Source organism: Paenibacillus sp. FSL H8-0168, assembly GCF_038592955.1.
Lineage (GTDB): Bacteria > Bacillota > Bacilli > Paenibacillales > Paenibacillaceae > Paenibacillus > Paenibacillus polymyxa_B.
Map to the genome: position 1 here is coordinate 115,001 of NZ_CP151948.1, position 115,343 is coordinate 230,343.

Here is a 115,343-nt window from a genome sequence, read left to right on the forward strand (position 1 = left end):
GATTCCGTCAGTAGCGGCGAGCGAACGCGGATTAGCCCAAACCAAGGAGCTTGCTCCTTGGGGTTGTGGGACGTCTCACATGGAGTTACAAAGGAACCGGTTAGATGAAGAGGTCTGGAAAGGCCCGCCAGAGAAGGTAAAAGCCCTGTAGTTCAAAACTTGTTCTCTCCGAGACGGATCCCGAGTAGTGCGGGGCACGTGAAACCCCGTATGAATCCGGCAGGACCATCTGCCAAGGCTAAATACTCCCTGGCGACCGATAGTGAAGCAGTACCGTGAGGGAAAGGTGAAAAGCACCCCGGAAGGGGAGTGAAATAGATCCTGAAACCGTGTGCTTACAAGAAGTCAGAGCCCGATCTATGGGTGATGGCGTGCCTTTTGTAGAATGAACCGGCGAGTTACGTTCCCGTGCAAGGTTAAGGTGAAGAGCTGAAGCCGCAGCGAAAGCGAGTCTGAATAGGGCGAATGAGTACGTGGACGTAGACCCGAAACCGGGTGATCTACCCCTGTCCAGGGTGAAGGTGCGGTAACACGCACTGGAGGCCCGAACCCACGCATGTTGAAAAATGCGGGGATGAGGTGGGGGTAGCGGAGAAATTCCAATCGAACCCGGAGATAGCTGGTTCTCCCCGAAATAGCTTTAGGGCTAGCCTCGGAAAAAAGAATCGTGGAGGTAGAGCACTGATTGGGTGCGGGGCCCGCAAGGGTTACCAAGCTCAGTCAAACTCCGAATGCCATAGATTTAGTTCCGGGAGTCAGACAGTGAGTGCTAAGATCCATTGTCGAAAGGGAAACAGCCCAGACCATCAGCTAAGGTCCCCAAGTGTGTGTTAAGTGGGAAAGGATGTGGAGTTGCACAGACAACCAGGATGTTGGCTTAGAAGCAGCCACCATTGAAAGAGTGCGTAATAGCTCACTGGTCGAGTGACTCTGCGCCGAAAATGTAACGGGGCTAAACACACCACCGAAGCTATGGCTTGATGCTTGCATCAGGGGTAGGGGAGCGTTGAATGCGGGTTGAAGGTGTACCGTAAGGAGCGCTGGACTGCATTCAAGTGAGAATGCCGGTATGAGTAACGAAAAGATCTGTGAGAATCAGATCCGCCGAAAGCCTAAGGGTTCCTGAGGAAGGTTCGTCCGCTCAGGGTAAGTCGGGACCTAAGGCGAGGCCGATAGGCGTAGTCGAAGGACAACAGGTCGAAATTCCTGTACCACCGTAATCCGTTATGAGCGATGGGGTGACGCAGTAGGGTAGTGACGCGGACTGATGGATGTCCGTCTAAGCAGTGAGGCTGATGTGTAGGCAAATCCGCACATCGTTAAGGCTGGGCTGTGATGGGGAGCGAAAATTGTAGTAGCGAAGGTCATGATCTCAGACTGCCAAGAAAAGCCTCTAGCCAGGAGAAGGTGCCCGTACCGCAAACCGACACAGGTAGGCGAGAAGAGAATTCTAAGGCGCGCGGAAGAACTCTCGTTAAGGAACTCGGCAAAATGACCCCGTAACTTCGGGAGAAGGGGTGCCTCGGTAGGGTGAATAGCCCGAGGGGGCCGCAGTGAAAAGGCCCAAGCGACTGTTTAGCAAAAACACAGGTCTGTGCGAAGCCGCAAGGCGAAGTATACGGGCTGACGCCTGCCCGGTGCTGGAAGGTTAAGGGGAGTGGTAAGCCTTCGGGCGAAGCTATGAACCGAAGCCCCAGTAAACGGCGGCCGTAACTATAACGGTCCTAAGGTAGCGAAATTCCTTGTCAGGTAAATTCTGACCCGCACGAATGGCGTAACGACTTGGGCGCTGTCTCAACGAGAGATCCGGTGAAATTTTAATACCTGTGAAGATGCAGGTTACCCGCGACAAGACGGAAAGACCCCATGGAGCTTTACTGCAGCTTGATATTGAATTTGGGTACGATCTGTACAGGATAGGTGGGAGCCGTAGAATCTTGAGCGCCAGCTTGAGAGGAGGCATCCTTGGGATACCACCCTGATCGTATCTAGGTTCTAACTTGGTACCGTGATCCGGTGCGAGGACAGTGTCAGGTGGGCAGTTTGACTGGGGCGGTCGCCTCCTAAAGAGTAACGGAGGCGCCCCAAGGTTCCCTCAGAATGGTTGGAAATCATTCGAAGAGTGCAAAGGCAGAAGGGAGCTTGACTGCGAGACCTACAAGTCGAGCAGGGACGAAAGTCGGGCTTAGTGATCCGGTGGTACCGCATGGAAGGGCCATCGCTCAACGGATAAAAGCTACCCTGGGGATAACAGGCTTATCTCCCCCAAGAGTCCACATCGACGGGGAGGTTTGGCACCTCGATGTCGGCTCATCGCATCCTGGGGCTGAAGTAGGTCCCAAGGGTTGGGCTGTTCGCCCATTAAAGCGGTACGCGAGCTGGGTTCAGAACGTCGTGAGACAGTTCGGTCCCTATCTGTCGTGGGCGTAGGAAATTTGAGAGGAGCTGTCCTTAGTACGAGAGGACCGGGATGGACGTACCGCTGGTGTACCAGTTGTTCCGCCAGGAGCACCGCTGGGTAGCTATGTACGGAAGGGATAAGCGCTGAAAGCATCTAAGCGTGAAGCCCCCCTCAAGATGAGATTTCCCAATTAGTAAGACCCCTTGAAGACGACGAGGTAGATAGGTTGGGGGTGGAAGTGCAGTAATGCATGGAGCTGACCAATACTAATCGGTCGAGGGCTTATCCTAAAAATAAAACGCAAATGAGTTTCGGATCCAGTTTTCAGGGTGTAACCTTGAATGTAGAATTTGCACAGCAAATTCATGTTTGGTGGCGATAGCGGAGGGGTTCCACACGTACCCATCCCGAACACGACCGTTAAGCCCTCCAGCGCCGATGGTACTTGGACCGCAGGGTCCTGGGAGAGTAGGACGTCGCCAAGCAACAAGTAAAGAGGACCATGATCTCAATGAGATCATGGTCCTCTTTGGTATATTACGGTACAAACCACTTATACAATTGCTTCTATGCTGCGTATTCAAAGAGGAGATATGCTTTTGTGAATAGCTATTACCTTTGGAAACGCTTATTTTTAAAGGTTGTCCTTCGTAGGAGTACAGTTGTTTGTACAGGGAAATACTAAAGGTTAGGGCTATTGATGAAGGCTTGACACCCCTATACCGCTTTGCTAAGATTGCAATAATATATTTTCAGAGAGCCTTGATTTGTCCATGTCGGACAGACAACAAGACCAATACAGACTAAACAATTTGAAGGAGGATCATCTTGGTGTGGGAAGATAAATTCGGTAAGGAAGGCCTTACCTTTGACGATGTTTTGCTGGTACCTCGCAAGTCGGTGGTTCTGCCCAAAGAAGTAAGCGTGGCGACTCGTTTGAGTGATAACGTGAAGCTGAATATTCCTTTGATGAGTGCTGGTATGGATACTGTTACTGAGGCAGTGTTGGCAATTGCGATGGCTCGTGAGGGCGGTATCGGTATTATTCATAAAAATATGTCGATTGAACAGCAAGCAGTAGAGGTGGATCGGGTTAAACGTTCGGAGAGCGGTGTTATCACCAATCCATTCTCATTGACTCCGGATCATTTGGTATCTGATGCTGAAGCAGTTATGGGTAAATACCGTATTTCTGGTGTACCTGTTGTAAATGAAGAAAACAAACTGGTGGGTATTATTACTAACCGCGATCTTCGCTTTATTCACGATTTTAACCTTAAAATCAGTGAAGTCATGACGAAGGAAGAACTGGTAACTGCACCTGTGGGTACGACTTTACAGGAAGCGGAAGTCATTTTGCAAAAGCATAAAATTGAAAAGCTCCCTTTGGTCGATGATGAAAATTATCTCAAAGGACTTATCACCATTAAAGATATTGAGAAAGCTATTCAATTTCCGAACGCAGCGAAAGATGCACAAGGGCGTCTTCTGGTCGGTGCGGCTGTCGGCATTTCCAAGGATACATTTGATCGGACTGAAGCACTTGTAAAAGCTGGTGTGGATATGATTGTTGTGGACTCTGCTCACGGCCATCATATTAACATTATTGAAGCGGTCCGCAAGCTACGTGAAGCTTATCCTGATCTGACGATTGTAGCAGGTAATGTAGCTACTGGTGACGGAACGCGCGAATTGATTGAAGCAGGAGCATCTGTCGTAAAAGTCGGTATTGGTCCAGGCTCCATCTGTACAACACGCGTAATCGCAGGGATAGGTGTTCCACAAGTAACAGCAATTTATGATTGTGCAACAGTAGCACGTGAATATAATATTCCGATCATTGCAGACGGTGGTATTAAATACTCCGGTGAAATTACAAAGGCCATTGCGGCAGGCGCTTCTGCGGTAATGCTGGGAAGTCTTTTTGCAGGTACGGAAGAAAGCCCAGGCGAATCTGAAATTTATCAAGGACGCCGCTTTAAAGTATATCGTGGTATGGGTTCTATGGCTGCGATGAAGCAAGGTAGTAAAGATCGTTATTTCCAAGATGACGACAAGAAATTGGTACCGGAAGGCATTGAAGGACGCGTTGCTTATAAAGGACCACTTTCCGACACTGTTCATCAGCTGTTGGGCGGTCTTCGTTCCGGTATGGGTTATTGCGGTACAGCTAATATTGAGGAGCTTCGTAACGATACAAGCTTTATCCGTATTACAGGCGCTGGTCTGCGTGAGAGCCATCCGCATGATGTGCAAATTACGAAAGAAGCACCAAATTACTCTCTATAAAGTTCGGCTGTAGTAGACTTGACGACAGGCAGAGCGTATTTCGCTCTGCCTGTCTTTTTTTAGAGATACCCCTGTGATAGAATAGACAAGTGTCCGCCTTTTTGACGAAACTATTGACGAATTAGGACACGTAGGTCTTTTGGACGATTCCTACCAGTAAAGAAGATTCGAGCAGAAAATGCTCATGACAGGATACAACTAAGCAAACGAAGTGAAACTGGATTTTATAACACTTAAACATTAATTACATTGGCCAAGTAGAGGCTGTAACCACCGTCTCGTTATTCATAGCGATCGGGTTAAGGTACGAGAGGAGTTTGTATTCATTTGAAAGCGAACATTTTAAAGCAGAATAAAAAACGCAGCATGATTAAAAAGAGTGTGACTGCAGTCTTGGTGCTTAATATGATGTATATGTCGGCATTGCCTGTGGTAGGCAATTTCGATTCGAGCGTGGCTACTTTTGCAGCTGGAGCGGCAACACAGGCAACCAATATTACGGGGACAGGTTCTATTAATCCTCCTAGTCTGGCACTACGTTCCGCCATTTTGATCGAGCCTTCCACTGGGCAAGTATTGCTGTCTATGAACCCAGATGAGCCACTTCCGCCAGCAAGTATGACTAAAATGATGACAGAATACATCGTGGCTGAACAGGTTAAGCAAGGTAAACTCAAGTGGACGGATAAAGTTACGGTTAACGAGAATGCTTCTAAGAGCATTGGATCACGTATTTTTTTGGCTCAAGGGGATCAACATACGGTAGAAGAGCTTTATATTGCAATGGCGGTAGGTTCTGCTAATGATGCAACAGTAGCCCTTGCTGAACGCGTATCTGGAACTGAGCAGGACTTTGTAAAACTAATGAATGAAACAGCTCAGAAAATGGGCATGAAAAATACGTATTTTATCAACTCGACTGGTTTGGACCGTGGTGATATGCCGAAAGGCTTCCAGCCGGATACAGACCGGGAAACTGTGATGACAGCGAGAGATGCAGCTACTCTGGCTGGTTACATCATTAAAGATCATCCAGATTACACACGATTTACGACAATTCAATCTTACAAATTCCGTCCTACTGACAAGGCGCCGATTATTAACTATAACTGGATGCTAGAAGCAAACAAAAATATTACTAACTTTAGAAAGTTTGCTTACCCAGGTTTAGACGGGATGAAAACAGGCCACACGGCTAATGCTGGAAACTGTTTTACAGGAACCGCTGAACGCAACGGAATGCGTCTCATCAGTGTAGTTATGGGAGCTGATTCAGATGCACACCGTTTTACAGAGACAGCTAAAGTGCTGAACTATGGTTTTGATAATTTTGAAGTGAAGCAGGTTATTGCTCCAAAGACGGTGGTTAAGGGTGTTGAGAATGTTCCAGTGACCAAAGGCACGGAAACAGAAGTACCGATCGTCACCAAGGATGCAGTAAGCTTTATCGTACCTAAGGGTGCGAGCAATCCTAAGGTAACCTTTACAACGAACATTACACCAGCAAGCTCTCTGGTGGCACCTTTGAAGCAAGGGGCCAAAGTCGGAACCATTACGTACACGTACAAGACAGACGGTGTGGATAAAGGGCAGACGAAAACCGTGGATCTGGTTACTACGACGGCAGTAGAAGAGGGCGGCTGGTTCCGGATGCTTTTCCGGGCAATCGGTGATTTCTTCGGAGATCTGTTCCAGGGAATTAAGAACCTCTTCTAAAAAAGCGAAGCTAAGCGGTCTACCTTGTTTTTCATTACTTATTTTGCAGCTTGAAATGATTGTGTATTTGGCATTCGTGCGGTAAAATATTAAGTTAGAATCTAAACGTAACCCTTATAGGAGGCAACGACATGGAAACGGGAACTTCGCGTGTAAAAAGAGGTATGGCAGAGATGCAAAAAGGTGGCGTAATCATGGATGTCATGAACGCTGAGCAGGCTAAAATTGCAGAGGCAGCAGGAGCTACAGCTGTAATGGCTCTTGAACGGGTGCCTTCGGATATCCGTGCAGCTGGTGGGGTTGCTCGTATGGCTGACCCAACGATTGTGGAAGAAGTTATGAAGGTTGTTTCTATTCCTGTTATGGCTAAGGCTCGTATCGGTCACTATGTAGAGGCAAAGGTACTGGAATCTCTCGGTGTTGACTATCTCGATGAAAGCGAAGTGCTGACACCTGCGGATGAAGTTTTCCATATTGATAAGCGGGAGTTCACCGTTCCATTTGTTTGTGGAGCCAAGGATCTGGGAGAAGCGCTGCGTCGTATTGGTGAGGGTGCATCTATGATCCGTACGAAGGGCGAACCGGGGACTGGGAATATTGTTGAGGCCGTTCGGCATATGCGTTTTATCAATGGTCAAATTCGCAAGGTGCAAAACTTGTCGAAGGACGAGCTGTATGCAGAAGCGAAAAACCTCGGAGTTGCATATGAACTGCTGTTGGAAGTGCATGAGCTTGGCAAACTGCCTGTGGTCAACTTTGCAGCGGGTGGTGTAGCAACACCTGCCGATGCCGCGTTAATGATGCATTTAGGCGCTGATGGCGTCTTTGTAGGTTCTGGTATTTTCAAGTCGGATAGCCCTGAGAAGTTTGCACGTGCAATCGTGGAAGCGACCACTCATTATACGGATTACAAGCTGATTGCAGAAGTCTCCAAGAATTTGGGAACTCCTATGAAAGGCATTGAAATTTCCAAACTGGCACCGCATGAGCGCATGCAGGATCGTGGTTGGTAAGAAAGAAGGGACCGGCATGAAAATAGGTGTATTGTCGCTGCAAGGCGCTGTAGCTGAACATATACGTAGCGTTGAGCGTGCGGGTGCGGAATGTATAGCGGTGAAGAAGATCGAACAGCTCAATGAGCTGTCCGGTCTTATCATTCCCGGTGGTGAAAGCACCACTATTGGTAAGCTAATGCGCAAGTATGATTTCATAGAGGCTATACGTCAGTTTTCCAATCAAGGCAAGCCTGTATTTGGCACTTGCGCGGGATTGATTGTACTGGCTAAAACGATTCAAGGACAGGAAGAAGCACATTTGGGACTCATGGATATTACAGTATCGCGTAATGCATTTGGTCGCCAAAGAGAGAGCTTTGAAACAGACTTGAACATTAAAGGGATTGAGGAACCGGTTCGTGCTGTATTTATACGCGCGCCATTAATACAGTCTGTTGGAACGGGAGTAGATGTGCTGTCTGAATATAACGGCGAGATCGTGGCAGCCCGTCAGGGTCATTTGCTGGCTTCATCCTTCCATCCGGAGTTAACAGACGATTACCGGTTACATCAATATTTTGTGGATATGGTCCGCGAATAGTGAAAGTCAGGTTTGTAGTGTAGGAGGGATTACCTGTGTTAGATATAAAGATTTTACGTAATGAGCTTGGTCGGGTTGAGAAAGCTTTGCAGAACAGGGGGAAATCTCTGGATCTGATTAATGGTTTTACAGATCTGGATGTAAGCCGTCGTGAGTTACTTCAGGAAAGTGAAGGGCTCAAAAATCGTCGGAACGTGGTATCCGGTGAAGTAGCCAAGTTGAAGAAGAACAAGGAAAATGCGGATGATCTTATTGCAGAAATGCGTCAAGTCTCCGATCGTATCAAAGAATTAGATGAGCAAGTACGCGAACTGGAAGTTCAGATCGACGAATTGGTGATGTCTATTCCGAATATTCCTAATGATACAGTACCTGTAGGTGCATCGGAAGAGGATAATGTAGAAATCCGTCGCTGGTCGGAGCCGCGTGATTTTTCTTTTACACCCAAAGCGCATTGGGAATTGGCTCAGGATCTAGATATCCTTGATTTTGAGGCAGCAGCCAAGGTAACGGGTTCTCGTTTTACGTTCTACAAAGGACTGGGAGCAAGATTAGAGCGTGCGCTGATTAACTTTATGATGGATCTGCACAGCAGTGAGCATGGTTATGAAGAAATGCTTCCTCCATACATTGTAAATCGGGACAGTTTGTACGGAACGGGCCAACTTCCGAAGTTTGAAGAAGATTTGTTCAAGCTGCGTGATACTGAGTATTATCTCATTCCTACGGCTGAAGTTCCGGTAACCAACTACCACCGTGAAGAGATTATGAATGCGGAGCAGCTTCCGAAATATTATGTGGCATACAGCTCTTGCTTTCGCTCGGAGGCAGGATCAGCAGGACGTGATACACGTGGCCTGATCCGTCAGCATCAGTTCAATAAGGTAGAGATGCTTAAGCTGGTTCACCCGGATACCTCTTATGAGGAATTGGAGAAAATGACGAATAACGCTGAGCGTGTTTTACAGCTGCTCGGACTTCCATATCGCGTGCTGGCACTTTGCACTGGGGATATGGGTTTTACGTCTGCCAAAACGTACGATCTGGAAGTATGGTTGCCTGAGAGTGGCATGTACCGTGAGATTTCTTCCTGTTCAAATACGGAAGACTTCCAAGCGCGTCGTGCGAACATCCGGTTTCGTCCAGATTCGAAGGCAAAGCCTGAATTTGTACATACGCTGAACGGTTCAGGATTGGCTGTAGGGCGGACTGTGGCTGCTATTTTGGAGAACTATCAGCAAGAGGACGGAAGCATCGTGATTCCAGAAGTGTTGCGTTCATACATGCGAGGCATTGAGGTTATTGCTCCTAAACAGTAAGTGTTGCATTCTTAGAAGTTCTGTGGTAAAATAATTTTGTTGCGCCTGAGTATGTTTAAAAGGGAAGCAGCTTTATCCATTTACCACTTGGAGAGGTACCGAAGCGGTCATAACGGGGCGGTCTTGAAAACCGTTAGAGTGCAAGCTCACATGGGTTCGAATCCCATCCTCTCCGTCAGTTTAATAATTTCCTTGCTGCATAAGGATTTGTAGCAAGTATGATTGAAACGCACTTTACCGTTGGATAGCGGTGTGGTGCGTTTTTTTGTGTTCGTGACCGTTGGATAAACATCTGACGGAGGTATAGGATTATGAATACAAACACGGGGGCAAACCGCGTAAACGCGGGCAGCGGAAGAATAGTTTGGACATTCCCCAGCGGTTTCTTGACCGTCTGAGTCCATCGGTTTTGGAAACGTCTCGGGTGGCGCAGGATGAGAGAGCGAGCGTATCGCCTGAGATTCTGACACTGGAGGGGCTGTTCAAACGCTATTACACCGCATACTCTATTTTTTTCATACATCAGTTTGCAGGCCCATAATCAATTGCAACTAATATCTCGACAGGTCAGATCATTGTATTCCAAATATATCTTGCAGATAGTTATCAAGAATACGAAGGGGCTCGTGTAAAGCTTGGTTTGGAAACTTATGAGTTACCTTATAGCATATTCTTGGAGGCACCGATACCGATAGTTTCTGAAGAACAAAATCTCCCATCCGCATCATATGTGCGCCAATCGAAGCGGGAACTATCGACCATTGTCTGGCGTCCTTCAAAAAAGTAGTGATGAGTCCCGCTGAGTCCAGATGAACACGGGACGGGCAAAGAGGGTCCCACCACTGGTCATGTCTGAATTGAAACTCTCTATTCCAATTTATGAAGACTTCGTCTTGCGCCGACAATTCTTCCATTTCAACAGTATCTCCGGCCTGCCGCCCCGACACAGCCAGGCGCAACAGCATCATTTCTTCAGTAAAAAACGGTTTAACAGTGACACTAGGCGACACGATTTCTCGCACCACAAACGCCACATCCATCTCGCGCCGCTCAATACTATCAAAAGCTTCCTGAGTATGCTGCGTACGAATTTGCAGTCGGATGGACGGGGTATGCTGATTAAGCATTCTATATACAGGAGGCAAAACAAATTGACTTATACTTTCGGCAGCGCTTATTGCCAGACTTAACTGCGAACCGCTAGCCTGCAAGATTTGTGTTTCCCTCCAGAGAGCATCCCATCTTTCCGCAATGCTAAAAAAGTTTTCCCCTTTTGGGGTCAGACTGATTTTGGGTGCCCCTTTTCTTCGCTCAACTAAAAGGCCACCCATTTCCTGTTCCAATGTCTTTAACCGATAGCTCACCGTAGCTTGTGACAGGTGCAGCAATTCAGCCGCTTTGCTTATACTCTCGGTCCGTACGATAGCTAAAAACGCTTCAATCCCAGGAAAATACATAGAATGCCTCCTCAATATATAGAAATGATTAATATAGCTCACAAAATATTTGAGTTTTACAACATTATTCTTTATGTTTAAAATTATCGTTAATAAAGACGAGGGGTCAAATGTTTTTTCACTGGAATTAGATTGCTGTTGAAACGGCAAGAACAGCAAAAGTCTTACCCATTGCTCTAAAAGTTGCTTTATTATAGTACATTTTCATATTCCCAGGTGTTCATGCCGGTAATATTGGTTGTAAGGTAGCGCAGCGTCTTGGAAACTTTGAGGCATATGGTTCGATCCTGCAGCGGCTAAATGCACCGATCAATGACCTTTCAAGAGGTTGTACTGCCGATGAAGTCTATAATATGGAAATAATCACTTCTTCTTCAAAAGGATAAAATGAAGATCATCAAACGGGTTTTCTTGGAAGAATGGTATAGGTAATGAAAGGTGGTTTAGCAATGAAGATTCTCATAGTTGGCTATTTTAGCGAGACCTCGAAATCAAATATTGTAAGGTATTTTCCTCAAGAATGGAATGTTGTAATTGTCCCGCCCGGAAAAGAAATGCTGCATCATATTGAAGATTGCCAGGTAATCATCCCTGAACATATTAAAGTGGATCACAGCCTGCTTTCTATTGCGAAAAAATTAAGATTGGTACAGACGGGTGCAGGATTTGATAATGTAGATGTCCCTGCCTGTACACAGCTCGGCATTTGGGTGGCCAATGCTGCAGGAGTGAATGCACAGGCAGTGGCCGAGCACGTAATGGCACTGATATTGTCTTATTATAAAAACATACCGTTTCTTGATACTTTCATGAAAAACAGGATGGATGAAAATCAATTGGACTATACAGGGAGTGAATTAAAAGGCAAAACGATGGGGATTATCGGTTTGGGCGCTATCGGAAAAAAAGTAGCTGCATTTTGCAGGGTTTTTGATATGAATGTGCTGGCTTATGCGAGAAATGCTCTTGTACAATCTGACGGTTTTGTGAAAATAACGGATTTCGATACTCTTGTAAGCACATCGGATATAGTCAGTGTACATGTACCCTTGTCTCAGCAAACCAAACAACTGATCAACAAAGCGGCATTCAAGAAAATGAAGAATACCGCTCTTTTTATCAATACAGCCCGCGGCGGGATTGTCAACGAAAGAGACTTGATTGATGCATTAAAAAACGGGGATATTTCAGGCGCATGCCTGGATGTGTTTGAATCTGAACCGCTTCCTATTGACAGTGAGCTCCGGAATCTGGGTAATGTGATACTTACTCCCCATACAGCAGGAATGCCTGATGGTCGAAAATTTCATAAAAAAAGATATGATTTCTTTATAAATAATATAAAACGTGTAGAAAATGGTGAAGAGCCTGAAAGCAAGCTCAATCAGTTATTATAGTTTTGGTGCAATAAAAATGAGCTATCGGGGCAGCTCCGTGCACCTGGTTTCCTCCAGATAATGGAAAGGAGGACACGGCAGCGTTGCAGACAGGCTAGCAGTTGGAGCGGTTCTTGCATTAGACTTCACAAACCCAGTCATACCAAGGCTCGGCGGCTTTTCATAGGTAGTAACGGTCTTGAAAACCGTTAGAGTGCAAGCCCACATGGGTTCACAATCCCATCCTCTCCGCCATATTCTAAAATAAACCAAGCCATTCAAATACGATAGCTGATACATTGGCCTTTATAAGCTAATGATCAGGAATCGTGGAGAGTGGCTTTTTTGTTGTATAAAAAGCTCGTTTTTTTCACACGTTATCAGATGTGGAGGTGCTGGCATGAATCGAGAAATGACAGTAGATCAGCAAAAGCTGGTAGAGGCCTGGCAGGAACAACTGCCGATTCTTTTGAATTCAGGGGACAAATCACAGGTACAGGCAGATGAAGCTGACAACCGGGCTATACGGATCCATATCGAGGTAGAAGGCCGACAAATGTACTCCTTTGATTTTGCATGTACTTATGTAGACTCCCGGGAAGTACAGGTTACTTTAGTCGATGTAGAACGGGACGGACAGTCTGTGGATGAACGAACAGATATCATTCAGCAGTTAGTGTCCGATTATACTCGGCATATTCACCAATGTGCCCAAACATTACAGTCATTGACGCACTCGTAGGTCATGAAGGAATGAGGAGGAAGACTACATGACAAAAGCCAAAAACGGTCTGGATAAAAACCTGTCTAACATTGTTGATGATTTGGAGCAACGCCCAGTTAATAGTCATCAGGCACAGCAAGTGCAGCAGGATCGTAATGATCGCCGTCATCAGGATTCACTAAATCACGATAAAACGGAAGATCTACACCATCTATAGTCCTATTTTAAATGGTAATAAACGGATTCGTTGATGTACCACAAATATAGACTGAGAATGGAGGATGCATAAATGGGCAAGCCTAAAGCCATTCCTGTCCCCGAAGCACAGGATTCTGGTGGAAGTAACGAAAAGCGGGAGCGTAGTCATCAGCAGGAGCCGTTATCCGGTTCCAAGAAGGTGAAACAGCGGAATCACGTGGATCATCATAACAGAGAAGGCTCATAAGCAGGCAGACCTTTCTCCTAAAATATATTGCATAGTGTAAGACACCCTGGTAAGAGAGCCAGGGTGTCTTTGTGCTTATTGTAAGAAAATTTTCCAATAAGTGTTTCGCCGGTTGAGAATATGAGTTAAAATAGGAGGTGTGTATTTTTTTGTTAGCATAAAAAAGGGGTTAATTACGAGAGGAGAGAATCTACACAATGAGTAAAAAGTTATCCGTCTTGGTACTCACTATGGTGTTGCTTTTGACGGTAGCCCTGGTAGGTTGTAGCAAGAAGTTAGAACCGAAGGAAGCTGTTACGACTGGTACTGCAAATGCAATGAAGTTGAACTCTTATGAATCCAAAAGTCAATTCACGATTAAGGAACTGACCATTACATCCGCTTCTGTTCCAAGTGAGCAAAGTGCAATGGTAACTAGCATGCTGAAAAATGCTGATATTACGCTGGATGGTGTATACCAAAAAGAACCTTTCCAATCTGAAATGACGCTCGGCATTCATTTGAAAGGTGATCTTTCCACCAGCTTCACGATTCCAATGGTAATGACTAAAGATAAACTGTACGTTAAAATTCCTAATATTCCATTTTACCCACTTCCACAGGATGTTGTAGGTAAATTCCTGGTCATTGATCCACAAGAACTGGCTAAACAATCAGGACAAGAATTTAATCCTGCAGCCATGGATCAGGAAAAATCGCAGAAATTTGCGAATGAAGTGATTGCTGCTATTATGAACGAGTATGATCAAGCTACGTACTTCTTTGATATTGATCCTAAAGACGCTAAATTGCCACAAGGCGTTGAAGCTAAACAAGTCGTTCAATTCAAAATTACGAACGACAATGTGAAGCAAGCTACCAATACATTTATCACTAAGGCGCTTCCTAAAGTCCTTGATGTGATGTCTAAAGATGAATATGCTGGCATGCTTCAAGTGAAGAAAGAAGAACTGGCTGAAGCGAAGAAAGAATTGCAATCCAACACCAGCGAAGTTAGCAAAAAGCTGGATGAGTTGAAAAATTACTTGACAGTGAAACAGTTTGACATTAACACAGCTTTGAACAAGGATAACATTCCTGTGTATCAAGACCTGAATGCGAATGTAGAGATGAATGATCCGGCTACAAAAGACAATGTAAAATTGTCCGTAACAGGCTACACGCAATACAGCAAAATCAATGCTAAAGCAGCATTTAAAGTGGGTATTCCAACAGGTGATCAAGTCCTGACTATGGAACAGCTGCAACAAAAAATGCAAACTGTTGCTCCGTAAGTATGGGATGACATGATTGCAAAACATCATTTTTTTCGAATATGATGTAAGAAAACCGCTCGGCATAAGCCGGGCGGTTTTTTGTTTACTGTTAATGTTGTCCCTGTGCAGTCATTTAGCTCTGCCACACGTCATCCTCAGCTAAAAGTCCAAACATCTGGTGATCCTGCCATGCGCCCTGAATCTGTACAAGCTTGCGAGCAATGCCTTCTGGCTGGAAGCCGCACTTTTTTAATACACGTTGTGAGCGATCATTATGCAAAAGGGTACCCGCTTGGAGACGATGTAGAGATAAGGCACGAAAGGCATATTGTATGATCAACTTTAAGGCTGCGGTCATATGCCCTTTACCCTGTTCATGATGATCCATCATGTAGCCGATATCAGCGAATTGTCCAACTCCACGCACCAGATTGGAAATAGAGATATAACCGATGAGCCGTTCTTCCTTTAAGAGAAAGATACCAAACACGTAACCTTGATCCTCTTCGGCCTGACGCAATTTCTGACGGATATAATCCTGCTGTTTCTCTAATGTGAAAAATGAATCCTCGTAAAGCGGCTCATAAGGCGCATGGGAATCCCTATTACGTTGCCTAAGGGCGAGAAGGGCTTCACTATCCGCTAAGTTAAATGGCCGTAAAAAGATACCTTGAGGCGTATTATACAAGCTCATAGGCATGGGTTGGTCTCCTTCCATGGGGAATTAGCAATGAGATGAAGTGTTTTGGACTTTTCCCCCTCAGGATGAGGATGGGGGAGGAGACAATCTGGCTGCCGCTCTTTTTTGCCGGAGATGCCGAAAAAAGTTCGTTAACAGCGAGGCGCATTCCTCCTGCAGTACACCACTGGTTACTTCTGTACAATGATTGAACCGAGGCTCCTGTAATAAATTCATCAGCGTGCCTGCGCAGCCTGCCTTGGGATCTGTAGTTCCGTATATCAAATGGGGAACCCGTGATTGAACAATGGCTCCGGCGCACATTGGACACGGCTCCAAAGTGACATACAGCCTACAATCCAGCAGGCGCCAAGCACCTAAGTGTTCACTGGCCTGACGAATGGCAACCATCTCTGCATGTGCGGTTGGGTCAGCATCCGTCTCGCGCAAATTGTAGCCGCGACCGATGATTTCATTATCTTTTACGATGACAGCCCCGATGGGGACTTCACCTAACATTTCTGCCTTATACGCTTCCTGAATGGCTTCTTTCATCCAATAGGCGTGATCCATGGTGGTCACTGGGAAAATGCTCCTTTCAAAACGCGGAATTATCCAACGAACAAATATTCCGTTGTTAACATGATGTGAATAAAATTGTGGATAACACGGCACTTGTCCACAGGTTTATCCACAGTTTATAATAAAATCTGTGTATTTGTGGACTACTTGTGGATGATTATCTTCTTATATTGTAGGCAAACCCTTGTCTATTGACAATACTGTACACAAGGTGTGTATTTATGTATATCCGGTAAATGTAAATGCTGGTATCACAGGCGCTATTACGGTATCATTGAGTTAGCAATTGCCAGTAATCGCCAGCATACGGCAAGAGGTGAGAAATCAGTGTGTCGATAAAAATCAGAATAACGATCATTTTGTCGGGGTCCGTCCTGTTTATCCTTTTATTAAACATCGCCCTCAATTATTACACGACCCACGAAAATCTAAGAAGTGACAGTGAAACTAAAATGGTTCTGACGGCTAAAATTATCGGGGGAGCTATCGAACAAACCCAACATAGCTGGGAGGCCGTTGACAAGCAGCTCGGATATAATCTGTGGCTTTCTGCCACGTTGGCTGCTAATCAGCTAGGTCCTGACATTCGAAATATTCAGCAGGAACAGCTTCAAAAGGTGGCCTCACTCCACAGAGATACTAATATTTCTTTGATGATTCGAGATGGGCAGGGGTATAAGGTTGTTAAATCCTCGGATCCAAAAGAAGTAACGCCATCTGATCCATTGACAGGGTATTGGAAAAATGCAGTTGACCAATTATATGAGCACGGACAGGCTGCAATGGCGCAAGGTCAGAAACTGGATCATTTTTGGACCGGATCATTTGACTACACCGGTTCAGGCTCCTCACAGATTAACAAATGGGGATTTTATTATGACCAAAAACGTAACTATTTAATTCGAATTTCCTTTCAGGATACTTCAGTGCAAGATTTCATAACCATCCTGAGCCCAGATGAGATCGTAAAGCAAACCCAACAAGTGGATTATCGCATCATGGAGATTACAGGAATTAACCCTGCAACCTTTGGTGGCGCTTCGATGGACAAGAACGGGAACGATTCGAAATACTATTATATGTACAATAAACCGATCCAATTTGGCACGTATCAACTAACGAGGGTGCAGGAAGATCGTTTGGCCGTGTCCAGAGCTATCCTCTCCGGGGAGAGTATTGTACAAGACTGCTATATCAAAGGCGAACGGGTTCTCGTCAGTTACATACCTTTTTACCCGGCTAACCGCGAAGCCTATGTTATCCGTATTGTTATGAATTATGATACGATTACTTCTGTTATTTCCAAGCAATTGATAAGCTTAATTGCTATTTCCATTGTCCTTTTGGAGGTTGTAATCATTGGAAGCTATGTGCTGGCAAGTCTGTTTGTCCGCCCAATTCAGTCGATTCTGGGGAAAGTGAATGAGATGGCTGATGGTCATTTTGATACACGGCTAGAAATAAAAGGTGGTCATGAGCTTGCACAGTTGGGTGAACGCATCAATGCGATGGCCTACAACCTAGGGATGTACACGAGAAGACTGGAACAGATGTATGAAGAGAACCGTTCTGTAAAGGAGCATCTGGAATCGGTTATTAATCAGACAGCGGATGCGATTCATGTAACCGACGAGGAGGATCGCGTCGTTCGGGTCAATCATGCCTTCGAAGCTTTGTACGGCTGGACCAAGAAGGAATTGGTTGGTCGTAAGCTGGAGTTTGTACCTCCGCAGCAACAGGAGGAGTATGAATTTCAGAAGAAGAGCCTGCTTCAGGGAGAGAGCATCGTATCAAGTGAGACCCTTAGAATGCGTAAGGATGGAAGTACAGTAGAGATCAGTATGAGCACGTCACCTATTCTGGATGAAGAAGGCCAAATTTTGGGGTTTATCTGCGTGTCGCGTGATATTACGGGTCGCAACCGAATGGAGGAGTTGTTGCGCAGATCAGAGAAACTGACAACCGTCGGACAATTGGCGGCAGGCGTAGCGCATGAGATTCGTAATCCGCTAACTACGCTACGAGGCTTTCTCCAACTACAGCAGCAAAATCAAGTGTTGAATATGAAACACAACGATATTATGATGTCTGAGCTGGATCGCATTAATTTGATCGTTAGCGAGTTTTTAATACTGGCGAAGCCACAGGCAGTGCATTTTCAGAAAAAGGATGTTCGCTATATTGTGAGCGACGTGATTTCTTTACTAGATAGTCAGGCGCACCTGCTGGGCATTGTATTCAATCTTCAGGTCACGGACGAGCCTGCCCTGGTATACGCTGAAGAAAATCAGTTAAAACAGGTATTCATTAATTTACTTAAAAATAGCATGGAGGCTATGAGTAAAGGTGGTATCATCACGATTCATTTGTTCTTGGAGGGAGAAAGCGTTAAAATCTCTATACGGGATCAGGGAGCGGGTATTCCCGCAGAAATGCTGTCCAAGCTAGGAGAACCTTTTTTCACAAACAAAGAAACAGGGACAGGACTAGGACTTATGGTCAGTCAGCGTATTATACAGAGTCATAAAGGCACACTGGATATTGAAAGCACAGAGGGAGAGGGAACGACAGCCCTGGTGCAGCTTCCGATTGCCAAGCCGGAGTAACGGGCTGGGCGCAGGAGGAAGTGTGTTAGTAGAAATGGAGGGTACACAGGTTGCGCATTAACAAGTTTATCAGCGAAACCGGTTTTTGCTCGCGCCGCGAGGCGGACAAGCTGGTAGAGAGCGGCCGCGTGACGATTAACGGCGAAGTGGCTGTGCTGGGTAGTCAAGCGGAAGAAGGCGATGATGTTCGCGTAAATGGCAAGCCACTGCGCGAGAAGTCCGATCACGTCTACATTGCATTGAACAAGCCGGTGGGCATTACAAGTACAACCGAGAGCCATATTAGAGGCAATGTTGTTGATTTTGTGGGGCACCCACAGCGGATATTCCCGATTGGACGCCTGGATAAGGATTCGGAAGGTCTCATTTTACTTACCAATGATGGGGACATTGTAAATAAGATTTTACGGGCAGAAGGCAAGCATGAGAAAGAATATATCGTAACGGTGGATCGCCCTGTTATACCGTCTTTTGTGCAGGGCATGTCCAGCGGGGTGAAAATACTCGGCCAGCGGACGCTACCTTGTGAGGTGACGCGTGTATCTGAGTATGTATTCCGTATTATCCTGACTGAAGGAAAAAATCGTCAGATCCGGCGTATGTGTGCTGCCTTCGGTTATGAAGTTAAAAAACTGCAACGGCTGCGAATCATGAATATTCGGTTGGGGTCCCTTCAGAAAGGTGCCTGGCGTGACCTGACAGAGGCTGAGAAGCAGGAGCTTGGCCAGATGCTCGATTATACGCTTAGCTAATGTCAGAGGGGCTTTGTATAGCCTACAGCGTATGATCGTCGTATCTGAAGGGCCAGAGTACAGGAAACACTAAACAAAGAGGCACCAGCTGCATAAAAATGCGGCGGTGCCTTTGTTCATATAACATATGCATAATCAACCTTCATTCGAGCTTGAGGTAGGACTGATAACTTGTGTTCCGTTCTGATATTTGCGGAGAACAGATATTTCAACACGACGGTTTTTGGCGCGTCCTTGACCATCTTGATTGCTTGCCAATGGACGATACTCGCCATAACCGATGGATACAAACTTGGTTGGATCGAGATCTGGATTGAGCAACAAGATACGCAAGAAATTCAGAGAGCGCTGGGCGCTCAAATCAAAGTTGGACGGGAACTGGCTGTTGGAGATCGGTACATTATCCGTGTGACCCGATACGATAACATCATATCCAGGGAACTGCTGGAGCATACTAGAAATGGACTTGGCCAGCTTTCTCGCTCCCGGTTTTACTTCGGCTTGCCCGGATGAAAACAGGGCATTATCACTAATGGTGATCATCAGCTGTGATTGGTTCAGCTTGGTATTCAGCAGAGGTGACAGGCCGTTATTTTGAATATATTGATCCATCTGTTTTTTAAGCTTTTTTAAATCTTCTTCTTCCCGCTGGGCAAGCTGTTTTTGCAGTTCAGAGGTAGAAGTAGCTTTCGATTTTAAGGGTTGTGATACTTGTTCTTTATTTTTGCCCATATCCATGGATTGTGACGACGGATTCGCGGCCGAGTGATCCAGCACGCCAGTGCCGCCACTAAAAGCTGCACTCAGGGATTGAGCCATAGTTTCAAATTTTTTGGCGTCGAGCGAGCTCATACCGAATAAGACAATGAAAAGAGCCAACAGAAGGGTCATTAAGTCGGAATATGGCAACAGCCAGCTTTCGTCAGCATGCTCTTCATGCGGTTCATGTCTCTTTTTACTCACTGGAATCGCCATCCTTCTGGGTCATCGTAGCCCGTTCGGTCGGAGTCAGGAAGATCGTCAGTTTCTGACTGATGGCAATCGTCGATATCCCCGATTGAATGGAAAGCAGACCTTCGACCATCATTAATTTAAGCTCCACTTCTTTTTTGGATAACCGTTTCAGCTTGTTGGACATCGGATGCCACAGGACATAACCTGTAAAAATACCGAGCAACGTCGCAATGAAGGCTGCTGCAATGGCATGAGAGAGCTTTTCCATGTCACTAAGGTCAGCCAGAGCGGCGATCAGACCTACAACCGCACCGAGTACCCCGAGCGTTGGAGCGTACATACCGGCTTGGGAGAAGATCAGTGCGCCAGAGCGATGTCGATCCTCGGTAGCGTTGATATCCTCCATCAGAACGTCCCGTACGAATTCTTGATCATTGCCGTCAATAATCATTCGCATGCCGCCACGCATAAAGGGATCGTCGATTTCCTCTACCTTAGACTCCAAGGCGAGCAGACCTTCACGACGGGTAATGGATGCCCACTCGGTAAACGTACCAATGAGCTCTTTGCGGTCTAACAGTTTTTGTTCGGTGAAAATAACCTTGAACAGCTTCGGAATCCGTTTGATTTCTGCCATCGGGAAGGCCATAAATATACTCGCTGCCGTTCCGACGAAAATAATCATGTAAGCAGCGGGATTATTGACCAAATTGACGACCGGAGCGCCTTTTAAGATCATCCCGACGACCAGTGACACAATCCCGAGCACAAGTCCGATAATGGTTGAAATTTGCATGATACACCTCATCCATGAGAATAGATTTTGAATCCTTTCATGCCGCCGGGGTCGTCCTTGCCCCAAGCGCGTCATTACAAGACGGATTATAGTATTTATCGACAAAACTCTCTTTTTTGTTAAGTGCGAATTTCCGGTATAATAAGGTGATTATGTATTGAATGGCGGAACCATTGGAGGAAATGGCATGGGAGTAAAGCATGGGCGTGAGTATGAACAAATTTTGAACGATTTTACAGAGGCTGTGGGGCGCATCCCAGATAGCTATGAATTTTTTGAGATGGAAGCAGAAGATTGGGACAGGCTGGACCCGGCGGGACGTCAGGAAGTCAATGAAGCTTTGGCAGAAGACTTATTTTATGCACTGGGTACAGAGCCCACAATCACTGTAGGGAGTAGCGTTGTGATCTATGAGCCGGAGCAGCATCGCATCTATGTACTTATTGGGGACGAGGAGCTGACGTCAGTCCCTTTGATTTGAGGTCCGTCTTATGGATTTATCAACGGGGCCGTGGTAATATGTACACCAATATATCGTAGTTTTGGCCGTATTTAAGCGGTCGAAAGGCTTCCGTATAAACGGGGAGGAGTTCGTAACATGCCTTTTACACAAGAAGAGATTGAAGCACATCTGGAGAAACTGGAGGGCTGGGAACTGGAGGAAGGACGTTGGATCGTTCGAAAATATAATTTTTCCAGTTTTATGAAAGGGATTGCATTCGTGGATGAAGTTGCCGCTATATCTGAAGCATTCAATCATCATCCATTTATTACGATTGATTATAAGACCGTGACTCTGCGTTTGACCTCTTGGGACGACGGCGGTATTATGGCCGTGGATATTAAGGAAGCCCAACAATATAATGAAGCTTTTGAAAAAATGCGCAGCAGTCATTGAGCTTGTAATGATCTGTCGTATGATGATAAAAGCGCCTTCGCTATACAACATCGTGGTTGTATGCCGAAGGCGCTTTTATCATAGAATCTGGGTTGGGTGCTCGGGACGATATACCATACAATAAAATGGTTTTTTGCCATCAGGAGTCTGGCGTTCATAGGTATCTGTAAGCTCAAATCCAGCCGCCTTGTAGGCCCGGATAGCGCGCCCATTCCAAGTGAGCACCTCTAGATCAATTTCATTCTTCGGGTTGCGTCGTTGAGCTTCCTCTGCAATGGCACGGACAAAATCAGAGCCTTTGCCATGTCCGCATCTGTCAGGATGCATTCCAAGACCTAGCCGGGTCACACCGATCATAGGAAAATATTGAGCAAATCCCGTCAGTTTGTTCTCTTTATCCAGTACGGCAACATATTGCTCTTGGCGAAGCGTGGGACTTCCAAATTCGACTTCAAGCGCCTTCATTTGTTCCCAGGGGAGCCAACCGTATATGTTATAAGGTGGATCATAGTGCCACTCACAGATTGCAGCCGCTTGATGCTCGTCCATCGGTACGATCCGATAGTTGGATATTGAGGCCGGCATGTGTTCCATCCTCCTTTTACACAGGTACTTCAATCATTAACAACAGATTGTAGACAAGTTGCAGAGGAATGGCAAGCGTGTTTATTTCATACCTAAGTCGGGTATACATTCAATAAGAAGGAATTACTGCTCATATGCTCCCCCAGCGGTGACGGTAAAACCGACGATGTTCGCTACAATTGAAACCTTTTGAGGTCTCAGTTCGTCAGTAAAGATAATAATTGCTGATGTTGTGGACATAAAAAACCGCAATTCGATTCCGGCCAGAATCAAATTGCGGCTAGGGTTAGCTTGCTGTGCGTTAGTTATTCTACGTTATCGTCATCAGGAATATCTGAAGCTACAGAATGGTAAGCGTCTGTGCTCATAATTCTTTTTGCACCGACATAGCGGTTAGCGTAATAATTTTCGTTCAGTGAGCTAACTACTACACCACGTGAAGTCGAGGAGTGGGCAAATTTCCCTTCACCTACGAAGATACCTACATGGGAAATGCCTCTTCCTGTGGTGTTGAAGAACACCAGATCCCCAGGTCTCATTTCATCGCGGGATACAGAAGATCCCATTTTGAATTGTGATCCGGATTGATGCGGAAGTTTAATTCCTAGTTTGTTGTATACGTACATTGTGAAGCCGGAGCAATCGAATCCCTCGAGTGTAGTGCCTCCGCTTCTGTAGTTCGTTCCTTTGGCATCTTGAATGACCTGGTCCATCTTAGAGTCTGCATATGCACTGCCGCCACCGAATGTAAAAGATGTAAAGGCAATGGCAAGACCCATAGCTGCGATCGTTAGCTTCTTCTTCAAAAAAAATATACCCCTTCCAATGCCTGCGAGGTTAGCTTAAGGATTCGGTAGAAGGTTCCCCTATGACCACTCTGTTGCGAGATCAATTCACCCAAACTGGTTCCCCCGCTTCCTAGGTGCCAGGAATTAGGCTTAACTTAAGATGTGCACCTTGGAGAGCAGTATTCACAATAACGTTATTTTTGAGATAAAGGTTACAATAAAGATTACAAAGTTGTTACTATCAGTTCACTGCGATTATTGTAACAAAGACGGCTGGCTTTGGCAAATGTTTCATTACAAAAAGTTACAAAAAAAATCTGCTCCTAATGTCCCAGGAACAGATCTTGTTAACAGTATTCAGTTATGTGTCGTTTGCGCGAGTATGAATCAAGGTTTTTCGACAGACGGAAATGAAGTAAAAAACATAAAGGCAGGGCTTAGCTTCTACTAGAGATATCGGTATGCCATAGTCTGTACTGCGAACTGATATGCCACAGCCTGACCAGACTAGTAACAAAATGATACGATTGCTGGAGAATGAGCGCCAGCATGCCAGTCCAAATCATCGCCACGGTGCCAAATAGACCGAAGACCAGCAGCACACAAGCACCGAGCAAAAGGGATATACCGACAGCTGGGAGGAGCTGGCGAAAGAAGGCGAGCAGGGACGATAGTATGGCGTGACCACCGACAGTACCCAGTTGCATATACAGGATGCACTGCCGAATGAACCATCCGTATGCCATCCATCCAATGACATAGGGCAATAAATGCAGCAGATAAGAGGAAGATTGAAGTGCTCCTGCTACAATAGGGTAGAGTCTCGGTACTACCCAAAAGGCGGGAAGCAGCAGCAGTCCCAACTCGATGGTGTAATACAACAGCGACGACATGCCATGGCGTTTCATACCCTTGAAAAAGGACAGGCTTTGCGGTTCAGTCGCATCGGTATGCAGACTTTGATATATTCCGGCTCTAATGAAGGGAGTGATCAGTATGCGTAGTACAGTCGCCCCTAGTAGTATCCACAAATACACATGTACTTCCCGGCTGTCCATCAGAGCAATCTGACTCTCCATCCAAAATAAGGTCTGTCCCAGCTCGTTTTGACCCTGATCAGGATAACGGAGCAATAGCGGGATAACGGCAGACTGCACCAGCCGATAGATAAACACCCCCCACAGTAGTCGATACAGAAATAAAATGATAACGATATAGAATCGTATGCGCACCAGCGCCCAGCCCTCTTTTATAACAGTCCGCATCTATAGACACCTCACCATGACAGACTTCCAAGCAGTGTCTCCAACAGCTTGGTTACACTTACACTCCAACGGGTTTGTTGCTTTTCGTCCAATTCGGCTTTTAGGCTATTGTTAATATGCTTGTTCTCCAGTGCAATGGTATATAAGGGATCAAGGGTTACATAGGAAACGGGAGAAGTACTTTTGATCCGAAAAGTTGTGCTTTTCCCCGCGCCGTCCCAAGCCTTGAATATCGTGGTACCATCCTTGAAGGTAAATTGGACAGGGATCTTGGGATAATCCGCCCCTTTTTTGCTGACCGTCACGACTGCTTCATATCCATTCTCCAGCTTGTGGTTTGTGATGTGATCCACTGAAAAGTCCGCCATCTGGCCGTCATATACATACTGTTCAAAATAGTGGCTCCATGAGCGTCCGGTGACTCTCTCCACGATACGTTGAAAATCCATTGAGGACGGATGCTTAAATCGGTACGTCTGGACGTAGGTCCGCATAATGCGATCCATTTTTTTCATACCCACCTGACGTTCAATGCCCCGTAGGACCAGCTTGCCTCGAGAGTAGGCATTTTGCGCGTACTCAGCAGCTGAGCCGTACTTCCATGACTCACGGTTTAGCGGCTGTGGGGAGGCTACCTGTCCCGATTGTAATGGCAAGTTAGGGGTAAGCCCATATTCTTGCTCCATAAGCCGCTCCTCTGCATAGGAGGTGAAGCCTTCATCCAGCCACGGCTCCTCAAATTCATTATTGGCTACCATTCCGTAGAAATATTGATGTCCAATCTCATGAACTAATGTCCGTTCCAGACTATAGCCAGGATTCAGATTACCCGCAGCAGCGGCCGTGATGAGTGTCGGATACTCCATACCGCCGGCTCCATTGCCTGATTTGGGTGGAACCACGATGGATAGGGTGGAATATGGATAAGGCCCGTACCATTTGCTGTAGTACGAAAGGGCGGCCTTCGCAGCGCTCATATAGCGCCCTTTGAGCTCCTTGTGCGACGGGTCAAGGTAGAGCTTGATTTTGACACCAGGGACTTCAGCAGAAGAAAAGGGTTCTTCTACGGTTACAAAGTTGGGTGAAGCGGACCAGGCAAAATCGTGTACATCATCGGCATAAAATTGATATATTTTTTGGCCGTTCTGTCGGACGGCACCACGGGTGGGAAATCCGGTCGCTGCTACGATATGAGTTTCAGGCACCCGAATCCGTACGCTGTAAATTCCAAAATCGGCATAAAACTCGGAGTTACCATGATACTGGTGGAGGTTCCAGCCCTCCTCGGCGCGTCCACGTTGTCCTGCAGTCTCGTAGACGCTGAGCTTCGGGAACCACTGTCCTGCCATTACAAAATCATCTGTCGCACCCATACGAGCGAAGATGGCGGGCAGTTTTACCTCAAACTTCATATATAATGTGATTTCTTCGCCACCTCGTACCGGCTTGGGTAGACGCACCTTCACGAGCGAACGGTCGCCTGCGTTACCGTCATCTGGCTGCACATATTGGATGCGGTGCATGAGAGATAAACCGTCTTCTGTTTTTAGTTCAGTCAGCGTCATGGAGCCAAAGCCGTCTTTGGGCATGGTATCTCCGCGCAGCTTTCCACCGGATTCCTTCATAAAGGTAGTTTCCATGGAAGAGAAGGCATTCGGGTATAGATGAAGATACAGATCATTCACGGTTTTCTTGCCCGGATGCTTCCAGGTCAGTGTCTCAGTGCCTCGCAAAACCTGTCCTTTTTCCAGAGACACATCAATGTGGTACTCTACCACCCTCTTGCTGAGGATTTCTGTAGCGGGCTGTGGAGGGTTCTTGGGCAGGTCAGGCAGGATATTTGCCCCTAGAGGCTTGCCCATATTTGGGGCAAGCGCAGACTCAGACAGGGAGCCGTATAGTGGTTGGCCTATGGACTGCGGGTCGGATTGCGGTTGGGGCTGCCAGGCAAACCATAACGTCCCTGCGAGGAGACCGAGGGCTAGTGTAGACAATAAAACGATTTTAGTGCGTGCTGGGGTCATACAATGGATACCTCCCGTTGACAAGCATCTACAGCATGTATATGTTTGCTTTCAGGAGATTATTAGTTAAAATATTTATAGTGTAGAATGAGTGTGAAGACGGAAAATGGAGGTCTAGTGACGCATGAGTGAAAATCAGCCGGACGGCAAAAAACAGATTGCACTGAACATTGTCAGTGGCAAGAGTAAACATAAGGGTTTCGGCGCAGGCTCAATCGACCTGAACAGCATGTCTCCCGTTATCATTGACCGAGGAGAGGCGAAAATTGATATCGGTGCCATGCATGCCAAAAGTAAAGTAGAACGTGGTATCAAGTTCTCTACGAATAAAGAGGATGTACCGAACGGACGCCAAGTATGGCTCGTATGGGTAGCCGTGGATCGTACGCCCGAAGGGCGTATGTACGGCGGTGCCACCGCCTGCGAGATGCTGATTGACGACGAAGCCAAACGCGGCTGGAAAATCCTCGCCGATCACGTCAATCGTATGGATTATGCGCTCAAGCGTCGTTTCATGCTGGAGGATCTCGGAAGTGAGGATAAGGCAGCACTTAAAAGTCTTCTGATTTCTCATAACGAGGAATGGTGGGACGCTTCGCCTGAGGAATTGAAGCAGGCGCTGGAAGGGTAGGCCCAACCTTAACACAGTAATAATATTGTAAAAAAGCAGCCACATCTGTGGGCTGCTTTTTTTATTGCGAAGGGTGTTAAAGAGTTTTGAACTTACAATGAGTTATACTAAAGGTGCTTTTTCCTATGAGAAGCAACCAAATTAGAACCTCTATTTAAGCTTTGTGTTACCTTTAGTTGTAAGCTTTAAGACCTCATAGAATATGTACCGGACAAGTAAAATAGCAGAGGAAATCAGTAAAATATTTGAAGAAAAAAACTGTATTTACGTTATAAAATGAGCTATACTGAGGTAAGAATAGTAAAGGAGTCGTGCGTCAACACGGCTCCAGCATATAACAACTGCATAAAGAGCAGTCGGCCAGGTAAGATAAGGTCGGATATAGACCGTATTCCTTAGTCAGAGCGGTCTATTTCTTTTTCACGTAGGTAAGCAATGCCAGAATGAACATGCCAAACATGATCATCAAGGAAATCGCGTCTTTAACCTCCAAGGGCATCACCTCCCTTCGGGGAGACTAGCCGACCGCTCTTTTAGCCGTATGTTGTACTAGCAAAGTATACCATAGAACAATCGCTTTTAAGAGTGAAAATACTTAAATGCGTAATTGTGGTAACAAATGACCCGACTAAGATAGACATTATCTTAGCCGGGTTATTTTACGATGGTAGCACCTTGACATCCTGAACAGGCATTCACTATAATTCAGATAGAAATCGCTTCCACTTTTCTTTTTATTTATTTTGTGGAACCGGTTCCTTGAAATGTGTAGCTAAGTCCCATTCACTGTTTATGAATGTAATCTCTAAATAAGGTGGCATCGTTATGTTTAAATGGTTGAAAAAGAAGGCGGCTCCTCGTATTGAACAATTCGACATGGTAGCACCAATCAAAGGAAAAGTGGTTTCCCTTGAAGAGGTTCCAGATCCTGCGTTCTCTACGAAGGCTATGGGGGAAGGCATCGCTATTCATCCGACTGAAGGTAAAGTCACTGCTCCTTTTACGGGTAAAGTCGTTCACGTGATGGAGAAAAGTAAGCATGCTCTGATCATTGAGCATGAATCCGGTGTACAGATTTTGATACATGTCGGGATTAACACAGTTTCCCTCAAAGGACAAGGGTTTAACCCTCACGTTCAAACAGGAGATAACATTAAAGCAGGGCAATTACTGATGGAGTTTGATCTAGACGCGATTCAACAGGGTGGCTTGCCTGTAATTACTCCGGTAATCGTTCCAGACGGGCAAGAGATGATCAGTCATGTGGAAATCTTGGAAGGTACATCTGCCTCTCCAGAAGTCCCCGTATTAAGAGTTCACTTAAAAGCTTAGTTCTCATTCAGAAAAGACTAACCAGGAATTCCTGGTTAGTCTTTTCTTTAGATGATTCACTGACTGGTCAAGGATCGGGTATGACCATGTGATCAAAAGCTAGGATTCACATATTTCAGATATCCGCTGATTACAATTGCCTTCGTACAGCCCTCCATGAAAGCAAATCACTTTTTTAATATCATATGGCAGCAGGTTTTTAAGAGATTCTTTGGCCATATTGAAATCCCAGCAGTATTGCGGGTCTGGAGCCAATAATTTGCCGCTTAATACGCGTAGAGCATCTCCTGCAATCAGGGTTTGACTGGATTTATGATAGAAACTTAGGTGTCCTGGTGTATGTCCAGCAGTATCTATAACTACGATCCCCCCACAGAAGGGTAATTCCTCTCCGGCAACGATGGTGGAGTTTACAATAGCCTTTGGGGGATTTTCAAGTGTACGCCGGAATGCGTGTCTCCACTCTACCGGAACGGATTCGGGCATGGCGCTTACAGCTTGATCTATTGCTTCTGGAGTCAGCTTTATAAGCTGTTGTTCTCCCTGTATATAAGGCTTTTCGATAGAACTGGCTAATACTTGAACTGGGGATGAAGAAGCCCGGATTATATCTGCTAAACTGCCGATATGATCAAGATCCTGGTGTGTTATTAATATGAAGGTAAGTTTATGGATTGCTAATCCGGTGCCTAGAATAGCCTCATGCAAAAGTGAGAGTTGCCCGGGGTAAGCCGTATCGACTAAAATCATGTTATCTTCGTCCCACATTAAAGTGGGGTGAATACTCTCTATACTTCCCATAATGTTAGCAGAAACCTGGAGCATGTGTATTCCCTTGTCTAATTGCATCGAATCCCTCCCATAAGAGTTGATGTAATACAAAGGAATCGTATCATGAAATCTAAATATGTAAACCTATATTATATCATAAAAATAATTATTTGTAAATATGTAGAATTTTAAATTTGTGTGACAGTTAGGAGTGATGACGTGAAGAAAATTTATTTTGTCAGACATGCCCAAGCAACAGGACAGGAACCAGATGCCCGACTTACCGATGAGGGTACCCGACAAGCTGAGCAGTTAGTTGATTTTATGGAGAATGTAGGTGTGGAATATATTGTGTCCAGCCCGTGGAAACGGGCCGTGCGAACCATTCAGCCCTTGGCTGAACGGAAACAGTTGCAGGTGTATACTGATGTACGTCTTCAAGAACGGGTACTTAGCCATGAGCATTTGGATCATTGGCTGGACGTGCTGGAACAGACCTATTTGGACGAGGACTTGAAGCTGGAGGGAGGGGAATCATCCCGTGAAGCAGTAGATCGAGGAATCCAGCTTGTTCAGGAGCTTATAGAGCGGGCGGAAAAAACGGTTATCATTGTAACTCATGGAGCTTTACTATCTCTTCTCATTCGACATTACGATCCGCAGTTTGGGTTTGAGGACTGGAAAAAGCTTTCGAATCCCGACGTGTATTTGCTAGAACTGAAAGAAGCAGAAGCCAAGATTCACAGAGTGTGGAATACGGATTGAAATAAATAAAGCACGTTCATTAAGTGCAGAATGGAATCGAAAGGGGAGGCGCATGTTGAATGCAAACCGTTTTTTAGAATTAGAAAAGGCGTTGTTTCGAGCTTGGTCTTTGGAGTCTAGCTCTAAATGGACAGCAAATAATCCTGCGGCTGGACAATGTGGTGTCACAGCGCTTGTCGTTCAGGACAGGCTTGGCGGAGATATTTTGAGGACATGGCTGGATAGTGGCTGGCACTATTACAACCGCATTGGTGAGGATATTATGGATTTTACGAGGTCGCAATTTTCAAGCCTTCCTCAGTATCAGGATGTATACTCCAACCGGGAGGAGGCTTTTTCGGACACCAATGCAGAGCAGTATACAGCTTTAAGTCGGAGATTAAAGGAATTTTTTAACGAAGGAGAATAAGGGGATTTAAATCTGGATGCGTCATAAAGACGTGATTTTTGAACCTGATCCAATGGAAGGTACTTTTTGTTGCCAAATATACATTAAAGAGCTGAGTAATCAGTAAAATTTTTGAAGATAAAAGACGTATTTACGTTATAAAATGAGCTATACTGAGGTAAGAATAGTAAAGGAGTCGTGCGCTAACACGACTCCAGTATACAGCCACTGCTTAAAGAGCAGTCGGCAGTAGGGTCCAACAATAGACCGTTACCTTGGATCGGGGCGGTCTATTTCTTTTTCATGTAGGTAAGCAATGCCAGAATGAACTTGCCGAACATGATCATCAAGGAATTGAGATATTAATTACTTAATTACGTATTTTCTTGGAGAGTACTATAGAATAAACTCTAATGCAGCCAATGACCGGGAATGCTTAGAGAAGGGGGCAGTTTGGTTTTACAATTGCCCTTAGCCGAATTTAATTGCGCCTGTGTAAGAAAGATACTTCCTTCCAGATTAGCCCCACTTAAATCAGCATCTCTAAAATCCGTACCGATCAAGTCTGTCATTCTCAGATCAGCCTCTCGCAGATCAGCAGCAATAAGTAAAACTCCTCTCAGGTTGGTACCTCTAAGATTAGCGCCTCTCAAATTGGCCCCGATAAGGTCTCTACTCCTGATTTTTTTACTATATTTATTGTGCTCCACGTTTTTCTTAACTTTTTCTCGTACTAACTCACTTGTTTGTAAAAGTAAATCATTGACTAACGCCCTATGGGTTGGTACATGAAGATTTATGAGGGATTTTGGATCTTGATCCGTAAGCTGCTCGGTTTTCGCCATAGCTTTTTGTAAGTCTGTATAGATGGGATGAGTTTCTTTTAAGTTAAGGGCTTCATTGAGGTAATAAAGCATTTCATGAAGCTGTTGCATGATGGGAAATATATTGAACATTTCCTCAGCTATTGCCGGATCGTCTCGCCAGCTTTTTCCCTTGTATGTAACTTGGGAAACTTTTTGACCTGCTCCAAAGCAATCATATACCGTACAGCCTCGCAAGCCGTTGTTTCTTAGATTCTTATGAATATCACAACGATAATCCGCATTTAGGTTTTGACAAGGAGTTCCTCCATCCTTATTAAAAGCAAAATCAGCTGATTTTGCATAAGGCAAGGCTACACAGCATAAACCAAAACATTGTTCACAATTTGCACTATACAATAAACACACATCCTTTTACTGGCACCTATTAAACATAATATTACCAAAAAAAGATGAAACATGGTCTATTGTTTTTCTATAGACTTGTAGAGTCTGCTGGATCGTTTAGAGAAGAAATTTAGTCTTTTGCCAAATTCAATTGCCATGAAACACCGTATTTGTCTTCAACCCAGCCAAATTGTTGGCTTACGGGCGAGGCTTCAAGGGGCATTAGAACTCGGCCTTCCTGAGATAGCTGACCAAACACACGATGAATTTCTTCTTCCGATTCACAAGTGACGAATAGCGATAGAGCTGGGGTAAAAGGGTGTTTGTCCTGATGGTTATAGTCTATAGCCATAAAGGTTTGCCCTTTGAGGTTGAATACGGCATGTAACACGGTCCCATCTTCCTGATGAAAAATGCTCATGATACCAGACGGCTTAAATACAGAGGTATAATATTGCATGGCTTCTTCTGCTTGACCGGAGAACATGAAAAATGTTGTGATTTTTGGACTGGAATCATGCATGAGACCAACTCCTAGATTGTATCGTAGATGATAACATCTTTCCTCTTTTTTAATAGAAATATTCAGCATTAGAGAAGTGCTTCATGAAGACGTACACATGTGAAAGGAGAAAGACAGGATAATGGACGCGACAGCAAGACTTATGGATATGTTCGGCTCAGCTAAGAAGCTGGATGCCAGCATCATTTCTGCCTATACGGATGTGGTTGCCCAATATGGGACAGTGGAGGATGCGTGGGAGTTATATAGGCTTTTTGTAGAAGATCCCCATCATTATATCCGGGGGTTGCTCCTTCAGCCGATCATGAGATGCGGGGATGTTACTTTGGCGCAGGATATGTACGAGCGTTACGTCCGAAATCAGGCATCCCCAGAACATATACCTGACGGTGTGCTGTATGCGCTAGGTTATTTGGGTTATGTGGAGGCTGCTGCTGATCTCGTCGCTTTGGTGAACGGACCGTATGGAGCTGTGTCTGTGGATGCCTGTTTGGGACTGGTACATCTTCCATGCGAACCGTATCGTGAGAAACTGGCGGCTGAATTGGAAAAAGCGCTGGATCAGAATTTGTTTAATGAATTCTTACCTCTGTTAAGCTTCAAATGCACGACTGAAGATATGATTCCGCGATTGGTACATTGGGGAGAGCAACATGCTTCCGTAGACTGTAATGCAGGAATTATTGCTGGAATCGCATTGTTTGGAGAAGGGCAGAAGGATACGATTCGATCTATCCTGTGGAATCCGTTTTGGGAGGCTCATGGAACGGCTACAGGCAGTTGTGTGTGGTCTTATTTTGCTATGCAGCACGTAGGGCTAACCTTTAGGGAGCTTGTTCAGGATATAAAAAGCAACGATGCATCCAAAGAAGATGTACAGGCACTGGAATACCGTTTGGACGTGCTATGTGAGATGTTGGAACTCAAGCTAAGCTATACAGCCCGACCGATCCGGTTCGCTCGCAGCAATGAGGAATCATTTGGTCAGCTATATAGCGATTTGTTTAGCTGGTCTAACGAGCATCACGATGACTCTATTGTAGGCTGGATGAACGAACAGTTGGGGGTTGAGCACCGACTGTTGGATCAGTATGATGAGCTAAGGAAAAAAATCGAGATTAAAATGGTGCATGAAATTGAGCTGGAGCATGTTCGGACAGGGAGTTAATCGGGTCGGGATATAAGAGTTTTTGATGTAAAAGGACGAAATGGCGGAGTTTGGCGGCGATATGGGGATTCGCCCAGTCCGCGGGCTGATGTCCCGCATAGGATACATCAGCCTAGAACACAAGGAGTGAAACACATGTCTTTACTGCCACAAGTTCCTTTCGGAACGCAACCGGGTACTCCGGGTCCTTTCACGCCGTCAGGTCCTTCGATTCCACAGTTTCCTGATATGCAGGATTCCTTCCCATCTCCGATAGGTCCGCCACCAGGCCCAGGACCATTTTCGCCACAGCCGTTCTCACCGCCGCCGCAGGGGCCATTCGGTCCGCAAGGTGGGCAGCAAACTCAAGCACCAACTTCCCCACCACCGCAATTTACGCCACCGAAGCCGCTGGTTTCGGCGTATGCGGTTGACCCTGGAGCCATCTTCGGTTGTTTGTTCCGCAACACGTTTGTATGGCTGACGAATGGAGAGCGTTTCTGGATGTACCCTGTCTTTGTAGGCAGGACATCCGTAGCGGGTTTTCGGTGGAGTGGACGTTTTTGGTTTTATTATGGTGTAGACACTAACCGTATTGAGTCGTTTAGCTGTTATTGGTAATAGCGCAGCTTTAGGGAAGAGCGGGGCTTAACGGGATGATGGCTGATGGCACTGTCAAGAGAGGTAAATGGGCACATGAGGTAAGTGAAGCGAAAATTAAAAGACTGAGAGAGCGCTCATCGCGTTCCCCCAGTCTTTTTTTCTATTAATCCATCCACCAACGTTTAAAATTGCCCCACCATGATTTCTTTTCGGCTTGTCGCTCCGCTTGGTCAGTTGGTGTTGATGCCGGTGGGTTATCTTGCCCCGACAGCGTCTCCTTCGGCTCCGTGCCGCTGACAAATACCTCCAGCCGCTTATCCGGGCTGTCCGGTGCAGCCAGTTTGCCGCTGGCCGGATCAATATAAGCGCTGACTACGCCGTCGGGGATAGGAAAGATTTTGGGCGGCACATTCTCCAGCGCTTTCTCCGTATATTGCGCAAAAATCGGAGCCGCCCGTCGGGCATCCTGTGTGCTGATGTCCTTGCCCTTGTCATAGCCAACCCAGACAGCGGTGGATAGTTCGGGGGTAAAGCCGACCATCCACGCATCGGTGTTGGTCGTGCCGCTCTTGCCAGCAACCGGGCGCTTGATCAGCTTCGCGACCCGGTTGCCGGTGCCGCCTTCTTCGAACACGCCTTCCATGAGGCGTGTAAGGACATAGGCGGAGGCGGGCTTCACCACCTGCACGGGCGCGGCTTGGGGCGCTTCGTACAGCGACCGCCCGGCCGCATCGGTGATGCGCAGCACTGCCACCGGAGCCACCTTTTGCCCGCCGCTGCCGATGACCGAGAAGGCGGAGGCCATCTCGAACGGGCTGACGGGCGACACGCCCAGCGCCAGCGAGGGTACGGGCTTGAGCTCGCTTGTAATGCCCATTTTGCTGGCGAGATCCATGACCTTGTCCGTTCCCACCTTCAAAATGGTGCTAACGGCATAAATATTATCGGACGCCGCAATTGCGCGCCGAAGATCTATTTCGCCCAAGTATTTGTCTCCAAAATTTTTGGGCTTATAGGTCTTGCGGTTGTTATCGTAGTGGAACAACGTCGGTCGGCTTTCGAACTTGGACGTACTCGTCAATTCGCCGGAATCCAGCGCGCTCAGATACATAATCGGCTTGAAGGCTGAGCCCGGCTGCCGGGTTGTGGCCAGCGCATGATTATATTGATTTCCGACATAGTTCGTTCCGCCGACCATGGCCTTGACATGTCCGTTGCGCGGGTCCATGGAGATTAACGCGGTTTCCAGTCCGTTGCTGTTCTTCATGCCTTCGTTTACAGCCGCCTCGGCTGCCTGCTGCATGTGCATGTCCAGCGTGGTATAAATGCTCAGGCCGCCATGCTCAAGCACCCCTTCGCTAATCCCAAGTTGATGAGTAGCCAGCTGGCGAACGTAATCGCGGAACCAGGGAGCGGCTTCCACTGTCCGGCGCTGGCTCTCGGGCCGCAGGGCCAGCATTTCCTCATAGGCCTTGGTGGCTTCAGCCGGAGTAATCTTGCCAGTGAGCGCCATCGAGTCCAGTACAATTTTCTGCCGATCCTTTGCATTTTTCATATGATTATACGGTGAATAGTAGGTCGGTCCTTTCGGAATACCTGCTAACAGGGCGCTTTCGGCCAAATCCAGATCTTTTGCGGATTTACCGAAATACATTTGCGAAGCTGCTTCAATGCCATAGGCGCCGTGACCATAGTAAATTTCGTTCAAATACATTTGCAGCAGCTCATTTTTGTTGTACTTCATTTCAAGCTGTGCGGTATAAATGGCCTCCTTGGCTTTGCGCGTCCACGTTTTCTCATGAGATAAGTACAGATTGCGTGCAAGCTGCTGAGTCAGCGTGCTGGCCCCTTGCGACATATCCCAGCGGGTCAGATTAACGATTACCGCCCGGCCCAGACCTTTGAAATCAAAACCAAAATGATCGTAAAACTTCCGATCTTCCACAGCCAGGGTAGCTGCAATCAAATTGGGTGAAATGTGATCAAGCTGGACCGGAATGGATTCCTTGCCTCCGGCAGAGAAAGTGGCGATGACTTGCCCCTGACTATCAAGCAGACGTGAATTCCGATCCGTATCGGCGAGCGGAAGGCTGGTCGTGTACAAATAGGCGAGCAGGATGCAGGCGGCGATGACCGTCAGAATAGTGAGAGACATCATTCCTTGAAAGCATCGAAGCCAAAGCGGTTTACGCTTGGGGGATCGCCCGGTCGTATCGGTCATCATGCCACCTCCTTCCATAGTTGATGTTCTCAGTATAGTCAATCCGAAAGCGTCTATTCATCAGATGCACATACGTATCTACTTTAAACAAGATTAAATCTTCAAATTGCTTTTGCAGTCCATTCAGGTATCACTTATAATGCAAAAAGTGTGAAATTCCAATGTGTTTGGTACAATAAATATAGCAAACTCGGCGTTTGCGTGTTGCTGATATAAGGAAAGTCAACGTTTATGCTACCGGATTGCCGGACACATACTTTGATCAGAAAGAAGGTTGGAATGATGGACTTGTGGTTTACGGAGAAGCAGACTCCCTCTTTCGGCATTACAGCAAAAATCAAACAAACCTATGTCTCTGAGAAAACGGATTTTCAGGATCTGGCTATGATCGAGACAGAGGAATTCGGCAATATGCTTGTTCTGGATGGCATGGTGATGACAACGGTTAAAGATGAATTTGTGTATCACGAAATGGTAGCACATCCGGCCTTGAATACACATCCGAATCCGAAAAAAGTTTTGGTTGTGGGCGGTGGCGATGGCGGCGTTATTCGTGAGGTCATCAAGCACCCTGAAGTAGAAAAGGCGGTATTGGTTGAGATCGACGGTAAGGTGATTGAATATTCCAAAAAATATTTGCCTGAAATCGCAGGGAAGCTGGACGAGCCTAATGTAGAAGTGCTAGTCAATGACGGATATATGCACATTATTGAACACAAAAATGAATACGACGTCATTATGGTCGATTCGACGGAGCCGGTAGGTCCGGCAGCCCCTCTGTTCGAGCGCGGGTTTTACCAAGGTATTTTTGAAGCGTTGAAGGAAGATGGCATTTTCGTTGCGCAAACGGATAATCCTTGGTTCAAGGCAGACCTGATTCAAAAGGTCAACAAGGATGTGAAGGAAATTTTCCCGATTGTGCGTGTATATGGTGCGAACATTCCAACCTATCCGAGTGGTCTATGGACATTCACGTTGGGTAGTAAGAAGTATGATCCGCTCGAAGTAGACGAAACCCGAATTCCAGAGATGGAAACCCGATATTATAGTCCGCGTTTGCACAAAGCGGCGTTTGTACTACCTAAGTTTGTAGAGGATTTAACGAAGTAAACATTTTAAGAAAAAGCGTCTTAGTGGTCTTTATTGCCTGTTTTTGGGTGGAAAGGAGCGCTATAGGCGCTTTTTTGTGTTGAATAAGATTTAAAAATGGCCATGAAAGCATACTGGACACTGAATTTCCTTTTAAGATAAAAGAAGGAAATTTAAGGGTGTGTGTAGAATATACAAAAAACCAGACATTTAACAGATTTGTAATGTCAACAGGGACGGTTTGGTTATGGAAATACATAAATCGGCGATGTACCAAAGAGGGGGAAACTTTTTTGATCAGACGCTCTTTTTATTACCTGTGGGGGTCTCAGACGATCTCCAATGTAGCAGATATCATCTACATGTTGAGTGTAGTGGTATTGGTGTTCAGTTCAAGTAATTCCTTAATGACGACTATTTTAATTCCGTTGTTCCGATTGTCTGCTCAAGTGCTTAGTGGGCTCGTTGCACCAATAGTCCTCGGTCGATTTCGGCTGACACGAGTGTTGCTATTTTCCCAGTTTGGACAGTTTGTCATCTTTACGCTTCTGCTGCTTTATTTGTGGATCGTACCTGAGCAAAGGTCGTTTCTGTTTATTTTTGTGATGGTGTTCGGTATGTCTTTTCTAGATGGCTGGACAAATCCTGCGCGTAATGCGCTTGTACCCCGTTTGGCTACGGGGGAAGGACTAATGCGTGCCAACGGCATGGTAGCGGTCAGTGATCAGGTGGTCAGGTGTGCAGGCTGGGCGTTGAGCGGAATTATTGTGGCTTGGCTGGGTTCCCTGAATACGCTTGTGATTGCATCCTGTTGTTATCTGGTGGCTGTAACTGTCACGTCTTTCATTCGTGATCCGCTGGATCAGAAGGAATTAAGCCTTGAAGCTTCGGATTCCTCGACAAATCTAGTAGAACCTGCAAAGGGAAAGGAAAAAGGCTCTCATTGGAAAGAGCTTGGGGAAGGCTGGAAAATCATTTGGCACAACCGTCGTATTCGTTCTCTGATGATCGTCGATAGCGTGGATAGTATCGGGGGAGTCTCCTGGCTTGGGGTATTTATTTTGGCCTACGTCAGCCAAGTGCTGCATCGGGATGCGAGCTGGTGGGGCTTTATGAATGCGTCCTTTTTCTCGGGCACGATTTTGGGTGGATTGATCGTCGTTGGCTTGGTCAAGCGATTGCAAAAGAACAGCTTTTTATACATGCTCGGAGCGTTGCTGGTGTATGTACTGATTACAATTGTATTTGCGCTGAATACAATTCCCGTTGCTGCGCTTATTCTTTTTGCTATATCAGGCTTACCTGTTCAAATGGCGGGGATTATTCGCCGCACCTTGCTGCAAACCAGTGCACCGGCAGCCCAGCTGCCCAAAGTCATGGCGGGAATTGATGTGCTGACCAATCTCGCTTTCGGCCTGTCCTTGTTATTCATGGGCTGGTATGCAGACCGTTTCGGTATGGTGCAGGTGTATTTGTTGGCTGCGGTTATGACGACCATTGCTGTCTTGATCGGCTGGTTGTATCGACGTGATTTTCAGGAAAGTGAGCAAATGGACCATCCAACCGCTACGGGCGCTGGGATTTAAAATTGGGGTTCTCGTTAGGCGTGACATCATTCATTGGATGACTACATAATTAAATGCAGGTGTAAAAGTGAACGTGACGATTGGGGAGAATAAAAGCCTGCAATTCTCCTCAATTTTACAGGAACACCACTGGAATAACGTTGACGGTGGTGTTCCTTTTATAACTATTAAATTAATTGGTATGTCTGTTGAACAGTATGTGCCATTCCTAATGTCAGGTCCGTTTGCTCGTGAGATATGTTTTGACGGCAGGAGGAGTGTAGTTGGTAAATTGCCGCAGGATTCCTTCCGGAGTAGTGTCCGTAATTACCATCGCACGATATTTTTCCTGCATAAATTGCTCCTCAGCCATACGATCAAACAAGGAAATAAGAGGATCGTAATAATGGTTAATATTTAAAAGACCGCATGGCTTTTCATGCAAGCCTAATTGCGCCCATGTGAAAATTTCAAAGTATTCTTCCATTGTACCTGGGCCACCTGGTAAAACAATGAATCCGTCCGCAATCTCTGCCATTTTAGATTTTCGTTCGTGCATGGAATCAACAATGATTAATTCGCTCAGGCCATTATGTGCAATTTCACGGCTTTGCAAAAAGTGAGGGAGCACACCGATGACGCGACCTCCTGCATGAAGTGCCGCGTCAGCCACTGCACCCATTAAACCAACACTTGCTCCTCCATAAACCAGGCTTATTTCCTGTTCGGCAAGTGCCTTGCCCAGAGCAACAGCATGCTCTCGATAAATCTCAGACGCTCCATTACTGGAACCGCAAAAAACAGCAATGCTTTTCATATGAGATTCTCCTTTATGTATATCTTTTTGCAAGTTTTTGCTGGTGTGTTCGGAATATATCCTCTAAGGTGATGTCATACTTGTTGGCGATCACGATGAGATTACCCAGTACGTCTCCAAGTTCTTCGGTTAAATGTTCCTTGTTCTCCTCGAATGAACCATCGAGCTCATCAGGCCGGTCTCTGCCGATCTCCAGGGCGCGAATAGCTCTCGCAACCTCCCCGGTTTCCTCTGCCAAGAAACCAATTCGGACGAAGATATCCAAATCCGACCAGTTTCTCTCCTGATAATATTGCTTGACCCACTTTTGAAATTCATTAATATCCATATTCAGCCTCCCAAGTGAAACCCATGCATAGGTGTTGGCTATGCACAAACCATAAGGTTTAGATGAAACAGAAACGTTTGTTCGTGTTTATATTATATAATATGAGAGCGTATTTTTTCAAACCGCTATTCATCGTGGTTTCTATTTGTTTTCTCTAGGTTGTTTTCGTAAACTTTGTTGTTTTTGCGTTATATATAAGAGCATATTCTTGTTGAAATAAATTTGGTATAATTTATCTACGAATAGAAGCAAAGGGGTGGAGCTTTGATGAATTCAGTTGATTTAATGATTTTAAATTTTGAAGAAATTAGATGTAGAAGTATAAAAGTATGGAAAGCTATACCTAAAGAAATGTTAAATTGGAAGCCTGATGAAGATGCTCTTACTTGTGCTGAAATGATCAGACATTTATTACAAGGTGAGTTTCTCTTTCACCAAGTTCTTATAGGGAGAGGTAGTAAAGCACTATCTAATTTGTTTAATCCCTTTGAAGCAAAAAAATTCACATCAGTAGATGATGAACTTGAATTTGCACAGCCTTATCGTGAGGAATTCTTGAGATATGTTAAAACAATTAGTATAAACGACTTAGAAAATATAGAAATAGACCTTTCTGACACAGGTGGTTATGTTAAAACACTTGGGGGAATGTTATTACGCATTGCTTACCACGAATCTGTTCACACAGGTCAGTTGTTAAACTATATGAGAACAATGGGAATAGACCGCCCTAAGATATGGGATTGATATTGACTTTGTTAAAGTCTTGTTTTTATGTAACCCAGAAGCCTTTCGAACTGTTATATGTTTAGATTTTGGTACGCTGAAATAAGCATTTGTTCAACTTGATTTCCAAATATTTAGTTGCCACGCCTTGAAACATCTTTCCACATCCTCGGACACCTCCTTATACCCCACTATGTCAGCCATTTAAAAGTACGATCAACACTAAACGAGTACGCAAGCGAACTAATAAGAGGTACTTCAAAAAAAGGAGCCAAACTTATTATGGCTCCTTTTTTCGTTGTTCAGATATTGGGCAGGATAGTGGAATTGATCAGGAGAGGAACGGTCTGTTTCAAAGGCATTTTTTCCTCGTGTGTAGCCCTCAGGTGCTGAATGATACGTTCAGCCAAATCGCGTTTAAATTCACCTGCGACCGTACCCGATACGCCTGCTAGTCCATAGTGAACTGGCTGTTATAGAGCGAGGCATAATGGCCGCCGCTGGCAAGAAGTCCCTCATGGGTACCACTTTCGACGACATCGCCGTTTTTCATGTATAAAATCAAATCCGCTTCGCGGATGGTCGATAGTCTGTGGGCGATCACAAAGCTGGTGCGTCCGGCAATCATTTTCATAAATGCTTTTTGGATACGCGCTTCTGTCAGGGTGTCTATGCTGCTGGTCGCTTCATCCAGGATCAGCATAGGTGGATCGACCAGGATCACCCTCGCGATGGTAAGCAGCTGTTTTTGGCCTTGCGACAGGCTGTCGCCTGACCCGCTGATGACCGTATCGTAGCCATGAGGCAGTCGCTTGATGAAGCTATGCGCATTGGCAGCTGTTGCAGCCGCGATGACTTCTTCATCCGTGGCCTCTGGCTTCCCGTAAGCGATATTGTCCCGAATGGTCCCGCTGAACAGCCATGTATCTTGAAGCACCATACCAAAGTTAGTCCGTAGGCTGTCTCGGCTCATGTCGTTGATATTCACCCCATCGATGGATATCGAGCCGCTGTCCACATCGTAAAATCGCATGAGCAGATTGACGAGTGTGGTTTTGCCAGCTCCGGTCTGCCCGACAATGGCCACACGAGTGCCTGGCTTTACCTCCAAACTAAAGTTCGTAATGAGCGTACGTTCCGGGTTGTAGGAGAATTTGACATGATCAAAAAGAATCGTGCCTTTGCTGCGCTCCAGCTGTACGGCGTTCGATTTTTCCGGCTGCTCTGGCGGTGAGTCCAAAATAGCAAATATGCGCTGAGCAGAAGCCGTAGCTGCCTGGAACTGGGTCAGCACACCCGTAATTTCATTAAAAGGCTTGGCGAACAAATTGGTATAAATCAGAAAGCTCGACAATCCGCCTATCGAGATCCCACCCAAAATAATGGAGATACAGCCAATCATGGCGGTGACTGAAAAGGTCATGTTGTTCACCAATCGGGTAGAGGGGTTGGACAGTGATCCGTAAAACTGCGATTTCACCCCGGCTTGATACAATTGTTCGTTTCTGGCGGAAAATTCCTCAAGTGAGCGGTTTTCATAATGAAAAGCGGTAACTACCCGTTGCCCGCCGATCATTTCTTCCACATAACCGTTCAGGCTTCCTAAAATTTTGGCCTGTTCGCGGAACATACGCTGTGACCTTGTAGTAATGAACCGTGCTACACCGTATGTGATCGGGGCAGATACTAATACGACCAACGTCATGATCGGACTGATATACAGCATGAGTGCAATGGAGCCTATAATCGTAATAATCCCGGTAATCAATGTGGAAAAGCCTTGCAGTAATCCATCCGACACAGCATCCATATCGTTCACAAAACGACTAATGCTGTCTCCTTGTGGATGAGTGTCATGAAAGCTTAACGGAAGGATATTAAAATGATCAAATAACTCCCGCCGCATATCATTTACGGTCTGAAAAGCAATGCGGTTCGTCAAATACGTGAGCAGCCAGCTAAATAGACTGCCTACAACATATACAATGCCTAATCCAGCTAGAATCTGCGCAATACCTTTAAAATCTACTACTCCCTTATCCACCATGTGGTCGATAGCTTGACCAATCATGTAGGGTCCGATCAGACTGGCAAGCACGCTGAGAACCGCACTGACGATGACCCAACATGTTGTTGTTTTATATTGACCCACATAGGTTAACAATCTTCTCCAGGTTTCCTTGCCACTCATTGGTCTACCTCCTGTGTTGAGAGCTGGGAATGATTAATTTCCTGATATACATCTGAGCTGCTCATCAACTGTTCATGTGTGCCGATACCGACAATTCGCCCCTCATCAAACACAATGATTTTATCAGCATGCTGTACGCTGCTTACTCGTTGCGAGACCAACAGGACGGTCATGCTGGTGCTATTTTCCCGTAGCGATTTACGGAGGGCGGCGTCAGTTGCAAAATCAAGTGCGCTTGAGGAGTCATCCAAAATGAGAATTTGCGGATTGCCGACAATAGCTCTGGCAATGGTAAGTCGCTGCTTTTGTCCTCCCGACAGGTTAAGCCCCCCTCGGGTGATCGGAGCATCGAATTTCTCCGGCAAGTTGGAAATGAACTCATCCGCTTGCGCAATCGCTGCGGCTTGAGCGACTTCCTCATCGGTGGCGTGTTCATGCCCCCATCGAATGTTATCCGCTATAGTTCCAGTGAACAGCAGCGCCTTCTGAGGAACAATGCCGATTTTCTGCCGCAATTGCTCAAGCTTATACTGCCGTACGTCAATGCCATCAACTTCTATACGACCCTCTACTGCATCATAGAAGCGGGGAATGAGATTCACAAAGGTGGATTTCCCCGAACCTGTTCCTCCGATGATGCCGACCGTTTCACCGGGATAGATGTTTACCACTACATCGCTAATTTCCAGTTGCCCTGTCGTATTGTATCCAAAGGAAACATGATCAAAAGAGATGGCTGGTACAGCGCCATGCTCACTTGTTCCCTCCCTGTCTATAGATTTAGAAGTAGCAGCAGTGTCGGAAATCGAAGCTTGCGTGTCTAGGACCTCCTGAATACGCGCTGCTGAAGTGGCAGCTTTGGTGAACAAAATAATTAAATTGGTTACCACAATCAGAGCCAGTAAAATTTGCGTAATGTAATTAATAAAGGCAATAATCTCCCCTTGTGTAAGAGATCCATATTGGATATGGATGCCGCCGATCCACAGGATTGCAATAATAGCTCCGTTTACCACCAGCAAGGTGGCAGGGCTTAGCAAAGCAGAAATACGTCCGACACGAATAGCGGTCTGAGTCAGGTCATCTGAAGCAGTGTTGAATTTAACTCGTTCAGCTTCTCTTTTGGCAAATGCGCGTATGACCCGTACGCCTGTAAGATTTTCGCTTAGCACCAGGGCGATTTTATCCAATTTTTTTTGATACCGACGATACAGTGGAGAAGCCTTCGTAATGACTACATACAGAATCAAAGCCAGAATCGGTGTAGCCGCCAACAGCACCAAAGCAAGGCGGAAGTCCAGAATCATGGACATGATAATCGCCCCGATACAAATAAAAGGAGCACGAATGACCAAACGAATCAACATCGCTACAGCTGTTTGCAGCTGATTGACATCATTCGTAATCCGGTTGATGAGCGAGGGTGTACCGAATTTATCGAGATCAGCATAAGAAAACGAAGAAATATGCTTAAACATCGTATTGCGCAGCGTAGTTCCGAATCCTTGAGAGGCACGAGCTGCGTAAAACTGACACACTAATGAACTGCCAAAGCCCAGTATAGTCATGAGTAACATCAAAAGACCCATCTGCCAAACATAGTGGGTGTCTCCTTTACCTACGCCATGATTGATCATTAAAGCGACCATAGTAGGCAGCAATAGTTCCAAGATGGCCTCAATTAGTTTAAACAGAGGCCCAAGAATCGTTTCCTTTTTATAGGGTTTCAAAAAAACAGCAAATTTCAGCAAATAAACCATCACCTAACCTGAATAATGTATCTAGCCTCATGCCGCAATAGCATAACTGAATTTGATTATGGCATATCCGAAACCATATGAATAATATTTAATATATATTAGAGGTATAGGTTTTACATATATCAGTACCGGAGGTCCAAAATGATGGAATTGAGACATCTCAAGTATTTTTTGGCGATCGCAGAGGCCGGACAGATTACAGCGGCAGCCAAAAAGCTGCAAATCGCGCAGCCTCCCTTAAGTCAGCAGCTCATGCAGCTAGAGGAAGAGCTTGGCGTAAAGCTCGTGCATCGAGGCTCACGAAGCATCCAATTGACGGAGGCCGGCATCATTTTACAGAACAGGGCCAAGCAGATATTGGAGCTGACAGATGCCACGACAAGAGAGATAAACGATTTTGCCATGGGGATGAAGGGTACGCTCACCATTGGAACTGTCTCCTCCTCTGGGGCAACGCTGATGAAAGACAGGCTTTCCGAATTTCATAAAACCTATGCGGGTGTAAAATTTGAAATTCATGAGGGAAATACGTTCATGATTCTCGATCTTTTGAAAAAAGGAATTGTCGAGGTCGGTATCGTCAGAACCCCTTTTAATACTACCGATTTAGGGTGTAGATATGCGTCCACTGAGCCGATGATAGCAGTGATGACAGAAGAATATGACTGGAACCCCGAACAGAAGACCATTTCATTGTCTGAGTTGAAGGACAGGCCACTCATCGTATATCGCCGCTTTGAACAATTGATCCACGATACCTGTATGAAGCATGGCTTTGAGCCGAATTTCTTTTGCAAAAACGACGATGCTCGCACCACGCTTCACTGGGCTAATGAAGGGCTGGGGATCGGTATGATTTCGCGGTCTGCGTTGTCACTCGGAAGCAATAACCAATTAATCGTTAAGGAAATTATGTGTGAGGAATTGCATACGCGTGTGGCGGCTGTCTGGCTGAAGGATAAATACATGTCTTCTCTAGCCTCTCGATTCATCGAAAGTTTTAGCCAAGCCTCCGATGGAGCTGACTTAAGGTAGCTGAATTTTTTGGATGAAAGCATCTTTTTGTAAAAACTCATTTGAATTGCAATCGGGAACTGGATATAGTAGTACAGTAGGATAGCAATAGAATGGAGTTTGAGTACATGCCACATAATGCAAAGGTCCGAATCCGTCTTCATAGTCACCATGACGGAGAAGATGTGGTACAGGAACTTCCCGGAGAAGCGATCGTGCGTGGGAAGCATCTATATATAAGGTACGATGAGCCGCAAGAAAGTCCTGAGGGCGGTACGACACGGAACACAGTCAAAATCGGATCGGATGAGCTAAAGCTGATTCGTCACGGTGAGGTACAATCAGAGCAGTCGTTTGCGCTGGGACGCAGGTTGCCTGGATTTTACCGCTCGCCTTATTTAAACCTGAACATGTCTGCGCATACGCAGAAGCTCGATATTCGGATGGATGGTTTCACCGGACATGTGAGCTGGACCTATGATCTGTACGTATTTGAGGATTTCTCGGGGCATTTTGCCATCAGTTTGCATATACAGGAGGAGCAATAATCATGACAAGCAATCCACTGGAACTTATTAATCAAAAGGTGACTTCAGCAATCGAGGCGGCGGTGCTGGCTACCGGAATCGTGAGCCGCGAAGAGCTGCCGACCATTACGCTGGAGGTGCCAAAGGACAAGTCACACGGTGATTTGGCTACCAACGCTGCGATGCAGCTCACCCGCATTGCGAAGAAGAACCCACGGCAAATCGCTGAAGATTTGATCGCGAATATGGATTTAGCTTCCGCTTCTATTGAAAGTGCGGAAATCGCTGGACCGGGCTTTATTAACTTTCGCCTGAACAAGAGCTACCTGTATGCAGTCATTGGACAAGTGCAGGAGCAGGGGGCAGATTACGGGCGTATACAGGAAGGTGCAGGCAAAAAGGTACAAATCGAGTTTGTCAGCGCCAATCCGACAGGTAGCCTTCACTTAGGTCATGCACGTGGTGCAGCCGTAGGGGATGCTCTCTGCAACGTGCTTGATTTTGCCGGATACAAAGTAACTCGTGAATACTACATTAATGATGCGGGCAACCAGATTTACAACATGAGCCGCTCTATTGAAGCGCGTTATTTGCAGGAGCTGGGACAGCCTGCGGAGATGCCGGAGGATGGTTACCATGGTGAGGATATCATCGGGTTTGCCAAGGAACTGGTGGCCGAAAAGGGCGATTCTCTGTTGTCCATGGAACCGGGAGATCGCGCAGCTTATTTCCGTGACTACGGTCTGGAAAAGGAACTGAACAAGATTAAGCGCGATCTGGAGCTGTTCCGTGTACCTTTTGACTCCTGGTTCAGCGAAACGTCACTGTATGAAAACGGTGAAGTGCTTAAAGCGCTGAATGAGCTGCGTGACCGTGAGGAGATTTACGAGAAGGACGGAGCTACATGGCTGAATACGACCAAGTACGGCGACGATAAAGACCGTGTCTTGATCAAAAATGACGGTACATATACGTACCTGACCCCAGATATCGCTTACCATCGCGATAAATATGCTCGTGGGTATGACACGATCATCAACATCTGGGGAGCGGATCACCACGGCTACATTCCACGGATGAAGGCAGCAATGGAAGCACTGGGCAATGATCCAGATAAGCTTAAAGTGCTGATTGCCCAAATGGTCAGCTTGTTCCAAAACGGGGAAAAAGTAAAAATGTCCAAACGTACCGGCAAGGCCGTGACGATGGAAGATCTGATGGAAGAAGTGGGTGTAGACGCGATCCGTTACTTCTTCACTATGCGCAGCATGGATTCGCACCTGGATTTTGACATGGATTTGGCGATTTCGACCTCCAATGAGAATCCGGTATTCTACGTACAATATGCACACGCACGTGCATGCAGCGTATATCGTCAAGCCGAAGAGCAAGGTATTGCTGTGCTGCCGTTGGCAGAAGTTGACTTGTCCAAGCTGACGGCTGAACATGAATACGATCTGCTCCGCAAAATCGGCGAGCTGCCGGAAGAAGTATCGGTAGCGGCTGCAAACTTTGCACCACACCGTATGATTCGCTATGTCTACGAGCTGGCTTCATTGTTCCACAGCTACTATAAGGCAGAGCGCGTTATCACAGAGGATGCCGCTCAAACGCAGGCACGCTTGGCGTTGTTTGGTGCGGTGCGCACGACCATTGCCAACGTACTGAAGCTGGTGGGCGTGTCTGCACCAGAACGTATGTAAGCAAGCAACTTTAACATCATGACCTTGTAGTCATATTTATTAATAATAAAAGGAACCGTTCGTATCACCCTCAACAGGGTGGCGCTTCGGTTCCTTTTTATGTTGGATTAGCTTAGTAGCGTTCCAGTACCAAATTCGTTTTCAGGGAATCGGCGGGAACCAGCCATCCTTTGGATTGCAGCAGGTTCATCAGCTTGGTGCGGTTGCTGGCGGCAACACTGTAATCCGAGGTTTTGAAGGAGATTTCGATAATATGCTCTGTACCTGATCCGTTTGCGCTGCGAATAGGCCATATTTCAACGTCGGTATCCAATCCCTGAAAGCTACCCTCGTATTTACTGACCTGTACAGGACCGCGTACTCTGGAGTCTGCCAAGGTTTGTTTGCCCCAATTGCTGTTTTTCCAGTTTTGCAGCTTGCCCGGAAGATTATCCTGCAATTGCTTTAATGCTTGATCTGGGGAAGGCAGAGCCAATCCTTTGGAGGCGTTTGTTTTTTTATCATTGGAAAAGCTTAGTGTTTGCTTGCTGTATCCCCAATCCACCTCAGCCTCATAATTATCATCAGATGCGCTGAACCCTTCTTTATTCGCTTGGGTGAGCGCCGCGTCAATATTTCCATTTGTGACCGTATAGCGCTTTTTGTAGGTTAATTCATAATTTTTTTTGTCCTCTTTTTTGCGAAATCTCACGTTCCAGCCCTCGTCATTCAATTGCAATGAATTTGTATCAAAATACTCGACGCTCAATCTTTGTGCATCGTTGCTAATTTGAAACTCGTTCACGAGGCCACTTTTTAATGAGCCATCCGCATTGAGGACCTGAGCCGTATCCAGTAGTAGCTTCACCTCATAGCTTGGTGTGGCATTGGCGGCGGCTTGTACCGGTTCTGCTCCTTTCCATCCTGTTACGAGCAGCACTGCACTTAGAGTTACTACCGACATCAATTTGGTGATACGAAGGCCTGTTTTCATTTCATCCTCTCCTGTTCGTCCGAATAGGTTACACGCTACACTTTACGGGTGTATTGTCAGTCGTATGTCAAAGCAAGAGGGTACTCCGGTTAAAAAATTACATAATTTCTATATGACAGGTAAGATTTAATCTTGGTTCCATGATAAATATTCGGTGAATCTGTGAATGAGCGCCGAGCGATGGCGGTCTTTGTTGCTGACCATATAGATGTACCGCTCAACAGACTGCCCCGGAATAGGTCTTACAACCAGTAAGCCCCGCTCAACCTCTGACTGAACGGCAATGCGAGAGACAAAGGAGATGTGTTCTCCCAGCATAACCGCCTGTTTGATGGCTTCCAATGAATCCAGCTCCAGATAGGAAGGAAGCCGCCGACTCCCACGTTCCAGCCATTTGTCGGTCACATGGCGTGTGCTGGATTCCTTGCCATGTAATACGAAGGAGGAAGAAGCGATCAGCTCGGGCGTCAAATCGGTTTCGTTGGCGAGCGGATGAGTGGGTGAGCAGATGAGCATCAGTTCATCTTCGCCCAAGGGTTCTGAGAGTAGCGTTGGGGATTGAAACGGCTCTGTCGAAATGATGCCGAGGTCAATTTCGTGGCGAGCGAGCATGTCTTTGACCACGGGCGCTGTTTTCACAGACAAGGCGATGTGAATGCCCGGATGCTCACGGGCAAAGCGGTGCAGCACAGCAGGAAGCAAGTAGGTAGCGGGTACATAGCTTGCGCCAATACGTATACTTCCCCGCTGGAGCGTATCGAACTCGCGGACGACTCGCTCAGCTTCAGCAGCCAGTGCATTAATTTTGCTGGCATAGTGCAACAGTGCATTTCCGGCATCCGTCAGGATGATTTTGCCCATACGTGTGTCAAACAGCTTTACTCCGAATTCACGCTCCAGATTTTTCATATGAAAAGTAACGGTGGGTTGCTTCAGGCCAAGAAGCTCGGCGACTGTGGTGATTTTATGGTGCTTATTTAGCAGCTCTACAATATGTAACTTTAGAAGACTTAAGTTCACTTAGAATGCCTCGCTTTCAGGTTAATCGAACAATCACCTTATTTCTATGGGTAGCAGCATCAATCCCCTCTATATAGATTAAATCTATGAGTGTTAACACAATTCATTGAAATAATTAATTTTGTTTTAACTTTCCAATAACACAGGTTGCGAATTCAAGTTTTACACTGGGGTCAGTCAGAAGAACAGGCAGGTAATGCGATGAATCAGGATCTATATATTCACGGATTAAGTAAAACCTTCAGCCAAATAACAGCGCTGCATGAGACGAATCTGGTAGTACGACGGGGCAAATTCACAACACTGCTCGGACCGTCCGGCTGTGGGAAAACAACGCTCTTGCGCTTGATTGCTGGTCTGGAGACACCGGATACCGGCACAATCACGATGGGAGAGGAAATTCTTTTTTCGGCAGAACGCAAAAAGGATATTCCCGCCCATCTCCGCCACTTTGGCATGGTCTTTCAGGATTTCGCGTTGTGGCCGCATATGACGGTGTTTGAAAATGTGGCCTTCGGCCTGCGTGCGGGCAAGCGCGGGAAAGGGTTCGCCAGCGCTCGAGACAAGGAACTGCGGACCGTGGTGCTGGAGGCGCTCGACATGGTCAGATTGTCAGGGATGGAGGATCGGTATCCTCATCAGCTGTCTGGTGGTCAGCAGCAGCGGGTTGCCTTTGCAAGAGCGGTTGCTATCCGGCCTCGACTTGTTTTGTTCGACGAGCCGCTCAGTGCGCTGGATGCGGTGCTACGGGAGGAGATGCGCATTGAGATGCTATCGCTTGTGCGCGATCTGGGGCTGACCGCCCTATATGTCACCCATGATCAGATCGAGGCCATGTCCATGTCTGATGAAGTGGTTGTTATGAAAAGTGGGCATATTTTGCAGACCGGAACACCGGAGGTGATCTACGGTTGCCCAGCTCATCCAGAGGTGGCGAGGTTTATTGGAAAATCCAACTGGCTGGAGCCGGAACGGACACTATTTCGTCCTGAACATGTGCGTTGGGAACAGGAGCAAGCGGATCAGCATGCTTTTACAGTAGAGATTCTGCATGTCAGCTATGTCGGAGATCGTTATGAAATTCGTATACTAGCCGAGAACGGCGAGCAATGGACTGCATATCATTCCATCCGCTTGCCCATAGGTCAGCAAATGCACATTTGGGTATCACCGCAACACATCCACCAACTTGAAGCATAGGGAAAAGGGGTATATATAAGATGATGAATAGGCATGTTTTTCGTACAGGATGGAAAAAAGGGACGATGCTCGCATTAACCTTGACTTTTGGACTCACTGTGGCGGGTTGCGGAACAGCAACGCCATCCAAGGATGGGGCGCCAGCTACTGGATCAGCAGGACAAGCTGAGGCGGCATCCACCGATCAGAAGCTGGTGGTCTACAGCGCAGGCCCGGATGGACTGGCGAAAAAGCTGGTAGCAGGGTATGAGGCGCAGAGCGGAGTTAAGGTAGAGCTGTTCCAGGGAACGACAGGAAAAATTTTGGCCCGTATGGAAGCCGAGAAGACGAATCCGGTAGCGGACGTGGTTGTGCTGGCATCGCTTCCATCTGTACAAGGCCTGAAAAAGGAAGGACTTACGCTGCCTTACCCGGATGCCAAGAACGCAGACAAGCTAAATCCAGACTGGTCCGATAAGGAAGGCAACTACTTCAGTACCAGTGCTTCTGCTCTGGGCATTGCGTATAACACGAAGCTGGTGAAAACACCACCAACTTCATGGGCTGATTTGGCGAAGCCTGAGTACAAGGATCAGGTTAATATTCCCGATCCATCCCTGTCCGGCTCAGCGTTGGATTTTATGACTGGCTATCTGAGCGTCAAGGGCGATGGAGGCTGGACGTTGTTCGAGCAGTACAAGGCTAACGGTGTTGCTATGGCTGGTGCCAATCAGGAAGCGCTGGACCCCGTGATTACCGGAGCTAAAGGTGTAGTCGTCGCTGCGGTCGATTACATGACCTACAAGGCTAAAGCCAAAGGTGAGCCGATTGATATCGTCTATCCGACAGAGGGGACAGTCATCAGCCCACGTCCTGCCGCAATTCTCAAATCAACGCAGCATGAGCAGAATGCGAAGGCATTCATTGACTATCTGTTGTCGGACGAGGCACAGAAACTAGTAGCTGATGCCTCCTTACTCCCGGGCCGCACGGATGTCAAAGCCGACAAGCGTGCCAACCTTGACGAGATTCCATTGCTGAAAACCAATTGGGAGTGGATGGGTGAGCACGGATCAGACGTGACGGAGAAGTTCACGCAAATGTTCAAATAAGCCGATGGGAGGCTTATCCGTTAAAAACATCAGAGCGTGGTGTTTGACGCTGGCTCTAATCGCGCTTCTTTTCCTAATTGTGATGCCGTTGCTGCAAATCTTTATCCAAAGTGTATATGTTGATGAAAAATTTCAATGGGATGCACCTTTTCGAACGTTAGCTGCTTCACCATTTGCGGGAGTGCTGTTCAGCTCGATTTGGCTAGGCATCTGTGTGATTGCAGGAACGACGGTACTTGCACTTCCGCTAGCCTGGATCATGTCCAACACTCGTCTTGCACACTGGCGCTGGTTGGATGTTGTTCTTCTGATTCCGTTTATGACCCCGCCCTATATCGGGTCCATGGGCTGGATTTTGTTTATGCAAAAAAACGGATATCTGGAGCAATTGTTCCCGGACCTGCATTTCTTAACGCCGTCCTTCTTTAGTCTTGGTGGCATGGTGATGATTATGAGTCTGCATCTGTTTCCATTCCTGTATCTGCTGCTGCGCGGGGCGCTGGTGAGGATTGGCGGGAGCCTGGAAGAGGCGGGAGCCGTAATGGGCGGCGGCTTTCTGTACAGGTTCCGTCGAATCATTTTACCGCTGCTGCTTTCAGCTTACGGAATGGGTGCGTTGCTCATTTTCGTTAAAACGATTGCCGAGTTTGGCACCCCCGCTACCTTTGGGCGACGTATCGGGTATGAGGTCATGACTTCGGAAATTCACAAATATATTTCCAGCTGGCCCATTGATTTTGGCAAAGCGACGTCAATGGCTTCGGTGCTGTTAACCGCCTGCCTGCTCATGTGGTATGCGCAATCGGTGATCAACCGAAAGTTTACGTACAGGCTGGTAGGTGGTAAAGGTTCGCGTCCGTCCCGTTTTCGTATATCCGGCTGGACTACGGGGCTGAGTGTTGCATTCATTCTATTGTTGCTCATTGCGTCCATTGGCATTCCTTATTTTTCAATTCTTTCAGCCTCGACGATGAAGCTGAGGGGAATTGGGCTTGCCTGGGATAATTTGACGCTCGACTCTTACAAGGAACTGCTGTCTTGGGGATCAGAGAGCATGGAGGCGCTCCTGAACAGCGTGTTTCTCTCTTTGGGCGCATCGACGCTTGCTGTGGCGCTGGGCACTTGGTTTGCGCTTGTCATTGGCGGCTCACGCACGAGAATCCAACGGACGGTTGATGCATTTAGCTTGCTTCCGAATACGGTGCCGGGAATTGTTATGGTGGTCGGCCTGATTTTATGGTGGAACTCGCCGTGGATGCCGATCCCTTTGTATAACACATACGGCATGGTCATTCTGACGTATGTTATCTTGTTTGTTCCTTATACGGTGCAGTATGTCAAAAGCGCCTTTACGCAGGTGGACACGGGCCTTTTTCAGGCGGGACAGGTATTTGGCGGAAGACCGTCTTACATATTCCGCCGGATTGTGCTGCCGCTGATTGTACCGGGAATGCTCGCTGGTTGGATGATGACATTTACGATTGCTTCACGCGAGCTGGTAGGATCGTTGCTGATTTTGCCGCCATCTGTTCAGACGTCTGCAACCTACATATTTGCACAATTTGAGCAGGGACAGGTGTCACTTGGGATGGCGATGGCCGTCATATCGGTCGGAATGACCACACTGCTGCTGATCTTAATCGAAAGCTTAAACTCGCAAAGAAAGTGGAAATGATCATGACCAAGCTTAGGATTTGGGGAGGAGCGGGCGAACATGGCCGCTCCTGCTATGTTTTTGAAGGAACGCAGCATCGCGTCATGCTGGATTGTGGCGTGAAAAAGGAAGGAACCGGACAATATCCGGTTTTTCCGCCGCAAAATGCGGAGAGACTGACCACTGTATTGCTGTCACATGCACATGAGGATCATTCCATGGCGCTCCCCTTGCTGTACAAGTATGGATACCAGGGGGAGGTCTGGACGACCAAAGCCACCGCTGAGCAGTTAGGCTCCTATTTTCGCTCCTGGCATACTTATGTTGAATCGAGAGGAGCCGACTTGCCATACGACGAACAGGATATCCAATCCATTGCTTATCGCTATCTAGAAGATGAAGCGCCAGCAGGAGAATGGCTTGGGGCTTGTCCGGGTGTGAGAATCATGTGGGGACGCAGTGGACATTTGGCTGGTGCAGTGTGGTATGTGGTAGAAATGGAAGGGAAGCGGTTGTTTTTTTCTGGAGATTACAGCCGCGAATCTGAGCTTCTTGCTGCCGATGCGCCAGACTTGGGTGTTGGGGAGGGGCTGCATGACCTACCTGAATGGAAGTCAGAGCCCAATCTAGCGGACATATCCATTATGGACAATGCCTATGGCATGGATATAGACCCGCAGCCTGTTAAGCTGGAGCGGCTGAGGGTCGAGATGGAGCGGATATTATGGTCTGGAGGTCATGTGTTATTGCCGGTGCCTGCCTTTGGCAGAGGACAGGACATGATCGTATGGGCTAGCGAGCAATTCCCTGAACAGGCAATGATTGTAGAGCATGACATATGGCAGGGATTGAAACAGTTAAACCGCTGGAAAGAATGGCTGCGTCCAGAAGCCCCGGCGCGAATAAAACATGTGCTAAACAGTGACAGGGTCTTCGTGCCTCGTGATGCTGCGGAACGAGTGAGTCTGCTGGAGCAGAACCCAACGGCTATTATCATAACAAGAGACGGCATGATGGATTCCCCACAGGCGCGTTGGTACTATCAGTATCTTTCGGATAACCGCAACATGGGGGAGGGTGAAGATAGCGGAGAAAGCATTAGCAACAGTGTTATATTGACCGGACATGCTCCACAGGGTTCTTTTGGCAAACATCTGTTGGAACGTGCGGATGAAAATAACAGCTGTGTAGCTCGGCATTTGATTTATAAGGTGCATCAGGGATTATCAGATGTGCGGCAAATGCTGAAGGAGCTGCCTAGCAAACAGGTTGTACTCGTTCATGCGCCGAAGCTGCAGACCGACCTGGTACGAGATGAGTTGATAAGAGAAGGAAATAGTGGATGTGAAGGTCCTGCCAGAAAAGTTCACTCTCTGGAGCCGGGCGCTACACTAGAGGTTTAGCATCACAATTTCATTCACTTTGTGCCCTCCTGCATCAATCGGAAGGCATCGACTTCTCCAAGTTTGGTCGAGATAGAGCTCCGTCCGGCGCTTTTACGCAGACGGAGCGGTGTGGCGGTACGCTTAAGCAACGCCTTGATTTCTCCAGGCCCCAGTTCCGGCCTCAGTGAAAGGAGAAGTGCGATGCTTCCGGTCACATGGGAAGTAGCCATAGAGGTACCGCTCATTTCGTGATGCTTGCCATGGATCCAGGAGGATGTGATCTTTTCGCCAGGTGCGTACACGTCTACAAATTGCCCCCGGTTGCTGAAAGGCGCGATGCGTCTATATTTGTCGGTAGCCCCCACTGAAATCGTCTGAGAATAGCGGGCTGGATAGTCAATACTTCGGCGCTTGCCCTCATTTCCCGAGGACGCTACAATCACAATGCCGTTATGATATGCTTTATTCACCATATCAAGTAGTGCCTTGCTGCGCGACTTCATACCAAAGCTCATATTGATGATATCGACACGATTTAATACACACCAGTCGATACCAAGGATGATATCGGAGACGTAGGCGGCTCCATTATGATCAAATGCTTTTACGGGATGAATTAAAGCCCGTGGTGCTACGCCGACCATACCTTCGTCATAGTTGGACGCCGCGATAGTTCCAGCAATATGAGTACCATGGCCGTTATCGTCATAGGGTAGCATGGTTCGGTTAAGCAAATTAATACCTCTGGCGAGAGAATGACGAAGATCAGGATGTTGAAAATCCGCTCCTGTGTCGATCACACCGATTCTGACCCGATTCCCTGTCGAGGAAGGCCAAGCCTTGTATGCACGTACCTGTTTGACTCCCCATGGCATGGAAAGGTTCTTTTCTGCTTTTGGTATATGAGCAGTTTCAGCGTGGACCTTCATGCGGGTATCTTCTTCAACGGTGACACCGTTGTGATATTTGCCCAGCCTGTCTCCCCCTGAAAGCGGAGCGATTAAAGCACGGATTAGTCGGGCCGGTTGTACTTGCCGTAATCCCGCAAGCTCGGGTTTCAGCTTCCTGAGATAGGACAGGCATTCCCGGTATTGGTGAGGCTTATCGAACGTGATGATCTGTTTGTTCCGTCCACTGCCGGACGGCTCCGAAATACCCTCATGCAAACGCTGCAAAAAATCCGGATAGTCCATTTGAGACGGTCCCCCTCCGATGAGCCATGCTGAGGTATTGTATGAGCAAGCGTCAACTGCGGCATGGGAAACCTGCCCCTTTTTTATGGAAATAGGCCTGCTTGTCGTGTCAAAGTGGCTGTGGACACATACGATACATGGAGGGCATAAGCTCTTGTGCAACAACTTTGGGGGGTTCTCCCGGAGCGGGTACAGTCGAAGACGGGGGGGACCCCGTCTTTTTATATATGCCGTCTTGTTTAGAGGGATATTCCTGGAAATTATGACGATGCCCATCTTTAACTTGCAATTTGCTTCCAAATAGGTTTTACTTAGTTTTGATAATGGATATGTTAGTATTGCATGTATCGTGTATGCTCTGAAACATGTTCTTGTGAATTACGTGTGAGAGGAAGTGTCCCTAGGTGAGTACCCCACTCAACTTGAAGATTGACCCGGAGAAAGTCCACGAGACTCCAATGGTGGATTTGGCATTTATGGTATTGAAAGCAGCCAATACTCCGTATTATTACCGTGACCTGATGAAGGAAGTCGCCAAATTGCGTGGCTTTTCCGACGAAGAAATTAATGACGTTATTGCTCAGCTATATACTGAAATCAACATTGACGGGCGTTTTGCCTGTGTCGGTACGAATCTGTGGGGCTTGAAACGTTGGTATCCGGTAGATAAATCCGAAGATGCCCTGACAGGCGCCAAGCGTCCTCGTATTATTAACGACGAAGACGATGACGATGAAGATGACTATCATGAGGAAGAAGAAACATACAACTCTGATGACGACTTCGATGCAGATAGCGAAGACGAGGATGGCGAAGATGAGCTGTTCGACGGAGAAGATGATGATGATGATAGTGATGAAGACGTGGTTATAGACGATGAAGACCTCAGTGATGAGGAAGATTCAGAAGATGAAAATGATGATGAGTCGACGGAAGACGACGATTCGCTTCGTTAGGAACAGGCTGCAAGGGGAGATGCGTTCTCCCCTTTTTCATGACCGTTTTCTTGAAAACCCCTTCTGATTTAAAGCTTTCAGGTGGATTCTCTCCAATCTGGTTCAATGGACAAATTAACACGGATAACTTCCTTGACAGCGGATTGGACACGGGGTAAACTATTGCTTGGGCTTATGATTGATTCACTTATATGTTTGCTTTTTGTATAAAAGTGCCCCGTACTACGGGAGTGCTTTTTTGTTTTTTATAGGGGTGTTTTCACTCATGAAAGAGGGCTAAGGGCGGCGGACATGGAAAATGATTCCGCTGCCTTCTTCATGGATGATAATCCGTGCAAACGGGTTACGATAACATCATAATGTCGCCTGAATTTTGCATCTTATCTAGGAGGGTTTTGAACAGTGACAAAGTATATTTTTGTGACAGGCGGGGTTGTGTCTTCCTTGGGCAAAGGGATTACGGCAGCTTCACTGGGGAGGCTTTTGAAGAACAGGGGACTGAAGGTAACGATTCAAAAATTTGATCCTTACCTGAATGTCGATCCGGGTACGATGAGTCCTTACCAGCACGGTGAAGTGTTTGTAACGGATGATGGTGCGGAAACGGACCTTGACTTGGGACACTATGAGCGCTTTATTGATATTAATCTGTCCAAGAACAGCAATGTCACAACAGGCAAGGTATATTCCAGCGTAATCAGCAAAGAGCGTCGCGGAGAATATTTGGGCGGTACGGTGCAGGTTATCCCTCATATTACGAACGAAATCAAGGAACGCGTGTACCGTGCAGGCCGTGAAGCAGGTTCGGACGTAATTATTACAGAAATCGGCGGTACTGTGGGCGATATTGAAAGCTTGCCATTTTTGGAAGCTATTCGTCAGCTCAAAAGCGAAGTTGGACGCGAGAATGTGATGTACATTCACGTAACACTCATTCCTTATATTAAAGCTGCTGGTGAGGTTAAAACCAAACCAACTCAGCACAGTGTAAAAGAACTGCGCAGTATCGGTATCCAACCGAATGTCATTGTTTGCCGTACAGAGCATGAACTGTCCTCCGATATGAAGGCTAAAATTGCATTGTTCTGCGATATTGATGCGAATGCAGTGGTAGAATGCCGCGATGCTTCAACCCTCTACGAGGTTCCGTTGAACCTGCGTGAAGAAGGCTTGGACGAAATCGTAGTTAACCACCTCAAGCTGACAACACCTGCACCAGATATGGCCGAATGGGAAGGGTTAGTTGATCGAATCAGCAAGCTGGATAAAACGGTTGAGATTGCCATTGTTGGTAAATATGTTGCGTTACATGATGCGTACTTAAGTGTGGTTGAATCGCTTTCTCACGCTGGATTTGATGCGAATGCAGACGTGAAAATCCGTTGGGTGAACGCTGAAGAAGTGACGGACGAGAACGTAGCTGACATGCTGGGCGGCATTGGCGGCATTCTCGTACCGGGTGGCTTCGGCGATCGCGGAATTGAAGGCAAAATTAGTACCATTCGTTATGCACGGGAGCAAAAAATTCCGTTCTTCGGCATTTGTCTGGGTATGCAGGTATCTGTCATTGAGGTTGCCCGTTCTCTGGCTGGTCTCGAAGGAGCCAACAGCTCGGAAATTAACCCGGCTACTGATTATCCTGTCATCGATTTGCTTCCTGACCAAAAAGACATCGAAGATTTGGGCGGTACGATGCGTCTTGGCTTGTATCCATGCAAACTGGTGGAAGGTTCCCTGGCTTCGGCTTGCTACAACGACGAGCTGGTGTACGAAAGACACCGTCATCGGTACGAATTCAATAACGAATATCGTGAAGTTATTGAAAAAGCGGGTCTTCGTATTTCCGGTACTTCACCGGATGGACGCTTGGTGGAAATTGTGGAGCTCCCTGAGCATCCGTGGTTCCTGGCGGTACAATTCCATCCAGAATTTACTTCCCGTCCGAATCGTCCACAGCCTTTGTTCCGTGAATTTGTAAAGGCAGCATTGCAGCTTCAAGGTTAATGCTATGGCTTGTAAGACCTCCTCAGGGAGGTCTTTTTTTATCCCATGCTTCCTGATTATGAAAGAATATTCCACAATTATGTATAAGAGCAGGATTTTCTTTTTGCAGGAGCGAATATAGTTTTAGGTATGGGACGGATATTGTACGTCATCGGACGCTGTTATGGCAATAGCTGCATGATCCTCGTTTTAAGATCTTAGGAGGTTAAAACATTGGAAAAGAAGAAAGTATTAATCGTCGATGACCAGAATGGAATACGGATTTTACTGATGGAAGTGTTCGGAAGTGAGGGTTATGAGACCTTTCAGGCGGCGAACGGGAAAATTGCACTTGAAATTGTTGAGAAGGAACCACCTGATCTGGTTCTGCTCGATATGAAAATTCCAGGTATGGACGGACTCGAAATTCTGAAGCATCTAAAAACCATGAATCCTGATATCAAGGTTATTATGATGACAGCATATGGAGAACTGGACATGATTAAAGAGGCGACGGAGCTAGGTGCGCTAATGCATTTTACCAAGCCCTTTGATATTGACGAAATGCGGATCGCTGTGAACAAGCAACTCAGAGGTGATTAGGTGAGTCACTATGGTTGAGAACTCTGTTAACACAACAGGGTTTTTTGTTTGTGATTATGGGAAATACTGAAAGTAAATCCTCTCCTTATACAATTCTATGGAAAAACGGCGTCCTAACGTGATTTTTGTATGTGTTGATATGCAAAAGCTTGTTTAGTATTTAACATGGGTTGTGGTATAATAAGCCCGTATGTGATGTCGGCTAAAATATAGACAAACCCAAACACCTTTAGGAGGACTGTAACCATGCCATTGGTATCTATGAAAGACATGTTGAACAAAGCACTCGAAGGAAAATATGCAGTAGGTCAATACAACATTAATAACCTGGAGTGGACTCAAGCTATTTTGGGCGCTGCTGAAGAAGAAAAATCCCCAGTAATCTTGGGCGTTTCTGAAGGCGCAGCACGTCACATGGGCGGATTCTACACTGTTGTTAAAATGGTAGAAGGTCTTATTCATGACATGAAAATCACCGTTCCAGTTGCGATCCATTTGGACCACGGTTCCAGCTTTGAAAAATGTAAAGAAGCTATCGACGCTGGTTTCACATCCGTTATGATTGACGATTCCCACAGCCCGATCGACACAAACATTGCTACAACGAAAAAAGTGGTTGAATATGCTCATTCCAAAGGCGTTTCTGTTGAAGCTGAAGTTGGAATGGTTGGCGGTCAAGAGGATGATGTTGTCGGCGACGTAATGTATGCTAAGCTGGACGACTGTCTGCGTATCGTTAATGAAACAGGTATCGATACACTGGCACCTGCACTGGGTTCCGTACACGGACCTTACAAAGGCGAGCCAAACCTCGGATTTAAAGAAATGGAAGAGATCTGCAATGCAATCAAACTTCCACTCGTTCTGCACGGTGGTACTGGTATCCCAACACATGACATTAAAAAAGCAATCTCTCTGGGAACTTCCAAAATCAATGTAAACACTGAGAACCAAATCGTATTTGCGAAAGTAGTTCGTGAAGTGCTTGCTGAGAAACCGGATGCTTATGACCCACGTACATTCATCGCTCCAGGTCGTGAAGCGATTAAACAAACCGTTATCGGTAAAATTCGTGAGTTCGGTTCCAACAACAAAGCGTAATAATGAATCAAACTGGTCGTGCGTCTGCACAGGCTAGATGTATTTCTTAGTTGTAGCTGTAGTTCTGCTGCACAAAATATTTAAATCTGTACAGTTGAATAGTTTGGTATGGAAAGCACACCGCTTAGCCGGTGTCTTTCCATTTTCACCACTAAAAAAGTTAAAAGTTTATGATTTGAGATTATTGTTTGACCGACTGCAAAACACGTAGGGGGACCCTCAAGCTTATGGAAAAATTGATGATCACCGGTGGACGGCCGCTTCAAGGTACAGTTTCCATCAGCGGTGCCAAAAACAGTGCCATCGCCTTGATTCCCGCAGCCATTCTGGCAGAGTCGGAAGTCATTTTGGACAATTTGCCACTGTTGAGTGATGTGGCGGTGTATTCCGAAATACTGGAGGAACTTGGTGCAACGGTTACCTGGGAAGGTAGCCAGATGAAAATAGATCCATCCTCCATTAAATCCATTCCTATGCCGAATGGGCCTGTTAAGAAATTACGAGCCTCTTATTATATGATGGGAGCCATGCTGGGCAGATTCAAGGAAGCGATCATCGGTTTGCCAGGAGGGTGCAATTTCGAACCCCGGCCCATTGATCAGCATATCAAAGGTTTCGAAGCGCTGGGTGCCACGGTAACGAACGAGCACGGCGCTATTCATTTGCACGCCAAAGAACTGCGCGGAACTAAGATTTATTTGGATGTTAGCAGCGTAGGCGCTACCATTAATATTATGCTGGCGGCTGCACGTGCCAAAGGCGCCACAATTATCGAAAATGCGGCTAAAGAGCCTGAGATTATAGATGTAGCAACTCTTTTAAACTCGATGGGGGCTATTATTAAAGGTGCCGGTACGGAAACGATTCGAATTGAAGGTGTGTCGGAGCTGCATGGCTGCCGTCATTCCATCATACCTGACCGTATACAAGCGGGCACATATATGATTGCTGCTGCGGCAACCCGTGGAAATGTACTGATTGACAATGTAATCCCCAAACATATGGAGGCTCTCACTGCAAAAATGCAGGAAATGGGCATCGGCATCGAGGAATATGATGAAAGTATTCGCGTACTGGGTACACCTTCCTATGAACATGTCGACGTTAAAGCCTTGATATACCCCGGATTCGCTACAGATTTACAATCTCCCATGACCAGCTTGCTTACGCAAGCGCAGGGTGTCAGTGTATTGAGCGATTTTGTGTACAGCAATCGTTTTAAGCATGTCCCTGAGCTGGTGCGTATGGGGGCTAAAATTCGCGTAGAGGGTCGGTCTGCCATTATAGAGGGTGGTCAACTGAATGCAGCTAAAGTAAAAGCGGCAGATCTGCGCGCCGGAGCGGCCCTTGTCATTGCTGGACTTACAGTAAGCGAAGGTGTAACTGAGGTGACGGGTGTCGAGTACATTGACCGTGGTTATGATCACCTTGTTTCCAACCTGCGTCTTTTAGGTGCGGATGTATGGCGGCAGACTGAATAATTAAACCATGCCATTTTTTCGAACTCCTGGAACGAAAGCAATAGAACGGGCAACACCTATGCAGCCGCTGCTTGATACAAGATTGTGGTTCATACCTAACAATCTTTTATCGGAAAACCGGAATAATTCGGTATAATTCAGGCAGATGGCTGCATAACTTTATTTGTTTTGGTTAAAATTATGTTAATGGTGTTTATGATATCATTGTCTATCATTTAGATGTATGAATGGACTTAATAATTGAATAGGTGGTTATTATATGGATCTGCAAATTTCCGATCTGGAAGAAATGAAGCTGACCGACCTGTACAAGCTGGCCAAGCAATACCAGATCCCGTACTACGGAACGCTCAAAAAGAAAGAATTAATATTCGCGATCCTGCGCGCACAAGCTGAGAAGAGCGGATTGATGTTTATGCAGGGGGTTCTGGAAATCCTTCCCGAAGGTTACGGCTTTCTGAGGCCGATCAATTATCTCCCAAGTACCGAAGATATTTACATCTCTGCTTCACAAATCCGCAAGTTTGACTTGAGAACAGGCGATCTTGTTTCCGGTAAATGCCGAACGCCAAAAGAGAATGAACGATATTTTGGATTGCTTCAAGTTAACGCCGTCAATGGAAGAAGTCCTGAGCAAGCTGCCGAGCGGCTACATTTTCCTGCACTGACTCCACTGTATCCGCAAACCAAATTAGTCCTTGAAACTTCCCCCAACCATTTGTCTACGAGAATTATGGATGTACTGGCCCCTGTCGGACTTGGACAGCGCGGACTCATTGTAGCACCTCCCAAAGCTGGGAAGACGCTTCTCCTCAAAGAAATTGCCAATAGCATTTCTACTAACAATCCCGAGATCGAGCTTTTTGTCTTGTTGATTGATGAACGCCCCGAAGAAGTGACCGACATGCAGCGTTCTGTTAAAGGTGAAGTTGTGGCCTCTACATTTGACGAACTTCCTGAAAATCACATTAAAGTGGCAGAACTCGTGTTGGAGCGTGCGCTGCGTCTCGTAGAACATAAAAAGGATGTTGTCATCCTGTTGGATAGCATCACACGTTTGGCTCGTGCGTACAATCTCGTTATCCCTCCTTCTGGTCGTACTTTGAGTGGGGGTATTGATCCGGCGGCATTTCACCGTCCAAAGCGCTTTTTTGGTGCGGCTCGGAATGTGGAGGAAGGCGGTAGCTTGACGATTCTTGCTACAGCGCTGATTGATACGGGATCACGCATGGACGATATCATTTATGAAGAGTTTAAAGGTACAGGCAACATGGAGTTGCATTTGGACCGCAAGCTGGCAGAACGTCGTATCTTTCCTGCGATTGATATTCGTCGTTCCGGCACACGCCGTGAGGAAGTGTTGTTGAACAAGGAAGAATTGGATACCATCTGGGCCATTCGTAAAAACATGACGGAAAGCCATGATTTTGTGGAAGGCTTCCTCAAAAAGCTGCGTAATAGCAAAACTAATGCTGAGTTTTTGGCTTCGTTTGATTTGACGGCACCTTCTTCCAGTAGCTCGCAAAGCAGTTCTGGTGGGCAACAACGGAGAACTGCGCGTTCTACCACAGCGTCAGTCCCGGCCACAACCAACTAAAACCCATTCATTGTATTTTATCTGTTCCGTAAGTACACAGTCGTTACCATTCATTTTGTTAATGGCGTAGGCTTAACGGAGCGAAAGGAGCTCCATAATGTATTTGGTGTATGCCGACGAAAAAGGCAATGTATATGATCATGCTTCTTTGTATGGGCTTGCCCGTAGTGCAGACATGATTGTTGAAATCATGGAGGATGAGCTTATTCCGTTACCGGAAGGAGCTACATTGGTAAGCCTGCCCAGCACTCGCCCGGTCGGTATGAACCCTGAAACAGGGGAAATGGTTTCTCTTCCCGGAGATATGCAAGCAGTAGGGGCTTTATTGCCGCAAGGGTTTACGCGCTTGTGCCTACCGGGATATGTGAAGACCGATAAGGAGTACAAACTTCCCTTGTTCGGTTATTCGGCTGTAGTCTGGAAAGACGGGGCATTTTATGTAACGGCAGAGCAGAGTGACAGTCCATCCAAGTGGAATCCGGAAAACTGTGACCGTCATCAAGTTAAACTGGGTGTTCAGCGGATGACGGAGCAATATCCCGAAAATAGGCTGTACCAACATTTGTCTAACTGTGCGCTGGGCTACGAATGTCTTACTTCCTCGAACACATTCCTGAATCGCTGGGAAGGGGGAGTTCCGGTATCCTATTCGTGTAATGCGGGTTGCTTTGGCTGTATATCTGAACAGCCGGATGACAGTGGCTTTGTATCTCCGCAGACAAGAATGAACTTCCGTCCCCGTGTCGAAGAAATTGTAGAAGTTATGCTGGAACATTTGAAGACACCGGAGTCCATTATCAGTTTTGGCCAGGGTTGCGAAGGTGAGCCTTCCACACAAGCCAAACTGATTATTGATTCGATCAAAGAGGTGCGCTCCATTACCGATATGGGATACATCAATATTAATACGAATGCGGGATTGAGCGATCATATCCGGGGAATCGTGGATGCGGGTCTTGATCTGATGCGCGTTAGTACCATTAGTGCACTGGACGATCACTACAATGCGTATTACAAGCCGCGCGGCTACACGTTGGCTAATGTGGAAAAATCACTTCGTTATGCTTCTGAGCAGGGAGTATATACGTCGATTAACTATTTGATTTTTCCGGGTGTAACAGACCGAGAGGAAGAAATTGAGGCAATGATTGAATTTGCCAAACGTACTAAGCTCAAGCTGATTCAAATGCGTAACTTGAATATCGATCCTGAAAGCTATCTGGAGTTGATTCCGCCTGCTCAAGGTGAGATTCTTGGCATGAAGCAAATGCTTGAGATTTATCGTGAGGAACTGCCTGATGTAGTCATCGGTTCTTACACTCATGTACCGCCACAAGGGCTGGCACGTCCCAAATTTGCCAGGGCCTAAAATGATCAATAGCAACTTGAAACTCACCTATTTTACGCCATCATTGAATGCGGAAAAGAGTTGTTGAAACGCTCATATTCAAGTGCTATAATGTGAACATGTGTTCATACAACTCTGGACTGATAGGACGTTCAGGGCGGAAAGAGGTGAAAGTTCAATGCAACAAGCTATTCAACCAAAATTTAACGTAACTACTGTCACTTGTGCTTGCGGAAATTCGTTTGAAACGGGTTCTGTGAAAGGATCTCTGCGTGTAGAGATTTGTTCCGCCTGCCACCCATTCTTCACAGGCAAGCAGAAATTTATTGATGCTGGTGGACGTGTGGATCGTTTCAAAAAGAAATACGGTATCTAATGGATTACCGCAGGTTATAAAGTTATTAGAGCCCTCTGCAACTTGCAGAGGGCTCTTTTTGTAATAATGTGTATTTGCTTTTTATGCGGCCTTAAGATATACTTATTTTCACCGTGCTAGATGGGGAGGTAGCGGTGCCCTGTAACTCGCAATCCGCTATAGCGAGGTTGAATTCCTGTTAGAGGTGTTGTTGATGTGAGGCTGGTCCCTGCGCATAATGTTGACGGCTGGGTCCTCCGCAATGAGTACTTGTGAACCTGGTCAGGTCCGGAAGGAAGCAGCCATAAGCAAGCCCACTCTTGTGCCGGAGGGTTGCCTAGCCCGAGTTGTTGTTCAGGATTGCCGCTCGGATCACAACGATCAATAACGGGTGCACGGTATATATTAGTAATTAGAACATCTTGGCAATCATTGCGAAGATGTTTTTTTGCGTTTTATAAATTGGAAGGTGTCTGGTTTAGATTCGGACGGGAGTATAGTATAATGAAGTGACCATGAATGGTCATGAAAGTGAATGGGAAAGAGGGTAACGCGCATTGGAACATATAGCGTTGTACCGTGCTTGGCGGCCGCAGGCTTTCAAGGACATGGTAGGACAACAGCATATTATCCAGACATTGCAGAATGCCATCCGCGAAAATCGCACGTCCCATGCCTACCTGTTCAGCGGTCCACGAGGAACAGGTAAGACGAGTGCGGCCAAAATTTTGGCCAAGGCTATCAACTGTGAGCATGGACCTGCGCCGGAACCTTGCAACGAATGCGAAGCCTGTAAACGGATCACGGCCGGAGCGGTCATGGATGTACAGGAGATTGATGCAGCCTCCAACCGGGGCGTTGAAGAGATTCGTGATTTGCGCGATAAAGTCAAATATGCGCCCACAGAAGTGCGGCACAAGGTTTATATCATTGATGAAGTGCACATGCTGACGACGGAAGCGTTCAATGCGCTGCTCAAGACACTAGAAGAGCCGCCGCCACACGTGATGTTCATATTGGCTACGACTGAACCACATCGGATTCCGGCGACAATTATTTCGCGTTGTCAGCGGTTTGACTTCCGGCGGGTATCGCTGGAAGAACAGACAGAGCGGCTTGACCTGATATGTCAACAGGAGAACATACAGGCTGATTCAGATGCACTGCAGTACATTGCGCGTCTTTCAGATGGCGGGATGCGAGATGCAGTTAGCGTTTTGGACCAGATATCCTCGTTTACAGATGGTCGGGTTACTTATCAGCAGGTGCTGGATATGACGGGAGGTATTGCGTCCGAGCAATTCGGTAAGCTTGCCTTGGCATTGCTGAAAGAAGATGTGGGCACGGTGCTCCAAATGATCGAGAACTTTATGCAGGAAGGTAAAAGTGCGGATAAGTGCATGGAGAATCTTCTGTACTATTTCCGAGACCTGCTAATGATCAAGATGGTGCCTCAGGCAACCAAAATGACGGAGCGAGTGCTAGATCCAGTGCGATTTAAGGAAGTGGCAGATGCTTTTACCAAGGAGCAGCTCTTTGCGATGATTGACACCCTTAATCGTTATCAGAGCGAGATGAAGTATGCTGTTCAGCCGCAAACTTTGTTTGAGGTAGCTCTGTTGAAACTATGCAGTATTCCGGGGGAAGCAGGAGCTGTTGTTCAGCCGGCCGCACAGCGCTCTGGTGCTGCAGCTGAGCAGGAAGATGTGGTAATGTTGAAGCGCCAGCTTGCTGAGTTGGAAAAGAAACTGGAGCGCGCGCTGCAAGGTGGATTGGGCGCTGGAGCTGGACAGGAAGCATCGTCGGGCGGCCGTCAGGCTTCCGGCGGTCGTGCCCCTGCTCCGCGGATTTCAGCGCCGGCCAAACTCCCCTCTCAGTTGGATCGCTATATCGCTGAGAAGTCGAGCGAAGCATTCGCAGCAGCGGGGCGTAAGTGGAGTCAGATTTTACAAGGGGTAAAAGAGGCGAAAGTTACGGTTCATGCCTGGTTTATGGACGGTGAGCCAGTTTCTGTGTTAGAGGACAGTGTACTGGTCGCATTTAAGAACAATATTCATCGTGAAACTACCGAAAAGCCTGCCAATAAGCAGGTCATCGAGAAAGTATTGCATGAGCAGTTGGGTCATCCTTATCGTTTAGTAACGATGATGCAAAAGGATTGGAATGCTGCGATTGAAGGAGTTTCCGACCAGCCTGCCGAAGAATTGCAACTGGAGCCGGAGCATGATACGCCGGGAAAGTCCAAGGAGCCCTGGATTGATGAAGCTATTCAACTTTTCGGGGAAGATCTGGTAGTCATTAAAGATTAAATCAAGTGTCTAGATGTATACTTCATTAAAGGAGATGATTGAAATGAACAATATGAACCAAATGATGAAGCAAGTGAAAAAAATGCAGGAACAAATGCTGAAAGCCCAAGAGGAACTTGGCGGAAAAGTAATCGAAGGTACTTCTGGCGGCGGTGTTGTGACGGTGGAGGTAAATGGACATAAAAAAGTGTTGTCCATCACGATCAAACCGGAAGCCGTAGATCCTGATGATGTAGAAATGCTGCAAGATCTTGTACTGACTGCAGTCAATGATGCTTTGTCCAAAGCAGATGAACTGGCTAATGATGATATGGGTAAATTTACAGGCGGCATGAAAATTCCGGGCTTGTTCTAGTCTGCTGCATAAAGGAGAAACACGCTATTGTATTATCCGGAGCCGATTGCAAAGCTAATTGATGCTTTTACGCGCCTGCCAGGAGTAGGGCCGAAGACGGCTGCCCGGTTGGCCTTTCACGTACTGAAAATGAAGGAAGATGATGTGATTGACTTTGCCAAAGCGCTGGTCAATGTAAAACGCAATCTGCACTTCTGTTCTGTCTGCGGCAACATTACGGATACGGACCCTTGTCGGATCTGTCAGGATAAGACGAGGGATGCTTCCGTCATTTGTGTTGTTCAGGATTCCAAGGATTTGGTGGCTATGGAGCGTACCAAGGAGTTTAATGGTTTTTACCATGTGCTTCACGGGGCGATATCTCCTATGGAGGGAATTGGTCCTGAGGATATCAAACTCAAGGAATTACTGAATAGACTCAGTGATGAACGCGTCAAGGAGCTGATTTTAGCTACGAACCCGAACATTGAAGGAGAGGCCACGGCCATGTACATTTCTCGGCTAGTGCGTCCTTTTGAAATCAAGGTTACTCGTATTGCTCACGGATTGCCAGTGGGTGGAGATTTGGAGTATGCTGACGAGGTTACCTTGTCCAAAGCGTTGGAAGGCCGTAGAGAGCTCAATTAATAGGTGTATTTATACGTTATAAATAGGGAGTCTGGAATGTCCTTAGGGTATTCTCGACTCACTTGGGGGAGCCGCTATGGCTCCTTTTTTATTTGCGGAGATAGATGGCAGTATAGATCGTTCCTGGTTCTAAGTTTGTCCTTTGTTCAATAAGTATGAATAAGGTAATCTTGCAGACTGTGCACATAATTCAGCTTGTGAGGAGGATGAACGGATGTGGGAACGGGTGAAACAAAATTTCCGTCGTCAGGAGAATGGCAAATCAGAAGCGGAGTATCGGCAGGAGTTGTTTGCCCAGATTCGGGCTTCGCATGCGGAATGGTTAAGAGCGCATCGTTTATTTCATGAAGCAACGGGTAAAGATGAGATCGACTACGCTATATTTGTTCTAGAAGCTGCAGAACGTAAATATCAGATACATTTAAAAAGTGCGAAACAGCAAGGCCTGCATCGTTTCCATCTGCCTGCAGATGAACCGGGGTATGCCAATGATACGGATCGTGTTCACAAGCGGAGAGCTGAATGAAAGGGGCGGTCTGGCTAGTTCTGATTGCCTGTGTCGGGATGCTACTATTTCTAATCTTAAAAAAACGTTTGGGTATCGGCTGGCTTGTAGTATTCGGGGCGCATATGGGCCTGGCAGCCATCGCATTGTATGTTATCAATTATTCAGGGTGGATTACGCAGGTGTACATCCCAATCAATCCAGTGACAATGGGGGCGGTAACGATATTAGGTTTGCCTGGGATTGTCCTTTTACTGGGATTGAAAATAGTATTATTCGGACAGGCTATATGAAAACTTAAATGTTATTATTTTCTATTTTAAAAATACAGTTGACGGCGAATTCAAAAATGTGATACATTAATTCTCGGCCCTTAAAGCCCGGGAATTTTTTTGTGAAAACAACATTTAAATGAAATTAAAAAATAATTTTTAAAAAAGTGTTGACTTAAATCCCAAATGTGTGTTATATTAATCAAGTCGCCGCTGAGATGCGGTGGTGAAACAAAGTAAGACATAATGCAGGTTTGATCTTTGAAAACTGAACAACGAGTGAGTAAAATGATTTTGTTCGCAAAATCAAACAAGAGATATTTTATCTCGTCAGTTTCAACATGAGCTTATCGCTCTTTCTATAAACCAGCTTCGGTTGGTCTTTAATGGAGAGTTTGATCCTGGCTCAGGACGAACGCTGGCGGCGTGCCTAATACATGCAAGTCGAGCGGGGTTATGTAGAAGCTTGCTTCTACATAACCTAGCGGCGGACGGGTGAGTAACACGTAGGCAACCTGCCCACAAGACAGGGATAACTACCGGAAACGGTAGCTAATACCCGATATATCCTTTTCCTGCATGGGAGAAGGAGGAAAGACGGAGCAATCTGTCACTTGTGGATGGGCCTGCGGCGCATTAGCTAGTTGGTGGGGTAAAGGCCTACCAAGGCGACGATGCGTAGCCGACCTGAGAGGGTGATCGGCCACACTGGGACTGAGACACGGCCCAGACTCCTACGGGAGGCAGCAGTAGGGAATCTTCCGCAATGGGCGAAAGCCTGACGGAGCAACGCCGCGTGAGTGATGAAGGTTTTCGGATCGTAAAGCTCTGTTGCCAGGGAAGAACGTCTTGTAGAGTAACTGCTACAAGAGTGACGGTACCTGAGAAGAAAGCCCCGGCTAACTACGTGCCAGCAGCCGCGGTAATACGTAGGGGGCAAGCGTTGTCCGGAATTATTGGGCGTAAAGCGCGCGCAGGCGGCTCTTTAAGTCTGGTGTTTAATCCCGAGGCTCAACTTCGGGTCGCACTGGAAACTGGGGAGCTTGAGTGCAGAAGAGGAGAGTGGAATTCCACGTGTAGCGGTGAAATGCGTAGAGATGTGGAGGAACACCAGTGGCGAAGGCGACTCTCTGGGCTGTAACTGACGCTGAGGCGCGAAAGCGTGGGGAGCAAACAGGATTAGATACCCTGGTAGTCCACGCCGTAAACGATGAATGCTAGGTGTTAGGGGTTTCGATACCCTTGGTGCCGAAGTTAACACATTAAGCATTCCGCCTGGGGAGTACGGTCGCAAGACTGAAACTCAAAGGAATTGACGGGGACCCGCACAAGCAGTGGAGTATGTGGTTTAATTCGAAGCAACGCGAAGAACCTTACCAGGTCTTGACATCCCTCTGACCGGTCTAGAGATAGACCTTTCCTTCGGGACAGAGGAGACAGGTGGTGCATGGTTGTCGTCAGCTCGTGTCGTGAGATGTTGGGTTAAGTCCCGCAACGAGCGCAACCCTTATGCTTAGTTGCCAGCAGGTCAAGCTGGGCACTCTAAGCAGACTGCCGGTGACAAACCGGAGGAAGGTGGGGATGACGTCAAATCATCATGCCCCTTATGACCTGGGCTACACACGTACTACAATGGCCGGTACAACGGGAAGCGAAATCGCGAGGTGGAGCCAATCCTAGAAAAGCCGGTCTCAGTTCGGATTGTAGGCTGCAACTCGCCTACATGAAGTCGGAATTGCTAGTAATCGCGGATCAGCATGCCGCGGTGAATACGTTCCCGGGTCTTGTACACACCGCCCGTCACACCACGAGAGTTTACAACACCCGAAGTCGGTGGGGTAACCCGCAAGGGAGCCAGCCGCCGAAGGTGGGGTAGATGATTGGGGTGAAGTCGTAACAAGGTAGCCGTATCGGAAGGTGCGGCTGGATCACCTCCTTTCTATGGAGAATCGTTTCCTGCAATGGAAACATTCAAATATGAAGCGTATGCTTCAAAACTCAGGTTTAGGCCTGTTACTCACTCGTTGCTCAGTTTTGAGAGCTCAAACTCTCGAACGTTTGGTGGCGATAGCGGAGGGGTTCCACACGTACCCATCCCGAACACGACCGTTAAGCCCTCCAGCGCCGATGGTACTTGGACCGCAGGGTCCTGGGAGAGTAGGACGTCGCCAAGCGCAACCACTAAAGAAGAACTTCTTTGGTGGTTTATTATGGGCCCTTAGCTCAGCTGGTTAGAGCGCACCCCTGATAAGGGTGAGGTCGGTGGTTCGAGTCCACTAGGGCCCACCATATAACTTTATATTTCCTTTTGGGGCCATAGCTCAGCTGGGAGAGCGCCTGCCTTGCAAGCAGGAGGTCAGCGGTTCGATCCCGCTTGGCTCCACCAAAAAGATTTATTATCATTGCACCTTGAAAACTGGATACCGAAACGAAATTGCGTTTTAGAATATTCCTTTAAGCTGATCTTGTGTAAACAAGTGAAATAAAGGTAGCTGCCTTGAATTTCATTCACACATTCGTGTTGAACCGAAATTCAAAGCAAATCGTATTTACGATGTAAATACTAGGTTAAGCTACAAAGAGCACACGGAGGATGCCTAGGCGCCAGGAGCCGACGAAGGACGTGGCGAACAACGATAAGGCCTCGGGGAGCTGTAAGCAAGCTTTGATCCGGGGATGTCCGAATGGGGAAACCCGGCTGTCTTCATCGACAGTCACTTTCTGCTGAATACATAGGCAGAATAGAGGCAGACCAGGGGAACTGAAACATCTAAGTACCCTGAGGAAGAGAAAACAATAGTGATTCCGTCAGTAGCGGCGAGCGAACGCGGATTAGCCCAAACCAAGGAGCTTGCTCCTTGGGGTTGTGGGACGTCTCACATGGAGTTACAAAGGAACCGGTTAGATGAAGAGGTCTGGAAAGGCCCGCCAGAGAAGGTAAAAGCCCTGTAGTTCAAAACTTGTTCCCTCCGAGACGGATCCCGAGTAGTGCGGGGCACGTGAAACCCCGTATGAATCCGGCAGGACCATCTGCCAAGGCTAAATACTCCCTGGCGACCGATAGTGAAGCAGTACCGTGAGGGAAAGGTGAAAAGCACCCCGGAAGGGGAGTGAAATAGATCCTGAAACCGTGTGCTTACAAGAAGTCAGAGCCCGATCTATGGGTGATGGCGTGCCTTTTGTAGAATGAACCGGCGAGTTACGTTCCCGTGCAAGGTTAAGGTGAAGAGCTGAAGCCGCAGCGAAAGCGAGTCTGAATAGGGCGAATGAGTACGTGGACGTAGACCCGAAACCGGGTGATCTACCCCTGTCCAGGGTGAAGGTGCGGTAACACGCACTGGAGGCCCGAACCCACGCATGTTGAAAAATGCGGGGATGAGGTGGGGGTAGCGGAGAAATTCCAATCGAACCCGGAGATAGCTGGTTCTCCCCGAAATAGCTTTAGGGCTAGCCTCGGAAAACAGAATCGTGGAGGTAGAGCACTGATTGGGTGCGGGGCCCGCAAGGGTTACCAAGCTCAGTCAAACTCCGAATGCCATAGATTTAGTTCCGGGAGTCAGACAGTGAGTGCTAAGATCCATTGTCGAAAGGGAAACAGCCCAGACCATCAGCTAAGGTCCCCAAGTGTGTGTTAAGTGGGAAAGGATGTGGAGTTGCACAGACAACCAGGATGTTGGCTTAGAAGCAGCCACCATTGAAAGAGTGCGTAATAGCTCACTGGTCGAGTGACTCTGCGCCGAAAATGTAACGGGGCTAAACACACCACCGAAGCTATGGCTTGATGCAATGCATCAGGGGTAGGGGAGCGTTGAATGCGGGTTGAAGGTGTACCGTAAGGAGCGCTGGACTGCATTCAAGTGAGAATGCCGGTATGAGTAACGAAAAGATCTGTGAGAATCAGATCCGCCGAAAGCCTAAGGGTTCCTGAGGAAGGTTCGTCCGCTCAGGGTAAGTCGGGACCTAAGGCGAGGCCGATAGGCGTAGTCGAAGGACAACAGGTCGAAATTCCTGTACCACCGTAATCCGTTATGAGCGATGGGGTGACGCAGTAGGGTAGTGACGCGGACTGATGGATGTCCGTCTAAGCAGTGAGGCTGATGTGTAGGCAAATCCGCACATCGTTAAGGCTGGGCTGTGATGGGGAGCGAAAATTGTAGTAGCGAAGGTCATGATCTCAGACTGCCAAGAAAAGCCTCTAGCCAGGAGAAGGTGCCCGTACCGCAAACCGACACAGGTAGGCGAGAAGAGAATTCTAAGGCGCGCGGAAGAACTCTCGTTAAGGAACTCGGCAAAATGACCCCGTAACTTCGGGAGAAGGGGTGCCTCGGTAGGGTGAATAGCCCGAGGGGGCCGCAGTGAAAAGGCCCAAGCGACTGTTTAGCAAAAACACAGGTCTGTGCGAAGCCGCAAGGCGAAGTATACGGGCTGACGCCTGCCCGGTGCTGGAAGGTTAAGGGGAGTGGTAAGCCTTCGGGCGAAGCTATGAACCGAAGCCCCAGTAAACGGCGGCCGTAACTATAACGGTCCTAAGGTAGCGAAATTCCTTGTCAGGTAAATTCTGACCCGCACGAATGGCGTAACGACTTGGGCGCTGTCTCAACGAGAGATCCGGTGAAATTTTAATACCTGTGAAGATGCAGGTTACCCGCGACAAGACGGAAAGACCCCATGGAGCTTTACTGCAGCTTGATATTGAATTTGGGTACGATCTGTACAGGATAGGTGGGAGCCGTAGAATCTTGAGCGCCAGCTTGAGAGGAGGCATCCTTGGGATACCACCCTGATCGTATCTAGGTTCTAACTTGGTACCGTGATCCGGTGCGAGGACAGTGTCAGGTGGGCAGTTTGACTGGGGCGGTCGCCTCCTAAAGAGTAACGGAGGCGCCCCAAGGTTCCCTCAGAATGGTTGGAAATCATTCGAAGAGTGCAAAGGCAGAAGGGAGCTTGACTGCGAGACCTACAAGTCGAGCAGGGACGAAAGTCGGGCTTAGTGATCCGGTGGTACCGCATGGAAGGGCCATCGCTCAACGGATAAAAGCTACCCTGGGGATAACAGGCTTATCTCCCCCAAGAGTCCACATCGACGGGGAGGTTTGGCACCTCGATGTCGGCTCATCGCATCCTGGGGCTGAAGTAGGTCCCAAGGGTTGGGCTGTTCGCCCATTAAAGCGGTACGCGAGCTGGGTTCAGAACGTCGTGAGACAGTTCGGTCCCTATCTGTCGTGGGCGTAGGAAATTTGAGAGGAGCTGTCCTTAGTACGAGAGGACCGGGATGGACGTACCGCTGGTGTACCAGTTGTTCCGCCAGGAGCACCGCTGGGTAGCTATGTACGGAAGGGATAAGCGCTGAAAGCATCTAAGCGTGAAGCCCCCCTCAAGATGAGATTTCCCAGTATGTAAGACCCCTTGAAGACGACGAGGTAGATAGGTTGGGGGTGGAAGTGCAGTAATGCATGGAGCTGACCAATACTAATCGGTCGAGGGCTTATCCTAAGCATAAAACGCAAATAAGTTTCGGATCCAGTTTTCAGGGTGTAACCTTGAAATTGCGCTTGATATTCCAAATCACTTTGGTGAGTTAAAGAATAACTTGCGGAGTTTTGCTAAGCGAGTCCATTTATATGGAGAGATACCCAAGTGGCTATAAGGGGACCCTCTGCTAAGGGGTTAGACTGCGAAAGTGGTGCGAGGGTTCGAATCCCTCTCTCTCCGCCATTTAGGACAAGCTAGCAAAATATTATGTTATGGCGGTGTAGCTCAGCTGGCTAGAGCGTACGGTTCATACCCGTGAGGTCGGGGGTTCGATCCCCTCCGCCGCTACCATACATACCCAGGAGGCTTAGCTCAGCTGGGAGAGCATCTGCCTTACAAGCAGAGGGTCGGGGGTTCGATCCCCTCAGCCTCCACCATTGTGCCGGTGTAGCTCAACTGGTAGAGCAACTGACTTGTAATCAGTAGGTTGGGGGTTCAAGTCCTCTCGCCGGCACCATTTTTGAATTTTGAAAAATCTAGGGAACTGTGGTGTAGAGGCCTAACATGCCTGCCTGTCACGCAGGAGATCGCGGGTTCGAATCCCGTCAGTTCCGCCATTTTTCAATTCAATAGTTTTTCCGTACTAAAGTGGGAAGGGGTATCCCTCCGCACTTTATTTTTTTGTTAATGGGTATGGCTCGGTAGCTCAGTCGGTAGAGCAGAGGACTGAAAATCCTCGTGTCGGCGGTTCGATTCCGTCCCGAGCCACCTTTATATGGAGGATTAGCGAAGTGGCCAAACGCATCAGACTGTAAATCTGCTCCCTTACGGGTTCGGTGGTTCGAATCCATCATCCTCCACCAGTTTTACGAGCCATTAGCTCAGTTGGTAGAGCACCTGACTTTTAATCAGGGTGTCGAAGGTTCGAGTCCTTCATGGCTCATCAGAAGTCATCAACCTATAGTTGATGGCTTTTTTTGTGTTGTTTTAAGTTATGTTTTTATATAGCTTTTTTATTTTACGGTATCGACAGGTTATAATGAGTTCGTTATGTTCGCTTAGTGCTTATTCTATATTCTAAAAAAAGTGAAGTGGTGATCGCGTGACTCTGAATACAGAATGGATTCAGCAACAGCTTCAGAATATTATTCAAGCGCCTTTTACCATAGTACCTTGGTGCCCGGAAATGATGGCAGAGGGAGAGACAGCCGATTCAGTTATACCGGATAGATCGTTTGTCCATGACAACAAGCTATATTTTCCGTTTCGTGCGTCGGCAGGTGAACTGGCTGCCTTTGTGGTAGAGGCCAGATATTTGACGGATCGAGAACGGAAACTAGTAGAAGCGCTATTGGGGAACATGGAGCAGGTCTGGCAGAACGGTCCACAATTGTCGGATAACCCAGTTTATAGCGAGAAAGAGCGGATGAATCGTTTTGGACAATGGCTCATACAGCAGGCTGCCAATCTAAACAGGGAAGAAGAGGTTCCTGATGAATTGCAGCTTCGTGATTCGCTATCAGCGTGTATGGTTCCGATTTTACTGAATGGCGAGGGAACACAGGAGGGGGCTATTACCTATACGCAGCTCCATCGATTGTTCGCGAGCTATTTTGGAGGGGAAGTGCTGCTTACTCCATTGGACGAACAGTCTTGGCTGATTATGGCTAAAAAGGAGCTTTTATTAGGAGCCGACGATGAACGGGATAAAGACACTGAATCCAGGGATGCAGATTTTACGGAATCGCTGGAGGAGGTTCTTACAGCTTTTAGCTTGGGCCTATATGAGCTTATTGCGAATGAGTGGGTGGGTGTATTCCATTTGGCGGTTTCTAAGCCTTCGATCCCTTTGCAAAGTCTTCCCCAAGAGCTGAATTTGTTATGGGAGACGATACATCTGGGCAAGATTTTTCATGTAACAGAGCACATCCACTTTTCATGGGAGCTTCATTTAGAAAGGCTATTAAGCCGCATTCCCAAGGAACAACGTGTACTATTTTTAGAACAGGTAATGAAATCATCTGTCATACTGGAAGACTCAGAAACGATGGCTACATTAGATATCTTTTTTCAATTGGATTGTAATGTGAGTGAGACAGCTAAGCGTCTGTATGTGCATCGAAATACGTTAATTTACCGTTTGGACAAGATCAAACAGGAGACCGGATTGGACGTGCGGACGTTTAATGATGCGGTTTTGGTCAAGCTCTATCTCCTATTGTACAAAGTGACAAAAAGGAAATAGCATTTTTGTGCAGTTTGCGAATAGCCACGCTACGTGGACTAGGGTAAGATACAAGTAAGAAATGTATTCGATTTCATAACTTGATCTTAGGGAGGCAAAAGCTATGGCTGGTGTACGCTTAGAGCATATTTTCAAAAAATATCCGGGTGCAGATAAAGCTACGGTTGTTGATGTCAATTTGGACATTCGAGATAAAGAATTCCTCGTATTGGTTGGTCCCTCCGGTTGCGGGAAGTCTACTACACTTCGTATGATTGCTGGTCTGGAGGAAATTTCAGATGGTAAATTGTACATTGGGGATCGTGTTGTGAATGACGTGGCTCCAAAGGACCGCGATATCGCGATGGTATTCCAATCCTACGCCCTGTATCCGCACATGAGCGTGTACCAGAACATGGCGTTCGGTCTGAAACTGCGCAAAGTGAAGAAAGAAGAAATCGACAAGAAAGTACGCGAAGCTGCCAAAATCCTCGATATCGAGCACTTGCTGGAACGTAAACCTAAGGCGCTGTCCGGTGGTCAACGCCAACGTGTTGCTCTGGGCCGGGCGATCGTCCGCGATCCTCAAGTCTTCCTGATGGATGAGCCGCTCTCCAACTTGGATGCTAAACTTCGTGGTCAAATGCGTGCTGAAATCACTAAACTGGTGAAACGCCTTGAAACCACTTGTATCTATGTAACACATGACCAAATTGAAGCCATGACGATGGGTGATCGGATTGTCGTTATGAAGGATGGTATCATTCAACAAGCTGCATCCCCGGATGAACTGTACAACCGTCCAGTGAATCTGTTCGTAGCTGGTTTTATCGGTTCTCCTACGATGAACTTTATCACAGGTCAGCTGGTTGAAAAAGAAGGTGCATTGCATTTTACTGCGCCGGGTCTGGATCTGTTCGTACCAGAAGGTAAAGGACAGATTTTAAAAGCGAAGGGCTATATCGGCAAAGATGTGATCTTGGGTATCCGTCCTGAGGATATTCATGAAGAGCCTGTATTCTTGGAGGCTTCTCCGAATACGATCTTTACATCCACTGTGGATGTAACGGAAAATCTCGGTCATGAAATGCTGTTGTACCTGAGCGGTGCCGGAAATGATACGATTATTGCCCGTGTAGACGGACGTTCCAATACTCGTGATGGTGTCAAAGCGAAGTTGGCTGTTGATATGAACAAGGTTCATATTTTTGATAAGGAATCGGAATTGAGTATTCTGGTTGGCGAATAAAATTTGCCTCTGGAAGAGAGTCGCAGTTTTCCCCAAGCGGAGAACTGCGACTCTTTTTGTATATCGCATACGGCTACTAGCTTCGGCATTGCATTCATTGGAAAATTCCGATACGATGGGTACAATGGTACAGGTCTAGATGCAGGCAAGGTTCGTTGGCAAGGGTCCTAGATGGGATCAATCCTGCTGTCGGAATAGAGTTAGCCTGGAACCATAGTGTTAAATCAAGTGGAGTGTGGATTGATGCAGTGCAGCATAGACTGGCGTTGGGCTGTATGGTTAATAGGGTAAAGCTACATAAATCAAATAACGTATAGAATCCGGTGTTGCAGATGAAGGGGAGAATACAATGGCTAAACAGGTAAAGGTATCCGAGCTTGTACAGCAGTTTCAAATGGAAGTTATTTCTGGTGAAAAAGGTCTGCGAAGACTGATCACAGTGGATGATTTGAATCGCCCAGGTCTGGAGATGGCCGGGTATTTTGAATATCATACACAGGAGCGGGTACAGCTTCTGGGAAGGTCTGAGTTGGCTTTTCTGGGGATGCTTCCTCCTGAGGAGCGTCGGGATCGGATGGAGCGTCTGTGTACAGAACTGACTCCATGCATTATCATCACACGTGGCCTGGAGGTACCGGCTGAGTTAGTGGAGGCGAGCGCAGAACGAGATATTCCTGTACTGCGCACTAATATGGCGACGACGATTTTATCAAGCCGCATCACAGGCTTTCTCGAAAGAAAGCTGGCTCCTACGGCGACTATTCATGGTGTACTGTGTGACGTGTATGGCGTGGGAATGCTTATCACAGGAAGTAGTGGAATTGGTAAAAGTGAAACAGCACTGGAACTGGTTAAACGTGGACATCGCTTGGTAGCAGATGATGCGGTAGAAATTCGGCAAACGTCCGATTTTCAGCTGCATGGTACAGCACCTGAGCTGATCCGTCACCTGTTGGAAATTCGTGGCGTGGGCATTATTAATGTGATGACGCTGTTTGGTGCTGGTGCAGTTCGTAATAACAAACGGATTACATTGGTTGTCCGTCTGGAGGCATGGCAGCAGGACAAACAGTATGACCGTCTTGGTCTCGATGAGGAAACGACACGCATTATTGATACAGATGTTCCACTGGTTACGATCCCAGTTCGTCCGGGCCGAAACTTGGCTGTTATTATCGAGGTTGCGGCGATGAACTATCGTTTGAAACAAATGGGTGTTAATGCAGCCCTGCAATTTACAAACAAGCTGACTGCTACGATTTCTGAAGATATGGAAGAGATGGATTAAGGTTTGTTCGTTTGCAAGGAAGAACGAGGAGTGAGAGAAACATATGTCAACGGCAACATTACTGCTGAATCCGATCGCTTTTTCAATCGGGGCAATCAAGGTCCACTGGTATGGGCTTATTTTGGGGCTGGCGGCGCTTGTGGGTTTATATCTCGCCATCCGTGAAGGAAAAAGATTCGGTATTCCGCAGGACTTTTTTATGGATATGCTGCTTCTGGGTGTTCCATCAGCAATTATTGGAGCGCGTATTTATTATGTAGCCTTCAAATGGGAAGACTACCGAGATAATCTATGGGATGTTTTCAAAATTTGGAATGGCGGTATTGCGATATACGGTGCCTTGATCGGGGCCATTATATGTGCGGTCATTTATTTCCGGTATAAAGGGTATAATTTCTGGCGTATCGCTGATATTTGCGCACCAGGTCTACTAATCGGTCAAGCGATTGGACGCTGGGGTAATTTTGTCAATCAGGAAGCCTACGGTGGACCGACGGAAGAGACTTTTTTGCGAAATCAACTGCATCTGCCGGACTTCATTGTGAATCAGATGAACGTTAACGGGGTGTTCCATCACCCTACATTTTTATATGAATCACTGTGGAGTATTGTAGGTGTGATTTTGCTGCTCGTCATTCGTCGTATGAAATTTGTACGTGCAGGCGAAATGTTTGCTTTTTACTTCATTTGGTACTCGATTGGTCGTTTTTTCATCGAGCGTGTACGGACGGACAGTTTGGCTTTTCAGGGACCGGATTGGCTGGCTTCCTTTGTGAATGCTTTGTGGTCTCCTATGGTGTGGTTAGGGTTTGAACCAGGGCATCTGGACCCGAGTTACGGTAATGTACGGATCTCGCAATTGCTACCTATTTTCATTGTGGTAGCTGCCGTGATTTTCATTTTGGTTCGTCGCCGGAAGGGCACATCTGTTGCTCGGTATAGCGATCCGATTATCTCCAGTAAAGCGGGGATTGATCAGGTACCTGACGTGACGCCAGAACAGGTATCCCGTCCAGGACAGGACGTGGTTCCTCCAACAGCTACGGCGGATAAGCTACCTAAGGAAGACACGGACGAGGACAAGAAGGAGCATCTATGATAAATACGATTTTGTTTGATTTAGACGGCACCATCATGGACACGAATGAGTTGATTATCAGCACATTTCTACACATTTTGAATCATCCGGATGCTGATCCGCTGACGCGGGAGCATATTATTCCTCATATGGGTGGAACGCTGGACGATCAACTCCGTACTTTTTCGGGATTAACGGATGTATCTGGGTTAGTTAAGGACTACCGTGCTTATAATCAGATTCATCATGATCAAATGGTGAAGCCATTTCCATATGTCATTGAGGTTATTCAGGAGTTGCGTGCGAGAGGAATTAAGCTAGGGGTTGTGACCACTAAAATACGACCATCCACGATACGTGTACTTAATCTGTTCAATCTGACTTCCTCTATGGATTATATTGTGACGGTGGACGATGTAGAGCATACTAAGCCACACGCTGAGCCAGTCCTTAAGGCCTTAGCAGGCTTGAATGCTGAAGCAAAGCATACATTGATGGTCGGAGACAGTTCTTTTGATATTTTGTCAGCTCAGGCAGCAGGTGTGAAATCGGCTGGTGTAGCTTGGTCGCTCAAGGGCGAGGAAACTCTACGCGGATATGGGCCTGACTACATGTTGCATGATATGCGGGATTTGCTGAAGCTGGAGCTTCAAGGTGTCAATGTATCGTGAGAAAGGTGAACCGCTATCCTGTAGAAGGTCCCAATGCGTTGTGGCAGATTTATCGGACGGTGAGCCGCTGGAAAGGCATTAAGAACTTTATTTTTATACAGATTGCCCGGTATTGTCCTGTGCTTTCTCTGAAAAACGTCATTTACCGCAGAATGCTGGGGATGAAGGTGGGGCAACATGCGGCCTTCGGCCTGATGGTGATGGTGGATGTTTTTTTTCCGGAGCATATTACGATAGGGAACAATTCGGTCATTGGATATAACACGACGATACTGGCTCACGAATACCTCATAGAGGAGTATCGTATCGGTAAAGTGGTGATTGGTGATCATGTGCTGATCGGTGCCAACACAACCATTCTTCCGGGTGTCACCATTGGTGACGGAGCTATCGTAGCGGCCGGAGCGGTCGTGCATAAAGACGTGCCCGCAGGTGCATTTGTGGGTGGCAATCCGTTGCGTGATTTAAGACGCTCTGGTGTGGATGAGTAGTAAATAGCACAATAAGAAAGACCCCTTATGTATTAAGGGGTCTTTCTTGTGTTGTTTTTCTGTATAATAAGTGGGGTAATGCATGTTGATTATGTTTAAAAATTGATAAAAGACATATTTGCAAGGCGATATGGGAGCGTGTTGATTTGGTCAAAAAAGAACGTATACCAGAGCTTGATATTTACCGGGGAATATTAATTGCAGCCGTTGTTACCATTCATGCGACTTCAATGGCTTTAATTGATGCGCGTCATTCTCTATTGTTTTATCCTTTTTTATTTTTAAATGTGTTTAGTAGCTTTGCAGTGCCAGTATTTATTTTTGTGAGCGGGTTTGTTTTATTTTACAATTATGTCGATAGGCCGCTTCGTGGTAAGAATATGCTTGTGTTTTTCCGAAAAAGACTGATGTTTATTGTGTTACCGTACGTTTTGTTTTCTCTTGTGTATTATTTGACCTTGGTAACACGCGGGTTGATGCCGCTCAGTGATCTTCCGCTCGTGCTGTTAACGGGAAAGGCGTACACACATTTGTATTATGTCATCATCATCATCCAATTTTATTTGGTCTTCCCGCTGTTGTTGTGGGGAGTGCAGCGCTTATGTCATTGGATATCGAGTCCACGGAGAGCAGCCTGTATCATTTTGGCAGTAGGGTTAGTCATTCAATGGGGGTTTGTATTGCTGAACAAATACGTTTGGCAAGAGGAAAGAGGAAGTCTCGCGATTACGTATATCAGTTATTTTGCCTTGGGCGCAGCTGTAGCGATTGGATATGAAGGGTTTAAAAAGTGGCTTTTTCCAGTGTCAGGTACAGTAATTAGACGTGGTCAGTTGATCAGTTGGTGGGGGTTGTGGGTGGCTTGGCTACTCCTGGGTATAGCTTATGTACAAATATGGTTTGTAGCATACCGCAAAGCCATCTATGCAGACTCACTGATCTATGAACTGCTCCATAGTGCATATGCTCTCGTATCCGCGTTAGTGTTGTTTCAATGCTCGGTTTTATTATATCGTCATACTAACGATAGGCTGCGAATGTTAATCAGTTGGTTGGGGGCATGTTCTTTCGGTATTTATTTACTTCACCCGGCGTTACTGCGGGTGTATCGCAAGTTGGATTTGCATGGAACGCCGGTAGAATATATCTTCTCTGTTGCGGGTGGATGGTTGTTGGCGCTGTTTGGCTCATGGCTGATTGTGACGTTGTGTTTTCGATATGTACCATTCGCATGGATAGGTTTGGGCACGGTTCCGAAGTTTCCTTCCCGGAGTAAAGATGAACAGGTGAATAGCTAAATATTTTGAATTTGGACTGTTAGCTTAAGCTAGCAGTCTTTTTTTAGAGTATAGAATTTATAAATTTTTAGTGGAGCTGAACAACTCTATATGCACAAGAAAAATTAACGTAAGCGCGGTCTTGCTCCGTGAAAATACGTTGATAGATGTTTTTCATATAGGATTCATGTATTTTGCATTGGATAAAATATAGAGAGGGGCAGCAGCTTGGCGAATCTATAAAAAAGGGCTGCGCCGTTCGGTTGACGTTCACAAGTAGAGCATGATAATATATCGAATATACTTTAGTTTGTTAGCACTTTACCATGATAAAGATATTGTGAAATCATGAGGTGATAGAGATGTCTAAGCCAAAAGGATTCGAGATCCCTGTAGGGGTTCGAGATTATCTTCCGCGTGCAGTGTCGAAGCTGCGGGCCATTGAACTGAATGTACTCGAATGCATGGAGCGTTGGGGTTACCGCCAGATTATGACGCCTACGATGGAATACTACGATACGGTGGGAGTGGCTAGTTCTACTTCCGATCGGAAGCTGTTTAAATTACTCAATAACCGGGGGACCACGTTAGTGCTGCGATCGGATATGACCGCTCCAATTGCACGGGTGGTATCTTCGTTGCTAAAGGAAGAGGAAGTACCTCTCCGACTTTCCTATCACGCAAATGTATTTCGGGCGATTGAGGAAGAGGCAGGAAGAGAAGCGGAGTTTTTTCAGACGGGTGTGGAGCTGGTGGGTGATGATTCACCTGAGGCTGATGCAGAAGTTGTAGCATTGGCAATTGCATCATTACAGGCAGCAGGGGTGGCCTCTTTTAAAATTGCCATGGGACATGTGGGATTCCTGAACGGCTTATTTGAGGAAATCATTCCAGGCCGTCAGGCTGAACAACAAGCGCTAAAGGAACTGTTGCTCAGTCGTGATGTAGTGGGCTACCGAACAGCGATTGAAGCTTTGGGCTTGGCTCCCGAACATCGGGATAAACTTGAGGCTATTCTGCGGCTGCGCGGTGGAAAAGAAATTTGTGACCAGGCTACCCGTCTTAGTGTGGAGCAGCAGACGATTCAATCCATTGCACATTTGTGCGAGGTATGGGAAGTGCTGGAGGCTTACGGCGTATCTGAGCATGTGTTAATCGACCTTACCATGATCGGGGATTTTTCATATTATACAGGAATGACTTTTGAGGGCTATGCGGCGGAGATTGGGTTCCCGGTATGCAACGGAGGCCGCTATGACAATCTGCTTCAGCAGTTTGGTCGATCCGTACCTGCAACAGGATTTGCATTGAAAACGAACCGGATCGTCGATGGTGTGGATGGTATTCAAATGGAGGCGAAGCTTCCTGTACTTATCCGCTATGACGAACAGGGACGCCAAGAGGCGTTGTCCGTAGCGGCAGAGCTACGCGCAACAGGCCTTACTGTGGTAACAGGGCTCACGGACGGACCGGAAGATCGACGTCGTGAGCAGCGGGGCCTGTACGCAGAGGTATACAGCTATACAGCTGAAGGAAGACAGCCAGTACAAAGGAGGGAATTGCCGTGACGGAAACATTGAAGGTAGCCATGCCAAAGGGACGGATTTATAAGCAGGCTTCTGAGCTATTTCGCCGAGCGGGGGTTCCCATTCCGCTGGATGTGGACGAGACGCGCAAGCTGGTCATCCCACTGCCCGAGCTGGGCATGGAATTTATTATGGCGAAGCCCGTTGATGTTCCTACGTATGTGGAGTACGGGGCGGCGGACATTGGCATTGTGGGCAAGGATGTTTTGCTGGAAGAAAACAAGGATGTGTATGAACTGCTGGATCTCGGGATTGCCCGTTGTCGGATGTCGGTGATTGCTTTACCAGATTGGCAGCCAGGTATTCGTCAGCGGGTCGCTACAAAATATCCGAATGTGGCTTCCCAGTATTTTCGGGAGCAAGGCCAGCAGGTGGAGGTTATTAAGCTGAATGGCTCCATTGAGCTGGCGCCGTTAATTGGTCTGGCAGACCGCATTGTTGATATGGTAGAAACGGGGCAGACCTTGCGGGAGAATGGATTGGTCGAGCAAATCATCATACTGGATATTACCAGTCGTCTGATTGCCAATCGGGTCAGCTACCGGATGAAAAACAGCTCGATTCAGGCATTGTGTGATCGATTGCATCAGGTGATTCCAAATGCGGTGGCACCCCGGGAGTAAATGGACTAGAGGAATAAGCTAAGGGTTAAAGGGGCATTCTGCAAGCTGCAAGTAAGGGGGAATGGACAAATGAAGATCGTATCAGCCCGTGATTTCAGTCTCCAACGGGAGGTGGATTACGGCACACCTGAGCAAAATGAGGCTGTGCGTACCATTATTCAGTCGGTACGCCAAGAGGGGGATGAGGCTGTCCTGCGGTATACGCGATCGTTTGATGGTGTATCGCTGATAGCAGAGCAACTTCGTGTGACGGAGGAAGAATTGAAGGCGGCATATGATAAGGTAGAGCCTTCTTTTTTACAGGCGATTCGAGAGGCGGCGGGTAATATCCGTGCTTTTCACGTGAAGCAAAAACGTAATTCGTGGATGGACTTACAGCCAGATGGTAGCTTGCTCGGTCAAATTATCCGACCGTTGAAACGTGTAGGCGTGTATGTTCCGGGCGGTAAAGCAGCCTATCCATCCTCGGTGCTGATGAATGTTATTCCCGCTCAGGTGGCTGGTGTACCGGAGATTGTCATGGTGACACCCCCGGCGACAGGCGGCAAGGCAGGGATAGATCCATATACACTGGTAGCTGCGGCAGAGGCTGGTGTAACGGAAATATATAGGGTTGGCGGAGCGCAGGCGATTGCTTCTCTCGCTTACGGAACACATAGCATTGAACCAGTCGATAAAATTTGCGGTCCTGGCAACATTTATGTAGCACTGGCGAAACGCGAGGTTTACGGTGCGGTGGATATCGACAGTATAGCGGGACCAAGTGAAATTGTCGTGTTGGCTGACGATACAGCAAATGCCTCTTATGTAGCAGCTGACCTGCTTTCACAGGCAGAACATGACGAGATGGCCTCAGCCATACTGGTTACGCCTTCGCAACGCTTGGCCGAAGAAGTATCAGCTGAAGTACAGCGCCAATTGGTGGAGCTGCCGCGCAGAGATATTGCTGCTGCATCGGTGGAAGCATACGGGGCTATCATTGTCGTCGACACTTTGGAAGAGGGCATCCATATTGTAAACCGACTGGCACCGGAACATTTGGAAATTATGACAGAGCAGCCGATGGAGCATGTGGGTCTGATTGAAAACGCGGGAGCTATTTTCCTGGGAGCATACAGCTCGGAGCCAGTGGGCGATTATTTTGCCGGACCTAACCACATTATCCCGACGAATGGAACGGCGCGGTTTTCTTCGCCAGTGGATATTGATGATTTTATCAAGAAGTCGAGTATGATCTATTACAGCAAGGAAGCACTGCTGCGCAATGGAGAGACGATTATGCAGCTTGCCCGCCATGAAGGACTGGAAGGACACGCACGGGCGATACAAGTTCGATTGGACAATGAAAAGAAGGCGGTGGATGGCGATGGGGAACGAAAATAACGTAACAGAACGTACAGGCAGCGTCAGCCGAAAGACGAACGAAACGGATATTCAGCTATCTTTTGCAGTAGACGGCACAGGGCAAGCCGAGATTGAAACGGATGTTCCGTTTCTAAATCACATGCTGGATTTGTTCACCAAGCACGGACACTTTGACCTGAATGTACAGGCCAGAGGGGATGTTGATATCGACGATCATCATACCGTGGAGGACATTGGTATTTGTCTGGGGCAAACCTTGCTGGAAGCGTTGAGTGATAAAAAAGGAATTAAGCGCTATGCCAGCGTCTTTGTACCGATGGATGAGGCGCTCGCGCAAGTTGTCATTGATCTGAGTAACCGACCCCATTTTGAGTATCGTGCGGAGTATCCATCACAGCAGGTAGGGAGCTTTTCGACAGAGCTGGTGCATGAATTTCTGTGGAAATTTGCGTTGGAGGCTCGCATGACGCTACACGTCATCGTTCACTACGGGCAAAATACCCACCATATGATTGAGGCGGTGTTCAAAGCACTGGGACGTGCACTGGATGAAGCGACCTCCATTGATCCGCGAGTGACGGGAGTGCCTTCAACGAAGGGAGTGCTGTAGTCCATGTCCATTGCCATTGTGGATTACGGCAGAGGCAATCTGCATAGTGTGAGCAAGGCGGTTGAGCGTCTTGGCTATGAGGCTGTAGTAACGGGAGATGCCCAAGTGATTCGTTCCTCCAGCGGTGTGATTTTGCCGGGTGTAGGGGCATTCGGGGACGCTATGGAGCATTTGCGTTCCAGCGGATTGGACCGGGTGATTCGGGAGGTTGCTAGCGCTGGACAACCACTGCTCGGTGTTTGTCTAGGAATGCAACTATTGTTCACTCGTGGTGAAGAATACGGCAGTCACGAAGGGCTTAATATTTTACCAGGCGAGGTCGTTCGATTTGCTCCTGATCTGGGGGTTAAAGTGCCGCATATGGGCTGGAATCGTCTGTGTATGACTCAGCCGGATCACCCGTTGTTACAGGGCTTGGAGGAAGGACATGTGTATTTTGTACATTCCTATCATGCGAAGCCGGAGGTCGAAAGTGACCTGCTGGCGGTGACCGATTATGGCGGGCCCGTAACAGCTATCGTGGGCAGAGGCCATGTATATGGCATGCAGTTCCACCCAGAGAAAAGCGGGGCAATGGGGATGCGACTGCTTCGTCAGTTTTTGGAACTAGCGGAAGTGGAAAAGCGAGCGTAACGATTCGTGAGTATGCAGTTGGTGGTACGCCAACTTTGGTCGTTGATGGATGTAAAGGCATATAGATGTTGAATAGCTCACAAGGGGGTCATACTTTGTTCACGATATACCCGGCGATTGATATTCGCGATGGCAAATGTGTACGACTGGTACAAGGAGATTATAACCAGGAGACGATATACAACGAAAACCCGGTGGAGGTTGCCCAAGAATGGGAGCGTTTGGGCGGCTCTTACATTCATTTGGTTGATTTGGACGGTGCTAAAGCAGGTCAACCGGTGAACGATGAGCTCATTGGGCGCATCGCTTCTGCGGTGCAAGTGCCTGTACAAGTGGGTGGCGGCTTGCGTACACGTGAACATGTAGAGCGACTGTTGTCGCTGGGCGTGAGCCGTGTGATCTTGGGTACGGCAGCGATTGAGGACCGTGCTTTTACGGAAGCAGTATTGGGTACCTACGGTGATCGGATTGCCATTGGTCTGGATGCACGGAATGGCTATGTGGCCACCCGCGGATGGCTTGAAACCTCGGAGGTTCGAGCGGACGAATTGGCTGCTGAGTTGGCCTCCAAGGGAGCGGAAACGTTCATTTTTACAGACATTTCCCGCGACGGAATGATGCAAGGCCCGAATGTTGAGGCTATCGTAGCGCTTGCGAAAAGCAGTGGACGAACCGTGATCGCTTCCGGCGGTGTCAGCAAGATGGACGATCTAATCACGCTGAGCACCTATGCGAAAGAGGGTGTAGGCGGTGCTATTGTGGGTAAGGCACTGTATACAGGCAGCATTGATTTACAGGTCGCCGTACAAGCTGTAGCAAAGGCATAGGGGGAGTAGGCATGCTGGCTAAACGTATTATTCCCTGCTTGGATGTAAAGGATGGCAGGGTAGTTAAGGGCGTTAATTTTGTGAACTTACGTGATGCAGGCGATCCGGTGGAATTGGCGGCGCTTTATGACCGAGAAGGGGCGGACGAAATCGTATTTCTGGATATTTCTGCTTCAGTTGAAGGGCGTGCCACCATGGAAGAAGTAGTGCGTCAGACAGCTGGGGAAATTGCCATTCCTTTCACCGTAGGTGGCGGGATATCTCATGTCGATGATATGAAACGCATTTTGCGTGCCGGAGCTGATAAAATCGGCGTAAATACGGCAGCTGTCCGTAACCCTCAGCTGATTGCGGAGGGTGCGCGCAGCTTTGGCTCACAATGTATCGTTGTTGCCATTGATGCCAAGTACAACGAGGCGTGGGGCGAGTGGGAAGTGTATACGCACGGAGGCCGCACGCCATCTGGTATCCGAGCCTTGGCCTGGGCCAAGGAAGCTGAACAGTTGGGAGCCGGTGAGATTCTGCTGACCAGCATGAATGCGGACGGAACCAAGGACGGCTTTGACCTGCCACTGACTTCCGCGGTATCGGATACCGTCGGGATTCCAGTTATCGCTTCTGGCGGAGCAGGCAAACAGGAGCATTTCTATGACGTGTTTACGGCGGGCAAAGCGGATGCTGGATTAGCAGCAACGATTTTTCACTATAAAGAAATAGGAATCCCTGAGCTAAAACGGGATTTGAAGCGCAGAGGAGTGGAGATACGATGAGCAACGAATTGAACCAACAGCTATCTCTGGAGCAGATACTGGATAATGTACGCTGGAATGAGGCAGGACTTGTCTCGGCGATTGTGCAGGATGATGCTACGCTTCAGGTGCTTACGCTGGCCTACATGAACCGCGAGTCGCTGAAACTATCTTTGGAGTCGGGAGAGACCTGGTTCTGGTCACGTTCCAGACAGGAGCTGTGGCACAAGGGGGCTACTTCGGGGAATACGCAAAAAATCACCTCCATCCAGCTGGATTGTGACGGTGATGCCCTGTTGGTACGTGTCATTCCGAGCGGTCCTGCCTGTCATACAGGAGCAACGAGCTGTTTTTTTCGTAATATTTCCGCGCCAGGAACGGCTGTAGCAGCATCTGTTGCAGGAAATGCAGGAGACCACACGTTGGTAAATGATGTTTCCAGTGCTTCAGCAGACCGCTTTGAGGTACTTGCCCAGCTGGAGGCGATTATTAAGGAGCGCGAAGAGACACGTCCTGAAGGGGCCTACACGACTTATCTTTTTGATAAAGGTGTAGACAAAATCTTGAAAAAGGTTGGCGAAGAAGCATCCGAGACAATCATTGCCGCCAAAAATAAAGATAATGACGAACTGCGCCTGGAGGTCAGCGATTTGATTTATCACCTGCTGGTGCTGTTGCAGGAGCGCAAGCTACCGCTCGATGACGTGCTGGCTGAGTTGAATCGCCGCCATGAACGTCCTCGTCGTGATTAGTACGGTTTGTTGTAGTGTTGAAAGGGGGAGGGTCGCATGAAAATCGACTATCATACGCATCACGCCCGCTGCGGGCATGCCATAGGGAGTTTGGAAGAGTATGTACAGCAGGGAATTCGGCTAGGGCTGGATCAGCTCGGCTTGTCCGATCACATGCCACTACTGCATGTAAAACCGGCTGACTATTACCCAGAAATGGCAATGCCTATGGAGGAGCTGCCCCGATACGTGGAAGAATGTTTGGAACTGAAGGAACGTTTTAAAGGGAAAATTGATATTCGTGTTGGCTTGGAAGGCGACTACATCGAGGGCTGGGAACGAGAAATCGAAGACATCATCACCGCGTATCCCTGGGATTATGTGATTGGTTCCGTCCACTTTCTCGGTGAATGGGATGTCACGGACTTCCGTCAGGTACACCATTGGGAAGGCAAAAATGTGCTTGAGGTGTACCGCACGTATTATGATGCGATTTCCAAGGCGGCAGCTACCGGTTTGTATGACATCATGGGTCATTTGGATGTCATTAAGCGCTTCGGCTATCATCCGAGGCCGGAGGAAATGGAGGAGCTGCGTGAACTGGAGCGCGCCGCAATCTCAGCCGTTGCCCGTAGCGGTCGGGCGATGGAACTGAATGCATCAGGGCTTTCGAAGCCCTGTGCCGAGATGTTCCCGAGCCGCCGCATGCTGGAAGAAGCTTTTTCGCTAGGCATCCCGCTGACCGTAGGATCGGATGCTCATGATCCGGCGAAGCTGTCCGAGCACTTGGAGAAGGCACGCGCGCTTCTATATGAAGTCGGTTATCGCGAGCTTGCTGTATTTCAGCATCGCGAGCGCTCGCTGGTGCCGTTGACGCTTTAATTATTACGTTTATTGGGTCTAAGTATCATGTCCAGTGGTTAGCCGAACGCTCCCTATTTATACAGGGAAAAAGCGCTCGGCTATTTAGCGTATTCTTATATATATATCTATAGGTATACAAGAGTGTATCCGTTTTTTGGAATGAGGCAGGATCGACTGTCAAGTCGTTTTGAAGTTGTGGTATACTGAAGGGTATGAACATGCCAGTTACTTTTAAAGGAGGTGCCTTGGTTATTTATGAAAGGGAAACATCTGCGAGTATCGGAACCTAGCCCTAAAATTATTGCTTTGCGTTTCGACGCATCTTTCTTTTTTGAGAAAGCTGTGCGCTCGCTTGATCGCAATCATTATGACAAGGCATTGAAATATTTTCGCAAAGCCGTTGAATATGAACCGGATAATCCGGTGAATCATTGCAATATGGCGGGTATATTATCAGAGATGGGGGATTATGCAGGTTCGAATGAGATCCTGTCCTCTGTTCTGAGTGACGTAGACTCGTCGATGACAGAGTGTTATTTCTATATGGCGAATAATTACGCTAATATGGAGCAGTTTGAAGAAGCGGAGAAAGCATTGGTCACGTACCTGGAGGAGGACGAAGAAGGCCAGTTTCTTGATGAAGCGGAGGAAATGATGGAGCTGCTCTATTATGAGCTGGACCGTCCAACGAAGCTGAACCGCATTAAGGCCCGGCAGGGAGTAGTAGAGCATGATCAGGCTCGTGTCCTGCTGGAGGAGGGGAAATTTGCTCAGGCAGCCCAGTTGCTCAAGCAAATTTCAGAGGAACAACCGGATATGTTCGCTGCGCGGAATAATCTGGCGCTGGCGTATTACTACATGGGATTGTTCCAAAATGCTAAGGCTACCATTATTCAAGTGCTGGAAGATGAGCCGGGTAATTTACACGCATTGTGCAACTTGGCGATCTTTTATCAGCACGAGGGCGGCGGCCCGGAATTGGATCGTCTGGTGCAGACTTTGGCGGTTACTATACCGTTTCAGGAGGAGCAGGTATTCAAGCTGGCGACCACTATGGGGATTCTCGGACGCCATGAGGAGGCCTACAGACATTTCCGCAGGTTGCTTCATGGCGATGGAGAGAACAATGCGGATGCTTCTTTGTACCATTATACGGCGGTAGCTGCCAGCAATACCGGAAGATATGCGGAAGCTCGGCGGTTGTGGAGTCATTTGCAAAAGCAGGATGCTTCCTCGGAAGTTCCGCGGTTTTTCCTGTCCCGACTGGAGGAACTCCAGCAGGAGGGGACACCGCTGCAAGTGCTCAGCTATCATTATCATCTCCCGTTTGAGGAGCAATTCCGCATGTGGGAGAAGTTTGGTGCTGATCAGGTGCCTGACAGTATGAAGAAGGACCCGCTAATCCGGTCATCCTTCTTCTGGGCCTTGCGCCACGGGGACCGGGCGACTCAGCTTCAGGTCATTCAGGCGTTAAGCTTGATCGGTGATGATGAGGTGCGTCAGGCACTGGAGTCCTTCGTAGAAGACCCGGACCAGGAGGATGAGCTGAAACGCCGTGCCTTGCAAGTATTGCAAGAACTGGCGGAGCAGGGTGAGCAGAAAATGTACCCGGAAACGGAACATTCTGATCAGTTGGAGGTTGAGAACGATCCGCATACAATTGAAGGTGGTGTATCTGCTTCCCCGGTCGATCCACAATGGCAGGCAGTGCTGGATAAGGTACTGACCGTCATGAGCAAGCCATCAGATCCGGCCATGCAGCACGATTTGAGATCGCTTTGGCTGGAGTATTTGGATCGGCTCGCCCCGGAAGTTCCGATGGTTCAGCACACTGAGGGATGGGCAGCGGCGCTGGAATATTTGACAGCTAAAATGCATCATCATTCAGTCACCTATCAGGAAGTAGCCGATCGTTATGGTATTTCCGTATCGACCGTAAGCCGCTATGCACGCCAGATTGACAGCGTGTGTGGTATCAAACAGAAGCTGAAGCAACCGCTCTCCACGTTTAAAAAGCAGGTCTGAGACCTGCTCCAAACATCACTTAAAGGAGGCAACAAACGTATGTATAAATCCATAATTATTGGTACAGGTCCTGCAGGCTACACAGCCGCTATTTATTTGGCACGCGCTAACATGAATCCGCTGATCATTGAAGGGATGCAGCCCGGTGGGCAGCTTACTACAACGACCGAAATTGAAAATTTCCCAGGTTTTGAGCAAGGTATCCTCGGGCCTGAACTGATGGATAATATGCGCAAGCAGGCTGAACGTTTTGGCGCTGAATTTACTTCCGGTTGGGTTGAGGAAGTGGATTTCAGCAAACGTCCTTTTAAAGTGAAGGTAGAGGGTAAAGGCATCATTGAGGCGGAGTCGGTCATTATTGCTACAGGTGCGTCCGCCAAATATCTAGGCATTCCGGGCGAGCAAGACAATGTAGGTCGCGGAGTCAGCACGTGCGCAACTTGCGATGGCTTCTTTTTCCGCGGGAAAAAGATTGTCGTGGTTGGCGGTGGCGATTCAGCCATGGAGGAAGCGAGCTTCTTGACCCGTTTTGCTTCCAGTGTAACCTTGGTCCATCGTCGCGATGAGTTGCGGGCGTCCAAAATTATGCAAGATCGCGCGCGTGAGAACGAAAAAGTACATTGGGCATTAAACCGGACTCCTCTGGAAGTTGTGACGGGAGAAGCTGGCTTAAAGGGTTTGAAGGTACACAATAATGAGACCAATCAGGATGAGCTGATTGAGGTAGATGGCGTATTCGTAGCCATCGGTCATACACCGAACACAGGTTTCCTGAACGGACAAATCCATACCGATGAACACGGCTATATTGTAGTGAAGCCAGGCACAACAGAAACGAATATCCCCGGAGTTTTTGCCTGTGGGGATGTACAGGATAACCGTTACCGTCAAGCTATTACGGCTGCGGGAACGGGCTGTATGGCGGCTATGGACTGCGAGAAGTATCTCGAAGGCAGTGCTGTTCACGACTGGAGCGAAACACTGGATCAATAAAAGATTGTCTAAAGATTGTCTATAGTACACAAAGAGGCTAACGGGAGAGCGAAGGAAGCCTCTGTTATGCCGTATCTTTTGTTCAGGAAGAGAAAGCCTGCTGCGTTTGCACAGGCTTTCTCCTTTTTATGGGTGCATGAGGTTAAAAGTTCCGCTAATCGTACACTTTTCAACAAGGAAGTGTCCTTGACCGTAACGGGGGCTTCAATTATAGTTGGAACGTAGGAATACTATTATGAAGTAGGAATTGTAAGCATATATTTCATACCAGGTTTTTAAGTAAACACAAAGGTGGCTTGGAACATGTCTGAAAGTATCTATGTAGGTGTCGATTTGGGCGGTACCGCGATTAAAGTCGGCATTTGTAATGAAAACGGACAGCTTTTGCACACATATGAGGGACCAACCGAAACCGATAAAGGTGTAGACGTTGTCATCGGTAATATCGAAAAATATGTGCGGCATATTGTTGAGCAATCTCCTTATGAGTGGGATCAACTAAAGGGTGTCGGTGCAGGCGTTGCAGGTTTTACGAATGTTCGTGATGGTATTATTGTCCTCGCTCCTAATATTGGCTTTCGTGACGTACCGATCCGTGCGCTCCTAGAGAATCGGATTGGCAAGCCTGTGAAAATAGACAACGATGCGAATGTTGCTGCGCTGGGTGAGGCTTGGGCTGGTGCAGGCAAAGGCATAGAAAACTGCGTATGCTATACCCTGGGAACAGGAGTAGGTGGCGGTATTATTATAAACGGTAAAATATACCAAGGTTCTTCGGGCATGGCCGGAGAAATTGGCCATATCAGTGTCGTACCTGATCTAGAGGCTATTCAGTGTGGATGCGGAAAAATGGGTTGCTTGGAAACTGTATCTTCCGCAACAGGCATCATTCGTATGGCCAAGGACGCTGTGGAACGTGGCGACCGGACCTCTCTGGCGCTGGAAGATCAAATTGCTGCCAAGGAAGTATTTGATGCTGCTAAAGCTGGAGATGAAGTCGCGCTGCGTATCGTGAACCGGGCTGCCTTTTATTTGGGGAAATCCATGGCAGCGGTTGCCGCTGTGCTTAATCCAGAGTTATTTATTATAGGTGGCGGTGTTTCTAAAGCAGGCGACTTTTTATTTGAAGAGATGCGTCGCGTATACGCCAAGCTGGCACCTGAACCGCTTCAAAAGGGTGTATATATCGTACCAGCGGTGTTAGGCAATGACGCAGGTATCGTAGGGGCTGCTGGGTTGCTGCTACGCTCCTGATCCACAGGTTATTGATAATACGGGTACTGGTATAGAGCGAAGAAGCAAAAGGAGAGGGAAGTCCATATGACAGACAACCTAAAAAATGCTGCGCCGTGGGCAACGCTCATTATTATTACGGGGATGTCAGGCGCAGGGAAGACCATTGCGGTTCAGAGCCTGGAAGACTTGGGCTTCTTCTGCGTTGATAATTTGCCCCCTGTACTGATTCCCAAATTTGCCGAGTTGATTGAGCAGTCGAACGGTAAAATAGGCAAGGTGGCACTCGTAATTGATTTACGCGGACGAGAATTTTTCACTGCCTTGTCGGAATCTTTGAATTATATTAAAGATCATTTTACGATTCATTGTGAAATTTTATTCTTAAATGCGAATGATGGCGTTCTCGTACAGCGGTATAAGGAAAGCCGTAGACGTCATCCGTTGGCTCCAGACGGCATGCCTTTGGATGGGATTCGGTTGGAGCGCAAGATGTTGGAAGAACTAAAAAGCTCAGCTACACAGGTTATTGATACAAGTGTGATGAAGCCTGCAACCTTAAAGGCGAGGATTATTTCACGATTTTCTCATTTGGAGAGCAGTATGCTTTCCGTGAACATTACTTCTTTTGGCTTCAAGTATGGTATTCCCATTGATGCCGATCTTATATTCGATGTGCGCTTCCTGCCTAATCCCCACTATGTGGACCAACTACGTCCCCACACGGGACAGGATAGCGATGTATATGATTATGTCATGAAATGGCCCGAGACTCAGGCATTCTTGACCAAGTTGCTGGATATGTTACACTTTTTGATTCCGCAATATCGCAAAGAAGGCAAAAGCCAGGTCATTATCGGCATTGGCTGTACTGGCGGTAAGCATCGTTCTGTTGCAATATCGGAGTATTTAGGAAAAATGCTGGGTGCCAGCGAGACAGAATCTGTTTCTGTTTCGCATCGGGATGCTGATCGGGACCGGCATTAATGAGGTGAAATCATGAAAGAGACCGGATCACAACGGGAGCGCCCACGTATTGTTGTTATGGGCGGCGGAACCGGCTTGTCCGTCATGTTGCGGGGCTTAAAGCAAAAGCCGCTAGATATTACGGCTATTGTTACAGTCGCTGACGATGGCGGAAGTTCCGGGATTTTGCGCAGTGAGCTGCAGATGCCCCCTCCAGGGGATATTCGCAATGTGCTGACTGCCTTGGCTGACGTGGAACCAGTGATGTCAGATATGCTGAAATACCGTTTCGGTGCGGGATCAGGATTGTCAGGCCATAGCCTGGGTAATCTGATTTTAGCAGCGATGACCGATATATCGGGAGATTTCGTAACGGCGGTGCGTGAGCTTAGCCGTGTATTTGCTGTCCGGGGACGTGTGCTACCGGCAGCCGAGGAAGGCGTTGTGTTAAGCGCTGAGATGGAGGATGGAACGGTAATTACCGGGGAGTCCAAGATCCCGGAAGCGGGCGGACGAATCAAACGCGTCTTTCTTGAACCGACTCACGTGGAGCCGTTGCCTGAGGCTGTAGAGGCCATTAATGAAGCCGATGCGATTTTGATTGGCCCCGGCAGTCTATATACCAGCATATTACCAAATTTGCTTGTACCTAAACTCGCTGAAGCTGTAGTAAAATCAGACGCTATCAAAATATTTGTCTGTAACGTTATGACCCAGCCTGGCGAAACCGATGGTTATACGGTAGGAGATCACCTGCAAGCTATTTTTGAGCATGTAGGGCATCATCTCTTCGACTATGTCATTGTAAATAACGGAGAAATTCCACCCCAAGTACAGGAAATGTATGCCGAGCAGGGAGCCAAGCCAGTTCAAGTAGACATGGGCGAGCTGACCGACCGGGGATATAAAGTGGTGGCAGATACATTAGTTCTGTTCCGCACGTATTTACGGCATGATGCCGACAAATTGAGCCAGCATATTTATCAATTGGTACAAAACTGGATATTAAGAAGGAGGTGAGTCCCTTGTCCTTTGCGGCACAAACGAAAAAAGAGCTTACGATGATTGAAAGCCAGTCCTGCTGTGAGAAAGCGGAACTATCTGCACTTATACGTATGCTCGGATCCGTACAACTGTCGAATAAAAGGGTGATATTGGACGTGTCCACAGAAAATGCCGCGATTGCAAGGCGGATTTACTCCTTGATCAAGAAGCATTTTCAACTCCATATCGAACTGCTTGTACGGAAAAAAATGCGCTTGAAAAAAAATAATGTGTACATTGTCCGTATTCCCAATGGTGTGCAGCAACTGCTAAAGGATCTTTATATCGTCACAGAAGGTTTCTTATTCACTGACGGGATTAATCGGGATATCGTTCGGAAAAACTGTTGTAAGAGGGCTTATTTGCGGGGCGCCTTTATGGCAGGTGGCTCTGTCAACAATCCTGAAGGATCGTCTTACCACCTTGAAATTTCTTCGATGTATGAGGAGCATTGTCAGGCACTCGTTGATCTTGCGAATGAATTTCATCTAAATGCTCGCTGTATTGAGCGAAAAAAAGGTTTTATTCTCTACATCAAGGAAGGCGAGAAGATCATTGAGCTGCTTAGCATCATCGGGGCGCATCAAGCCTTGTTCAAATTTGAAGATGTACGCATTATGCGCGATATGCGCAATTCTGTAAATCGCATTGTCAATTGTGAAACGGCTAATTTGAACAAGACGATCGGAGCTGCTGTCCGGCAAATTGAGAATATTAAGTTGCTGGAGAGGGAAGTTGGTTTGGAGACCTTGCCGGATAAACTGCGTGAAGTGGCAGAAATTCGGCTCGCTCATCCCGATTTGAATTTGAAAGAAGTCGGGGAAATGCTTAAAGGGGTCGTGAGTAAATCGGGTGTAAATCATCGGCTTCGCAAAATTGATGAGATGGCTGACAAAATTAGGGGCGAAAATGGCCTGATTCCGTAAAAAGAGTGTCCATGGGGCTTTTAGCCCCGGTTTTTTTAGTTTTTTTTCTAGTGTCTGTCCCGGGTTAATGTTATAATGTGATAAATAAAATGGAGTAAGTAGTGTCCAGATTTATTTGATGAGGGGGTAAGCTGACATGTCAAAACATCCGGTAGTCGTACGCTTGAAAACAGGACTGCACGCCAGACCTGCTGCGTTGTTCGTACAGGAAGCGAATAAATATTCATCTGAGATTTTTGTGGAAAAAGAAGACAAAAAGGTTAATGCCAAGAGCATCATGGGTATTATGAGTCTTGCCATCAGTACAGGTACTGAAATCAATATAAGTGCTGAAGGTGCGGACGCCGAACAGGCTGTAAACGCTTTAGTAAGTCTGGTTAGTAAGGTAGAGCTGGAAAATCAATAAACAAAGATTTGCTTTGTAATATGGTGTATGCTCTTAGTGAAAAGCCCCCTTTGGGGCTTTTTTTTGTATCCAGAAAAAAGTCTTCGAACGCTCCTCCGTTAACTGTTCTATGTGTGGATTTGTTGAATATAGAGACTGTATTAAGTTCAAGTTATAAATAATTAAAATTTCCATGGTCATGCTCTGTTTCGGAAATATGGATGCTTGGCTGCAACCTTTTTCCGTCATTTCCGTCTGGAAGGTACAAACATTTACAAGAAAGAGGTTGAATTCAATGAGACTTTGGACAAAAACAGTAGCCACGGCAGTTCTCGCAGGAGCATTAATGGCAGGGGGAGTAGCAGGAGGATTATGGACAGGGGCAGATCGTGCCTATGCTGCGTCAACAGCTTCGACGGTAAACGGAGTAATTAATGTGACTGGAAGCGGGGAAGTATTGGCGAAGCCCGATATTGCTTATCTCTCTATCGGTGTACAATCGGAAGGGAATACGGCAGCCGCTGCTCAAAAAGCCAATGCTACAAAATTGAACAAGGTTACACAACTGCTGAAAGAAAAGTGGAGCATCAAGGCAGGTGACATTCAGACCAGCCAATTTTATGTACAGCCTAACTATACCTATAACGAAAAAGAAGGGCAGAAGCTCAAAGGCTACACTGCCAACCATACACTTTCCGTCAAATACCGCGATTTGGATAAAATCGGTCAGTTGTTGGATGAGGCGACCAAGTCCGGAGCCAATAACGTAGATAATATACGTTTTTCCGTGGAAGATCCTTCGACTTATGAAGAAGAAGCCATTACTAAGGCATTGGGAAGCGCACAATCTAAAGCCAGTGCTGTAGCTAAAGCAGCCAAACGCGGGTTAGGTGCTCTTGTGAATGTGACGGTAGATGGCGGAGAAGCACAAGTCTTTACACAACGTGAAAATGCCATGTCAAAATCGCTCTTGGATGTAGCAGGTGGCGGGACAGAGATACAATCGGGGCAAGTAACAGTGAAAGTTCAGGTATCGGCTCAATACGAAATGAACTAATACAGATCATCAAACGAAGCCACAAGCGGCCTGCATCATGTGCAGGTTGGCTTGCTGGCTCTTTTTGTATACCGAAACCTTTTTGTAATGAGTCTGTCATAGCTAAGGGTTATTAGGTGTACATATTGAAATCGGAGAGTGTACAGATTGTAAACTACATACAATAGGGTATAGATATAATAAGAAAAGTGGTTATCACACATAGACAATACAGATCATATAACAGGAGGAATACTTAATATGAGTAAGCATACGAAAAAATGGGGTTCAGCACTGCTGGCAGCAGGGATTTTAGCAGGAGTCGCAGCTGTTCCCGTTTCCTATATCCAGGCAGCATCGACCAAACAGCAGCAAGCGGCAACACAGCAACCAGGAATCGCCATCCAATGGAATGGTAAAACGTTGCCCGCTAAAGGTGTTCAAGTGAACGGGAGTACAATGGTTCCGGTGGCCGCACTGCGTGACAGCTTGGGGATTCCAGTAAGCTATGATGCGAAAACAACGACATATACCGTAGGTAGTGGTTACAATAAACTTTACATTATGGCTTCTTCCTCGGATGCCTACGTCAACGTCAATGGAATCAATACACGTAGCATGGATGCCAAACAGATCGCTGGGAAGCTATACATTCCTATGAGTCTGCTGAAAGACTATCTAGGCATAGATGCTCAATGGAACGCAGCTCAGAAAACAGTAACGCTGAGTAAAAGCCAGCTAAATCCGATCACAATTGCGTCTCAAACACTTCCAGCTTCGAGTAATGCGAAGGTGTCCTACAAGATTAAGTACCCGCAAATCAGCGGCAGCAAGCTTAATCCGGAGGCTCAACAGGCCATTAACCATGTGCTTAAAAAGCATGCAGAGGGTATATTGGCAGCAGGTAAAAAGATAATGGCTGAGGGAGAGGCTACAACAGAAAGACCGTATGAGTTCGGAAATGATTTTGCGATTGCCTATAACAAAGATGGTATTCTGAGTGTGATTATGCAGGATTACTCGTATACGGGTGGCGCACATGGCATGACGGCACGTAAAGGATATACGTTCTCGCTCGCTGATGGTAAACTGCTGCAATTGTCTGACGTATTGAAGGCAAATCCGGACTACAAAAAGTTCCTCAATGCTGATTTGAAGAAAAAAATCGATGCGCTTCAGGCTGGTGAAGGATTCGGTAAATTTAAAGAGCTGGCGGCAGATCAGAATTTTTATGTAACTAACAGTGGAGTAACAATCGTGTTTGATTTGTATGATTATGCGCCATACGCGTATGGAATTCCGGAGTTTACCTACTCGTTCGGTCAACTGCTGCCTCAAGGCGGAAAGCCTTTTGCGGGACAGAATGAATAGTAGAAACAAACAAGTTCAATTGTCTATAACCTAAAAAAACAACAAAGCAAAAAAGCTGCTACCGGATAAGAACATCCGGAGCAGCTTTTTTCATTTACCAGCTATCGAGAGGTGAATTTCTTCTCTTATACACCTTCTGGAGAGGAGCTAGTTAGCACTTTATCAATAATACCGTATTCCTTGGCATCATCAGCGGACATGAAGTAGTCACGGTCTGTGTCTTTTTCAATGCGCTCCAGTGGTTGGCCTGTGCGATCTGCGAGAATGCGGTTCAATTTATCACGCATTTTCAGAATGCGGCGTGCACGGATTTCAATATCCGTTGCCTGGCCTTGTGCACCGCCCAGTGGTTGGTGAATCATAATTTCACTGTTTGGCAAAGCGAAACGTTTACCTTTGGCGCCTGCATTCAGCAAGAACGCGCCCATGGAAGCCGCCATACCTACGCAAATCGTAGATACGTCAGGTTTAATGTATTGCATCGTATCGAAAATGGCCATACCAGCTGTAATGGAACCGCCAGGACTGTTAATATACAAGTGAATATCTTTTTCAGGATCTTCGGCAGCCAAAAACAGCATTTGCGCAATAATAGAGTTGGCTACAACGTCATTGACGTCCGAGCCTAACAAAATAATGCGATCCTTCAACAGTCTGGAATAAATGTCATAGGCGCGTTCGCCGCGGTTACTTTGTTCTACTACCATAGGAACATAGCTCACGTCAAAAAACCTCCCTTAAATATCGTTAGTGGATTTGGTGGACATGCCGATTACACGTCCCTTATTTATAAACTGTTACCGTATTAACCACATGATAAACAATTTCAAACAAAAAGTCAAAGAAAGTCAAACTAATGATTAAAAAAAAGAGCCCTCAGCGCTCTTATTGGTTAAAACATTATGTAGAAGCATTTATGCGTTCATTTAAAATGGCGCGCCCGCGAGGAATCGAACCTCGATCTCAGGCTCCGGAGGCCTACGTCATATCCGTTGGACCACGGGCGCATAGTTCAATCAATGCAAACAACTAACTAATTAAACAGCTAATTGGAAACAAAGATGATTATATGATATACAGCAGTGAATTGCAAGCTTTTATTAAATGCGCATATTCAGGCAAATGGTTGAGAAATATAGGTTCAGATAGACTTGCATGTGGAGCAAATATTGGTTAAGATATACGTGGGACTTAAAAAGTTATCCCGGGACGTTTTAAGACCAGTTAGAGATAGAGCATTAGAGACAGAACTTAGAAGTGTGCGGGAGTGGAAAGCATGCGAAAGATATTAGAAATACAGAAGCAGCTTCTGCCCGACCTCATGGATGTTTTGAAAAAAAGGTACACGATCCTGCATCAGATTATGCTGTCCGATGTTGTTGGACGCAGAACACTGGCAGCTTCACTGAACATGACTGAGCGCGTGTTGCGCGCCGAAACCGATCTTCTTAAAGCTCAAGGGCTAATTGAGATTGAGAGTGTAGGCATGAAGGTGAGCAAAGCAGGACTGGATCTGCTGGAACAGCTGGAGCCGATTGCGAACAACTTGTTCGGCCTGTCCCAATTGGAGGACCAGATTCGTCAAGCCTATGGTTTGAGGAAGGTGGTTGTCGTTCCAGGGGATTCGGATGCTTCTCCGTTAACAAAGCAGGAGCTGGGGCGCGCTGGAGCAAAAGCGTTGCTGAGTGTTATGGACGACGAGGATGTGGTCGCTGTAACAGGTGGCACGACGATTGCCGACGTGGCGGAACAACTGGCACTACCTTCTAATGGCCCACTTAAGGGTGGGTGGTTTGTACCGGCACGCGGGGGTTTGGGAGAAAGCATGGAAATGCAGGCCAACACAATTGCTTCCACAATGGCTCGCAAGGTAGGCGCTCAATACCGTCTGCTCCATGTACCGGATTTGCTCAGCAATCATGCTTACAACTCCTTGCTTGAAGATACGAACATTCAGGATATATTGAACCTGATTCGCGAGAGTCGTATCATCATTCACGGGATAGGCAACGCCATAGCGATGGCACATAGACGTAAACTTGATCCCGAAACCTTTGCCCAGATCAGCAGTGAGGGGGCCGTTGCCGAATCGTTTGGTTATTACTTTAACGAAGATGGCGTCGTTGTTCACAGAATGCTGACGCTTGGACTCCGATTGGAGGACATCAGGCGAACCGATACCGTTCTAGGTGTAGCTGGAGGCAAGAGCAAGGCGGCCGCTATTCATGCGGTACTGCGTTTCGGGCAAGAGGACATTCTAGTCACCGACGAAGGCGCTGCTGTTGAGATTGTAAGTCGTTATTTAAATGATTAATATTGGATTTATGAATAGTGTTGTCTTGACGGGCTTTCGGGTCTGTCTTGAATATATAAAACTAAACTAAACGAACTTTGGGAGGAACTCACTCATGACAGTTAAAGTTGGTATTAACGGTTTCGGACGTATTGGACGCCTTGCTTTCCGCCGGATTCAAAATGTGGAAGGTATTGAAGTAGTAGCAATCAATGACTTGACAGATTCCAAAATGTTGGCACATTTGTTGAAATATGATACAACACAAGGTAATTTCCAAGGACAAGTAGAAGTACATGATGGCTTCTTCAAAGTAAACGGTAAAGAAGTTAAAGTTTTGGCTAACCGCAACCCTGAAGAACTGCCTTGGGGAGACCTGGGTGTAGACATCGTTCTGGAATGTACAGGTTTCTTCACAACTAAAGAAGCTGCTGAGAAACATTTGAAAGGCGGCGCTAAAAAAGTTGTTATCTCCGCTCCAGCTACTGGTGACATGAAAACTGTCGTTTACAACGTAAACCATGAAATTCTGGATGGAACTGAAACTGTAATCTCTGGTGCTTCTTGCACAACGAACTGCCTGGCTCCTATGGCTAAAACACTGCAAGATAAATTTGGTATCGTTGAAGGCTTGATGACTACAATTCATGCTTACACTGGCGACCAAAACACTTTGGATGCTCCACATGCTAAAGGTGACTTCCGTCGTGCTCGTGCAGCAGCTGAAAACATCATCCCTAACACAACTGGTGCTGCTAAAGCAATCGGTTTGGTTATCCCTGAGTTGAAAGGTAAATTGGATGGCGCGGCTCAACGTGTTCCAGTACCTACAGGTTCCCTGACTGAGCTGGTAACAGTTCTGGAGAAAAACGTAACTGCTGAAGAAATCAACGCTGCGATGAAAGAAGCTTCCGATCCTGAAACTTATGGATACACTGAAGATCAAATCGTTTCTTCCGACATCAAAGGTCTTACTTTCGGTTCTTTGTTTGATGCAACTCAAACTAAAGTTCTGACTGTTGGCGACAAACAACTGGTGAAAACTGTAGCTTGGTATGACAATGAAATGTCTTACACTGCACAATTGATCCGCACGTTGGAATACTTCGCAAAACTGGCTAAATAAGAACAGTCTTATTGAGCAACAACATAGAGCGGAAACAGGTTATTGTTTCCGCTCTTTATATATCAAATGTGCCTTGAATTCCTGATTCGTAAAATTATAAGGGTGCGGAGGAATATGGAGATGAACAAAAAGAGCGTACGTGATATAGAACTGAATGGAAAACGGGTGTTTGTTCGTGTAGATTTTAACGTTCCGGTTGAGGACGGTAAAATTACGGATGACAAGCGTATTCGTGAAACCTTGCCAACCATTAACTACTTGATTGAAAAAGGTGCAAAAGTTATTTTGGCGAGTCACTTTGGACGTCCAAAAGGTCAGGTTGTTGAATCCATGCGTCTGACTCCTGTTGGCGTACGTTTGTCTGAGCTGCTGAAAAAGCCAGTAGTTAAAGTGGACGAATCGGTAGGCGAAGCTGTTAAAGCGAAAGTGGCTGAACTGCAAAACGGCGACGTGCTGTTGCTTGAAAATGTACGTTTTTATGCAGGAGAAGAAAAGAATGATCCTGAATTGGCGAAGCAATTTGCTGAATTGGCCGACGTTTTCGTGAATGACGCATTTGGTGCAGCACACCGTGCTCATGCTTCCACAGAAGGTATCGCGCATCTTCTTCCGGCTGTTTCCGGCCTGCTGATGGAGAAAGAATTGTCTGTAATCGGTAAAGCTCTATCAAACCCAGATCGTCCTTTTACAGCCATTATCGGCGGTTCCAAAGTAAAAGACAAAATCGACGTGATTGACAACCTGCTGAACATTGCAGATAACGTAATCATTGGCGGCGGTTTGGCTTATACATTTTTTAAAGCTCAAGGTCATGAAGTGGGTCAATCCCTACTGGATGAATCCAAACTGGACGTAGCTCTTGGATTTATTGAAAAAGCGAAGAAGCTCGGCAAAAAATTCTACCTTCCGGTGGATATTGTCATTTCTGACGATTTCAGCGCTACGGCGAATACTAACATTGTGGACATCGATGGTATTCCTGCAGATTGGGAAGGCGTGGATATCGGACCGAAAACACGTAAAATCTATGCAGATGTTATCAAAAACTCCAAATTGGTTGTTTGGAATGGACCAATGGGTGTATTTGAAATCGAACCTTTCGCTGGTGGTACTCGTGAAGTAGCGGAAGCTTGCGCAACAACTGAAGCATACACCATCATTGGTGGCGGTGATTCAGCGGCTGCGGCTGAAAAATTCCACTTGGCTGACAAAATGGATCATATCTCCACTGGCGGCGGCGCATCTCTGGAATTTATGGAAGGCAAAGCACTTCCGGGTGTTGTTGCACTGAACGATAAATAATCAAACGCACTATGCGTGAATAAAGCTTTAGGGCACCTAATAGTTAGGAGTTGAAACCATTGAGAACACCGATTATCGCGGGTAACTGGAAGATGTTTAAAACCGTACCAGAAGCTAAAACTTTCATCGAAGAGATCAAAGGCAAAGCAGAGGTTGCAGGAGTGGAAAGCGTGATTTGCGCACCATTTACGAATCTTCCTGCTCTGGTTGAAGCAGTAAAAGGCACGTCTATTAAAATTGGCGCACAAAACCTGCACTTTGCAGAAGATGGCGCATTTACAGGTGAAATTAGCGGTGGAATGCTGAAAGATCTGGGCGTAGACTACGTTGTGATCGGACACTCCGAACGTCGTGAATATTTTAATGAAACAGACGAAACGGTGAACAAAAAGGTTCATGCAGCATTCCGTCATGACCTGACTCCAATCGTATGTGTAGGCGAAAAGCTGGAAGATCGTGAAGCTGGACAAACCAAAGAGGTTGTAAAAGTGCAAACTGTAGCAGCTTTTGCTGGTTTGGCTAAGGATCAGGCAGCACAAGTAGTTGTTGCTTATGAGCCAATCTGGGCCATCGGAACAGGCAAATCTTCCACTTCGCAGGATGCGAATGAAGTGATTTCCTATATCCGTAGTCTGATTAAAGAGCTGTATGATGAAAATACAGCAAATGCTGTACGTATTCAGTATGGTGGCAGTGTAAAACCTGAAAATGTTACTGAGTACCTGGGTCAAAGCGATATCGACGGCGCGCTCGTGGGCGGTGCCAGTCTTCAACCGGCGTCGTACATCGCGCTTGTTGAGGGGGCGAAGTAAGATGACAGCACCAAAACCGGTAGCTTTAATTATTATGGACGGGTTCGGATTGCGTGACACCGTAGAAGGTAATGCGGTTGCGCAGGCCAACAAACCGAATTACGACCGGTATTTACAACAGTATCCTCATACAACGCTGACGGCTTCTGGCGAAGCAGTGGGTCTGCCTGAAGGACAAATGGGTAACTCCGAAGTAGGTCACTTGAACATCGGCGCAGGCCGAATTGTATATCAAGACTTGACTCGTATTTCGAAGTCCATCCGTGAAGGTGAATTCTACGACAATGAAACACTGGTTAAAGCAGTGCAACATGCCAAGAAGAACAACACGAAACTTCACCTGTACGGACTTCTGTCCGACGGCGGCGTGCATAGCCATATCAGCCATCTGTTCGCTATGCTGGATTTGGCGAAAAAAGAAGGCTTAACAGAAGTGTACATTCATGCTTTCATGGATGGACGCGACGTTATGCCTGACAGCGGCGTAGGCTTCATGCAGGAGCTGATCGCTAAAATTCAAGAAGTGGGCGTAGGCAAAATTGCGACTGTACAAGGACGCTATTATGCTATGGACCGCGACAAACGTTGGGAACGTGTAGAGAAATCCTACCGTGCAATCGTGTACGGAGAAGGCCCTCAATACACAGACCCAATGGAAGCATTAAAAGAATCGTATGAAAAATCAGTGTTCGACGAATTTGTGGAGCCAACGGTTATTGTGAAGGCTGACGGCAGTCCTGTAGGGCTGGTCGAAAGCAATGACTCTGTTATCTTCCTCAATTTCCGTCCTGACCGTGCGATTCAACTGTCTCAGGTATTTACAAACGCGGACTTCCGTGGTTTTGACCGTGGCCCGAAATGGCCTAAAGATTTGCACTTTGTTTGCCTGACGTTGTTCAGCGAAACGGTTGAGGGCTTTGTAGCTTACGAACCGAAAAACCTGGATAACACGTTTGGTGAAGTGTTGGTTCAAAACAACAAAAAGCAATTGCGTATTGCTGAGACTGAAAAATATCCACACGTTACTTTCTTTTTCAGTGGCGGACGTGATGTGGAGCTTCCTGGCGAAACTCGTATTTTGATCAACTCGCCTAAAGTGGCTACATATGACTTGCAGCCGGAAATGAGTGCGTATGAAGTAGCGGATGCTGCTGTTAAGGAAATCGAAGCCGACAAGCATGATGCGATTATCCTGAACTTTGCCAATCCGGATATGGTTGGACACTCCGGTATGCTGGAGCCAACGATTAAGGCGGTAGAGACGACGGATGAATGTGTTGGACGTGTTGTAGATGCGGTTAAAGCCAAAGGCGGCGTGGTTATTATCATTGCTGACCATGGTAACGCGGATATGGAAATTGATGAGCAGGGACGTCCGTTCACAGCTCACACAACTAATCCGGTTCCGTTCATTTTGACTGACGAAAATATCGTTTTGCGTGAGCATGGAATACTGGCTGACGTAGCTCCAACGCTTCTGGATTTGATGCAACTTCCGCAACCTGCGGAAATGACAGGAAAATCTATGATTGCATCCCGCAAGTAAGCTTGATTTAATAAGTATAGGCTTGACCAATAAATCATGATTCACAAAGGAGATTAAGTACAAATGACTATTATTTCTGACGTGTACGCTCGCGAAGTCCTCGACTCTCGTGGTAACCCTACGGTTGAAGTTGAAGTATATCTGGAATCCGGTGCTATCGGTAGTGCTATCGTTCCTTCCGGTGCCTCCACAGGCGCTCACGAAGCTGTAGAGCTTCGTGATAACGACAAATCCCGTTACCTGGGTAAAGGCGTTCTGCAAGCTGTTAAAAACGTGAACGAAATTATTGCTCCTGAAGTAATTGGCTTGGATGCTGTGAACCAAGTAGAAATCGACACGCTGATGATCAAATTGGATGGTACACCTAACAAAGGTAAATTGGGTGCAAACGCAATTCTGGCAGTATCCATGGCTGTAGCTCGCGCTGCTGCTGAAGCTCTGGGCTTGCCACTGTACACTTACCTGGGCGGATTCAATGCTAAACAATTGCCAGTACCAATGATGAACATCGTTAACGGTGGCGCTCATGCCGACAATAACGTTGACGTACAAGAGTTCATGGTTCTGCCTGTAGGCGCTCCTACATTTAAAGAAGCTCTGCGTGTAGGCGCAGAAATCTTCCACAACCTGAAATCCGTACTGAACTCCAAAGGTTTGAACACAGCTGTTGGTGATGAAGGTGGTTTTGCTCCTAACTTCAAATCTAACGAAGAAGCTCTGTCCACTATTATCGAAGCGATCGAAAAAGCTGGTTACAAACCAGGTGTTGACGTATTCCTCGGTATGGACGTTGCCTCCACTGAGTTCTTCAAAGATGGAAAATACACTTTGGAAGGCGAAGGAAAATCCTTCACTTCTGCTGAGTTCGTTGACCTGCTTGCTTCTTGGGTTGATAAATACCCAATCATCACTATTGAAGATGGTTGCTCCGAAGATGACTGGGAAGGTTGGAAATTGCTCACTGAAAAATTGGGCAACAAAATCCAATTGGTTGGTGACGACCTGTTCGTAACAAACACAGAGCGTCTGGCTAAAGGTATCGATGAGAACATCGGTAACTCCATCCTGATCAAAGTAAACCAAATCGGTACGCTGACTGAAACATTTGATGCTATCGAATTGGCTAAACGTGCAGGATACACAGCTGTTATCTCTCACCGTTCCGGTGAATCCGAAGACAGCACAATCGCTGATATCGCTGTTGCAACGAATGCAGGCCAAATTAAAACAGGTGCTCCTTCCCGTACTGACCGTATTGCGAAGTACAACCAATTGCTCCGCATTGAGGATCAACTGGGTGAACTGGCTCAATACCACGGCCTGAAATCTTTCTACAACCTGAAAAAATAATATTGCGCAAAAATGCTGATGGCGTCTCTTGACTCATGGTTTATGATCATGAAGTCTGAACGCTCAAAGCTTTTTCGCATGAATAAAACAGGCCTACTCGCCACCGCGAGCAGGTCTGTTTTTTGTTATTATGGATGTGTATGAGAATTTATAACTTTGAAAGGCTTAATGGCTGAGTGACTTGCTATAGCTGTTGTTATCTACTGGAAGCTGTGGTAGAATAAAAATAGTGTTTTGCGTTAATTTCCGGCTATTTATAACATGATATGTACATGTTTTCATAAAAGAGGCTGTGTTGTTTTGCAAAACAGATGTATAAGCTCAGGAGGTGGGATTTTTCATGGAAATCTTTTTGAAAGTGCTGCTCGTTGTGTTCTCGATTGCTGTTATTGCGGTTGTTTTACTGCAAAAGGGGAAAAGCGCAGGTTTGTCCGGTGCCATCTCTGGCGGTGCTGAGCATCTGTTCGGCAAGACAAAAGCTCGCGGTATGGATTTGATTTTACAACGCGCAACTGCTGTTTTGGGTGCGGGTTTCATGATCGTTTCTGTTTTAGTTGCATTTTTCGCAAAATAAGATAAATATGTACCTTAAGCCTTCGTTTCGCGGGAAACGGGGGCTTTTTTTAGATTTTGGACAGGCAGGGATGCCGTCGATTAAATTCGTGTATACTAGGGTATGAGTATATTAAGAGCCTTGTATCAGGAACAGGGAACAAGGACATGCGGATTTATTACTGAAAATTAAAGGTCACCCGAGGTGGACAATATTATGATAACAGAGCAACAACTACTCGATTTTATGCGCGAGACCGCATACAAACCCATGACTTACCAGGAGCTGGAGCAGCACTTTGAAATTAAGGATGCGGAAGATTTCCGTGAATTTCTTAAGCTTTTGAATGCCTTGGAGGAAGAGGGAAAAATTCTGCTGACCCGCACAAACCGTTATGGCGTGCCGGAACGGATGGATTTGCAGCGTGGGCGTTTGCAGGCTCATGCCAAGGGATTTGCTTTTTTGATTCCAGAGGACCGGGAGCACCCGGATGTATATATTCATGCCAATGATTTAAAGAGTGCGATGAATGGAGATACGGTACTGGTAAGAGTGTCCTCGAAGGGACCTGCGGGCGGTCGATTAGAAGGTGAAGTTGTACGGATCGTGAAGCGCGCAGTGCTTCAAGTAGTAGGCGTGTTTCAGAGCCACGAAGCATACGGTTTCGTTTTGCCGGATGATAAGCGCATTAACCGGGATATTTTCATTCCAAAAACAAGCTTCAATGGAGCTGTAAATGGTCAAAAGGTCGTTGTGCGTATTGTGAGCTATCCAGAAGGACGAGCAGCAGCGGAAGGCGAAGTGTTGGAGGTTTTGGGTCATAAGGATGATCCGGGCGTCGACATTTTGTCAGTTATTCGTAAGCATCAGCTTCCGGAAGCTTTTCCAGATGAAGTGACAGAGGAAGCGGAGAATGCTCCCGACGCGATTACGGAAGAAGAGATTGTACGTCAGGGACGGCGCGATCTGCGTGATAAGATCATTGTTACCATTGATGGTGAGGACGCCAAAGACCTGGATGATGCTGTAAATGTAGAGCGCTTGCCGAACGGAAACTACCGTCTGGGCGTTCATATTGCCGACGTAGGGTATTATGTGCGTGAGAACTCCAAGCTGGATCAGGAGGCATATAACCGCGGTTGTAGCGTGTATTTGGTTGACCGTGTCATTCCTATGCTTCCACATCGACTTTCGAACGGAATATGTTCTTTGAATCCACAGGTGGATCGACTGACTTTATCCTGTGAGATGGAATTCAATGAGCATATGAAGGTTGTAAAGCATGATATTTTCACCAGTGTGATTAAAACGAAGGAACGGATGACGTACACTAACGTTCGCAAAATCCTCGAAGAGGAAGATGCTGAACTGATGGAACGGTACAAGGATCTCATTGATGTATTCAGCACGATGAAGGAATTGGCATTGAAGCTGCGTGCTAATCGAATGCGCCGAGGTGCGGTTGATTTTGACTTTGATGAAGCCAAAGTGATTGTGGATAATGAAGGCAAAGCTGTCGATATTGTAAAGAGAGATCGCACGATAGCTGAACAAATTATTGAAGAGTTTATGTTGGCGGCCAATGAAACGGTAGCCGAACATTTCCATTGGCTCAAAGTACCTTTCTTGTACCGGATTCATGAGGACCCAGATCCAGAGAAGCTGCAAAACTTTATGGCTTTCGCAGCTAATTTTGGGCATCAGATCAAAGGTAGAGGAAATTCCATTCATCCGCGTGCTCTGCAAACGTTGCTGGAAGACATTCAGGGTACGAAGGAGCAAACCGTGCTTAGCACGATGATGCTGCGTTCGATGAAGCAGGCAAAGTATGATGCGGAGTCGACAGGACATTTTGGATTGGCAGCGGAGTATTACTCTCATTTTACATCGCCGATCCGTCGTTACCCTGACTTGGTGATTCACCGTGTCATTCGTGAGGTATTGGAGAATGGCGGGGCTTTAACAGCCGAGCGTCAGGAATATTTGACTGCACGTATGCCTGATATTGCGCAGCAATCTTCCGAGCGTGAACGCGTAGCTGTGGATGCAGAGCGTGATACAGAGCAGATGAAAAAGGCTGAATACATGCTGGACAAGGTCGGCGAGGAATTCGAGGGGATCATCAGCAGTGTAACCAGCTTTGGGATGTTCATTGAGCTGGACAATACAGTGGAGGGCCTGACGCGTCTGAGTGCGCTTACGGACGACTATTATCACTTTGACGAGCAGCATATGGCGTTGATTGGCGAACGCACCTCCAAGGTGTTCCGCATTGGGGATGAGGTTAAAGTTCGCGTCGCGCGTGTGAATATGGAAGATTACACAATTGACTTTGAACTTGTCGATATGAAGCAACGGCAACGCCGTGAACGGACTGGCGGTACAGGACAGGGTGGAGACTTTGCGCGTGGCGAGAGCCGTGGTAAAGGCAAAGGCCGAGAAGGGCGTGACCGTAAGGGTGGCAAGGACAAGACTGGCAAAGAGCGTAAAGGCGGTCGTGATGCTGCCGGGAAGCCTAAAGAAGCCGGTTCAGGCGTAGGTGGCGGAGGTATTAGCACCGCAGGTCGTTCAGGGCGCGGTGGTGGAAACGGAGCTGGAGCCGGCTCAGCTAGCAGCTTCGGCTTTGGCAGTGGCAAGGGCGGGTATAACTCGCCAGCATCCGGGGCAAGCAAGCGACGGAAGAAGACGTCTGCCAGCGGTATTTTCATCGGCGGAGCAGCTACACCAGGGAGTGATACCAGACCAAACGGTGAAGGCGCAGCACGGCGCAAGCGGAAGAATAAGGGCGGAAGTGGCGGCAATAGCACCGCGGGCTTTGTGCGGAAAAAGAAGAAGTAGGTAGCTAGAGCTTACTTACTTTGAAGGCTGGAGCTTCCATTGCAGTGAATGAAGCTGACTTGAAGCATAGGTTATACGGGCGGTTTCTGTCTGCTGTATTGGATGGAAGCCGCTTGGTTTTAAGTGTGATATAAGTGCAGTTTGAAATGTAGAAGGCTTGACCTTTCTTGCTTTTACCATCTGAAATTTGTTACAATATATTTCTAGGTGGTTCTTTGTAGCCGGACTTTGATGCCTGGATTTCAAGAGTGAATTACGTTATTCATAAGGAGTGGTATTCATGGGTAAGAAGGCAGACGGGAAAGTGCTCGCCCAGAACAAAAAAGCTTCCCATGACTATTTTATTGAGGACACTTACGAGGCGGGCATGGTGCTAACGGGAACAGAAATTAAGTCTCTACGGAATGGTCGCTCCAATATAAGTGATGCATTTGCTACGATCCGTAATGGCGAAATTCATATTCACAATATGCATATCAGTCCATTTGAGCAAGGTAATCGTAATAATCCTACCGATCCGACGCGTACGCGTAAGCTGCTGTTACATAAAGAGCAGATTCGCAAGCTTATCGGTCTGTCCAAACAGGAAGGCTACACGATTGTTCCGTTAAAGATTTATGTTCGCAATGGTTATGCCAAGCTTTTGCTCGGACTGGGTAGAGGTAAAAAGCAGTATGATAAACGTGATGCTGCGGCTAAACGCGATGCACAACGTGATATCCAACGTGCTTTACGTGAGAAGCAGAAAATTGCGAGATAAGTTGCTCTATTATTGGGTATGGTACAAATTACGTGGAGAAGTTACTTGTTCCTGTAATGGTGCTATTTTATAAGGCTTAAATGGCTTCATTTCGTTTCGTAATGACCTGTAATATGGTATACTAACGAAGTAGTCAATTTTAAAGCTTTTAACTTTGATCGAGTGTTGAATCTTAGAATTCAGCTTTTGATATTATGCATGCTTATGCTCCGGTATTTCCGGTTTTATCCGTGGAGCCCTTTTATAATAAGGGGGCGTTTATGGATTCGACGGGGATAGTTCGAGCATGGGTAGCGGGTAGTGGGGACGCGTCCGCTTCATCAACGCTAAAGCCTATTAAACGGCAAACAACAAAACAACTACGCTTTCGCAGCCTAAGAAACTGTGTGCGTGCTTCTACCCAGCATCGTCCATGTGACTGGGATAGGGGCTAACAAATAGTGGAATACGCTGTCTCATCTCCGCCTGCGGTGAGCTGAAGAAGATAATCAGGCTGACCCGAAGGGAATCCGGTGACAGGGAGTTTCTAGGGTGACATCAAAACTGTCACTACACCCGTAGAAGCTTATGTGTCGTTATCTTCGGACAGGGGTTCGACTCCCCTCGCCTCCATTGCTAAAAACCCTGTACGTGATATCAGCGTCAAATTGGTTAATATCCTTTGATGGCTGGATTACTACACGGTCAACGTATTCTTGAAGGACCTGCTTCTTTTCGTCTTCATCGCCGGAAAGGAGTGAGTCCTTTTTACTTTCCAGAATTTTTAGTATTAAAGATTCATCCAGCACAGATGTTTGTTTCATAATCTCAGCTTTTTGCAATTCATACTCAAGGGCTTCTTTCCGTTGCTCGGCCTGTTTAATGCTGTCAATAACGCTTTTCACGCCTGCCCCTAAAGCTTCCATCCAGTTCGATATTTTCATATCCAATTCTTTTAATTCCTGCTTAATAGGCTCAATGTCATTTTCAGTCTGACTTCTTTCTTTTTGGTACAGCTTCTGAACGCTTTGAATAATCTCGGCCATCCCGTCAACGGAAAAACATTCTCCTAATAGATTTTTGATAGCAAGATGTTCAATGTCGTCTTTACGAACATTTGTATTCCCACACTTACCTTGGCATTTGTAATAGCTGAGGACAGTCTTTTCGCTGCTCTTAGGATTCGTATATGAATTCCCAGCATATAAAGCCCCGCAGTTTCCACAATAAATTTTACCT

General features: G+C 47.0%; 101 protein-coding genes, 13 tRNA genes, 5 rRNA genes, 2 other RNA genes, 1 pseudogene and 1 riboswitch (2 of these 123 running past the window's edge). Of the genes and pseudogenes, 98 read left to right on the forward strand and 24 right to left on the reverse strand.

All coding sequences use genetic code 11. The annotated features are described in order from the left end of the window. The 9 genes from MHI21_RS00430 to MHI21_RS00470 form a co-directional block, all read left to right on the forward strand. Positions 1-2,691, forward strand: a 23S ribosomal RNA gene (locus MHI21_RS00430); it begins 235 nt to the left of the window's first position. A gap of 78 nt (positions 2,692-2,769) precedes the next feature. After that, positions 2,770-2,886: ribosomal RNA gene (gene rrf / locus MHI21_RS00435) — 5S ribosomal RNA — on the forward strand. Positions 2,887-3,232: 346 nt separating this feature from the next. Continuing rightward, a complete protein-coding gene (guaB, locus tag MHI21_RS00440; RefSeq protein ID WP_013308172.1) occupies positions 3,233-4,690 on the forward strand; it encodes an IMP dehydrogenase in 1,458 nt (485 codons plus the stop codon). A gap of 327 nt (positions 4,691-5,017) precedes the next feature. Then, positions 5,018-6,406, forward strand: a complete 1,389-nt coding sequence (locus MHI21_RS00445; protein ID WP_342419188.1) for a D-alanyl-D-alanine carboxypeptidase family protein — start codon at positions 5,018-5,020, stop codon at positions 6,404-6,406. Positions 6,407-6,537: 131 nt separating this feature from the next. Then, positions 6,538-7,419, forward strand: coding sequence for a pyridoxal 5'-phosphate synthase lyase subunit PdxS (gene pdxS / locus MHI21_RS00450; RefSeq protein ID WP_061831829.1), 882 nt, complete (start codon positions 6,538-6,540; stop codon positions 7,417-7,419). A 16-nt stretch (positions 7,420-7,435) separates the two neighbouring features. Then, the gene (gene pdxT / locus MHI21_RS00455) at positions 7,436-8,002 is read left to right on the forward strand and encodes a pyridoxal 5'-phosphate synthase glutaminase subunit PdxT (protein WP_013308175.1); all 567 of its coding nucleotides are present in this window, start codon (positions 7,436-7,438) and stop codon (positions 8,000-8,002) included. Positions 8,003-8,037: 35 nt separating this feature from the next. Beyond that, positions 8,038-9,321, forward strand: coding sequence for a serine--tRNA ligase (serS, locus tag MHI21_RS00460; RefSeq protein WP_341162609.1), 1,284 nt, complete (start codon positions 8,038-8,040; stop codon positions 9,319-9,321). Positions 9,322-9,410: 89 nt separating this feature from the next. Continuing rightward, positions 9,411-9,496, forward strand: a tRNA-Ser gene (locus tag MHI21_RS00465). Between the two features lie 189 nt (positions 9,497-9,685). After that, on the forward strand, positions 9,686-9,862 hold the full coding sequence (locus tag MHI21_RS00470; protein WP_342419189.1) for a hypothetical protein: 177 nt from the start codon (positions 9,686-9,688) through the stop codon (positions 9,860-9,862). A 31-nt stretch (positions 9,863-9,893) separates the two neighbouring features. Here the strand turns inward: MHI21_RS00470 and MHI21_RS00475 are convergent, their stop codons facing one another. Beyond that, the gene (locus MHI21_RS00475) at positions 9,894-10,778 is read right to left on the reverse strand and encodes a LysR family transcriptional regulator (RefSeq protein WP_235306867.1); all 885 of its coding nucleotides are present in this window, start codon (positions 10,776-10,778) and stop codon (positions 9,894-9,896) included. Between the two features lie 200 nt (positions 10,779-10,978). Between MHI21_RS00475 and MHI21_RS00480 the strand changes: the two are divergent. The 7 genes and pseudogenes from MHI21_RS00480 to MHI21_RS00510 form a co-directional block, all read left to right on the forward strand. Next, positions 10,979-11,164 (forward strand): annotated as a pseudogene (locus tag MHI21_RS00480) (phosphate acyltransferase); the annotation flags it as partial. Between the two features lie 63 nt (positions 11,165-11,227). Beyond that, entirely contained in the window at positions 11,228-12,175 is a 948-nt protein-coding gene (locus MHI21_RS00485; protein ID WP_342419190.1) for an NAD(P)-dependent oxidoreductase, read from the forward strand. Between the two features lie 103 nt (positions 12,176-12,278). Next, positions 12,279-12,409, forward strand: a tRNA-Ser gene (locus tag MHI21_RS00490). A 145-nt stretch (positions 12,410-12,554) separates the two neighbouring features. After that, the gene (locus MHI21_RS00495; protein WP_061831825.1) at positions 12,555-12,896 is read left to right on the forward strand and encodes a hypothetical protein; all 342 of its coding nucleotides are present in this window, start codon (positions 12,555-12,557) and stop codon (positions 12,894-12,896) included. 28 nt (positions 12,897-12,924) lie between these two features. After that, a complete protein-coding gene (locus tag MHI21_RS00500) occupies positions 12,925-13,095 on the forward strand; it encodes a hypothetical protein (RefSeq protein ID WP_007428073.1) in 171 nt (56 codons plus the stop codon). A gap of 72 nt (positions 13,096-13,167) precedes the next feature. Continuing rightward, a complete protein-coding gene (locus tag MHI21_RS00505; RefSeq protein ID WP_029514956.1) occupies positions 13,168-13,323 on the forward strand; it encodes a small acid-soluble spore protein P in 156 nt (51 codons plus the stop codon). Positions 13,324-13,520: 197 nt separating this feature from the next. Beyond that, positions 13,521-14,597 carry a hypothetical protein gene (locus MHI21_RS00510; RefSeq protein ID WP_165179776.1) on the forward strand — a complete coding sequence of 359 codons (1,077 nt, stop codon included), beginning with the start codon at positions 13,521-13,523 and terminating at the stop codon, positions 14,595-14,597. Positions 14,598-14,712: 115 nt separating this feature from the next. On the opposite strand, the gene MHI21_RS00515 is transcribed toward MHI21_RS00510, so the two are convergent. Next, positions 14,713-15,279: a GNAT family protein gene (locus MHI21_RS00515; RefSeq protein ID WP_165179777.1), complete on the reverse strand. Its 567-nt coding sequence runs from the start codon at positions 15,277-15,279 to the stop codon at positions 14,713-14,715. Between the two features lie 60 nt (positions 15,280-15,339). After that, the gene (tadA, locus tag MHI21_RS00520) at positions 15,340-15,840 is read right to left on the reverse strand and encodes a tRNA adenosine(34) deaminase TadA (protein WP_061831822.1); all 501 of its coding nucleotides are present in this window, start codon (positions 15,838-15,840) and stop codon (positions 15,340-15,342) included. A 329-nt stretch (positions 15,841-16,169) separates the two neighbouring features. Between tadA and MHI21_RS00525 the strand changes: the two genes are divergently transcribed. Together MHI21_RS00525 and rluF are read left to right on the forward strand one after the other, a co-directional pair. Then, positions 16,170-18,446: a PAS domain S-box protein gene (locus tag MHI21_RS00525; protein ID WP_061831821.1), complete on the forward strand. Its 2,277-nt coding sequence runs from the start codon at positions 16,170-16,172 to the stop codon at positions 18,444-18,446. 50 nt (positions 18,447-18,496) lie between these two features. Continuing rightward, positions 18,497-19,198 carry a 23S rRNA pseudouridine(2604) synthase RluF gene (gene rluF, locus MHI21_RS00530; RefSeq protein WP_069290781.1) on the forward strand — a complete coding sequence of 234 codons (702 nt, stop codon included), beginning with the start codon at positions 18,497-18,499 and terminating at the stop codon, positions 19,196-19,198. A gap of 135 nt (positions 19,199-19,333) precedes the next feature. Here rluF and motB read toward each other — a convergent pair whose 3' ends face one another. Continuing rightward, positions 19,334-20,161 carry a flagellar motor protein MotB gene (gene motB / locus MHI21_RS00535; RefSeq protein WP_342419191.1) on the reverse strand — a complete coding sequence of 276 codons (828 nt, stop codon included), beginning with the start codon at positions 20,159-20,161 and terminating at the stop codon, positions 19,334-19,336. Next, entirely contained in the window at positions 20,154-20,948 is a 795-nt protein-coding gene (motA, locus tag MHI21_RS00540) for a flagellar motor stator protein MotA (RefSeq protein WP_025723780.1), read from the reverse strand. Before motA ends, motB begins: the two co-directional genes overlap by 8 nt. A gap of 187 nt (positions 20,949-21,135) precedes the next feature. Here motA and MHI21_RS00545 point away from each other — a divergent pair, with 187 nt between their 5' ends. After that, complete coding sequence (locus MHI21_RS00545) at positions 21,136-21,429, forward strand: hypothetical protein (protein WP_342419192.1); 294 nt, start codon at positions 21,136-21,138, stop codon at positions 21,427-21,429. 117 nt (positions 21,430-21,546) lie between these two features. Next, complete coding sequence (locus MHI21_RS00550) at positions 21,547-21,846, forward strand: 4a-hydroxytetrahydrobiopterin dehydratase (RefSeq protein WP_007428083.1); 300 nt, start codon at positions 21,547-21,549, stop codon at positions 21,844-21,846. A 78-nt stretch (positions 21,847-21,924) separates the two neighbouring features. Here MHI21_RS00550 and MHI21_RS00555 read toward each other — a convergent pair whose 3' ends face one another. The 4 genes from MHI21_RS00555 to MHI21_RS00570 form a co-directional block, all read right to left on the reverse strand. Further along, positions 21,925-22,431, reverse strand: a complete 507-nt coding sequence (locus MHI21_RS00555; RefSeq protein WP_061831816.1) for a GNAT family N-acetyltransferase — start codon at positions 22,429-22,431, stop codon at positions 21,925-21,927. Between the two features lie 305 nt (positions 22,432-22,736). Further along, the gene (locus MHI21_RS00560; protein WP_061831815.1) at positions 22,737-23,237 is read right to left on the reverse strand and encodes a C40 family peptidase; all 501 of its coding nucleotides are present in this window, start codon (positions 23,235-23,237) and stop codon (positions 22,737-22,739) included. A 5-nt stretch (positions 23,238-23,242) separates the two neighbouring features. Then, a riboswitch (cyclic di-AMP (ydaO/yuaA leader) is annotated at positions 23,243-23,380 on the reverse strand. A 276-nt stretch (positions 23,381-23,656) separates the two neighbouring features. Continuing rightward, positions 23,657-24,484: a hypothetical protein gene (locus MHI21_RS00565; RefSeq protein ID WP_342419193.1), complete on the reverse strand. Its 828-nt coding sequence runs from the start codon at positions 24,482-24,484 to the stop codon at positions 23,657-23,659. Between the two features lie 11 nt (positions 24,485-24,495). Beyond that, positions 24,496-26,508 (reverse strand): M1 family metallopeptidase, encoded by a 2,013-nt coding sequence (locus MHI21_RS00570; protein ID WP_165179783.1) that lies wholly within the window; start codon positions 26,506-26,508, stop codon positions 24,496-24,498. A 124-nt stretch (positions 26,509-26,632) separates the two neighbouring features. On the opposite strand from MHI21_RS00570, the gene MHI21_RS00575 reads away from it, so the two are divergent. Further along, entirely contained in the window at positions 26,633-27,139 is a 507-nt protein-coding gene (locus tag MHI21_RS00575; RefSeq protein ID WP_010346553.1) for a YwhD family protein, read from the forward strand. A 409-nt stretch (positions 27,140-27,548) separates the two neighbouring features. Here the strand turns inward: MHI21_RS00575 and MHI21_RS00580 are convergent, their stop codons facing one another. Further along, positions 27,549-27,638: a putative holin-like toxin gene (locus MHI21_RS00580; protein WP_341162602.1), complete on the reverse strand. Its 90-nt coding sequence runs from the start codon at positions 27,636-27,638 to the stop codon at positions 27,549-27,551. A gap of 326 nt (positions 27,639-27,964) precedes the next feature. On the opposite strand from MHI21_RS00580, the gene MHI21_RS00585 reads away from it, so the two are divergent. Further along, positions 27,965-28,471 carry a PTS glucose transporter subunit IIA gene (locus MHI21_RS00585; RefSeq protein WP_165179784.1) on the forward strand — a complete coding sequence of 169 codons (507 nt, stop codon included), beginning with the start codon at positions 27,965-27,967 and terminating at the stop codon, positions 28,469-28,471. Between the two features lie 99 nt (positions 28,472-28,570). Here the strand turns inward: MHI21_RS00585 and MHI21_RS00590 are convergent, their stop codons facing one another. Then, positions 28,571-29,320, reverse strand: coding sequence for an MBL fold metallo-hydrolase (locus MHI21_RS00590; RefSeq protein WP_341162601.1), 750 nt, complete (start codon positions 29,318-29,320; stop codon positions 28,571-28,573). A gap of 141 nt (positions 29,321-29,461) precedes the next feature. On the opposite strand from MHI21_RS00590, the gene MHI21_RS00595 reads away from it, so the two are divergent. Together MHI21_RS00595 and MHI21_RS00600 are read left to right on the forward strand one after the other, a co-directional pair. Continuing rightward, the gene (locus MHI21_RS00595; protein ID WP_341162600.1) at positions 29,462-30,007 is read left to right on the forward strand and encodes a histidine phosphatase family protein; all 546 of its coding nucleotides are present in this window, start codon (positions 29,462-29,464) and stop codon (positions 30,005-30,007) included. Positions 30,008-30,062: 55 nt separating this feature from the next. Continuing rightward, a complete protein-coding gene (locus tag MHI21_RS00600; RefSeq protein WP_165179802.1) occupies positions 30,063-30,416 on the forward strand; it encodes a hypothetical protein in 354 nt (117 codons plus the stop codon). A gap of 389 nt (positions 30,417-30,805) precedes the next feature. On the opposite strand, the gene MHI21_RS00605 is transcribed toward MHI21_RS00600, so the two are convergent. Together MHI21_RS00605 and MHI21_RS00610 are read right to left on the reverse strand one after the other, a co-directional pair. After that, complete coding sequence (locus MHI21_RS00605) at positions 30,806-31,618, reverse strand: pentapeptide repeat-containing protein (RefSeq protein ID WP_341162599.1); 813 nt, start codon at positions 31,616-31,618, stop codon at positions 30,806-30,808. A gap of 118 nt (positions 31,619-31,736) precedes the next feature. Then, the gene (locus MHI21_RS00610; RefSeq protein ID WP_165179787.1) at positions 31,737-32,129 is read right to left on the reverse strand and encodes a VOC family protein; all 393 of its coding nucleotides are present in this window, start codon (positions 32,127-32,129) and stop codon (positions 31,737-31,739) included. Positions 32,130-32,247: 118 nt separating this feature from the next. Here MHI21_RS00610 and MHI21_RS00615 point away from each other — a divergent pair, with 118 nt between their 5' ends. Continuing rightward, positions 32,248-33,297: a hypothetical protein gene (locus tag MHI21_RS00615; RefSeq protein WP_341163743.1), complete on the forward strand. Its 1,050-nt coding sequence runs from the start codon at positions 32,248-32,250 to the stop codon at positions 33,295-33,297. A gap of 135 nt (positions 33,298-33,432) precedes the next feature. Continuing rightward, the gene (locus tag MHI21_RS00620; RefSeq protein WP_028542587.1) at positions 33,433-33,897 is read left to right on the forward strand and encodes a hypothetical protein; all 465 of its coding nucleotides are present in this window, start codon (positions 33,433-33,435) and stop codon (positions 33,895-33,897) included. A gap of 145 nt (positions 33,898-34,042) precedes the next feature. On the opposite strand, the gene MHI21_RS00625 is transcribed toward MHI21_RS00620, so the two are convergent. After that, positions 34,043-36,100: a PBP1A family penicillin-binding protein gene (locus MHI21_RS00625; RefSeq protein WP_341163742.1), complete on the reverse strand. Its 2,058-nt coding sequence runs from the start codon at positions 36,098-36,100 to the stop codon at positions 34,043-34,045. A 282-nt stretch (positions 36,101-36,382) separates the two neighbouring features. On the opposite strand from MHI21_RS00625, the gene speE reads away from it, so the two are divergent. Beyond that, positions 36,383-37,210: a polyamine aminopropyltransferase gene (speE, locus tag MHI21_RS00630; protein WP_341163741.1), complete on the forward strand. Its 828-nt coding sequence runs from the start codon at positions 36,383-36,385 to the stop codon at positions 37,208-37,210. A gap of 272 nt (positions 37,211-37,482) precedes the next feature. Then, complete coding sequence (locus MHI21_RS00635) at positions 37,483-38,775, forward strand: MFS transporter (protein ID WP_165179789.1); 1,293 nt, start codon at positions 37,483-37,485, stop codon at positions 38,773-38,775. 214 nt (positions 38,776-38,989) lie between these two features. Here the strand turns inward: MHI21_RS00635 and MHI21_RS00640 are convergent, their stop codons facing one another. Both MHI21_RS00640 and MHI21_RS00645 read right to left on the reverse strand, forming a co-directional pair. Further along, positions 38,990-39,571 (reverse strand): TIGR00730 family Rossman fold protein, encoded by a 582-nt coding sequence (locus MHI21_RS00640; protein ID WP_342419194.1) that lies wholly within the window; start codon positions 39,569-39,571, stop codon positions 38,990-38,992. 13 nt (positions 39,572-39,584) lie between these two features. Further along, positions 39,585-39,899 (reverse strand): MazG-like family protein, encoded by a 315-nt coding sequence (locus tag MHI21_RS00645; RefSeq protein WP_342419195.1) that lies wholly within the window; start codon positions 39,897-39,899, stop codon positions 39,585-39,587. Positions 39,900-40,166: 267 nt separating this feature from the next. On the opposite strand from MHI21_RS00645, the gene MHI21_RS00650 reads away from it, so the two are divergent. Next, positions 40,167-40,646: a DinB family protein gene (locus MHI21_RS00650; protein ID WP_342419196.1), complete on the forward strand. Its 480-nt coding sequence runs from the start codon at positions 40,167-40,169 to the stop codon at positions 40,644-40,646. A 430-nt stretch (positions 40,647-41,076) separates the two neighbouring features. On the opposite strand, the gene MHI21_RS00655 is transcribed toward MHI21_RS00650, so the two are convergent. Continuing rightward, positions 41,077-42,816 carry an ABC transporter ATP-binding protein gene (locus MHI21_RS00655; RefSeq protein ID WP_341162594.1) on the reverse strand — a complete coding sequence of 580 codons (1,740 nt, stop codon included), beginning with the start codon at positions 42,814-42,816 and terminating at the stop codon, positions 41,077-41,079. Continuing rightward, positions 42,813-44,567, reverse strand: coding sequence for an ABC transporter ATP-binding protein (locus MHI21_RS00660; protein ID WP_342419197.1), 1,755 nt, complete (start codon positions 44,565-44,567; stop codon positions 42,813-42,815). Before MHI21_RS00660 ends, MHI21_RS00655 begins: the two co-directional genes overlap by 4 nt. A 153-nt stretch (positions 44,568-44,720) precedes the next feature. Between MHI21_RS00660 and MHI21_RS00665 the strand changes: the two genes are divergently transcribed. The 3 genes from MHI21_RS00665 to argS all read left to right on the forward strand — a co-directional run bounded on the left by MHI21_RS00665 (position 44,721) and on the right by argS (position 47,820). Then, positions 44,721-45,611 carry a LysR family transcriptional regulator gene (locus tag MHI21_RS00665; RefSeq protein WP_342420162.1) on the forward strand — a complete coding sequence of 297 codons (891 nt, stop codon included), beginning with the start codon at positions 44,721-44,723 and terminating at the stop codon, positions 45,609-45,611. A gap of 92 nt (positions 45,612-45,703) precedes the next feature. Further along, positions 45,704-46,138, forward strand: a complete 435-nt coding sequence (locus MHI21_RS00670) for a DUF1934 domain-containing protein (RefSeq protein WP_081112515.1) — start codon at positions 45,704-45,706, stop codon at positions 46,136-46,138. Between the two features lie 2 nt (positions 46,139-46,140). Next, positions 46,141-47,820 (forward strand): arginine--tRNA ligase, encoded by a 1,680-nt coding sequence (argS, locus tag MHI21_RS00675; protein WP_028542578.1) that lies wholly within the window; start codon positions 46,141-46,143, stop codon positions 47,818-47,820. A gap of 112 nt (positions 47,821-47,932) precedes the next feature. On the opposite strand, the gene MHI21_RS00680 is transcribed toward argS, so the two are convergent. After that, positions 47,933-48,793 carry a hypothetical protein gene (locus MHI21_RS00680; protein ID WP_342419198.1) on the reverse strand — a complete coding sequence of 287 codons (861 nt, stop codon included), beginning with the start codon at positions 48,791-48,793 and terminating at the stop codon, positions 47,933-47,935. Positions 48,794-48,919: 126 nt separating this feature from the next. Further along, positions 48,920-49,813, reverse strand: a complete 894-nt coding sequence (locus tag MHI21_RS00685) for a LysR family transcriptional regulator (protein WP_342419199.1) — start codon at positions 49,811-49,813, stop codon at positions 48,920-48,922. A 201-nt stretch (positions 49,814-50,014) separates the two neighbouring features. Here MHI21_RS00685 and MHI21_RS00690 point away from each other — a divergent pair, with 201 nt between their 5' ends. Genes MHI21_RS00690 through MHI21_RS00705 form a run of 4 tightly spaced genes read left to right on the forward strand, consistent with a single transcriptional unit; the run spans position 50,015 to position 55,161 of the window. Continuing rightward, on the forward strand, positions 50,015-51,013 hold the full coding sequence (locus tag MHI21_RS00690; RefSeq protein WP_342419200.1) for an ABC transporter ATP-binding protein: 999 nt from the start codon (positions 50,015-50,017) through the stop codon (positions 51,011-51,013). Positions 51,014-51,033: 20 nt separating this feature from the next. Beyond that, positions 51,034-52,104: an ABC transporter substrate-binding protein gene (locus MHI21_RS00695; protein ID WP_342419201.1), complete on the forward strand. Its 1,071-nt coding sequence runs from the start codon at positions 51,034-51,036 to the stop codon at positions 52,102-52,104. Between the two features lie 4 nt (positions 52,105-52,108). Beyond that, positions 52,109-53,779 (forward strand): iron ABC transporter permease, encoded by a 1,671-nt coding sequence (locus tag MHI21_RS00700; protein ID WP_342419202.1) that lies wholly within the window; start codon positions 52,109-52,111, stop codon positions 53,777-53,779. After that, positions 53,776-55,161, forward strand: coding sequence for an MBL fold metallo-hydrolase (locus MHI21_RS00705; protein ID WP_342419203.1), 1,386 nt, complete (start codon positions 53,776-53,778; stop codon positions 55,159-55,161). Before MHI21_RS00700 ends, MHI21_RS00705 begins: the two co-directional genes overlap by 4 nt. A 14-nt stretch (positions 55,162-55,175) precedes the next feature. Here the strand turns inward: MHI21_RS00705 and MHI21_RS00710 are convergent, their stop codons facing one another. Beyond that, on the reverse strand, positions 55,176-56,336 hold the full coding sequence (locus MHI21_RS00710; RefSeq protein WP_165179799.1) for a S8 family peptidase: 1,161 nt from the start codon (positions 56,334-56,336) through the stop codon (positions 55,176-55,178). Between the two features lie 404 nt (positions 56,337-56,740). Here MHI21_RS00710 and rpoE point away from each other — a divergent pair, with 404 nt between their 5' ends. The 52 genes from rpoE (at position 56,741) to MHI21_RS00970 (ending at position 101,545) form a co-directional block, all read left to right on the forward strand. Further along, positions 56,741-57,292 carry a DNA-directed RNA polymerase subunit delta gene (rpoE, locus tag MHI21_RS00715; RefSeq protein WP_342419204.1) on the forward strand — a complete coding sequence of 184 codons (552 nt, stop codon included), beginning with the start codon at positions 56,741-56,743 and terminating at the stop codon, positions 57,290-57,292. A gap of 402 nt (positions 57,293-57,694) precedes the next feature. Further along, complete coding sequence (locus tag MHI21_RS00720; RefSeq protein WP_342419205.1) at positions 57,695-59,296, forward strand: CTP synthase; 1,602 nt, start codon at positions 57,695-57,697, stop codon at positions 59,294-59,296. A gap of 213 nt (positions 59,297-59,509) precedes the next feature. Further along, positions 59,510-59,878: a response regulator gene (locus tag MHI21_RS00725; protein WP_013308218.1), complete on the forward strand. Its 369-nt coding sequence runs from the start codon at positions 59,510-59,512 to the stop codon at positions 59,876-59,878. A gap of 246 nt (positions 59,879-60,124) precedes the next feature. Continuing rightward, entirely contained in the window at positions 60,125-60,979 is an 855-nt protein-coding gene (fba, locus tag MHI21_RS00730; protein ID WP_013308219.1) for a class II fructose-1,6-bisphosphate aldolase, read from the forward strand. A gap of 227 nt (positions 60,980-61,206) precedes the next feature. After that, on the forward strand, positions 61,207-62,460 hold the full coding sequence (locus MHI21_RS00735; RefSeq protein WP_250267150.1) for a UDP-N-acetylglucosamine 1-carboxyvinyltransferase: 1,254 nt from the start codon (positions 61,207-61,209) through the stop codon (positions 62,458-62,460). Between the two features lie 259 nt (positions 62,461-62,719). Continuing rightward, the gene (gene rho / locus MHI21_RS00740; RefSeq protein WP_069290792.1) at positions 62,720-64,057 is read left to right on the forward strand and encodes a transcription termination factor Rho; all 1,338 of its coding nucleotides are present in this window, start codon (positions 62,720-62,722) and stop codon (positions 64,055-64,057) included. Positions 64,058-64,154: 97 nt separating this feature from the next. Beyond that, the gene (locus tag MHI21_RS00745) at positions 64,155-65,426 is read left to right on the forward strand and encodes a radical SAM protein (RefSeq protein ID WP_165179800.1); all 1,272 of its coding nucleotides are present in this window, start codon (positions 64,155-64,157) and stop codon (positions 65,424-65,426) included. A gap of 157 nt (positions 65,427-65,583) precedes the next feature. Continuing rightward, entirely contained in the window at positions 65,584-65,781 is a 198-nt protein-coding gene (gene rpmE / locus MHI21_RS00750) for a 50S ribosomal protein L31 (RefSeq protein ID WP_165179801.1), read from the forward strand. A 111-nt stretch (positions 65,782-65,892) separates the two neighbouring features. Further along, positions 65,893-66,159: signal recognition particle sRNA large type (gene ffs, locus MHI21_RS00755), an RNA gene on the forward strand. 158 nt (positions 66,160-66,317) lie between these two features. After that, positions 66,318-68,069 (forward strand): DNA polymerase III subunit gamma/tau, encoded by a 1,752-nt coding sequence (gene dnaX / locus MHI21_RS00760; protein WP_342419206.1) that lies wholly within the window; start codon positions 66,318-66,320, stop codon positions 68,067-68,069. 43 nt (positions 68,070-68,112) lie between these two features. Further along, a complete protein-coding gene (locus MHI21_RS00765) occupies positions 68,113-68,424 on the forward strand; it encodes a YbaB/EbfC family nucleoid-associated protein (RefSeq protein ID WP_013308226.1) in 312 nt (103 codons plus the stop codon). A gap of 27 nt (positions 68,425-68,451) precedes the next feature. Next, positions 68,452-69,051 carry a recombination mediator RecR gene (gene recR / locus MHI21_RS00770; RefSeq protein ID WP_103050204.1) on the forward strand — a complete coding sequence of 200 codons (600 nt, stop codon included), beginning with the start codon at positions 68,452-68,454 and terminating at the stop codon, positions 69,049-69,051. A gap of 214 nt (positions 69,052-69,265) precedes the next feature. Next, positions 69,266-69,577, forward strand: a complete 312-nt coding sequence (locus MHI21_RS00775) for a DUF2508 family protein (RefSeq protein ID WP_342419207.1) — start codon at positions 69,266-69,268, stop codon at positions 69,575-69,577. Then, on the forward strand, positions 69,574-69,849 hold the full coding sequence (locus MHI21_RS00780) for a pro-sigmaK processing inhibitor BofA family protein (protein WP_025719099.1): 276 nt from the start codon (positions 69,574-69,576) through the stop codon (positions 69,847-69,849). The genes MHI21_RS00775 and MHI21_RS00780 overlap by 4 nt, the downstream gene beginning before the upstream one ends. A gap of 362 nt (positions 69,850-70,211) precedes the next feature. Continuing rightward, positions 70,212-71,767: ribosomal RNA gene (locus MHI21_RS00785) — 16S ribosomal RNA — on the forward strand. A 118-nt stretch (positions 71,768-71,885) separates the two neighbouring features. Next, positions 71,886-72,002 (forward strand): 5S ribosomal RNA (rrf, locus tag MHI21_RS00790). Between the two features lie 38 nt (positions 72,003-72,040). Beyond that, positions 72,041-72,117 (forward strand) — tRNA-Ile (locus tag MHI21_RS00795). Positions 72,118-72,138: 21 nt separating this feature from the next. Continuing rightward, positions 72,139-72,214, forward strand: a tRNA-Ala gene (locus tag MHI21_RS00800). A 180-nt stretch (positions 72,215-72,394) separates the two neighbouring features. Further along, positions 72,395-75,321 (forward strand): 23S ribosomal RNA (locus MHI21_RS00805). Together the 16S, 23S and 5S rRNA genes with 10 tRNA genes alongside form the textbook arrangement of a ribosomal RNA operon. Positions 75,322-75,451: 130 nt before the next feature. After that, positions 75,452-75,543, forward strand: a tRNA-Ser gene (locus MHI21_RS00810). A 31-nt stretch (positions 75,544-75,574) separates the two neighbouring features. Continuing rightward, a tRNA-Met gene (locus MHI21_RS00815) sits at positions 75,575-75,651 on the forward strand. Positions 75,652-75,661: 10 nt separating this feature from the next. Further along, positions 75,662-75,737 (forward strand) — tRNA-Val (locus MHI21_RS00820). A gap of 4 nt (positions 75,738-75,741) precedes the next feature. After that, positions 75,742-75,817, forward strand: a tRNA-Thr gene (locus MHI21_RS00825). Positions 75,818-75,840: 23 nt separating this feature from the next. Continuing rightward, a tRNA-Asp gene (locus tag MHI21_RS00830) sits at positions 75,841-75,917 on the forward strand. A gap of 78 nt (positions 75,918-75,995) precedes the next feature. Then, positions 75,996-76,068, forward strand: a tRNA-Phe gene (locus MHI21_RS00835). A 9-nt stretch (positions 76,069-76,077) separates the two neighbouring features. Beyond that, positions 76,078-76,163 (forward strand) — tRNA-Tyr (locus MHI21_RS00840). A gap of 7 nt (positions 76,164-76,170) precedes the next feature. After that, a tRNA-Lys gene (locus MHI21_RS00845) sits at positions 76,171-76,243 on the forward strand. Positions 76,244-76,402: 159 nt separating this feature from the next. Next, positions 76,403-77,545, forward strand: a complete 1,143-nt coding sequence (locus MHI21_RS00850; protein ID WP_342419208.1) for a helix-turn-helix domain-containing protein — start codon at positions 76,403-76,405, stop codon at positions 77,543-77,545. 103 nt (positions 77,546-77,648) lie between these two features. Further along, positions 77,649-78,773, forward strand: coding sequence for a sn-glycerol-3-phosphate ABC transporter ATP-binding protein UgpC (gene ugpC, locus MHI21_RS00855; protein ID WP_025720744.1), 1,125 nt, complete (start codon positions 77,649-77,651; stop codon positions 78,771-78,773). Between the two features lie 349 nt (positions 78,774-79,122). Beyond that, positions 79,123-80,061 (forward strand): HPr(Ser) kinase/phosphatase, encoded by a 939-nt coding sequence (gene hprK, locus MHI21_RS00860; RefSeq protein ID WP_013308232.1) that lies wholly within the window; start codon positions 79,123-79,125, stop codon positions 80,059-80,061. A gap of 43 nt (positions 80,062-80,104) precedes the next feature. After that, positions 80,105-81,160: a prolipoprotein diacylglyceryl transferase gene (gene lgt, locus MHI21_RS00865; protein ID WP_209949910.1), complete on the forward strand. Its 1,056-nt coding sequence runs from the start codon at positions 80,105-80,107 to the stop codon at positions 81,158-81,160. Next, positions 81,157-81,810, forward strand: a complete 654-nt coding sequence (gene ppaX / locus MHI21_RS00870; protein WP_342419209.1) for a pyrophosphatase PpaX — start codon at positions 81,157-81,159, stop codon at positions 81,808-81,810. The genes lgt and ppaX overlap by 4 nt, the downstream gene beginning before the upstream one ends. Then, complete coding sequence (locus tag MHI21_RS00875; protein ID WP_134902363.1) at positions 81,807-82,301, forward strand: acyltransferase; 495 nt, start codon at positions 81,807-81,809, stop codon at positions 82,299-82,301. Before ppaX ends, MHI21_RS00875 begins: the two co-directional genes overlap by 4 nt. 146 nt (positions 82,302-82,447) lie before the next feature. Then, a complete protein-coding gene (locus MHI21_RS00880; RefSeq protein ID WP_342419210.1) occupies positions 82,448-83,599 on the forward strand; it encodes an acyltransferase in 1,152 nt (383 codons plus the stop codon). A 341-nt stretch (positions 83,600-83,940) separates the two neighbouring features. Next, complete coding sequence (locus MHI21_RS00885) at positions 83,941-85,146, forward strand: ATP phosphoribosyltransferase regulatory subunit (protein ID WP_342419211.1); 1,206 nt, start codon at positions 83,941-83,943, stop codon at positions 85,144-85,146. Then, positions 85,143-85,787, forward strand: coding sequence for an ATP phosphoribosyltransferase (hisG, locus tag MHI21_RS00890; protein ID WP_342419212.1), 645 nt, complete (start codon positions 85,143-85,145; stop codon positions 85,785-85,787). The genes MHI21_RS00885 and hisG overlap by 4 nt, the downstream gene beginning before the upstream one ends. Before the next feature lie 69 nt (positions 85,788-85,856). Then, the gene (hisD, locus tag MHI21_RS00895) at positions 85,857-87,170 is read left to right on the forward strand and encodes a histidinol dehydrogenase (protein ID WP_342419213.1); all 1,314 of its coding nucleotides are present in this window, start codon (positions 85,857-85,859) and stop codon (positions 87,168-87,170) included. Then, positions 87,154-87,762 (forward strand): imidazoleglycerol-phosphate dehydratase HisB, encoded by a 609-nt coding sequence (gene hisB / locus MHI21_RS00900; protein ID WP_342420163.1) that lies wholly within the window; start codon positions 87,154-87,156, stop codon positions 87,760-87,762. Before hisD ends, hisB begins: the two co-directional genes overlap by 17 nt. Positions 87,763-87,765: 3 nt before the next feature. Beyond that, complete coding sequence (hisH, locus tag MHI21_RS00905; RefSeq protein WP_342419214.1) at positions 87,766-88,395, forward strand: imidazole glycerol phosphate synthase subunit HisH; 630 nt, start codon at positions 87,766-87,768, stop codon at positions 88,393-88,395. 95 nt (positions 88,396-88,490) lie between these two features. Further along, positions 88,491-89,222, forward strand: a complete 732-nt coding sequence (hisA, locus tag MHI21_RS00910) for a 1-(5-phosphoribosyl)-5-[(5-phosphoribosylamino)methylideneamino]imidazole-4-carboxamide isomerase (RefSeq protein WP_023986478.1) — start codon at positions 88,491-88,493, stop codon at positions 89,220-89,222. A gap of 11 nt (positions 89,223-89,233) precedes the next feature. Then, complete coding sequence (gene hisF / locus MHI21_RS00915) at positions 89,234-89,992, forward strand: imidazole glycerol phosphate synthase subunit HisF (RefSeq protein ID WP_013308248.1); 759 nt, start codon at positions 89,234-89,236, stop codon at positions 89,990-89,992. Continuing rightward, the gene (gene hisIE / locus MHI21_RS00920; RefSeq protein WP_342419215.1) at positions 89,989-90,723 is read left to right on the forward strand and encodes a bifunctional phosphoribosyl-AMP cyclohydrolase/phosphoribosyl-ATP diphosphatase HisIE; all 735 of its coding nucleotides are present in this window, start codon (positions 89,989-89,991) and stop codon (positions 90,721-90,723) included. Before hisF ends, hisIE begins: the two co-directional genes overlap by 4 nt. 36 nt (positions 90,724-90,759) lie before the next feature. After that, positions 90,760-91,584, forward strand: coding sequence for a histidinol-phosphatase HisJ (gene hisJ, locus MHI21_RS00925; RefSeq protein WP_342419216.1), 825 nt, complete (start codon positions 90,760-90,762; stop codon positions 91,582-91,584). 237 nt (positions 91,585-91,821) lie between these two features. Next, positions 91,822-93,591 (forward strand): tetratricopeptide repeat protein, encoded by a 1,770-nt coding sequence (locus MHI21_RS00930; protein ID WP_254329963.1) that lies wholly within the window; start codon positions 91,822-91,824, stop codon positions 93,589-93,591. A 39-nt stretch (positions 93,592-93,630) separates the two neighbouring features. Continuing rightward, entirely contained in the window at positions 93,631-94,584 is a 954-nt protein-coding gene (trxB, locus tag MHI21_RS00935) for a thioredoxin-disulfide reductase (RefSeq protein WP_013308252.1), read from the forward strand. Positions 94,585-94,887: 303 nt separating this feature from the next. Next, complete coding sequence (locus MHI21_RS00940) at positions 94,888-95,838, forward strand: ROK family glucokinase (protein ID WP_013308253.1); 951 nt, start codon at positions 94,888-94,890, stop codon at positions 95,836-95,838. Positions 95,839-95,904: 66 nt separating this feature from the next. After that, complete coding sequence (gene rapZ / locus MHI21_RS00945) at positions 95,905-96,804, forward strand: RNase adapter RapZ (RefSeq protein ID WP_013308254.1); 900 nt, start codon at positions 95,905-95,907, stop codon at positions 96,802-96,804. 12 nt (positions 96,805-96,816) lie between these two features. Beyond that, entirely contained in the window at positions 96,817-97,803 is a 987-nt protein-coding gene (locus tag MHI21_RS00950; protein WP_023986485.1) for a YvcK family protein, read from the forward strand. 5 nt (positions 97,804-97,808) lie between these two features. Further along, positions 97,809-98,753: a DNA-binding protein WhiA gene (whiA, locus tag MHI21_RS00955; protein ID WP_061830212.1), complete on the forward strand. Its 945-nt coding sequence runs from the start codon at positions 97,809-97,811 to the stop codon at positions 98,751-98,753. A 136-nt stretch (positions 98,754-98,889) separates the two neighbouring features. Continuing rightward, a complete protein-coding gene (locus tag MHI21_RS00960) occupies positions 98,890-99,159 on the forward strand; it encodes an HPr family phosphocarrier protein (RefSeq protein ID WP_013368811.1) in 270 nt (89 codons plus the stop codon). 274 nt (positions 99,160-99,433) lie between these two features. Beyond that, positions 99,434-100,195 carry an SIMPL domain-containing protein gene (locus MHI21_RS00965; protein ID WP_341162577.1) on the forward strand — a complete coding sequence of 254 codons (762 nt, stop codon included), beginning with the start codon at positions 99,434-99,436 and terminating at the stop codon, positions 100,193-100,195. A 240-nt stretch (positions 100,196-100,435) separates the two neighbouring features. Beyond that, complete coding sequence (locus MHI21_RS00970; RefSeq protein ID WP_342419217.1) at positions 100,436-101,545, forward strand: DUF4163 domain-containing protein; 1,110 nt, start codon at positions 100,436-100,438, stop codon at positions 101,543-101,545. A 125-nt stretch (positions 101,546-101,670) separates the two neighbouring features. Here the strand turns inward: MHI21_RS00970 and clpP are convergent, their stop codons facing one another. Further along, on the reverse strand, positions 101,671-102,267 hold the full coding sequence (clpP, locus tag MHI21_RS00975) for an ATP-dependent Clp endopeptidase proteolytic subunit ClpP (protein ID WP_013368815.1): 597 nt from the start codon (positions 102,265-102,267) through the stop codon (positions 101,671-101,673). A 210-nt stretch (positions 102,268-102,477) separates the two neighbouring features. After that, a tRNA-Arg gene (locus MHI21_RS00980) sits at positions 102,478-102,552 on the reverse strand. Positions 102,553-102,821: 269 nt separating this feature from the next. On the opposite strand from MHI21_RS00980, the gene MHI21_RS00985 reads away from it, so the two are divergent. From MHI21_RS00985 to ssrA, 10 genes are all read left to right on the forward strand, one after another. Then, positions 102,822-103,859, forward strand: coding sequence for a sugar-binding domain-containing protein (locus tag MHI21_RS00985; RefSeq protein ID WP_341162575.1), 1,038 nt, complete (start codon positions 102,822-102,824; stop codon positions 103,857-103,859). Positions 103,860-103,953: 94 nt separating this feature from the next. Next, positions 103,954-104,964 carry a type I glyceraldehyde-3-phosphate dehydrogenase gene (gap, locus tag MHI21_RS00990; protein WP_023986488.1) on the forward strand — a complete coding sequence of 337 codons (1,011 nt, stop codon included), beginning with the start codon at positions 103,954-103,956 and terminating at the stop codon, positions 104,962-104,964. 120 nt (positions 104,965-105,084) lie between these two features. Continuing rightward, positions 105,085-106,266 (forward strand): phosphoglycerate kinase, encoded by a 1,182-nt coding sequence (locus tag MHI21_RS00995; protein ID WP_341162574.1) that lies wholly within the window; start codon positions 105,085-105,087, stop codon positions 106,264-106,266. A gap of 59 nt (positions 106,267-106,325) precedes the next feature. After that, positions 106,326-107,078, forward strand: coding sequence for a triose-phosphate isomerase (tpiA, locus tag MHI21_RS01000; RefSeq protein WP_023986490.1), 753 nt, complete (start codon positions 106,326-106,328; stop codon positions 107,076-107,078). Between the two features lies 1 nt (position 107,079). Next, positions 107,080-108,624 (forward strand): 2,3-bisphosphoglycerate-independent phosphoglycerate mutase, encoded by a 1,545-nt coding sequence (gene gpmI / locus MHI21_RS01005; RefSeq protein ID WP_341162573.1) that lies wholly within the window; start codon positions 107,080-107,082, stop codon positions 108,622-108,624. A 63-nt stretch (positions 108,625-108,687) separates the two neighbouring features. Beyond that, on the forward strand, positions 108,688-109,974 hold the full coding sequence (gene eno / locus MHI21_RS01010) for a phosphopyruvate hydratase (RefSeq protein WP_311081049.1): 1,287 nt from the start codon (positions 108,688-108,690) through the stop codon (positions 109,972-109,974). A 340-nt stretch (positions 109,975-110,314) separates the two neighbouring features. Beyond that, positions 110,315-110,548: a preprotein translocase subunit SecG gene (gene secG, locus MHI21_RS01015; RefSeq protein WP_013308268.1), complete on the forward strand. Its 234-nt coding sequence runs from the start codon at positions 110,315-110,317 to the stop codon at positions 110,546-110,548. A 195-nt stretch (positions 110,549-110,743) separates the two neighbouring features. Further along, on the forward strand, positions 110,744-113,365 hold the full coding sequence (rnr, locus tag MHI21_RS01020; protein WP_342419218.1) for a ribonuclease R: 2,622 nt from the start codon (positions 110,744-110,746) through the stop codon (positions 113,363-113,365). Between the two features lie 280 nt (positions 113,366-113,645). Next, complete coding sequence (gene smpB, locus MHI21_RS01025) at positions 113,646-114,125, forward strand: SsrA-binding protein SmpB (protein WP_013308270.1); 480 nt, start codon at positions 113,646-113,648, stop codon at positions 114,123-114,125. 250 nt (positions 114,126-114,375) lie between these two features. Continuing rightward, positions 114,376-114,740: a transfer-messenger RNA gene (gene ssrA, locus MHI21_RS01030) on the forward strand. Here the strand turns inward: ssrA and MHI21_RS01035 are convergent. Next, a protein-coding gene (locus MHI21_RS01035) for a recombinase family protein (protein ID WP_342419219.1) crosses the window boundary here: on the reverse strand, positions 114,701-115,343 show its 3' end. The gene runs 902 nt beyond the window's last position; only the last 643 of its 1,545 coding nucleotides appear in the window; its start codon lies beyond the right edge, outside the window; it ends in the stop codon at positions 114,701-114,703. The genes ssrA and MHI21_RS01035 overlap by 40 nt on opposite strands.

Coding starts and splice junctions, on each gene's coding strand:
- MHI21_RS00700 (WP_342419202.1), top strand. CDS start 52,109: ATGGGAGGCTTATCCGTTAAAAACATCAGAGCGTGGTGTTTGACGCTG.
- MHI21_RS00705 (WP_342419203.1), top strand. CDS start 53,776: ATGATCATGACCAAGCTTAGGATTTGGGGAGGAGCGGGCGAACATGGC.
- MHI21_RS00580 (WP_341162602.1), bottom strand. CDS start 27,638: ATGCCCTTGGAGGTTAAAGACGCGATTTCCTTGATGATCATGTTTGGC.
- MHI21_RS00680 (WP_342419198.1), bottom strand. CDS start 48,793: ATGAAAACAGGCCTTCGTATCACCAAATTGATGTCGGTAGTAACTCTA.
- MHI21_RS00930 (WP_254329963.1), top strand. CDS start 91,822: ATGAAAGGGAAACATCTGCGAGTATCGGAACCTAGCCCTAAAATTATT.
- rnr (WP_342419218.1), top strand. CDS start 110,744: ATGATAACAGAGCAACAACTACTCGATTTTATGCGCGAGACCGCATAC.
- MHI21_RS00695 (WP_342419201.1), top strand. CDS start 51,034: ATGATGAATAGGCATGTTTTTCGTACAGGATGGAAAAAAGGGACGATG.
- MHI21_RS00550 (WP_007428083.1), top strand. CDS start 21,547: ATGCCTTTTACACAAGAAGAGATTGAAGCACATCTGGAGAAACTGGAG.
- MHI21_RS00620 (WP_028542587.1), top strand. CDS start 33,433: ATGTCTTTACTGCCACAAGTTCCTTTCGGAACGCAACCGGGTACTCCG.
- MHI21_RS00555 (WP_061831816.1), bottom strand. CDS start 22,431: ATGCCGGCCTCAATATCCAACTATCGGATCGTACCGATGGACGAGCAT.
- MHI21_RS00545 (WP_342419192.1), top strand. CDS start 21,136: ATGGGAGTAAAGCATGGGCGTGAGTATGAACAAATTTTGAACGATTTT.
- pdxT (WP_013308175.1), top strand. CDS start 7,436: ATGAAAATAGGTGTATTGTCGCTGCAAGGCGCTGTAGCTGAACATATA.
- MHI21_RS00610 (WP_165179787.1), bottom strand. CDS start 32,129: ATGCATGATTCCAGTCCAAAAATCACAACATTTTTCATGTTCTCCGGT.
- MHI21_RS00960 (WP_013368811.1), top strand. CDS start 98,890: ATGTCAAAACATCCGGTAGTCGTACGCTTGAAAACAGGACTGCACGCC.
- MHI21_RS00570 (WP_165179783.1), bottom strand. CDS start 26,508: ATGACCCCAGCACGCACTAAAATCGTTTTATTGTCTACACTAGCCCTC.
- rpmE (WP_165179801.1), top strand. CDS start 65,584: ATGCAACAAGCTATTCAACCAAAATTTAACGTAACTACTGTCACTTGT.
- MHI21_RS00710 (WP_165179799.1), bottom strand. CDS start 56,336: ATGGACTATCCGGATTTTTTGCAGCGTTTGCATGAGGGTATTTCGGAG.
- MHI21_RS00940 (WP_013308253.1), top strand. CDS start 94,888: ATGTCTGAAAGTATCTATGTAGGTGTCGATTTGGGCGGTACCGCGATT.
- MHI21_RS00970 (WP_342419217.1), top strand. CDS start 100,436: ATGAGTAAGCATACGAAAAAATGGGGTTCAGCACTGCTGGCAGCAGGG.
- MHI21_RS00575 (WP_010346553.1), top strand. CDS start 26,633: ATGAGTGAAAATCAGCCGGACGGCAAAAAACAGATTGCACTGAACATT.
- MHI21_RS00590 (WP_341162601.1), bottom strand. CDS start 29,320: ATGCAATTAGACAAGGGAATACACATGCTCCAGGTTTCTGCTAACATT.
- MHI21_RS00775 (WP_342419207.1), top strand. CDS start 69,266: ATGTGGGAACGGGTGAAACAAAATTTCCGTCGTCAGGAGAATGGCAAA.
- MHI21_RS00985 (WP_341162575.1), top strand. CDS start 102,822: ATGCGAAAGATATTAGAAATACAGAAGCAGCTTCTGCCCGACCTCATG.
- speE (WP_341163741.1), top strand. CDS start 36,383: ATGGACTTGTGGTTTACGGAGAAGCAGACTCCCTCTTTCGGCATTACA.
- hisIE (WP_342419215.1), top strand. CDS start 89,989: ATGAGCAACGAATTGAACCAACAGCTATCTCTGGAGCAGATACTGGAT.
- MHI21_RS00585 (WP_165179784.1), top strand. CDS start 27,965: ATGTTTAAATGGTTGAAAAAGAAGGCGGCTCCTCGTATTGAACAATTC.
- pdxS (WP_061831829.1), top strand. CDS start 6,538: ATGGAAACGGGAACTTCGCGTGTAAAAAGAGGTATGGCAGAGATGCAA.
- hisB (WP_342420163.1), top strand. CDS start 87,154: ATGGGGAACGAAAATAACGTAACAGAACGTACAGGCAGCGTCAGCCGA.
- hisH (WP_342419214.1), top strand. CDS start 87,766: ATGTCCATTGCCATTGTGGATTACGGCAGAGGCAATCTGCATAGTGTG.
- motA (WP_025723780.1), bottom strand. CDS start 20,948: ATGCAAATTTCAACCATTATCGGACTTGTGCTCGGGATTGTGTCACTG.
- MHI21_RS00765 (WP_013308226.1), top strand. CDS start 68,113: ATGAACAATATGAACCAAATGATGAAGCAAGTGAAAAAAATGCAGGAA.
- rho (WP_069290792.1), top strand. CDS start 62,720: ATGGATCTGCAAATTTCCGATCTGGAAGAAATGAAGCTGACCGACCTG.
- MHI21_RS00505 (WP_029514956.1), top strand. CDS start 13,168: ATGGGCAAGCCTAAAGCCATTCCTGTCCCCGAAGCACAGGATTCTGGT.
- MHI21_RS00655 (WP_341162594.1), bottom strand. CDS start 42,816: ATGAGTGGCAAGGAAACCTGGAGAAGATTGTTAACCTATGTGGGTCAA.
- MHI21_RS00565 (WP_342419193.1), bottom strand. CDS start 24,484: ATGCGGACTGTTATAAAAGAGGGCTGGGCGCTGGTGCGCATACGATTC.
- MHI21_RS00625 (WP_341163742.1), bottom strand. CDS start 36,100: ATGACCGATACGACCGGGCGATCCCCCAAGCGTAAACCGCTTTGGCTT.
- MHI21_RS00475 (WP_235306867.1), bottom strand. CDS start 10,778: ATGTATTTTCCTGGGATTGAAGCGTTTTTAGCTATCGTACGGACCGAG.
- MHI21_RS00495 (WP_061831825.1), top strand. CDS start 12,555: ATGAATCGAGAAATGACAGTAGATCAGCAAAAGCTGGTAGAGGCCTGG.
- MHI21_RS00515 (WP_165179777.1), bottom strand. CDS start 15,279: ATGCCTATGAGCTTGTATAATACGCCTCAAGGTATCTTTTTACGGCCA.
- eno (WP_311081049.1), top strand. CDS start 108,688: ATGACTATTATTTCTGACGTGTACGCTCGCGAAGTCCTCGACTCTCGT.
- MHI21_RS00885 (WP_342419211.1), top strand. CDS start 83,941: ATGTCTAAGCCAAAAGGATTCGAGATCCCTGTAGGGGTTCGAGATTAT.
- hisJ (WP_342419216.1), top strand. CDS start 90,760: ATGAAAATCGACTATCATACGCATCACGCCCGCTGCGGGCATGCCATA.
- argS (WP_028542578.1), top strand. CDS start 46,141: ATGACAAGCAATCCACTGGAACTTATTAATCAAAAGGTGACTTCAGCA.
- MHI21_RS00735 (WP_250267150.1), top strand. CDS start 61,207: ATGGAAAAATTGATGATCACCGGTGGACGGCCGCTTCAAGGTACAGTT.
- MHI21_RS00640 (WP_342419194.1), bottom strand. CDS start 39,571: ATGAAAAGCATTGCTGTTTTTTGCGGTTCCAGTAATGGAGCGTCTGAG.
- MHI21_RS00650 (WP_342419196.1), top strand. CDS start 40,167: ATGAATTCAGTTGATTTAATGATTTTAAATTTTGAAGAAATTAGATGT.
- MHI21_RS00745 (WP_165179800.1), top strand. CDS start 64,155: ATGTATTTGGTGTATGCCGACGAAAAAGGCAATGTATATGATCATGCT.
- gpmI (WP_341162573.1), top strand. CDS start 107,080: ATGACAGCACCAAAACCGGTAGCTTTAATTATTATGGACGGGTTCGGA.
- smpB (WP_013308270.1), top strand. CDS start 113,646: ATGGGTAAGAAGGCAGACGGGAAAGTGCTCGCCCAGAACAAAAAAGCT.
- lgt (WP_209949910.1), top strand. CDS start 80,105: ATGTCAACGGCAACATTACTGCTGAATCCGATCGCTTTTTCAATCGGG.
- MHI21_RS00485 (WP_342419190.1), top strand. CDS start 11,228: ATGAAGATTCTCATAGTTGGCTATTTTAGCGAGACCTCGAAATCAAAT.
- trxB (WP_013308252.1), top strand. CDS start 93,631: ATGTATAAATCCATAATTATTGGTACAGGTCCTGCAGGCTACACAGCC.
- MHI21_RS00510 (WP_165179776.1), top strand. CDS start 13,521: ATGAGTAAAAAGTTATCCGTCTTGGTACTCACTATGGTGTTGCTTTTG.
- hisD (WP_342419213.1), top strand. CDS start 85,857: ATGAAGATCGTATCAGCCCGTGATTTCAGTCTCCAACGGGAGGTGGAT.
- hprK (WP_013308232.1), top strand. CDS start 79,123: ATGGCTAAACAGGTAAAGGTATCCGAGCTTGTACAGCAGTTTCAAATG.
- MHI21_RS00690 (WP_342419200.1), top strand. CDS start 50,015: ATGAATCAGGATCTATATATTCACGGATTAAGTAAAACCTTCAGCCAA.
- fba (WP_013308219.1), top strand. CDS start 60,125: ATGCCATTGGTATCTATGAAAGACATGTTGAACAAAGCACTCGAAGGA.
- rapZ (WP_013308254.1), top strand. CDS start 95,905: ATGACAGACAACCTAAAAAATGCTGCGCCGTGGGCAACGCTCATTATT.
- MHI21_RS00670 (WP_081112515.1), top strand. CDS start 45,704: ATGGAGTTTGAGTACATGCCACATAATGCAAAGGTCCGAATCCGTCTT.
- MHI21_RS00645 (WP_342419195.1), bottom strand. CDS start 39,899: ATGGATATTAATGAATTTCAAAAGTGGGTCAAGCAATATTATCAGGAG.
- MHI21_RS00500 (WP_007428073.1), top strand. CDS start 12,925: ATGACAAAAGCCAAAAACGGTCTGGATAAAAACCTGTCTAACATTGTT.
- MHI21_RS00665 (WP_342420162.1), top strand. CDS start 44,721: ATGGAATTGAGACATCTCAAGTATTTTTTGGCGATCGCAGAGGCCGGA.
- ugpC (WP_025720744.1), top strand. CDS start 77,649: ATGGCTGGTGTACGCTTAGAGCATATTTTCAAAAAATATCCGGGTGCA.
- MHI21_RS00780 (WP_025719099.1), top strand. CDS start 69,574: ATGAAAGGGGCGGTCTGGCTAGTTCTGATTGCCTGTGTCGGGATGCTA.
- MHI21_RS00995 (WP_341162574.1), top strand. CDS start 105,085: ATGAACAAAAAGAGCGTACGTGATATAGAACTGAATGGAAAACGGGTG.
- ppaX (WP_342419209.1), top strand. CDS start 81,157: ATGATAAATACGATTTTGTTTGATTTAGACGGCACCATCATGGACACG.
- MHI21_RS00950 (WP_023986485.1), top strand. CDS start 96,817: ATGAAAGAGACCGGATCACAACGGGAGCGCCCACGTATTGTTGTTATG.
- hisF (WP_013308248.1), top strand. CDS start 89,234: ATGCTGGCTAAACGTATTATTCCCTGCTTGGATGTAAAGGATGGCAGG.
- secG (WP_013308268.1), top strand. CDS start 110,315: ATGGAAATCTTTTTGAAAGTGCTGCTCGTTGTGTTCTCGATTGCTGTT.
- MHI21_RS00965 (WP_341162577.1), top strand. CDS start 99,434: ATGAGACTTTGGACAAAAACAGTAGCCACGGCAGTTCTCGCAGGAGCA.
- gap (WP_023986488.1), top strand. CDS start 103,954: ATGACAGTTAAAGTTGGTATTAACGGTTTCGGACGTATTGGACGCCTT.